The 115,343-nt window shown below is 45.2% G+C and carries 92 protein-coding genes, 3 rRNA genes, 2 pseudogenes and 3 riboswitches (2 of these 100 cut by a window edge); of the genes and pseudogenes, 21 read left to right on the top strand and 76 right to left on the bottom strand.

The genetic code is table 11. From position 1 onward, the window contains the following. The 17 genes from NSS67_RS31245 to NSS67_RS31325 form a co-directional block, all read right to left on the bottom strand. Positions 1–578 carry the beginning of a DNA topoisomerase 3 gene (locus tag NSS67_RS31245; protein WP_339317663.1) on the bottom strand. Its footprint begins 1,558 nt before the window's first position, so the window shows 578 of its 2,136 coding nt (coding positions 1–578); its start codon is at positions 576–578; its stop codon lies off the left edge, out of view. A 306-nt stretch (positions 579–884) separates the two neighbouring features. Next, positions 885–2,546, bottom strand: a complete 1,662-nt coding sequence (locus NSS67_RS31250; protein ID WP_339317664.1) for a hypothetical protein — start codon at positions 2,544–2,546, stop codon at positions 885–887. Between the two features lie 156 nt (positions 2,547–2,702). Continuing rightward, positions 2,703–3,455 carry an acyl-ACP thioesterase domain-containing protein gene (locus tag NSS67_RS31255; protein WP_339317665.1) on the bottom strand — a complete coding sequence of 251 codons (753 nt, stop codon included), beginning with the start codon at positions 3,453–3,455 and terminating at the stop codon, positions 2,703–2,705. Positions 3,456–3,693: 238 nt separating this feature from the next. Further along, positions 3,694–3,810, bottom strand: a 5S ribosomal RNA gene (gene rrf, locus NSS67_RS31260). 129 nt (positions 3,811–3,939) lie between these two features. Then, positions 3,940–6,868: ribosomal RNA gene (locus tag NSS67_RS31265) — 23S ribosomal RNA — on the bottom strand. A 245-nt stretch (positions 6,869–7,113) separates the two neighbouring features. Then, positions 7,114–8,671: ribosomal RNA gene (locus NSS67_RS31270) — 16S ribosomal RNA — on the bottom strand. Together the 16S, 23S and 5S rRNA genes form the textbook arrangement of a ribosomal RNA operon. Before the next feature lie 369 nt (positions 8,672–9,040). After that, on the bottom strand, positions 9,041–9,850 hold the full coding sequence (locus tag NSS67_RS31275) for a transglutaminase-like domain-containing protein (protein ID WP_339317666.1): 810 nt from the start codon (positions 9,848–9,850) through the stop codon (positions 9,041–9,043). A 13-nt stretch (positions 9,851–9,863) separates the two neighbouring features. Further along, positions 9,864–9,944, bottom strand: a riboswitch (cyclic di-GMP riboswitch). 106 nt (positions 9,945–10,050) lie between these two features. Continuing rightward, a riboswitch (cyclic di-GMP riboswitch) is annotated at positions 10,051–10,131 on the bottom strand. A 120-nt stretch (positions 10,132–10,251) separates the two neighbouring features. Beyond that, entirely contained in the window at positions 10,252–10,905 is a 654-nt protein-coding gene (locus tag NSS67_RS31280) for a class D sortase (RefSeq protein WP_339317667.1), read from the bottom strand. A gap of 34 nt (positions 10,906–10,939) precedes the next feature. Further along, a complete protein-coding gene (locus tag NSS67_RS31285; RefSeq protein WP_339317668.1) occupies positions 10,940–11,344 on the bottom strand; it encodes a GtrA family protein in 405 nt (134 codons plus the stop codon). Beyond that, positions 11,334–12,314 carry a glycosyltransferase family 2 protein gene (locus tag NSS67_RS31290; protein WP_339317669.1) on the bottom strand — a complete coding sequence of 327 codons (981 nt, stop codon included), beginning with the start codon at positions 12,312–12,314 and terminating at the stop codon, positions 11,334–11,336. Before NSS67_RS31290 ends, NSS67_RS31285 begins: the two co-directional genes overlap by 11 nt. Before the next feature lie 99 nt (positions 12,315–12,413). Continuing rightward, entirely contained in the window at positions 12,414–14,189 is a 1,776-nt protein-coding gene (locus tag NSS67_RS31295; protein ID WP_339317670.1) for a phospholipid carrier-dependent glycosyltransferase, read from the bottom strand. Continuing rightward, on the bottom strand, positions 14,179–16,263 hold the full coding sequence (locus tag NSS67_RS31300) for a glycosyltransferase 87 family protein (protein ID WP_339317671.1): 2,085 nt from the start codon (positions 16,261–16,263) through the stop codon (positions 14,179–14,181). Before NSS67_RS31300 ends, NSS67_RS31295 begins: the two co-directional genes overlap by 11 nt. A 21-nt stretch (positions 16,264–16,284) precedes the next feature. Further along, complete coding sequence (locus tag NSS67_RS31305; RefSeq protein WP_339317672.1) at positions 16,285–17,874, bottom strand: phospholipid carrier-dependent glycosyltransferase; 1,590 nt, start codon at positions 17,872–17,874, stop codon at positions 16,285–16,287. Positions 17,875–18,029: 155 nt separating this feature from the next. Then, on the bottom strand, positions 18,030–19,430 hold the full coding sequence (locus tag NSS67_RS31310) for an NCS2 family permease (protein ID WP_339317673.1): 1,401 nt from the start codon (positions 19,428–19,430) through the stop codon (positions 18,030–18,032). Positions 19,431–19,554: 124 nt separating this feature from the next. Continuing rightward, positions 19,555–19,654: riboswitch (purine riboswitch) on the bottom strand. 187 nt (positions 19,655–19,841) lie between these two features. Then, complete coding sequence (locus NSS67_RS31315) at positions 19,842–20,306, bottom strand: hypothetical protein (RefSeq protein WP_339317674.1); 465 nt, start codon at positions 20,304–20,306, stop codon at positions 19,842–19,844. A 195-nt stretch (positions 20,307–20,501) separates the two neighbouring features. Then, entirely contained in the window at positions 20,502–21,230 is a 729-nt protein-coding gene (locus NSS67_RS31320; protein WP_339317675.1) for a CPBP family intramembrane glutamic endopeptidase, read from the bottom strand. Positions 21,231–21,321: 91 nt separating this feature from the next. After that, entirely contained in the window at positions 21,322–22,047 is a 726-nt protein-coding gene (locus NSS67_RS31325; protein ID WP_339317676.1) for a CPBP family intramembrane glutamic endopeptidase, read from the bottom strand. 367 nt (positions 22,048–22,414) lie between these two features. Between NSS67_RS31325 and NSS67_RS31330 the strand changes: the two genes are divergently transcribed. Further along, entirely contained in the window at positions 22,415–23,293 is an 879-nt protein-coding gene (locus tag NSS67_RS31330; RefSeq protein WP_339317677.1) for an Rgg family transcriptional regulator, read from the top strand. A gap of 317 nt (positions 23,294–23,610) precedes the next feature. Here NSS67_RS31330 and pgmB read toward each other — a convergent pair whose 3' ends face one another. The 4 genes from pgmB to NSS67_RS31350 form a co-directional block, all read right to left on the bottom strand. Beyond that, positions 23,611–24,246: a beta-phosphoglucomutase gene (gene pgmB, locus NSS67_RS31335; RefSeq protein ID WP_339317678.1), complete on the bottom strand. Its 636-nt coding sequence runs from the start codon at positions 24,244–24,246 to the stop codon at positions 23,611–23,613. Then, positions 24,243–25,943, bottom strand: a complete 1,701-nt coding sequence (locus NSS67_RS31340) for a glycoside hydrolase family 3 N-terminal domain-containing protein (RefSeq protein WP_339317679.1) — start codon at positions 25,941–25,943, stop codon at positions 24,243–24,245. The genes pgmB and NSS67_RS31340 overlap by 4 nt, the downstream gene beginning before the upstream one ends. Positions 25,944–25,972: 29 nt before the next feature. Then, positions 25,973–27,322: a glycoside-pentoside-hexuronide (GPH):cation symporter gene (locus NSS67_RS31345; protein ID WP_339317680.1), complete on the bottom strand. Its 1,350-nt coding sequence runs from the start codon at positions 27,320–27,322 to the stop codon at positions 25,973–25,975. Positions 27,323–27,526: 204 nt separating this feature from the next. Beyond that, positions 27,527–30,061, bottom strand: a complete 2,535-nt coding sequence (locus tag NSS67_RS31350; protein ID WP_339317681.1) for a helix-turn-helix domain-containing protein — start codon at positions 30,059–30,061, stop codon at positions 27,527–27,529. A 256-nt stretch (positions 30,062–30,317) separates the two neighbouring features. On the opposite strand from NSS67_RS31350, the gene NSS67_RS31355 reads away from it, so the two are divergent. Then, positions 30,318–31,892, top strand: coding sequence for a carboxylesterase family protein (locus NSS67_RS31355; RefSeq protein ID WP_339320756.1), 1,575 nt, complete (start codon positions 30,318–30,320; stop codon positions 31,890–31,892). A 122-nt stretch (positions 31,893–32,014) separates the two neighbouring features. Here NSS67_RS31355 and guaA read toward each other — a convergent pair whose 3' ends face one another. From guaA to NSS67_RS31375, 4 genes are all read right to left on the bottom strand, one after another. Next, positions 32,015–33,553, bottom strand: a complete 1,539-nt coding sequence (guaA, locus tag NSS67_RS31360) for a glutamine-hydrolyzing GMP synthase (RefSeq protein WP_339317682.1) — start codon at positions 33,551–33,553, stop codon at positions 32,015–32,017. Positions 33,554–33,713: 160 nt separating this feature from the next. Beyond that, positions 33,714–36,071 (bottom strand): transglutaminase domain-containing protein, encoded by a 2,358-nt coding sequence (locus tag NSS67_RS31365; RefSeq protein ID WP_339317683.1) that lies wholly within the window; start codon positions 36,069–36,071, stop codon positions 33,714–33,716. Next, positions 36,040–37,470 (bottom strand): DUF58 domain-containing protein, encoded by a 1,431-nt coding sequence (locus NSS67_RS31370; RefSeq protein WP_339317684.1) that lies wholly within the window; start codon positions 37,468–37,470, stop codon positions 36,040–36,042. Before NSS67_RS31370 ends, NSS67_RS31365 begins: the two co-directional genes overlap by 32 nt. Before the next feature lie 58 nt (positions 37,471–37,528). After that, positions 37,529–38,941, bottom strand: coding sequence for a polysaccharide deacetylase (locus NSS67_RS31375; RefSeq protein ID WP_339317685.1), 1,413 nt, complete (start codon positions 38,939–38,941; stop codon positions 37,529–37,531). 107 nt (positions 38,942–39,048) lie between these two features. Between NSS67_RS31375 and NSS67_RS31380 the strand changes: the two genes are divergently transcribed. Next, positions 39,049–39,717 carry a DedA family protein gene (locus NSS67_RS31380; RefSeq protein WP_339317686.1) on the top strand — a complete coding sequence of 223 codons (669 nt, stop codon included), beginning with the start codon at positions 39,049–39,051 and terminating at the stop codon, positions 39,715–39,717. A gap of 14 nt (positions 39,718–39,731) precedes the next feature. On the opposite strand, the gene NSS67_RS31385 is transcribed toward NSS67_RS31380, so the two are convergent. Beyond that, complete coding sequence (locus NSS67_RS31385; RefSeq protein WP_339317687.1) at positions 39,732–41,006, bottom strand: MFS transporter; 1,275 nt, start codon at positions 41,004–41,006, stop codon at positions 39,732–39,734. A 150-nt stretch (positions 41,007–41,156) separates the two neighbouring features. On the opposite strand from NSS67_RS31385, the gene NSS67_RS31390 reads away from it, so the two are divergent. Then, positions 41,157–42,101: a YafY family protein gene (locus tag NSS67_RS31390; RefSeq protein WP_339317688.1), complete on the top strand. Its 945-nt coding sequence runs from the start codon at positions 41,157–41,159 to the stop codon at positions 42,099–42,101. 97 nt (positions 42,102–42,198) lie between these two features. Beyond that, entirely contained in the window at positions 42,199–42,510 is a 312-nt protein-coding gene (locus NSS67_RS31395) for a zinc ribbon domain-containing protein (RefSeq protein ID WP_339317689.1), read from the top strand. Between the two features lie 129 nt (positions 42,511–42,639). Here NSS67_RS31395 and NSS67_RS31400 read toward each other — a convergent pair whose 3' ends face one another. Together NSS67_RS31400 and bcp are read right to left on the bottom strand one after the other, a co-directional pair. Beyond that, positions 42,640–46,923, bottom strand: a complete 4,284-nt coding sequence (locus tag NSS67_RS31400) for an acyl-CoA dehydratase activase-related protein (RefSeq protein WP_339317690.1) — start codon at positions 46,921–46,923, stop codon at positions 42,640–42,642. Positions 46,924–47,046: 123 nt separating this feature from the next. Beyond that, complete coding sequence (gene bcp / locus NSS67_RS31405) at positions 47,047–47,553, bottom strand: thioredoxin-dependent thiol peroxidase (RefSeq protein ID WP_339317691.1); 507 nt, start codon at positions 47,551–47,553, stop codon at positions 47,047–47,049. Between the two features lie 66 nt (positions 47,554–47,619). Here bcp and NSS67_RS31410 point away from each other — a divergent pair, with 66 nt between their 5' ends. Next, positions 47,620–48,663: an LCP family protein gene (locus NSS67_RS31410; protein ID WP_339317692.1), complete on the top strand. Its 1,044-nt coding sequence runs from the start codon at positions 47,620–47,622 to the stop codon at positions 48,661–48,663. 135 nt (positions 48,664–48,798) lie between these two features. After that, the gene (locus tag NSS67_RS31415) at positions 48,799–50,115 is read left to right on the top strand and encodes a glutamate-1-semialdehyde 2,1-aminomutase (protein WP_339317693.1); all 1,317 of its coding nucleotides are present in this window, start codon (positions 48,799–48,801) and stop codon (positions 50,113–50,115) included. A 74-nt stretch (positions 50,116–50,189) separates the two neighbouring features. Here NSS67_RS31415 and NSS67_RS31420 read toward each other — a convergent pair whose 3' ends face one another. The 9 genes from NSS67_RS31420 to NSS67_RS31460 form a co-directional block, all read right to left on the bottom strand. After that, on the bottom strand, positions 50,190–50,810 hold the full coding sequence (locus NSS67_RS31420; protein ID WP_339317694.1) for a hypothetical protein: 621 nt from the start codon (positions 50,808–50,810) through the stop codon (positions 50,190–50,192). A 176-nt stretch (positions 50,811–50,986) separates the two neighbouring features. After that, positions 50,987–51,538: a peptide deformylase gene (gene def, locus NSS67_RS31425; protein WP_339320757.1), complete on the bottom strand. Its 552-nt coding sequence runs from the start codon at positions 51,536–51,538 to the stop codon at positions 50,987–50,989. A 100-nt stretch (positions 51,539–51,638) separates the two neighbouring features. After that, positions 51,639–52,931: a stalk domain-containing protein gene (locus NSS67_RS31430; RefSeq protein WP_339317695.1), complete on the bottom strand. Its 1,293-nt coding sequence runs from the start codon at positions 52,929–52,931 to the stop codon at positions 51,639–51,641. 127 nt (positions 52,932–53,058) lie between these two features. Continuing rightward, positions 53,059–53,319, bottom strand: a complete 261-nt coding sequence (locus tag NSS67_RS31435; RefSeq protein ID WP_339317696.1) for a hypothetical protein — start codon at positions 53,317–53,319, stop codon at positions 53,059–53,061. Positions 53,320–53,334: 15 nt separating this feature from the next. Continuing rightward, positions 53,335–54,219, bottom strand: a complete 885-nt coding sequence (locus NSS67_RS31440) for an inositol monophosphatase family protein (protein WP_339317697.1) — start codon at positions 54,217–54,219, stop codon at positions 53,335–53,337. A 239-nt stretch (positions 54,220–54,458) separates the two neighbouring features. Beyond that, on the bottom strand, positions 54,459–55,466 hold the full coding sequence (gene uvsE / locus NSS67_RS31445; RefSeq protein WP_339317698.1) for a UV DNA damage repair endonuclease UvsE: 1,008 nt from the start codon (positions 55,464–55,466) through the stop codon (positions 54,459–54,461). Then, the gene (locus tag NSS67_RS31450) at positions 55,463–55,780 is read right to left on the bottom strand and encodes a hypothetical protein (protein WP_339317699.1); all 318 of its coding nucleotides are present in this window, start codon (positions 55,778–55,780) and stop codon (positions 55,463–55,465) included. The genes uvsE and NSS67_RS31450 overlap by 4 nt, the downstream gene beginning before the upstream one ends. A gap of 47 nt (positions 55,781–55,827) precedes the next feature. Next, entirely contained in the window at positions 55,828–56,919 is a 1,092-nt protein-coding gene (locus NSS67_RS31455) for a D-alanine--D-alanine ligase (protein ID WP_339317700.1), read from the bottom strand. 22 nt (positions 56,920–56,941) lie between these two features. Beyond that, positions 56,942–57,976, bottom strand: a complete 1,035-nt coding sequence (locus tag NSS67_RS31460; RefSeq protein WP_339320758.1) for an amidase domain-containing protein — start codon at positions 57,974–57,976, stop codon at positions 56,942–56,944. 210 nt (positions 57,977–58,186) lie between these two features. Between NSS67_RS31460 and acnA the strand changes: the two genes are divergently transcribed. Next, a complete protein-coding gene (gene acnA / locus NSS67_RS31465) occupies positions 58,187–60,928 on the top strand; it encodes an aconitate hydratase AcnA (RefSeq protein WP_339317701.1) in 2,742 nt (913 codons plus the stop codon). A gap of 2,197 nt (positions 60,929–63,125) precedes the next feature. Here acnA and NSS67_RS31470 read toward each other — a convergent pair. Next, positions 63,126–63,869: an IclR family transcriptional regulator gene (locus tag NSS67_RS31470; RefSeq protein WP_339317702.1), complete on the bottom strand. Its 744-nt coding sequence runs from the start codon at positions 63,867–63,869 to the stop codon at positions 63,126–63,128. A 273-nt stretch (positions 63,870–64,142) separates the two neighbouring features. Here NSS67_RS31470 and NSS67_RS31475 point away from each other — a divergent pair, with 273 nt between their 5' ends. Then, entirely contained in the window at positions 64,143–65,183 is a 1,041-nt protein-coding gene (locus NSS67_RS31475; RefSeq protein WP_339317703.1) for an alpha/beta hydrolase, read from the top strand. A 217-nt stretch (positions 65,184–65,400) separates the two neighbouring features. Beyond that, positions 65,401–66,579, top strand: a complete 1,179-nt coding sequence (locus NSS67_RS31480; protein WP_339317704.1) for a Fe-Mn family superoxide dismutase — start codon at positions 65,401–65,403, stop codon at positions 66,577–66,579. Positions 66,580–66,699: 120 nt separating this feature from the next. Here the strand turns inward: NSS67_RS31480 and folE are convergent, their stop codons facing one another. From folE to NSS67_RS31505, 5 genes and pseudogenes are all read right to left on the bottom strand, one after another. Next, positions 66,700–67,293: a GTP cyclohydrolase I FolE gene (gene folE, locus NSS67_RS31485; protein ID WP_339317705.1), complete on the bottom strand. Its 594-nt coding sequence runs from the start codon at positions 67,291–67,293 to the stop codon at positions 66,700–66,702. A 45-nt stretch (positions 67,294–67,338) separates the two neighbouring features. Beyond that, complete coding sequence (locus NSS67_RS31490) at positions 67,339–67,596, bottom strand: YneF family protein (RefSeq protein WP_339317706.1); 258 nt, start codon at positions 67,594–67,596, stop codon at positions 67,339–67,341. A gap of 172 nt (positions 67,597–67,768) precedes the next feature. Further along, positions 67,769–68,923: pseudogene (gene queG / locus NSS67_RS31495) on the bottom strand (tRNA epoxyqueuosine(34) reductase QueG); the annotation flags it as partial. Between the two features lie 29 nt (positions 68,924–68,952). Then, positions 68,953–69,561 (bottom strand): signal peptidase I, encoded by a 609-nt coding sequence (lepB, locus tag NSS67_RS31500; protein ID WP_339317707.1) that lies wholly within the window; start codon positions 69,559–69,561, stop codon positions 68,953–68,955. Between the two features lie 189 nt (positions 69,562–69,750). After that, on the bottom strand, positions 69,751–70,170 hold the full coding sequence (locus NSS67_RS31505; RefSeq protein ID WP_234534240.1) for a GNAT family N-acetyltransferase: 420 nt from the start codon (positions 70,168–70,170) through the stop codon (positions 69,751–69,753). A gap of 478 nt (positions 70,171–70,648) precedes the next feature. Between NSS67_RS31505 and NSS67_RS31510 the strand changes: the two genes are divergently transcribed. Next, positions 70,649–71,257, top strand: a complete 609-nt coding sequence (locus tag NSS67_RS31510) for a superoxide dismutase (protein WP_339317708.1) — start codon at positions 70,649–70,651, stop codon at positions 71,255–71,257. Positions 71,258–72,629: 1,372 nt separating this feature from the next. On the opposite strand, the gene mutY is transcribed toward NSS67_RS31510, so the two are convergent. Both mutY and acpS read right to left on the bottom strand, forming a co-directional pair. After that, positions 72,630–74,111: an A/G-specific adenine glycosylase gene (gene mutY / locus NSS67_RS31515; RefSeq protein WP_339317709.1), complete on the bottom strand. Its 1,482-nt coding sequence runs from the start codon at positions 74,109–74,111 to the stop codon at positions 72,630–72,632. Between the two features lie 37 nt (positions 74,112–74,148). Beyond that, positions 74,149–74,547 (bottom strand): holo-ACP synthase, encoded by a 399-nt coding sequence (acpS, locus tag NSS67_RS31520; protein WP_339317710.1) that lies wholly within the window; start codon positions 74,545–74,547, stop codon positions 74,149–74,151. A 206-nt stretch (positions 74,548–74,753) separates the two neighbouring features. Between acpS and NSS67_RS31525 the strand changes: the two genes are divergently transcribed. Next, positions 74,754–75,575 carry an alpha/beta fold hydrolase gene (locus tag NSS67_RS31525; protein WP_339317711.1) on the top strand — a complete coding sequence of 274 codons (822 nt, stop codon included), beginning with the start codon at positions 74,754–74,756 and terminating at the stop codon, positions 75,573–75,575. A 138-nt stretch (positions 75,576–75,713) separates the two neighbouring features. Here the strand turns inward: NSS67_RS31525 and nadE are convergent, their stop codons facing one another. The 3 genes from nadE to NSS67_RS31540 form a co-directional block, all read right to left on the bottom strand. Then, entirely contained in the window at positions 75,714–76,523 is an 810-nt protein-coding gene (gene nadE / locus NSS67_RS31530) for an ammonia-dependent NAD(+) synthetase (RefSeq protein ID WP_313641162.1), read from the bottom strand. 170 nt (positions 76,524–76,693) lie between these two features. Then, on the bottom strand, positions 76,694–77,128 hold the full coding sequence (locus NSS67_RS31535; RefSeq protein ID WP_339317712.1) for a BrxA/BrxB family bacilliredoxin: 435 nt from the start codon (positions 77,126–77,128) through the stop codon (positions 76,694–76,696). Between the two features lie 116 nt (positions 77,129–77,244). Then, on the bottom strand, positions 77,245–78,966 hold the full coding sequence (locus tag NSS67_RS31540) for an ATP-binding protein (protein WP_339317713.1): 1,722 nt from the start codon (positions 78,964–78,966) through the stop codon (positions 77,245–77,247). 178 nt (positions 78,967–79,144) lie between these two features. On the opposite strand from NSS67_RS31540, the gene NSS67_RS31545 reads away from it, so the two are divergent. Beyond that, positions 79,145–80,413, top strand: coding sequence for an NAD(P)/FAD-dependent oxidoreductase (locus tag NSS67_RS31545; RefSeq protein WP_339317714.1), 1,269 nt, complete (start codon positions 79,145–79,147; stop codon positions 80,411–80,413). A 63-nt stretch (positions 80,414–80,476) separates the two neighbouring features. Here NSS67_RS31545 and NSS67_RS31550 read toward each other — a convergent pair whose 3' ends face one another. Beyond that, on the bottom strand, positions 80,477–81,739 hold the full coding sequence (locus NSS67_RS31550) for an ABC transporter permease (protein ID WP_339317715.1): 1,263 nt from the start codon (positions 81,737–81,739) through the stop codon (positions 80,477–80,479). Continuing rightward, positions 81,736–82,476: an ABC transporter ATP-binding protein gene (locus tag NSS67_RS31555; protein ID WP_339317716.1), complete on the bottom strand. Its 741-nt coding sequence runs from the start codon at positions 82,474–82,476 to the stop codon at positions 81,736–81,738. The genes NSS67_RS31550 and NSS67_RS31555 overlap by 4 nt, the downstream gene beginning before the upstream one ends. Before the next feature lie 581 nt (positions 82,477–83,057). Here NSS67_RS31555 and NSS67_RS31560 point away from each other — a divergent pair. Then, complete coding sequence (locus tag NSS67_RS31560; protein WP_339317717.1) at positions 83,058–83,525, top strand: MarR family transcriptional regulator; 468 nt, start codon at positions 83,058–83,060, stop codon at positions 83,523–83,525. A 116-nt stretch (positions 83,526–83,641) separates the two neighbouring features. On the opposite strand, the gene NSS67_RS31565 is transcribed toward NSS67_RS31560, so the two are convergent. From NSS67_RS31565 to NSS67_RS31575, 3 genes are all read right to left on the bottom strand, one after another. Continuing rightward, positions 83,642–85,150, bottom strand: coding sequence for an MDR family MFS transporter (locus tag NSS67_RS31565; RefSeq protein ID WP_339317718.1), 1,509 nt, complete (start codon positions 85,148–85,150; stop codon positions 83,642–83,644). Positions 85,151–85,180: 30 nt separating this feature from the next. Next, on the bottom strand, positions 85,181–85,735 hold the full coding sequence (locus NSS67_RS31570; protein WP_339317719.1) for a GNAT family protein: 555 nt from the start codon (positions 85,733–85,735) through the stop codon (positions 85,181–85,183). Between the two features lie 177 nt (positions 85,736–85,912). Further along, complete coding sequence (locus NSS67_RS31575; protein WP_339317720.1) at positions 85,913–86,185, bottom strand: hypothetical protein; 273 nt, start codon at positions 86,183–86,185, stop codon at positions 85,913–85,915. 227 nt (positions 86,186–86,412) lie between these two features. Here NSS67_RS31575 and NSS67_RS31580 point away from each other — a divergent pair, with 227 nt between their 5' ends. Further along, entirely contained in the window at positions 86,413–86,892 is a 480-nt protein-coding gene (locus tag NSS67_RS31580; RefSeq protein ID WP_339317721.1) for a GAF domain-containing protein, read from the top strand. 145 nt (positions 86,893–87,037) lie between these two features. Here NSS67_RS31580 and NSS67_RS31585 read toward each other — a convergent pair whose 3' ends face one another. From NSS67_RS31585 to NSS67_RS31595, 3 genes are all read right to left on the bottom strand, one after another. Continuing rightward, positions 87,038–89,470, bottom strand: coding sequence for a glycogen/starch/alpha-glucan phosphorylase (locus NSS67_RS31585; RefSeq protein WP_339317722.1), 2,433 nt, complete (start codon positions 89,468–89,470; stop codon positions 87,038–87,040). A gap of 96 nt (positions 89,471–89,566) precedes the next feature. Continuing rightward, on the bottom strand, positions 89,567–90,670 hold the full coding sequence (gene glgD, locus NSS67_RS31590; RefSeq protein WP_339317723.1) for a glucose-1-phosphate adenylyltransferase subunit GlgD: 1,104 nt from the start codon (positions 90,668–90,670) through the stop codon (positions 89,567–89,569). Positions 90,671–90,792: 122 nt separating this feature from the next. Next, positions 90,793–91,956, bottom strand: a complete 1,164-nt coding sequence (locus NSS67_RS31595; RefSeq protein ID WP_339317724.1) for a glucose-1-phosphate adenylyltransferase — start codon at positions 91,954–91,956, stop codon at positions 90,793–90,795. 460 nt (positions 91,957–92,416) lie between these two features. Here NSS67_RS31595 and NSS67_RS31600 point away from each other — a divergent pair, with 460 nt between their 5' ends. The 3 genes from NSS67_RS31600 to NSS67_RS31610 all read left to right on the top strand — a co-directional run bounded on the left by NSS67_RS31600 (position 92,417) and on the right by NSS67_RS31610 (position 95,394). Next, a complete protein-coding gene (locus NSS67_RS31600) occupies positions 92,417–93,100 on the top strand; it encodes a response regulator transcription factor (protein WP_042123896.1) in 684 nt (227 codons plus the stop codon). Beyond that, positions 93,097–94,680, top strand: coding sequence for a HAMP domain-containing sensor histidine kinase (locus tag NSS67_RS31605; protein WP_339317725.1), 1,584 nt, complete (start codon positions 93,097–93,099; stop codon positions 94,678–94,680). The genes NSS67_RS31600 and NSS67_RS31605 overlap by 4 nt, the downstream gene beginning before the upstream one ends. Positions 94,681–94,827: 147 nt before the next feature. Beyond that, complete coding sequence (locus tag NSS67_RS31610; RefSeq protein ID WP_339317726.1) at positions 94,828–95,394, top strand: FAD-dependent oxidoreductase; 567 nt, start codon at positions 94,828–94,830, stop codon at positions 95,392–95,394. A gap of 376 nt (positions 95,395–95,770) precedes the next feature. On the opposite strand, the pseudogene galU reads toward NSS67_RS31610, so the two are convergent. The 11 genes and pseudogenes from galU to NSS67_RS31665 all read right to left on the bottom strand — a co-directional run bounded on the left by galU (position 95,771) and on the right by NSS67_RS31665 (position 106,650). Next, positions 95,771–96,684 (bottom strand): annotated as a pseudogene (gene galU, locus NSS67_RS31615) (UTP--glucose-1-phosphate uridylyltransferase GalU). Between the two features lie 20 nt (positions 96,685–96,704). Then, entirely contained in the window at positions 96,705–97,682 is a 978-nt protein-coding gene (locus tag NSS67_RS31620) for a glycosyltransferase family 2 protein (RefSeq protein WP_339317727.1), read from the bottom strand. Positions 97,683–97,759: 77 nt separating this feature from the next. Next, the gene (locus NSS67_RS31625) at positions 97,760–99,892 is read right to left on the bottom strand and encodes a glycosyltransferase family 39 protein (protein WP_339317728.1); all 2,133 of its coding nucleotides are present in this window, start codon (positions 99,890–99,892) and stop codon (positions 97,760–97,762) included. A gap of 206 nt (positions 99,893–100,098) precedes the next feature. Further along, positions 100,099–100,644, bottom strand: coding sequence for a DUF1697 domain-containing protein (locus tag NSS67_RS31630; RefSeq protein ID WP_339317729.1), 546 nt, complete (start codon positions 100,642–100,644; stop codon positions 100,099–100,101). A gap of 27 nt (positions 100,645–100,671) precedes the next feature. Next, a complete protein-coding gene (locus tag NSS67_RS31635; RefSeq protein ID WP_339317730.1) occupies positions 100,672–101,490 on the bottom strand; it encodes an aminoglycoside phosphotransferase family protein in 819 nt (272 codons plus the stop codon). A 14-nt stretch (positions 101,491–101,504) separates the two neighbouring features. Beyond that, positions 101,505–101,801 carry an antibiotic biosynthesis monooxygenase gene (locus NSS67_RS31640; protein ID WP_339317731.1) on the bottom strand — a complete coding sequence of 99 codons (297 nt, stop codon included), beginning with the start codon at positions 101,799–101,801 and terminating at the stop codon, positions 101,505–101,507. A gap of 20 nt (positions 101,802–101,821) precedes the next feature. After that, the gene (locus NSS67_RS31645; RefSeq protein ID WP_339317732.1) at positions 101,822–102,448 is read right to left on the bottom strand and encodes a hypothetical protein; all 627 of its coding nucleotides are present in this window, start codon (positions 102,446–102,448) and stop codon (positions 101,822–101,824) included. 130 nt (positions 102,449–102,578) lie between these two features. After that, entirely contained in the window at positions 102,579–103,679 is a 1,101-nt protein-coding gene (locus NSS67_RS31650; protein WP_339317733.1) for an endospore germination permease, read from the bottom strand. Between the two features lie 24 nt (positions 103,680–103,703). Next, on the bottom strand, positions 103,704–103,907 hold the full coding sequence (locus NSS67_RS31655; protein ID WP_339317734.1) for a hypothetical protein: 204 nt from the start codon (positions 103,905–103,907) through the stop codon (positions 103,704–103,706). A gap of 14 nt (positions 103,908–103,921) precedes the next feature. Beyond that, positions 103,922–105,067 carry a Ger(x)C family spore germination protein gene (locus NSS67_RS31660; RefSeq protein WP_339317735.1) on the bottom strand — a complete coding sequence of 382 codons (1,146 nt, stop codon included), beginning with the start codon at positions 105,065–105,067 and terminating at the stop codon, positions 103,922–103,924. A 2-nt stretch (positions 105,068–105,069) separates the two neighbouring features. Further along, on the bottom strand, positions 105,070–106,650 hold the full coding sequence (locus NSS67_RS31665; RefSeq protein WP_339317736.1) for a spore germination protein: 1,581 nt from the start codon (positions 106,648–106,650) through the stop codon (positions 105,070–105,072). A gap of 193 nt (positions 106,651–106,843) precedes the next feature. On the opposite strand from NSS67_RS31665, the gene NSS67_RS31670 reads away from it, so the two are divergent. Beyond that, entirely contained in the window at positions 106,844–107,161 is a 318-nt protein-coding gene (locus NSS67_RS31670; protein ID WP_339317737.1) for an MGMT family protein, read from the top strand. Here the strand turns inward: NSS67_RS31670 and NSS67_RS31675 are convergent. The 7 genes from NSS67_RS31675 to NSS67_RS31705 form a co-directional block, all read right to left on the bottom strand. Continuing rightward, complete coding sequence (locus NSS67_RS31675) at positions 107,158–107,859, bottom strand: DUF1361 domain-containing protein (protein ID WP_339317738.1); 702 nt, start codon at positions 107,857–107,859, stop codon at positions 107,158–107,160. The two genes, NSS67_RS31670 and NSS67_RS31675, sit on opposite strands and share 4 nt — an antisense overlap. A 134-nt stretch (positions 107,860–107,993) precedes the next feature. Continuing rightward, the gene (gene sulP / locus NSS67_RS31680; protein ID WP_339317739.1) at positions 107,994–109,772 is read right to left on the bottom strand and encodes a sulfate permease; all 1,779 of its coding nucleotides are present in this window, start codon (positions 109,770–109,772) and stop codon (positions 107,994–107,996) included. Positions 109,773–109,879: 107 nt separating this feature from the next. Then, positions 109,880–110,206, bottom strand: a complete 327-nt coding sequence (locus NSS67_RS31685) for a metalloregulator ArsR/SmtB family transcription factor (RefSeq protein WP_042123860.1) — start codon at positions 110,204–110,206, stop codon at positions 109,880–109,882. 74 nt (positions 110,207–110,280) lie between these two features. After that, positions 110,281–110,658 carry a hypothetical protein gene (locus NSS67_RS31690; protein ID WP_339317740.1) on the bottom strand — a complete coding sequence of 126 codons (378 nt, stop codon included), beginning with the start codon at positions 110,656–110,658 and terminating at the stop codon, positions 110,281–110,283. Between the two features lie 146 nt (positions 110,659–110,804). Next, positions 110,805–111,098 carry a putative quinol monooxygenase gene (locus NSS67_RS31695; RefSeq protein WP_339317741.1) on the bottom strand — a complete coding sequence of 98 codons (294 nt, stop codon included), beginning with the start codon at positions 111,096–111,098 and terminating at the stop codon, positions 110,805–110,807. Between the two features lie 27 nt (positions 111,099–111,125). Then, entirely contained in the window at positions 111,126–111,767 is a 642-nt protein-coding gene (locus tag NSS67_RS31700; RefSeq protein WP_339317742.1) for a nitroreductase family protein, read from the bottom strand. 36 nt (positions 111,768–111,803) lie between these two features. Then, a complete protein-coding gene (locus tag NSS67_RS31705) occupies positions 111,804–112,232 on the bottom strand; it encodes a MarR family winged helix-turn-helix transcriptional regulator (protein ID WP_339317743.1) in 429 nt (142 codons plus the stop codon). A 163-nt stretch (positions 112,233–112,395) separates the two neighbouring features. Here NSS67_RS31705 and NSS67_RS31710 point away from each other — a divergent pair, with 163 nt between their 5' ends. After that, on the top strand, positions 112,396–113,175 hold the full coding sequence (locus NSS67_RS31710) for a carbon-nitrogen family hydrolase (RefSeq protein WP_339317744.1): 780 nt from the start codon (positions 112,396–112,398) through the stop codon (positions 113,173–113,175). Between the two features lie 70 nt (positions 113,176–113,245). Here the strand turns inward: NSS67_RS31710 and NSS67_RS31715 are convergent, their stop codons facing one another. After that, a complete protein-coding gene (locus tag NSS67_RS31715; protein WP_339317745.1) occupies positions 113,246–114,175 on the bottom strand; it encodes a hypothetical protein in 930 nt (309 codons plus the stop codon). 193 nt (positions 114,176–114,368) lie between these two features. Here NSS67_RS31715 and NSS67_RS31720 point away from each other — a divergent pair, with 193 nt between their 5' ends. Continuing rightward, a complete protein-coding gene (locus tag NSS67_RS31720) occupies positions 114,369–115,256 on the top strand; it encodes a CHAD domain-containing protein (protein WP_339317746.1) in 888 nt (295 codons plus the stop codon). Between the two features lie 24 nt (positions 115,257–115,280). Here the strand turns inward: NSS67_RS31720 and NSS67_RS31725 are convergent, their stop codons facing one another. Beyond that, positions 115,281–115,343, bottom strand: partial view of a Ger(x)C family spore germination protein gene (locus NSS67_RS31725; RefSeq protein ID WP_339317747.1) — the end only. The gene runs 1,143 nt beyond the window's last position; only the last 63 of its 1,206 coding nucleotides appear in the window; its start codon lies beyond the right edge, outside the window — the gene reads right to left on this strand; its stop codon occupies positions 115,281–115,283.

Here is a 115,343-nt window from a genome sequence, read left to right on the forward strand (position 1 = left end):
GGCGTTTGAACCCGTCCAGCTGAGAGGGGCGAACCGAACTTACAGGTCAAAGCTCTCGTGACGTTCAGTCCAATCATCCAGTCTGCCTCTGCGCGGCAACGTGCAGATTCATACAAACGATCAAATTCGCGGCCTGGGCGAAGCTTTGCAAATCCTTCTTTTATCGCTTTATCCGTCTGAGAGGATATCCATAACCGCCGGAACGGTTTTTTCCATCCTGCCATATTCATAATCCACCGTGCCAGTAGCTCCCCTTCACGGGCAGCATCTGTAGCAACAATAAGCTCCTCAATGTCCTGACGCTTCATTAGATGCTGCACAGCTTTGTATTGCTGGCTTGTCTCCCGAAGCACCTTCAGCTTGCTCTTTTCCGGTAAAATCGGCAAATCCTCCAAGGCCCAAGTTGCAAACTTTTTATTATAATCCTCGGGCTCTGCCAGGCCGACCAAATGTCCCAGCGCCCAGGTAACCACATATTTTGGACCTTCAATATAACTCTTCTGTTTATTATTACATCCCATAACTCGTGCAATCTCACGTGCAACAGACGGCTTCTCCGCCAATACTAGTGTCTTCATAATGCTCCCCTTTCCACATCAAATTTCATTATAGCACTAAATGAATGTTAGCAAATATCGTCAGGCTTTACTCCTGAGCTCAACAGATCTTCAATAATGTATGACTGATAGATATTCTTTAATATTCCGAAACACTAGACTATATTAACCATTCGGGGTTTCGTCCCTTGGAGCGAATAATGAAGAATCATTTAAGCTAGATTTATATCCAACTAGAGCCGATGTAACGAGTATTTTATTATCAGTACTCAACATAAATAAACCCTCACAGCCTTTTGAGGTGCGAGGATTTATTTAGATAATAATTTATTCAAGTACAATTTTCGGAGATAAAAAATCCGCTCTTTTATACTGAAGCCCAAGCTTTAGTATAATATTCTTTATAGGTGCATATGCGGTACCCTCATACATGATAACCTGCTCATCACTTAAATCCACTGTGGCTGTTTTCCCATTTAGCGATAATTTTATTTTTCCTGATTCGAACTTTATAGCTGCACCCAGACCATAAGCCAAATCCTTTACAGAACAATAAACCAGACCATTAGCCCCTTCAAATGAAGGCTGTTTAGTATATCTGATCTGCTTATCTTTATAAATAATCTCCAGTGGTCTCGCGAAGGAGAAATACCTCACTGAATCACCCTTATTGATCACATAATCACCTGTTCTATTCCATCCCCCTGGTAAATCTTTGGTGATTATTCCTGTCAAAATATCTATATTAACGGTTCTTATATAAAACTTTCCGCTTGAGCTAAAGGGTTCATACTCGAGAATTGTATTAGTGTGCCATTTCACTGTCTCAGGCCAGAGTTCGCGATATGGTAATTTTATTATACGAACTTGCTTGTTGTTCTTTATATCATAAATTCTTAACTGCTCATCCTTATATTTACGCGTGTCTTTATCATAAGAGGCTTCAAAACTCACTAAATATTTATTATCTGGCGAAACCGAAGTTTCCCTCACAAAAGAATGTCTGTCTGAAATTTTTTCTATTTTACCTGTCGTATCAGTACGTATTAAGTAATCCCAGCCGTTAATTCTCCTTAACCCAAAAATATTATTGGCTATACGCATTTTCCATTGATATTCGTCCCACTGAAGCTTCATTTCTTTAATTTCGTTAATTTTATGCCCTTTTGCAATTTCATAGTTCTTTCCATTTTTTTTAAAAATAAGTGCGGTTTTATCAATAGTGCTATCTCCTTTTGATTCATAACACCGCCCCATCCTACACTGCTCTTCATTCTTAGGATAGAGGTATTCAGACTCTGTATTTGTTATGTATTGATTACTTGAAAGAGTAATTAATTGTGTTACTTTTGTATCATTATCTGTAAATGTATACAGATCGTTATCCAAATATAAACCTCCAATTGTTTGTCCAGAGTATTTATAATCAATGTGATTCTCCCGGATTTTTTGATTATCTGCTGATATAAAGTAGGTGTAAAAAGGTGGAATCAGGTTTTTTTTCTGTGTTGCCGTTTTTAATAACTTAAGCTCCTTTGTTTTATAATTAAAAGAATAGAGCTTCTCTTCACTCGTCTCTTTTTGTCTATATTCCGAATCCTCCCATGTTGTTACTGTATAAAGACTACTCTTATAAACCACGTATCCATATAATTCTCCATTAATTTTAGTTGTATAGTACGATCCATTATGTTGAAAGTTCTCTCCTTTATCGTTATCGCTACCATCGTTTAAGTTATACCCGGCTGTTGGCGCAAATGAGAATTCTTTGAAGTCATAATCTTCTTCTATCCTTTCACCAGTTCTTAAGTCTATTGTCTCTACCACCACATGAGGATATATCATATTTTCTTCATTGTTTTGATAGAAAAAAATTCGTATTACTACACGATTATCGGAAGACTCCTCGGCCTTGGCATAATGTGTACCCATAAAAATAAATACAAGTAGGAGACAAAATAAACTCTTTCGAATAACAACTTTAACCATAAAGGACCACCTTTCGATATTTTACTAACATCAATATACACCTTCCTTTTATTCACTATGTATTCCTACATATACAAATATATTATAATTTGTAAAATAGAAAAAAGCAGTTTATTCTTAGTCATTACTAAGAATAAACTGCTTTTAATAAACCATCTATAATTCTTCATATCCCATATCTAGGACGGCTTCGAAGTACACCTTATCCCCATGAATCCCTCTTATATAAAAGCCTTCTTTCGTTTCAGAGGAAACCATAATTCGTAGCTCTTCATCATAAGTAGCTTCTTGTATATAGGTAATCCTAAAACGCTTTAGTGTTCTCTCCCAATCTGTCAGCGGAAGCGCATCGCAACACAAATCCCCACACCGGGCATTATTCAAATGTCCGTTGCTATCCAGCCCACTATATCTTACCTGGTATCGATAAGCTTCCTCCATAGTGATATCAGAAGGGAGCGTTACCTTAACAGGCATATCCCCTACTGAATCACCGCTGTAATGCTTAACCTCAACAGGGAGAGCATTAGGTCGAAGGATTTTTCTCTTCTCAATATCCACCAGTGCCCAAATTGTGCGGGCTGTAGCGATCTCTAGATCATCTCCATCAAAAATACGATAATCGCGCTGCCATAGCGCCCCTTTTGTTCCTTTACTCCAGGTACGAACACTAAGCTGATCATTGGGGTGAGGAATACGTTTAAATTCAAGATCGAGCGTAATCATCATCCAGCCCATTCCTGCATTCAAAATCTCTTCCATACTTATCCCCAACTTACCCACTGCGAAGTCCGCCGCGCATTGCATAATATCCAGAATAAAGGATAACTTGCCCTTCGATCGATAATCCGTATCACTCGCATGAACAGAAAATTGCTCTATCCACACAAGATTAGTATTGTTCTCCATTGTTTATCCCCCTACAATGCAAAAAAACCTTGCATTTATTTGAAGTATCCACATATCCCACTGCTCTATCCACATAAATTGGGGACTACTTTTAAAAATGAATATATTTGATTGTTTCATCCACATGTTAGTAACTTTTATTTTTTCGTTATTTCTCCATAACTTATCCACATTATTTAAATTAACCGATAAAGGGAACAAAAAAGCCATTGTTGATAAATCAACAATGGCTTCGTGTGCTTGGCAACGTCCTACTCTCCCAGGACCCTTCGGTCCAAGTACCATCGGCGCTGGAGGGCTTAACGGTCGTGTTCGGGATGGGTACGTGTGGAACCCCTCCGCTATCGCCACCAAACATGCGTCTGTGAAACAGACGCTGCCGCGTGAAATTTCATTCATCACCAGAAGTGACAATGAATTTCTAAGCGTGTTACAGGCTTAATCGCCTGAAAACTGAATCCGAAACAAATCTGCGTTTTAAATATAGGATAAGCCCTCGACCGATTAGTATTGGTCAGCTCCATGCATTACTGCACTTCCACCTCCAACCTATCTACCTCGTCGTCTTCAAGGGGTCTTACTAATTGGGAAATCTCATCTTGAGGGGGGCTTCACGCTTAGATGCTTTCAGCGCTTATCCCGTCCGTACGTAGCTACCCAGCCATGCTTCTGGCGAAACAACTGGTGCACCAGCGGTACGTCCATCCCGGTCCTCTCGTACTAAGGACAGCTCCTCTCAAATTTCCTGCGCCCACGACAGATAGGGACCGAACTGTCTCACGACGTTCTGAACCCAGCTCGCGTACCGCTTTAATGGGCGAACAGCCCAACCCTTGGGACCTACTTCAGCCCCAGGATGCGATGAGCCGACATCGAGGTGCCAAACCTCCCCGTCGATGTGGACTCTTGGGGGAGATAAGCCTGTTATCCCCAGGGTAGCTTTTATCCGTTGAGCGATGGCCCTTCCATGCGGTACCACCGGATCACTAAGTCCGACTTTCGTCCCTGCTCGACTTGTAGGTCTCGCAGTCAAGCTCCCTTATGCCTTTGCACTCTTCGAATGATTTCCAACCATTCTGAGGGAACCTTGGAACGCCTCCGTTACTCTTTAGGAGGCGACCGCCCCAGTCAAACTGCCCGCCTGACACGGTCCCCGTACCGGATTACGGTACTAGGTTAGAACCTAGATACGATCAGGGTGGTATCCCAACGGCGCCTCCACCGAAGCTTGCGCTCCGATTTCTACGGCTCCCACCTATCCTGTACAGATCGTACCCAAATTCAATATCAAGCTGCAGTAAAGCTCCATGGGGTCTTTCCGTCTTGTCGCGGGTAACCTGCATCTTCACAGGTATTAAAATTTCACCGGATCTCTCGTTGAGACAGCGCCCAAGTCGTTACGCCATTCGTGCGGGTCAGAATTTACCTGACAAGGAATTTCGCTACCTTAGGACCGTTATAGTTACGGCCGCCGTTTACTGGGGCTTCGGTTCATAGCTTCGGGTTACCCCTAACCACTCCCCTTAACCTTCCAGCACCGGGCAGGCGTCAGCCCGTATACTTCGCCTTGCGGCTTCGCACAGACCTGTGTTTTTGCTAAACAGTCGCTTGGGCCTTTTCACTGCGGCCCCCTCGTGCTATTCACACTACCGGGGCACCCCTTCTCCCGAAGTTACGGGGTCATTTTGCCGAGTTCCTTAACGAGAGTTCTTCCGCGCGCCTTAGAATTCTCTTCTCGCCTACCTGTGTCGGTTTGCGGTACGGGCACCTTCTCCTGGCTAGAGGCTTTTCTTGGCAGTGTGAGATCATGACCTTCGCTACTACAATTTTCGCTCCCCATCACAGCCCAGCCTTAACGATGTGCGGATTTGCCTACACATCAGCCTCACTGCTTAGACGGACATATCCATCAGTCCGCGTCACTACCCTCCTGCGTCACCCCATCGCTCATAGCGGATTACGGTGGTACAGTAATTTCAAACTGTTGTCCTTCGACTACGCCTTTCGGCCTCGCCTTAGGTCCCGACTTACCCTGAGCGGACGAGCCTTCCTCAGGAAACCTTGGGCTTTCGGCGGATCAGATTCTCACTGATCTTTTCGTTACTCATACCGGCATTCTCACTTGTATGCTGTCCAGCGCTCCTTACGGTACACCTTCAACCCACATACAACGCTCCCCTACCCCAGATACATACGTATCTAGCCATAGCTTCGGTGGTGTGTTTAGCCCCGTTACATTTTCGGCGCAGAGTCACTCGACCAGTGAGCTATTACGCACTCTTTCAATGGTGGCTGCTTCTAAGCCAACATCCTGGTTGTCTGTGCAACTCCACATCCTTTCCCACTTAACACACACTTGGGGACCTTAGCTGATGGTCTGGGCTGTTTCCCTTTTGACAATGGATCTTAGCACTCACTGTCTGACTCCCGGCAATAAGTATATGGCATTCGGAGTTTGACTGATCTTGGTAATCCTTGCGGACCCCGCAACCAATCAGTGCTCTACCTCCACTACTCTTATACCGAGGCTAGCCCTAAAGCTATTTCGGGGAGAACCAGCTATCTCCGAGTTCGATTGGAATTTCTCCGCTACCCCCACCTCATCCCCGCACTTTTCAACGTACGTGGGTTCGGGCCTCCAGTGCGTGTTACCGCACCTTCACCCTGGACAGGGGTAGATCACACGGTTTCGGGTCTACGTCCACATACTAAATCGCCCTATTCAGACTCGCTTTCGCTGCGGCTCCGTCTTCTCGACTTAACCTTGCATGTTAAACGTAACTCGCCGGTTCATTCTACAAAAGGCACGCCATCACCCATAGATAGGGCTCTGACTTTTTGTAAGCACACGGTTTCAGGTTCTATTTCACTCCCCTTCCGGGGTGCTTTTCACCTTTCCCTCACGGTACTGTTTCACTATCGGTCGCCAGGTAGTATTTAGCCTTAGCAGATGGTCCTGCTGGATTCATACGGGGTTTCACGTGCCCCGCACTACTCGGGATCCGTCTCGGAGAGAACACAGTTTAGGCTACAGGGCTTTTACCTCTATCGCGGGCCTTTCCAGACCTCTTCGCCTACCATATTCCTTTGTAACTCCATGTGAGACGTCCCACAACCCCTAAGAGCAAGCTCTTAGGTTTAGGCTGTTCCGCGTTCGCTCGCCGCTACTGACGGAATCACTATTGTTTTCTCTTCCTCAGGGTACTTAGATGTTTCAGTTCCCCTGGTCTGCCTCTACATCTCCTATGTGTTCAGAGATGAGTAACTGCGAATTACCACAGCTGGGTTTCCCCATTCGGACACCCCCGGATCAAAGCTTGCTTACAGCTCCCCGAGGCAGTTTCGTTGTTCGCCACGTCCTTCGTCGGCTCCTGGCGCCTAGGCATCCTCCGTGTGCTCTTATTAGCTTAACCTTCGCTCCGATGTTTCGCTTGTTCGCACAATCGAAAATCTTCACTTAGCATCACTATTAATTTAAACTTGTTTACACAAGTTCAGCTTAAAAGATGTTCTAAAACGCAAATTCGTTTCGGTATCCAGTTTTCAAGGATCAAGTTTAAAGATGAGAGCTTAAACTCTCAAAACTGAGCAACGAGTGAGTTGTGGAAGCTTAGCTTCCGATTTGAATGTCTTCATTGCAGAAGACGATTCTCCATAGAAAGGAGGTGATCCAGCCGCACCTTCCGATACGGCTACCTTGTTACGACTTCACCCCAATCATCTACCCCACCTTCGGCGGCTGGCTCCCTTGCGGGTTACCCCACCGACTTCGGGTGTTGTAAACTCTCGTGGTGTGACGGGCGGTGTGTACAAGACCCGGGAACGTATTCACCGCGGCATGCTGATCCGCGATTACTAGCAATTCCGACTTCATGCAGGCGAGTTGCAGCCTGCAATCCGAACTGAGACCGGCTTTGATGGGATTGGCTTCACCTCGCGGTTTCGCTTCCCGTTGTACCGGCCATTGTAGTACGTGTGTAGCCCAGGTCATAAGGGGCATGATGATTTGACGTCATCCCCACCTTCCTCCGGTTTGTCACCGGCAGTCACTCTAGAGTGCCCAACATTACTTGCTGGCAACTAAAGTTAAGGGTTGCGCTCGTTGCGGGACTTAACCCAACATCTCACGACACGAGCTGACGACAACCATGCACCACCTGTCTCCTCTGTCCCGAAGGCCGCCACTATCTCTAGTGGATTCAGAGGGATGTCAAGACCTGGTAAGGTTCTTCGCGTTGCTTCGAATTAAACCACATACTCCACTGCTTGTGCGGGTCCCCGTCAATTCCTTTGAGTTTCAGTCTTGCGACCGTACTCCCCAGGCGGAGTGCTTACTGTGTTAACTTCGGCACCAAGGGTATCGAAACCCCTAACACCTAGCACTCATCGTTTACGGCGTGGACTACCAGGGTATCTAATCCTGTTTGCTCCCCACGCTTTCGCGCCTCAGCGTCAGTTACAGCCCAGAAAGTCGCCTTCGCCACTGGTGTTCCTCCACATATCTACGCATTTCACCGCTACACGTGGAATTCCACTTTCCTCTTCTGTACTCAAGTCACCCAGTTTCCAGTGCGACCTTAGGTTGAGCCCAAGGTTTAAACACCAGACTTAAATGACCGCCTGCGCGCGCTTTACGCCCAATAATTCCGGACAACGCTTGCCCCCTACGTATTACCGCGGCTGCTGGCACGTAGTTAGCCGGGGCTTTCTTCTCAGGTACCGTCACTCCGATAGCAGTTACTCTACCGGACGTTCTTCCCTGGCAACAGAGCTTTACGATCCGAAAACCTTCATCACTCACGCGGCGTTGCTCCGTCAGACTTTCGTCCATTGCGGAAGATTCCCTACTGCTGCCTCCCGTAGGAGTCTGGGCCGTGTCTCAGTCCCAGTGTGGCCGTTCACCCTCTCAGGTCGGCTACGCATCGTCGCCTTGGTGGGCCGTTACCCCACCAACTAGCTAATGCGCCGCAGGCCCATCCCTCAGTGACAGATTGCTCCGTCTTTCATTCTTTCTTCAGGAGAAAAAAGAAATTATCCGGTATTAGCTACCGTTTCCGGTAGTTATCCCAGTCTGAAGGGCAGGTTGCCTACGTGTTACTCACCCGTCCGCCGCTAAGTTATTTTGAAAGCAAGCTTTCAAAATAACTCCGCTCGACTTGCATGTATTAGGCACGCCGCCAGCGTTCGTCCTGAGCCAGGATCAAACTCTCCAATTAGTATTGAAAAGAGCGATATGCTCATTTTGAAACATCTGACGAGAAAATTAATTCTCTATTTTGGATTTCACTTGCGTGATTTCCTACTCACTCGTTGTTCAGTTTTCAAAGATCAAGTTCTCGTTGGCGCCATTTAATGTCTCAGCAGCAACTCTTATAATATATCATGTTGTTCTCAGTAATGCAAGCTTTATTTTTCGAAAGCCGTTTATATAACTCTCTCAAACATTGCCTGTACGCTGTCTAACAACGCTTAACTATAATAACCTATCTATTAATAAAAAAGCAACCCCTAAAACAAAATAAACAACTAGCTTAATAATTAAGCTGGTTGTTTATTTAATAGAGTTATGATTCTAGCAATACAAATTAATAGTATTTAGCTGCAGTATACTTACTTGAAGCCTTGATAAAATCCGCATTCTTCTTACCTTTCGCTGCTGATGCATCTACCGTGGTATCAATAGTAACCCATTTGCCATCCATCAATACTTCATTCCATGCATGGTATTGCGTAACGTAGCTAGTATTCCCCATCACCAACTTAGCAGGAACATCTACACTACGAAGCATTGCGGCAAAAAGAGAAGCATAATCATAGCAGATTCCTTTTTTAGTATTCAAAGTGTTGTTAATGCTTGGAATATAATCGGTCGTTACGTTATTAGCAAGAGAATAATCATATTGTACATTAGCAATCACATAGTTATAGATTGCCTTAACCTTCTCTTCATCTGTTGTTTTGCCTTTTGTAAGCTCTTTTGCCTTAACGATCGCTTTATCAGAAGAACTCCATTTCACATTCTGTACGGAGCCCAAATATACGGAATTTGAGTCATTCATGGTTAAATCTACTACCTCGGAATAAAGAGCTTTGTATTTGTTACCCGTTGTGTTCTCAAGAACAGAGACTTTATAAGTCCCATTTCCTTGTTGCAAAGGGAAGTCCTCAGCTTGTCCAGAAGCGTATAAATTATATGTATAGCTACTGTTATCTTTTGTGATCATAAGCTTAATTCTTTTGTCTTTTGGAATATCGTAGTTAATCCCGATTACGCCTTGATCCAATTTCGACGTATTCAACCAGTTCGAATCTACACTTGCGGCTTGAGCTGTGTTTACTGGAACCGCAGTAATCAGTACGAACAACGCCACAATCAAAAAATAAACCTTTTTCACGGATAAAACTCCTTTCGGTAGCTGGCTGCCATCCTTTCGGGAAGGCCCTTTAGCTTTGCGTCCCTACCTTTCGATAGGTTTGCCATTTATCGTATAAGCTCTATCTGTCCTAATTTCACTAGACAAATTAATAGAATCAACTAAGTAGAAATGAATCTAAAAACCTTATATATTTTATAAAAACAAAAAAAGCCTCTTCATTCGGTAGCTGGCTGCCATCCTTTCGGGAAGGCCCTTTAGCTTTGCGTCCCTACCTTTCGATAGGTTTGCCGTTTATCGTGTTTAGCTTTTATAGTCTTATACTACCATATTTATCCTCGTAAACAAGAACAAAATTGCTAGATTTTCTATTATTTTATAGTTATTTCTCTGTATTTAAGTTCTCATATCATTCTCATCTGCTATTTGGGAAGCTTGGCGTGAACAATTAAACGATGTGTAGGATCTACTAGTGGGTCACACGTAATTAGGGTAAGAATCTTATCCTTGTTATTCCCATCAAGAACAGATACATCGCTTGGATCTACAACAGAAATATCATAAACCTCGTAATTCAATACCTGATCGCTAGTCTTTACCGTGATAACATCTCCAATAACAACCTCATTCAATCTGTTAAACAATCTGCCCGTAGTTCTAGCTCTGTGAGCAGCAATTGCTGCATTTCCTATTTCTCCAAGTGGAGTCGTCTCTTTCATATGGGCCGCTGCATGCTTCAAATTGGCTTTAGTAGCCCCTTCTAATACAGGTAGCTTCAAATCAATCTTATCTATTTCAATTAAGGCCATTACCTTGCCACCAACTTTGATTTCTGGTTCTGGCTTTTCCGTTTCTTGAGGCTGCGCTTGTGCGTCCAGAACCGATTCCTCTGCTAATAACTGAGTAACTTCGGCATATTTGCTCTTCAGATCAGGCGGTGGAGTACTATCGCTGGTGCTCAGTTCAGCCGATTCTAACAGCTTCTCCTGCTGCCAGTCGCTGTACCATTCGTTAGCTTTTGGATACAGCATGATGAGGATCCCGGCCAGTATGAGAACATACGAGAATTTACGCATGAAATTCACCTCCGTGTATTGGTTCTACTGAAATTCAGAATACCCACTTACGACTTCCAAAAAAGTTGATAATCACCGTGACAAAAGTAACCAAAACCTTGGAGATCAACACTTGCATGCCTAGCTTGTCTGTCAACAGATGCATTAGCAGCAGCGATATTCCTAATACTACAAGATTCAGCACGATAAACTTTAACAACTGTACCTTATCAAAACCCTCTTTGTTGCCACGATTACGATCTCGAAAGGTCACTTTTTTATTCAAAATAAAGCTGTTCGCTGTTCCTGCACTATAAGATATCACCTGCGCTAAACCATATACCATCCCAATAGAGTTCAGTAAAGTGAAGATCACGAAATCAATGAGGGTATTTACCAAACCTACAGCATTAAATTTAAGGAATTGGATGAAAGCTGACCGCAAATTCTTATCTGACATTGTTGTAATCCTTCCGGCGATCCACTTGTTCATCGTTATGATATCCTTTAGTCTCACTTACAATATATAACGGTCTATCCTTAGACTCATCATAAATCCGTCCAATGTACTCTCCGATTACACCTAGCAGCATCAGAACGATACCGTTAAAGAGCAGATTGACGCCTACAATGGAAGCCCAGCCTGGAACCGTCCATGAGGTGAAGAAGATTCTCTGAAATAATACGAAGAATAAATAGAGAAAGCTAGAGAAGGATAGAAAAAATCCAACATAAGTAGCAATCTTAAGCGGCTTATACGAAAAGGAAGTAATGCCATCCAGCGCGAAACGGATCATTTTCTTGAGGGGATACTTAGTTTCTCCTGCAAAACGTTCTTCCCGCTCATATTCCACCATCGTCTGCTTGAAGCCAACCCAGCTTACCAAACCTCTGACATACCGATTCTTTTCCTTCAGCCCCCGCAAGACATCACATACCTTACGATCAATAAGACGGAAATCGCCCGTATCCGTAGGAATGTCTACACTTGTCATACTGCTGAGCAGTCGATAAAAGAGCTTTGCCGTTACCTTTTTGAATATCGTTTCTCCACGGCGCTTCAGCCGCTTCGCATACACAACATCATAGCCCTCTTTCCACTTCTCGATCAATTGCAGAATGACCTCCGGTGGATCTTGAAGGTCAGCGTCAATTACAACGATCGCTTGACCTTCCGCATAGTCCATGCCAGCTGTAATCGCTACCTGATGTCCGAAATTACGCGAGAAGTCAATCAGTTTGACGCATTCATCTCGATCACTGATCTCCCGAATTATCTGGGCCGAACGATCACGACTCCCGTCATTGACGAAGACTAGCTCATAAGTATCGCCGCATTCGTCCATTACTTTTTTCAAACGTTCATAAGTAACGCTAATTACTAGCTCCTCATTGAACATAGGTACAATTACACTATATCTGGCTTTCACCTTTATTCCTCCTACAAGCTTTATGGAGCGTTACATCTTCTTATTATTCATAATAACGCTGTGAGCATAAACTTATTGTTATAGATTCTTTTTAAAAACTTAGAACACCCAAGAAGGGAACCAACGTAGCATGTTCTTCACATAATCACCACTAACCTGCATTCCTGATAGTACCGGATAGAATGCTACAAAGAGCAGCAACGCAACAATTACATAAGTATAACGCACGTAACGTGCTCCAGGATATTTACTATCTAACAACTTCATTATATATACAATACCAAGAATCATAAAAGGCACCATAGCAAAATAATGGTAGATGAAGGTTTCTCTCGGGACAAGCATCCACGGAATATATTGTGAGAAAAAGGCGATCCAGATCATATACAGGTTCTTATCTTTGCGTTTCAGCGTAAGCCAAAGCGTAGCTAGCATTGCAAAAATGCCCGTCCACCAGATAAGCGGATTCCCCATAGTCACTATACTGCTGACCTGACCCTCCGGCAATCCTTCACTGCCACTAAAGAACCAGACCGGTCTCTTCATAAACGGCCATTGCCACCATGAGGACGCAAAAGGATGTGTAGCCACGAGTTGACTGTGGTAGTTGTACATGTTCTTTTGGGAATCAATCAAGCCTTTTATGGTAAAGCCCTCTGCGGATGCAGATAACCCTGGAACAAAAGATAAACTATAAATAATTACTGGAATGATTACGAAGAAAGCAACACAACTAGCTAAAGTAATAATGGTATTCTTCCAAAAGGAATTTACCACTTCGCGACTAGTGCCTAGCAGTTCCTTATCTTTAATCTTTCCTTCTGCAAGGAGCCGTCCGGATGCTCGGTATTCTCTGTAGCGTTCAAAGAGTGAGATCGCTAGCATAATGGCTAGTCCAGCTCCTCCGTACAATACAATCCACTTAGAGGCTACACCAATTCCGAAGAATAGGCCGGACCAGAATAACGGAATTAAGGTTTTTCTTAAGGGCTGCCTGAAGAAATTCATTGTGTAATAACGCTGCATGAAATAAAACATCAGCATGATGAAGAATACTCCATATACATCGATCGTAGAGATTCTTGTTTGTGTGAAATGCATGAAATCCAGTGCGAACAATCCTGCCGCAAGCGCAGCGTATTTGCTCTTTTTAAACAAACGCAGTGCCATCACATAAATGAGAGGCAACATGGCAATCCCGAACAACGTTCCGATAATACGCCAGCCGAATGGATTGACTCCGAACAGCTCCATCCCTACTGCGATCAACAGCTTGCCTAGTGGTGGATGCGTGTTCTCATAAGGCACAATCCCGTGCGTATATTCATAAGCCGTTCGTGCATGATAGATCTCGTCAAAATAAGTGCTGTTCATAAAGTTAGAATATTCCGGAATGAGTGATTGCTCATCAAAAAGATTGGCAGGCACTCCTCTTTTAGCGACTGCATTATCCGGTGTTACACCTGCAATGGGAAGTGGTACTCTTTCTCCCCCCTGCTCATAAAAGGCCATTTCATTCAAAGTAAATCCCGGAGATGTAACTGTAAGCTTTACGTATCTCGCTGCAACGTTCAGAGGCTGGCTTTTCCAGATGAAGACATTCCCAACATCCTCACTTACATCTAACGGACTACTCCAGACATCAGGAGATTCGCTGAATTCGAGTTTAAACTTTCCTGTGCCCACGCCACCAAAAACATTGACTCGCTCTAATTGTTTACTCTGCCCTAGATCTACATAGAAGCTCTCACCGCTGGCGGCAGGCTCCCACAATGTTTCTGGAGATTTTGTAGAACCTAGATTATATAAAGCAACCGCCGCGTAAACGGCAGTAATGACAAGTATACATATCCAATCTATACGCTTAAACTTCATCGCTCAATCTCCCTCCTCTCTGGTGCGGTCTTATTTGCTCGACGACCTTTAGGTCTTCTTCATATTTTTCTTCAGGTGTTGGTGGTGCTGGAAGAGGTCTTATTCCCTTGCGAACATACACATCGTAACCGATATACAGCATATATAGCAGCAGTGCAAGATTAGCTATAGCAGTGAGCAATACGATTCCATCGGAACCTGGGTTGATGCCTGCATTCAGATGAGTCAACGTGTAAGCCACATTAATATACTGCGTTAAGCTGAATCCAAGGAATAGCGATAAAAACCGCCGATCCTTACTTTCTATATAAGTGAACATACAGAGAATAACAGCAGGGAACATATAGCGTTCATGCATTTTGGTTCCAAGCACAAAGACCACTACGATGAGCGCCATACCGATAAAGTAGGATTTAGATAAGTCCAAACGATCCTTTTTAAAGGAATAAAACGCCGCTACGGCCACTGCCACTAAAATAAATATGAAGCCCCATACACGGTAAGTGATGCCCAGCCAGGTTAGGTCAAGGGATGACCACATGGGGGCAGTCAGTGCATATAGATTAAATGCATTCACAGAAGAATATGGATAGGAAGATAGCGTACTCTTATACAGATTAATAAGGCCAACTAAACCACCGTTGTTCCAGAAAAATGGTGCAGCGAGCAATCCGAATACTCCTAATCCATACAAGGCCCCAAATCCAAGCTGCTTCCAAGCACGGTGATGATAGAAAGCAAACATCAATACCGGTGTGAATATTAACGCTTGTGGTTTAATTAATGTTGCTAATGCAAACAAAATCGCGGATTGAACAAACTTTTTGTTCGCAGCTCCATGGATACTGAGCAACAGGAATATTAAGAAGAACGAATCCGCTTGTCCCCACGCCGCTGAATTAATAAGAACCGCCGGATTAAACAGGAACAACAGCATTAAACCAAAAGCTATTCCTGTGCCGAGTTTTTTGCGGGACATTTGATATATGAAGTATCCCAGCACCAAATCAGAAATAATCGCTGGTAGTTTGAACAGCAAATTCTCTCCGCCCGAATCATGCGCAAAGCCAAATACGCCGCGAATAAAACTAAGCATGTACAATATGTACAAATAACCAGGAGGATAATCGGCAAAATATCCTTCTTCATAAAACTTGCTTGGACCTAAATCAACCATACGCTGGCCCCAAGCTATGAAGGTGTTCATGTCGTTCTGATAGCCTTGAGCGGTAAGGCCAATCCATACCCTTAGGATAAAAGCAAGACCAATTGCAATACTGAGCCATTTAGTGTAGACACTCTCAGGTTGCTTCATAAGCTTCTCACTGCGGAATGCCTTTGTATAAAGTACTGCAAAAAATATACTGAAGAGCGCTGAGATCAGCAGCATCTTGGTTGGTGATACTTTATGAGGAGCGTCCGTTTTTTTGTCACCAGCACCCTGACTAACTGCTGCACTATCCAGCGAAATGATGTTGGCCCCTTCGGGAGCGGCATCTAATTTTTCTACAGATAAATCATCGAAATAAGCCTTACCTTGAATCAAGCTAGAGTAGCCCCCCAGACTTGCACCTATGCCGAATTCTTTCTGCTTAGGCCCTGTCTGACCGATGTATTCAAGATACTGCCATTCTCCTGCCGTATCCGTTACGCTGGGATATCCCCCGCCTACTCCAACGGAAAGTATATTGGCGCCCATTCCCTCGCCTGCGGTACTTACTACTTTGATCCATCCAGAGATTTTATAATAACTATCCGGCGTTGCCTTAATCGTCTGTACCCATTTCAAATGATTGGGCTCGATATTCTCAATGACTGCCGCTTTACTACCGGAATGAACCTCGTCCGATTGGATTGAAAGTATGCCAGAGTTGTCTCCTGAAATCCACATATCCTTAGTCCAGTTAGAAGGAGCGTCATCTCCCCCCTCCTCAAAGCCAGGATTCTGCAATAGATTCCCATCTGCATAAATGCTTGTTACAGGAAGCAAAAACAATAACAGCATCAATACAGTCATTGCGGCCGTACGTGTACTCTTGATCATCGTTCCAACCTCACCTCGTCCTATATTCATCTTAGTCCATACTTTGCCGCTTTATAAATCGCCGCCCGTGATCACTACCGTATAATTTGCAAATCTCTTAATCTTGTAATTCTCACTCAGAGTAGGAATAGTATCACCGTTCCAATAAATATATGCAGCATTCTCCCCTGGAGCTATCGTTGGACTCCCTAACACGAACACATATCTTCCAAAAGTATATACCTTCTGAAAGGCAGCTCCCGGATTAGTATACTTGACCGTTGCCAAGAAATCATTCGGATTGATTTTCTCATAAAAAAGTGCATAAATATAGGGCATATTAACCTTATCTGTAACATAAACCTTTCCTTCACTCTCTTCCGATGCATACTGTATAGCCTCGCCAATAGAATTATAGAAGGCAGGTCCGACCCTGTCCGGAAAATCATTAAAATAGGCGTTGCAAAATAACACGAAGCACAAGCTGAAGCCTGCTATAGAAACAACCCCAAGCCCTTTAATTCTCTGCGTTACCCACATAAATCCTGCAACAAGCAGTAAAATGATTGGGTAAAAAATAACGTTAATGCGGTTAATATTCACATTCGTCACGCAAGCCATCAGCACTGAAATCAATAACCAGAGCAGAATGATAGCCTGTCCCCGTCCTTCATGGTCACGCTTGGGTATTGCCCTTAGCATTACAACAAGTCCAATAAGAACAAAAGGAAGCGCAATGGGATAAGCATATCCGTAAGGTGAGATCGAATTCCATAGCAGTCCATCATTCCCACTAATCATAAGCTTAATGAATTCTCGAAAATGACCTACTGCGGTATGAAATAATTCTCCGCTAAATACGGACGAGACCTGCTCCATACGCGGTGTAGTCAATCTAGGGATCGTGAACAATGGAGTTTCTATGCTCTGCAGCTTCAAGCGATTAATCATCACAAATAGGAATATAGGCAGAGCTATAATTATAAACAATATTCCGTTCCATAGAATCGTCCGAAGCTTCAAGGCTCTTATATAGAATAGAAGAATCGCAGTAGCTAAAGCAAACACTGGAACAAAAAAGTATGCCGTTCCATAAGCATAAAGCGAGAGAGCTAATAGAATTGTAAAGGCATAGGACCACCTAGGGGTTTTAAGTGTTTTTAATACACAATAAACGGAGAGCAGGATCAAAGTGGGAAACAAATTGGACTCTAGCGCCCATCTAGACATCATAATATGCCATGGATTAATAGCGATAAAGAACATCGCTGCATTACTGGCTGCTCTAGAGGTGAATAACTGTTTGGCCACAAGGTTGAACACAATCATGCCAAGCAGTCCCATAATTAGGCTGACAGCCCTCACAGACATCGGTGTTAATCCAAACAACCATATAAAGGGTATGGATAAGTAGGCGTACAACGCATTTTGCCCACTTCCCCAAGCAATCAAATGGATCGGAAGATGAACACCGTTCCGATCTATCCCATAATGAAGAATTGAATAAGCGTCATAACCTATAGAAGCCTCATCCTGATTTAAGCCTGGAGGTATTGAACCTATATAAAGAATACGAATTACCGCTCCTAACAAGAATAACAAGAGTGGCCATGGATTTTTTTTAATACATAAATATGCTCCATTTAATCTACTAGCCAACATGTATCACCTCTTCAACAATATAATCTATATCTTAGATGATGAAAAGGCATGAGCAAAGACTACGCTAAACCGTTAAGTTAGCAAGGATATATAAAAAAATGGCCCCTTCAGTGATGAAGGAGCCATGGATGAATGTCCGAAATGTTATATATATGTTAGCCCGCACTACCAAGAAATGCGTAACGGAGAACAATCAGGATCGCAAGTACCCACATCATCCAGTGAATATCGTATTTCTTCTTGCCCGCAAGGTTAGCTACAGAAGCAAGGATTACATAAGTTACGATACCGAAGGAGATCCCGTTAGCAATATTATAAGTGAAAGGCATAAGCACAAGAGTAAGGAACGCTGGAATAGCAACAACCATATCTTTAAAATCAATTTCCCGGATCGATTGCGCCATCAGCACACCTACGACGATTAATGCCGCAGCTGTAGCAGATCCAGGAATAAGCGCAACTACTGGAGCAAGGAACAATGCAAGCAAGAAACATACGCCCGTAGTTACAGCTGTAAGACCTGTACGTCCACCTTCAGCAACACCTGCCGCGCTTTCGACAAAAGCAGTAGTTGTCGAAGTCCCTAGTGCCGCACCACCTGCTACAGCAACTGCATCGACAAACATTGCATTACCTACACGTCTATTCCCTTCTTCAGGGTTATCCATAATACCTGCGCGTTGAGCCGTACCTACAAGTGTACCAAATGTATCAAACAACTCTACAAATGTGAAAGTTGCCACCGCTGAAATAATACCTGTGTGCAGGATACCATTCCAGTCAAATTCGAAGAAGTTTAATTGTGTGAAGTCAGGAACCCAAGGCGTTGCCGGACTGGATAGTGAGCTAAAATCAACTTCGCCCATCAACATAGCAGCGACAGTTGTTCCCAAAATACCGAACAAAATCGCACCTTTAACGTTCAGTACCATCAGAATGGAGATTAGAAGAAGTCCTATAATTACCAATTGTACACTGGAATTCTCTAGGCTACCCATATGAATGATAGTTTCAAAGGAAAGGACATCCGTGAATGTGTTAGCAGGAATATCTTTACCAGCTTCAACACCAATCGTCATGAGTCCGCTGTTCTTCAGACCAAGGATCGTAATGAACATCCCGATACCTACTGTAATCGCATGCTTCAAGCTGTCAGGAATTGCTTTTAGTAAGATCTGTCGCACTCGAGTTACAGTTAGCAAGATAAAGATCAAACCGGAAATAAATACGGCTGTCAGACCCATTTGCCAAGTGAATGGATGCTCTGATGTAGCGGAGGATAAAATTACGGAAGCAAAATATGCATTAAGTCCCATACCAGGTGCCAATGCCACTGGAAAGTTTATGAACACACCCATTGCGATGGTGAAAATACCTGCTGCCAGCGCAGTCGCTAGAAATACAGAGTACCAGCCCATATCAATGCGGCCAAACGCTGTCAAAGTGCTCGGATTAACCGACAGGATGTAAGCCATTGCCATGAACGTGGTTAAGCCCGCCATGATCTCTGTACGTACTGTAGTGCCGTTCTCTTTCAACTTGAAAAACCGATTCAAATTGTTCTCCCCCTAAGGTATGTTGTGTCTGACAGCAACAAAAAAAGCCGGTATCTGATAGACATCGGCTCGAAAAAAAGAGTAGCACCCATGACCATAGCCCTAAATTCAGGACGATGCGGATTGCTCTGCTCTTCTTAATCGTAGCCAGGTCATTACGGTGACCTCGTAGAAACTTCCAGGCCAATTCCCGGAAATATACGAAAGAATTATGTTGTTGTGCTTTATCATTTTAGGTGGATATCATATGAGTTGTCAATGATAAAAAGCGAACATTTTCGACTTTATTTTTTTTATTGTTCGTAAATCATACATTTCCATACTTTTATTTACCCACAAACTCCTTCTAGTTGTGCAGCTTATTAACTATCCAATCACTTTTCAAGTGGGTATATTTCCCTATAATTCTAGTTATTGATCTTTAGTATATTGATAACTATGCCAAGAATTAGCAAGGTGCCCTATCGCTAAACAAACTACTGCAATACTCAGCCAAATGGATTTACCCCAAATCGCTGCCAATCCGAATGCACATACAGGGAGAACTGCCATTGGGATCGGAATAAACCCTAAAGGGTCCCATAGTAATTTAAATTGCCGCCCCTTAACGATATATCGAATCCAAAGTCCATAATAAACAGCGATAAACAAAATGATAAGTGTAGCCCAAATTCCAAATTTCACATGTTGAAAGCTATCCTTTGAAATTGCAAGAATACCTATGCAACCCAGTTGGCCTACTCTCTCCAAAATTGTATAGACTGGGCCTGTATCTCGCACACCAGCAGGTACATTTTCAGGTGGGAACTTAATGATTAGTAAACTAGGAGCAAGGATGATTAATGCCATTATTGTTCCGAGAAGTGAAAATCCCATTTTAATTTCTCCTATTGATATTTTTCCCATTTTATCACATCATCAGGAACTGCTATATAGCCTCTGTCACATTCCTCAGCCGCTGAGAAATTCTAGATTAATAGATACAAAAAACCTGCAGCCCTTATTCTATAAGGAGTTGCAGGTTTCTCATGGCTTAAGTGTACTCTGTCATAACGATCATGTTGAAACTTATTAGTGGTGCATAGAGGATACGAATGCAAGAGCAAATAATGTCCAGTCATTCATTACATGCACTATAAACGAAGTCCATATATTTTTAGTCTTAAGGTATGGATATAGTAATACGATCCGTGCAATACCAATACCAAGAATAGCTTGGACAATGTTCCAATTATACGTTTCCAAATGGTATGCGCCAAATAAAATCGCTGATACTACGCAAGCTAAGACTATCGCAGACTTTCTGCTCATTTTAAGTTTTTTAACTCCAACTGTTAGAACGATTAAGAATGGAAGTATCGTTATTAACTCTTCACCAAACAGCATCGGGATCGTTTGCAAAAAGAATGGAATGGCATCGGCAAAATTACCATTGAATCCTTCGGTTGCAGGATTACTGCTCACAGAAAACAATTTCGAAATAAGTATGCCAACAGAAAATGTCACAATAAGGTTCACAATGTACGTTCCAATAATTAATATAATATCTTTAGCAACTAATTTTCTGAATATAGATGTCCATCCGCTTCGCGCAACAAAAATCAGGGCTGCTAAGGGGAAAATCACATTCATAAAGGGTTGTACAGGGCCTCCAACACCAAAAATAAATAGTGCGAAACCAACCGCAATAGCAATGAGAATAATAAGGCTATTCTTCAAATTAAGAGGCGATTGCAATTCGTTGTAGAACGGAAAATCATCGTTTTTACGTTCGAATCTAAAAAAAGTACTATTCTTCATATAAATCAAAACCCTCCTAAAAATATTAAGTTGCTCTTAACATTATGAATATCGTAGCAGCACTCTGTCGTAAATGATCAGTTGCACCTAATTAGCGAGTTGCAGTGAAAATTGCAAGTAAAAACATTGTCCAGTCATTCATTACATGCACTATAAAAGATGTCCATATATTCTTCGTCTTAATGTAAGGATATAGCAAAACGATACGTGCAATACCAATACCGATAATAGCTTGAGCAAAATTCCAACCATAAGTTGGTAAATGGTATGCACCAAATATCACTGCGGATGCTATCCAAGCTAAGATTACCGCAGACTTTCTACTCATATTAAGTTTTTTAACTCCAAATGCAAGAATGATTAAGAATGGAAGTATCGTTATTAATTCTTCACCAAACAGCATCGGGATGGTCTTCAATAATAACGGAATTGCTGCGACAAAACCATCTTTAAAACCAGCGTCCACAGGATTATTATTCATTTCGAAAAGTTTCATCATAATACTACCAACTGCTAATGTTACAATAAGATTCACAATATATGTTCCAATAATAAGAATAATATCTTTAGCAACTAGTCTTCTAAATAAACATGTCCATTCTTTGCGCGCAACAAAGATTAATGCTGCTAAAGGGAAGATCACATTCATAAAAGGTTGTACAGGGCCTCCAATACCAAAGGTAAACAGTAAGAAACCAACCGCGATAGCAATAATTATAACGAGGTTATTTTTCCAACTTAGCGGAGAATCCAATTCGTTGTACAACGGAAAATCATCATTTTTACGTTCAAATCTTAAAAAATCACCTTTACTCATAACAAATCAAATCCTTCCTAAAATATTTAGACCTATACTCTCTACATGACGGAGATCATGTTGTCTAAATTTATTTGTGCCCAGTGTGAAGTACTTACATCATAGTTGCTTTTAGATAAAATAACGACAAAGGTCTTGAAAATAGGACTTTTTTAGAAAATATTCCCCAATTATTGCGCTTTATTCACTATATTGCGTAAATCAATGATAGAGGCATCCAACTCAAATTATGATTTTTTCGTAAACAAATTTTATTCTCTATGAGATATAATAAAAAACTCTTCAATAGCACCTCTAAATTTCATCTTTAAGTACTCATCATTCACTCCAGTTACAACAGTTAGAAAAATAAGCATGTTAGAGGCAGGTGAACGACTTGCAGACATATGGTGAGGTTATTCGATACATACGGACAAACAAGGGATTAACTCAAAAGGAAGTTTATTTAAATATTATCTCGAAATCGTATGCAATTGAATTTGAAAAAGGAAACCACGATATCTCATTAAGATTATTAGAACAAATTTTAGATCGACTTATGATGGAGATTGACGAGTTCTTCTATATTTATCGAGGCTATAAACCATCTAATCATGATGAATTTATTGACAAATATTCCAAAGCAGGAAATAACAATGATCTAGAAGCATTAATAAAGCTATATCAAGAACTGCATCAGAGAGAGGATCTCATCTCTAAAGTTCACCTAGCAGAAGTAAGGTCCCGTATAAGGTTAATGAAGCACTTTAACTTGACTTGTACGTTTGAGAAGAATGTCATTTTGGCAGAAGATATCGAGACGATCACTAACTATCTCAACAATCTCCAATCTTGGACTCTCCAAGAAATGCAATTGTTCACAAATACTTTAGATTACATAGACTACGATCAGAAAGATATACTCTTTAAAACGCTTATCAAGTCAATGAAAAAATATGAGGCCTATCCCCGAGGACAAGAAATCATATGTGTAATGCTAATAAATATGATTCAGGAATTAATTATGGTCAATAAATTAAGCTACGCAGAGATCTTAATCGAATACTTAAATAATATTAGCAGTCAATATCAAACGATATTCTTTAAGATTGCAAATAAGTATTATAACGGCCTAATTCAAATTAAAAGGAATAACATAGAAGAAGGAACAAAGCTTGCTCAATCAGCAATCGATGTATTATACGAATTCGACGAACCCTATCATGCAAAATCATTTGAGTCTTTATTGTTGAAGATATTAGATTAGATTCTTAGCGAAAGTCCTATATTTAGTTAGTTCCACTTATTGCACTTTAATCTGGCCTTGTATAAAGATAAGAAAGTCGAAAACCCTAAACAACTAGGATTCCCGACTTTTTTATTTTTCTATTTCCACTTAATCGCTGCAGGTGATTTCGAAGTAATATCATAGACGATACACGCCGAGATTTTCCCCACCACATCCTAAGGGGTACGAGCCCAGTCGGCAAGATCAAATGCAAATGACATAGGTGACTACAACAGAAGCTAAGATCGGATGATCTTAGCTTCTAGCAGGATTCAACTTCATAAATCCTTCGTATTTTAGATCAGCTTCAGCAGTTGATCTATTCGTTGTAGTTTAAATGTCGCATCCTTGCTGTTTATCGCGTCACCTACTGCTGCAACTTGCATTCCTGCATGGACGCCTGCTTGCACTCCAGCTACCGCATCTTCGACAACTAGGCATGCCAATGCATCACATTCCAGCAGACTTGCCGCGAGCAAGAATACTTCCGGGTCAGGCTTACTTCTCGAGATTTGATTACCGTCGACGACGATGGTGAACCGATCTAACAAGCCAACTTGCTCAAGAATGAACCGCGCATTTTTACTGGAAGACCCTATAGCGGCGGCGACCCCTTTCGTCTGTAATCCTTCTAAGGTCTCCGTTACGCCGGGTAAGATGTCAGCGGGAGAAAGCTCCTCCAGAAGCTTTCGATAGATCGCATTTTTCTCCTCTGCTAACGATTGCTTCTGCTCATCCGTAAATTGCTGATCCGAAGCACCAGACAAAATAATATCCAAACTCTCCATCCGACTCACGCCGCGCAACCGGTTATTAGTATCCTCGTCAAAAGGAATGCCTAGTCGATCTGCGATTTGCTTCCAGGCCATATAATGAAAATGGTCCGTCGATACCAGTACACCGTCAAGATCAAATATAACGGCACGCATCATAGTCTGGCTTCCCAATATCCACAGAATGGATCAACCGGACTGGTTCCTTTAAATTCAGATATCCCTTGGATTTTGTCAACGATTGCATTCAAGGAATATTCATTTCCTGAGTATGCATTAACGAACGTCGGAATACGCGGCACATCCTGCAAATGGAACGGGTTCGCGACGGATACAAACATCGTTGGCAATTCTTTAATAAACCATGGAATATCCCCACCGTATGGCGGTGTATAGTTAATCCGCAGATCTGTCTTATTGCTTGCTGTCGCGTAGTTCGCAAAGTAAAGCGCGAAGTCGTATTGCTTCACATAATCCCGAACCGACTTGAACATGGATTCCATGTCCATCGGATCATGGACAGTAACTTCAAATCCAGCGGCACGCAGCTTCTCTACGAATGGCTTATGGCTTCCTCCTGCGGAGAAGCTCCCCTCCTCATCACCTAACACGACGAGTAGCATTCTTTTATGCGTTTCCGGTGTAACCGGCAGTAATTGCTGCGTATCTTTCACTAACGTTACGGACTGGTCGGCGCAAGCCTGTGCCCATTGGTGATGTTTCTCAGAGCCTATGATCGCTAAAGCTGACTCATCGGGAACCAATGTATTCGTACGAGCTTGTTCATGCAATCTTAAAGATGCCTTCAAGCCAAGAATACGCGTTACAGCTTGGTTTAAGCGCTCTTCCGTCAGAATGCCATTACGAATGCCGTTTAGCATATACTCTAAATCTTCCTCGAAGTTCCGATTGAAGAGGAAGATATCGCATCCCGCAGCAATCGCTTTCGGCACAGCCAGCTCACGGCGTTCAGCAATTGTAAATCCGGCCATTAGCGTAGCATCACTAACGATTACGCCGTTAAAGTTCAGCTTCTCGCGCAGCAAATTTTGTAAAATCTCCGGTGACAACGAACTTGGCAGCAAATCCTCATCCTTTACTCCTGGATTAAAATGACGTTGGTAGGCTGGCTGCATAATGTGCCCCACCATGACTGTATTGGCCCCTTCATCAATTAACGTTTGGTATACATGTCCAAAAGTCGCATCCCACTCTTCTGTGGAGAGGGAATTTATAGATGTCAGCAAATGCTGATCCCGGTCATCAACCCCGTCACCCGGAAAATGCTTAATCGATACTGCCATACCATTCTCATGGGCTGCCTTCATGTAAGCAAGTCCCATATCAAGCACGGTCTCTGGACGATCACCAAAGGTACGAACATTCGTAATCGGATTGCGGAAATTCATATTAATGTCGACAATTGGCCCAAAGGACCAGTTCAATCCCACGGCTCTTCCTTCACTACAAGCCACAGTTCCTAGCTTATACGCCATATCCAGATCATTCGTTGCCGCCACTTGAAGCTGCTTTCCGAAGTAAGTTCCTTCCGTTGCAACTCCATCTCCCCCATTTTCCAGGTTTGCTGCGAGAAGCATCGGTATTTTACTGTTCTCCTGCATGGCTTGATGCGCTGAGCGAATCTCTTGCGCCGGACCCGGACGATACATTAATCCGCCTGGCTGGTATTTCTTCACCATATCGATTAAAGCCGCGTTGTCACCCATGCCCACCGGGCAAAAGAGCTGTCCGACTTTTTCTTCCAACGTTAAGCCTTCTAATGTTTCTTGTACCCATGTAATATCTTGTTCGTTCAGGTTAAATGGTTTCTTCGTCAAATCTACTTGATATAGCATATTGTTTTCTCCTCTCGATATCCTTAAATTCACAATACTGGATTATTGCGTGCTTTCAAATCCGCGAGCATTTGGCTCTCTTCTTTATCTAATGTATAGAACAATAGTGCGATAATGGCTAACACATAACAAACAATAGGAATCCAAATAAAGTTCAAATCGATGGCTCTAAGTGCCGAAGCTGTCTGTACTGCTCCCGCTTTATAACCGCTAAGTCCAAGCATCCAGGCGGATAACGCGCCGCCAATACCCATACCGAATTTCACACCGAAGCTTGAGGAAGCTGTCAGCAAGCCTTGTGCACGAACCCCTGATTTCCACTCGCCATAATCTACGGTATCCACGATCATAATAAACAACAATCCGCCTGCAAAACCGCCGCCTAGACTAACAACGATGCTTCCCGCAATCAATACTGCGATACTGCTAGCTTGATCTCCCATGAACATGATTAATTGACCAATAATTGAAACGGTTAATCCGAATATCAAAACATTCCGTTTACTGAACTTTTTGGTTAAAAACGGTACGAGAACTAAGGTCACAAGCATAAGCATGTTCAACGCCATGAACAATGGAATCAGGTCCGGTCTTTCGATTTTATACGTAAAATAATACGTGGTTGTCTGTGTCTTCATGATGTTTGCTACCCAGAAAATAAAGCCTAGGAACAACATGATGAACCATGGCCAATTGCCTTTGATCGCCTTGATGCTCTCTTTGACCGGTAAAGATTTCTGACTAGAAGCGGATACGACACGCTCTTTCGTATTGAAAAATGCATTGATGAACAGCACAAAGGCAATCGAAGCAAAAATCGTCATCGTCAAGCTAAAGCCTTTGGCATCATTGCCTTGACCTAATTTATGGACAATCGGCAATGTAAATGTCGTTACGGCAATCATCCCTACCATTGCGAATAGCATACGGACTGTACCAATAACAGTTCTCTCTTGCGGATCACTCGATAAACTCGGCAGAATGGAAGTGATTGGCAAATTAATCCCTGCATATAAAATCCCTAATAGAATATAGGTCACGTAAGCGTATGCAAGTTGCCCCGACGAACTAATATCCGGTACGGAGAACGTGAGTACCGCAACAACGCAAAATGGTAAGGATAACCATAAAAACCACGGGCGTGATTTTCCCCATCTAGTATTCGTCTTATCGATCATGATCCCGAAGAAAGGGCTGTCAAACGCATCGATAACCCGGGCGATTAAAAATAATGTACCTACAGCAGCCGCACTCATTCCGATCGAATCGGTGTAGTAGAACAACAGATAGGTTGTTACTACTTGAAAGACGAGATTGGATGCGGTATCGGTAAGTGAATAGCTGATTCGTTCAAACCATGGTACTTGTTTGGTTGACATGTTGTTACCTCCTACTCGTTAGCATACTTTCATTATAGTAAGCGCTATCAATAATAACTTTCCGTTATTTATCTCGGTGCCATCGCAATTTTAACCTCTTTGAAACCTGCTTAACCTTTGTGAAATTGTTATAAGGTCAAATATGAACCTGTCAAAAGACAAAAAAGACCCCTGCATGCCTGCTAGGGATCGATTTATGATGAATTAGATTCTTTTCATTTCATACAATTGGACTTCATGTGGTGAAAGTTCTGCTTTGAGATTAAATTGTTGATCGATGAGTTGAACGAATATTTCCCGTTTCGGTAGACTTGTGCTCCTTAGGTAGGCAATATCCTCCGAATGAAGATGTTTGGGGTGTCCCATGTCCACCCAACGATCGAAGGAACTGCCCCATTGCCGGTTCAACGATGTTTTGCGAATCTGATAGCTGCCTGGCGTAAGGCACGACAATTCCAAGGTAAGCTCGAGCGGATCATTATGCTTGAAAATGCGGTATCGGTCGTATTCATTCAAATGAGAGACGTCATTACGACGATACAAGGCATCTGTATGTACATAATGGAATAAGAGCACCTGAATCTCATTCCCTTGTCTTGTAATACAATAGTTCTCACCACGCTGGATCATCTCAGAACCTAATTTGGCAAGCATTTGATAAGCGTGATAAGCAACTTTCTCAATTCCGTTGTTCGTCATCAGCCCTAGTCCGCCGTGAAACACTTGATTCGGCACAAGAAACTCTTCCAGAAAATCCGTGCACGTCCAATAACAAAGACTATCCACTTGGTCGATCGTATCGATGACGTTCTTCACGATATATGCGGATTGATAGCATGTATCATGAATCAAGTCTCGTTGGTTACCGCTCGAATTCCACTCCGTCAAGTGAATTTCCTTGATATTCACTCCTGATTCAGCAACAATATCACGCGCTTTGGCGATGACTTGTGATAGATAATCTTCAGCCGCCGACAGCGTCCAATATTTCGACATTTCCTCTGCCGTCCAAACGAATTCCTCCGACATCCCCCCGTCCAGCTGCATCGCATCATAAAATATCTGATCGAACGGGTAGCTATGGAATGATATAAAGTCGGGCACACAATGATTTTGAATGCAGAAGTACAGAAAATCCTGTAACCAAGTATCATTAAGAATCGTTGGAGACAACAAGCTTGGCCCACCCATTCTCAGCTTCGGATACTTCCGGATCACTTCATGGGTTGCCTGATAGAAGGTGAAATACTGCTCTTGAGTCCCGCTCCAGAAGGAGACGACATCTGGTTCATTCCATACTTCAACATACCATGTCGTCACCTCTTCAACGCCGTATCGCTCGATGCAGTGGTCTATCAGTGCTTCGACGAGACCCATCCAGCGCGTTAATTGATTGGGAAAGCTGACATTGCTCTTTTTCACGAAAATCGTCGCATCTCCGGACGCTAGCTTTGAAGGCATAAACCCAAGCTCAATAAACGGCTTCAGGCCAATGCTTAAGAAAAAGTCAAATAGCTGATCCACATAAGTAAACAGATAATACGGCTCGCCACGTCCGTTCTCATGATACACCATCATCTCGTCGTCGAAGATCCCATGAAACCGGATATAGGAGAACCCGATATCCTTCTGAAGCTGGATGAGCTGCCGCTGCACCTCTCCGAATAAGCCCTCTTTCGCTTTGCCAATCGAAGTCAGCCTTCGCCAAGTATGTCTAAGCGGCGTTGCAGTATTTGCATCGAGGTGGATGCTCTCCGTCTTTACGCTCATTTTGTCTTGCATAATAAAGTCGGATTCCTGAGATTCGCTTGGCAAATATTTGAACAGCTCCTTGAAGGCATCCTGTTGATTCATTTCCAGATAATTCGGGGTCTTCGATGCTCCGGCATTCGCATAAGCGGACATATCGCCCGCGTGCTTCGCACGATACTCTCTCGGCGTTGTTCCGTAAAATTCCTTGAATACCTTATTGAAAGATTTGATACTGGGAAATCCGTTATTCAGCGCCACTTGGGTGATCGTTAAATCACTGTAATTCAGTTCATCTAAAGCATGCTCCAAACGCACACCGTTAAGATATTGAGAGAAGGTCGTGCCCAAAAACTTTTGGAAAAATCGAGACAAATAGTGCACAGACAAAAATTCTTGCTCGGCAATCTCTGTTAAAGAGATCGGCTTCGCATAATTGTGTTGAATAAACTCAGTAATAGCCAAGAGGCGATCCATAAACTTCACATCAGGTGAAGCATCTTTGCCCAGTAATGGCTTGGAATAATATTTGACGAGATACGCCATGAGCCGGAACAACAGGCCTTTCAGCTCCAACTCATAACCCAGTGCTTGTTTCGTATACGTCAACATCATGTACGCCAACATCTGCCGGAGCGGATCGAACTCTGTCTGATGCTGTTGGTCATATAAGTAAGAATCACAATGGAACTGCAGCTCTTTAATCACTGCAAACTGCTCTTCTATATAAGAATGAGATACCTGCAGCGCTAAGATCAAGCTGTTCTCATCGCCGCTGATCGAATGAACCTCCTTCGAATTAATGACGGTAATAGCTGATTCGTGCAGAAGATGCCGCTCTTGCTGCCGAAACAATTCGATCGTGCCTTTCAGGACAAAGATGATCTCTAAATTCTCATGCCAATGCATCTGCACATGATTCGGGCGATGAAGCAATAGCCGGAACGGAGTATAACGATTGGTTGTGATGACTTCATAGGTAGTTTTCATATGGACATTATTCCACATTTTTTTCGTACTTAGCAATCAAACACAGACAACCCCTTTTGCTGAAGGGCGGTGTTGAATTTTGTAGCATAAGGGAATATTGACTTTTTTATCACGATTATTTTCTGTTCCTCAGGACAGAACTGCTGGATTCCAGAAAAGAAGCAAAGAATAAGGATAAAACAGATAAGTTTCCGGTATTTTTTACTATCGGTCTTTTATTATAATGGGGTTATCTTATGTAAGGAGGATTTCGATGATGACAGCAAACAATTTCGTATGTTCCTCAACTGAACCCATTGTACAGACTAAAGCCGGAAAACTGAGAGGTTTTCAAGTTAACGACACTTACACCTTCCACGGGATCAAGTACGCAGATGCCAAGCGCTTCCAGATGCCTACAGAAGTAGCACCCTGGGAGGGGGTAAAGGATGCGCTGGCATATGGTTATGTGTCCCCCATGCTAACCCAGGATAATCCCCAGATGGAAGTGCTGGTTCCTCACCGTTACTGGCCTATGGATGAGAATTGCCAGTATCTGAACATCTGGACCCAGAGCCTTGAACCGCAGGCCAAAAAACCTGTCATGGTATGGCTGCACGGGGGCGGTTTCGCAGCTGGCTCTTCCATTGAACAGGTAGCTTACGAAGGAGACAAACTCAGCGAGTTCGGCGATGTGGTCGTAGTAACCCTAAATCACCGATTGAATATTCTTGGTTACATGAACCTGTCGGCTTTTGGAGATAGATATGTCAATTCCGCCAATGCAGGAAATGCCGATATGGTAGCTGCTCTGAAATGGATTCAGGAAAACATTGCAGCTTTCGGCGGCGATCCGGAAAATGTGACTATCTTCGGACAGTCTGGCGGCGGTATGAAGGTATGGACACTTATGAATACCCCGGCAGCAGACGGCCTGTTCCATAAAGGCGTTATTCAAAGCGGATTAATCGATGGGTTCTTGGATACTAGCAAGACCGATGGCACCGCCATTGTAAAGGCACTGTTGGCAGAGCTTAACCTGGGCCTGGACGAAGCGGAAAAATTGGAAGCGGTTCCTTATTCTCAGTTAGCTGCAGCTTATAATAAAGTTGCACCAACGCTCGCAATGCAAGGGGAATACATTGGCGGCAATCCTATGCCTAATGAATTCTATGTAGGTGACCCTAGAGAGGTGGGCTTTACCGAGCATGCGAAGACCATTCCGGTATTGATTGGTAGCGTTTTTGGTGAGTTCGCTTTTGGTCCCGGTGTTCCTAACAAGCAGGACGTGTCTGAGGAAGCCACTATAGAGATGCTGACCCAAAAGTATGGCAATCATACGGAAGAGCTAGTCACACAGTTTAAGGAAGCGTATCCGGATAAACACTTGTCCGACCTGCTGTTCTTGGACACCTTCTTCCGTATTCCAACCAAAGACTTTATTGAGAAAAAATCCGTACACAGGGAAGCTCCTACCTACTCCTACATGTTTGCTTATGAATTTCCTTTTGAGGGCGGCAAGATCGCATGGCACTGCGCTGAGATCCCATTCGTATTCCATAATACGGAACGTGTTCCCATTTGCCTCATTCCGGGTGTTTCGGAATTGTTGGAGGAACGCATCTGCGGTGCCTGGGTAAACTTTGCACACTATGGCAACCCTAACCTCCCTTCCCTGCCCCAGTGGCCGGCATGTACACCGGGAGATGAGGCAACCATGATTTTTGACCGCAGCTGTGCAGTAAGGCATAATTTTGATCACGCGTTGATGGAAGCCTTATTAAAAACGAACCCAAAGCTGCCTTTCCTGCCAAGCAATGAGGCCGAAGAGGAAGGATTTATTTTGCATTAATCCATCGTTTAACAGCAAAATGTATAAAACCCTCGATGAATTCATTGATTTAAATCAAAAAAACTCCCTTTTATCTGGTATATAACTCAGATAAAAGGGAGTTTTCTTCAAATCAATTATTATTATTCCCACTCAATCGTTGCAGGTGGTTTCGAAGTTACATCGTACACGATACGGTTTACGTTCTCTACTTCGTTGACGATACGTACAGAGATCTTCTCAAGCACATCCCATGGAATACGTGCCCAGTCAGCAGTCATGCCGTCGATGGAAGTTACTGCACGGATACCTACGGTGTAGGAATACGTACGAGCATCCCCCATAACACCCACGCTCTTCATGTTAGGTAGGGCAGTGAAGTATTGCCAAATTTCACGGTCTAATCCCGCTTTAGCAATTTCCTCACGTAGAATATAGTCAGAGTCACGAACGATAGTAAGCTTCTCCTCTGTTACTTCACCCAATACACGGATCGCAAGACCCGGACCTGGGAAAGGCTGACGCCAAACGATAGCATGTGGCATTCCTAGCTCTTCACCTAATTTACGAACCTCATCCTTGAACAAGGTATTTAGAGGCTCGATCAAGCTGAATTTCATATCTTCAGGCAAACCGCCTACATTGTGATGAGATTTAATCGTTTGAGCCGTAGCTGTTCCGCTCTCAACAATATCCGTGTACAACGTACCTTGTGCAAGGAACGCGAAATCACCGAGCTTGGCCGACTCTTCGTCAAAGCAATAGATGAATTCATTACCAATGATTTTACGCTTTTGCTCTGGATCTTCAACGCCTGCAAGCTTGCTCATGAAGCGCTCGCGTGCATCGATTTTCACTACATGAATATCGAATTTACCTACGAAGGTCTCCATAACGCTTTCCGCTTCACCTTTACGCAGAAGGCCATGATCAATAAACATACAAGTCAATTGGTCACCGATTGCACGGTGAATCAGCATTGCAACTACGGAAGAATCTACGCCACCACTAAGTGCGCAGAGTACTTTTTTATCTCCAACTTGGTTACGAATATCTTGAATGGCTTCATCAATAAATGATTCCATCGTCCATTTGCCGTCGCAACCGCAAACTTGATACAAGAAGTTCGAGATCATCTCATTACCATGTACTGAGTGACGCACTTCTGGGTGGAATTGAACAGCGAACAGCTTGCGCTCATCATTGCTCATTGCCGCGATTGGAGCACTTTCAGTTCCTGCATCCAGCTTGAATCCTGTTGGAAGTTCAACCACATGGTCACCATGGCTCATCCATACGGTCTGGCGGCTTTCTAGCCCAGCCACTAGTGCAGTTCCTTGTTCAAAGTCAATATCGGCTTTGCCGTATTCACGTTTAGCGGAGCGTTCCACTTTACCATCAAGCTGATGAGCCATCAGCTGCATACCGTAGCAAATACCGAAGATCGGTACTCCTAGATCATAAATGGCTGGGTCCACATGTGGAGCATCTTCAGCATATACACTGCTTGGACCGCCAGAGAAGACAATCCCTTTAGGTGCAAGTGCTTTGATCTTGTCTACTGGCGTATTGTACGGCAAAAGTTCGCTGTATACTCCTAGGTCCCGAATTCTGCGCGCGATAAGTTGGTTGTATTGTCCCCCGAAATCGAGAACGACGATAATTTCATTTGGCTTATTCATTACGAGCCTCCCTTGATTATTGGATTCATTATACTCATGGTTAATTCTCATCGTCAAGGAAAGGAGAACACACTTCTCATAATAGGAGAGAGCTAAACTTAATGAAGTACATTCCTTTCCATGTAAGGAATTGTATAGCATCTACAGCTAATCTCGCCGATTAAGTTACCCGGAAGGTGATAATCAGGCATTCACGTATAAACGCGGCTGCATCAGATGTAGCGAGCCCGCTGATCTCAGCTGGTGATGCTGGTGATGCAGAGAATGTAGGAATTTCAGACATTGCAGGTATTTCGTTCGCGGGTTCCACCGCGACGATTGCTGAAGGCGCGGGCGCGTACGCCAGGGTCTCCCACTGGCGTACGAACTGCCGGACGGCTTCGCTTAGTCCGGCGTCGTAAATCTGCAGGGAGTCCACATACTCCCTGCCAGTGACACCGGGCGGCGGCGGTCCAAACCGCTCCGCCAGCCCGTGCCAAGCTAGAGAGGCAGCGCGCAGCTGCCTCTCGCGGCTCATGATGCTGGCGCTGCGCGCTGCCAGCAGCAGAGCCAGGCTACGCCGCCAGCGCCAAGCGGCGGCGGGAAGCAGCGCCGCGGCAGCGAGCGGCGCTGCATTGGACCCGCCCGCCAGCGGCAGGGCGGGAAGGTCCGCGCTTCGCGCAGCTTGCGGCGCGAGCGAGGCTGCCGCAGGCAGCGCCGACGCGGCGAAGCCGGCGGTAAGCGCTGGGCCCGGCGTTGGGTCGAAGGGGACCCAACCGGCGCCGGCGAAATAGACCTCCACCCAAGCATGGGCATCGCCCTGGGTGACTAGATACTTCGCCGGCATAGTATCGTCCTGCAAGGTCCCAGGCCCGTAGCCTTGGACATAACGAGCAGGAATACCTGCACTGCGCAGCAGTATGGTCATAGTCGTTGCAAAATGTACACAGTAGCCCTGTTTCTCCTCAAATAAAAAGTGATCGACAAAATCAGATCCGGATGGTGGAACCGTTGTGTTCAACGTGTAGGAATATCCATTTTGTAAGTAATCCTTAATGGCCGTTACGGAGTCATAGCGGTTACCAGATGAAGCGGTAAGCTTCTCTGCCAGCTCTCTCACTCGTACGGGTAACAAATCTGGCAATTGCAAATACTTGCCCTTAATTTCCTGTGGATCGCTACTAATTAAACCACGAAGCAGCACAGGATCACTTTCAGGAAGTAAGGATTCCACTGTATATTCTGTAATTCGTGCAGAGCCTATCGAATCAGGCAGACGAAAACTTTCTCTGTCCATGTTAGCCAGAACATATCCCAGTTTACTGCCGTTCAAGAGTCCGATCGACTCAACATCCGTTATTATTCCCGCATTGAATAAAGGAATTCCTCCAGAAGAAGGGGTTGAAAATTGTATCCGCTGTTGAAGTGTCCGGTTCCTCGCTTCACCGCTTAACGTCGATCGAAGATTCTTTGGAATGCCGGACAGATTTAGTGGCATAAACTCTTCGCCCCCCCTGATCCAGCGTCGTCCATCATAGTAAGCGATGCTCTCACCTCTCCAATATGTACGCTCGCTTGTAATCGCGGTAAAGACAGGATCAGTATTTCGGGACAACGGGGCACCGAGTTCACCGTCATTCGTACTATACCCTGTTGTTCCTGAAGAATTAGACCCCTTATCTTCCGGCAAATGCCCTGACGCCCATAACTGCAGCTTCTGGAATTCCGATTGCAGTGCAAGCTCGCTGGCTGGTCTCGCTCCAAATAGCTGCCCACCGAACCATGCCGTTATCATCACGACTATGGCTGCTGCCAAAGTCAGCGCTCCCCAACGCGCATAAGGCAATGAAGTAACACCCTCACGCTCTCGAAGACGCAGCAGACCACTCATCGCCTGCATCCAAAAGATAAGACCCATAGATATCACAATATCCATCGTGGTATTGACATCAAAGCCCATATCCAAGACCAGCAAGTAAATGATTGTAACTGTTGTGAATAGGACCGTACTTCCTCGGAAGAGTGCAAGCTGCTGTACTGAGGAAACCAATAGTCCCCAGCCTACAATCAATATCAAAAGCCTGCTGATCTCACTTAACTGAGAGACCTGCCCAGAGAGAAGCAGCATGATATCATTCGGAATACCTGTCGCATAAATCCCTAACCATCCAATGCCTTCGCCTTCACTGCATAAGTAAAGCCACGCTGTGGCAATGATAAGAAATTGGATACTTAGCAGTAACCACCCCTGAATCTGAAATATCCCCCATAGCAGTAACACTGCCGCCAATATCATTAGCACTTGTAGCATCTTAGCGGTATCTTCCAATAATGCAGACCTATATAAAGGGAGTAACCATTCAACGAATAACCCCATAATGGCCAAAGAGAACAGTAAACGATAGTACAGAGGCACTTTTCTCTGCTTACCGGCATGACTGTTCTCCATTTGCCCCAAATTAAACTGAAAGCCATTCATAGGGCGTTCTATATCACCCGGTGTTCCCTTAACGTAGCGTTGGTTTTCCGGACGATTCATGGTACTCTACCTCCCTGAACCTGAATGCTGGCAATGCATCATCCAGACAAAACATTCGTGCTCCGAGACGAGCTAAACTGTCCCCTACAGTTCCCCTTACAGGCTGTCGAGTCTCCAATACTTTAGCCCCCCCTTGCAACGGTGCCGATTGGTCCCAAGCATAATAAAGTTCAACCTTCACACCCTGCACCAAGAACTTGGCAATGACCTTGGCAGATTCCTCCTCTAATCGTCCCGTAATGATGGCTACTGTCATCCCCGGAATCCACCCTCGGGAAGCATCCTCTAGTAACCTCGACAGGTTTCTAGTTCCATCCGGAGAAATTTCAGTAAGAATGTCCAGCACTCTCCCTGGGATTTTACCCAGCCCTTCATGTCTAGCCATCCCTTCTGGCCAACCGCCGCTAAACAACTGAACATAAGCACCTGAGCGCTCAGCGAATAACATCAGCCCCATCGCTGTCGACACCGCTTTCTCAAATGCCGAAGGCGAATCATCTCGGTTTCCACGAGGTTTAAGAGCATCTGTAGGAACCTCGAAGCTGAGTGAATCATTGGCCAACACGATACAGGTCATCCTTGCCTTTTCCCGCTCCGGAACTTTACTCTGAAGCGCTCCCGTTCGTGCACTATTCTTCCAATGAATTCGGCTAAGTGGATCCCCTGGCTCATACTCCCTTGATTCCAAAGCCTCATCACTGATGCTTCTTCCCCGTCTAGAGTACATGGTGTCTCCCGTCATAAAACCGCTATCTGGCACAGTTCCACCAAAGTATAAAGGGGCTGGCAGCACTTTAAAGCTCTGACCTTCATCCGGTTCAGATCTACCCGTGAACCAACCTGGGAAGTCACCCCAAGTTACTCTACAGCCCAGCAAATGATGATTCCCGCGGGATATATTTTCAATGGTGTATGTGTATGAAAAAGAACGTTTGAATCCAGGGAAAATCAGCTTTTGATAATGGCTGTCACCCCAATAATCGGCAATGGTCATCCAAGGAAGTGGCAACCGAGAAGAAAAACTCAGCTGAACCTTCACCTGAAGTGTATTTCCGGCCATCGGTCTTGCAGGGGCAATCGTACGAACTAGCTTTATGGCCCGCGGACCGGAGAGCTGAAGCACAAGTCCACCAAGCATAATCACTCCAATAACAATCAGGAGAAACAGCAAAGACTGGCCTCCTCGCCAAGCATATAAAGCACCAATAATTCCAGCCACAGTTAGCATCCTTAACCATTCCATCAGAGCACTTCGGCTACGCGGATAAGAGAAGCTTTTGACACTTCCGGCATCTTTCTTCTGTTGATCAATTAGTGATGAAGAGGACAATGGAACACCCATCCTTTGGTCATAGACTTGTTCCCAGCTCAGGAACTTATTACTATCTATTCTTCCCATGAAAAAGGGTGCCCAGACATTTGTTTTTTCTTTTTACTAGACAGCCTCAGCTCTTCTTTCAGAACGTTTTCACACGGCGTTCCACTTCAGTAACGCTTATATTAAGTGGAGGATGACCTGCTGTCTCAAGTAAATCCCGTAGCGAAACCCAGATCGATCCACCAATCATTTCTACCCTCGCGTCGATTGTCTTTTGAACGTTATCAGGAAGGTTTAGAATCAGATCCTTGTTCGCCACATCTGCGACGATATCTTTTCCGTTCCAAGTAATTTTTCCACTTCGACTGTCCGCATCCCAGCTAACTTGTCCGCCAAGCCGTTCAATCACAGCACGGAGCGGAACCATATACTGTCCATTTCGTACGGAATATTCCCCAGGATTCAGCTTTGTTTCCAGCTTTCCAACCTCCAGAACCAGTGGCTTTCCGGCCGTAAACAGCTCCGCATTTGGTGTGATATTTGATGCGATCCAAGCCTCCGAAGGCTTTACTCTCTCTAAATTACTGGCTTTTGAAGAGACTCTGAACTGCACAGGTTCAACCGTTTCATCTAATATGCCAAAATCGTATCCAGCAGCCTTATAGCGTGCAATAATGTCCGGCAGCGCTTTGACGCTCTCTTGATGACCGCCTCCATCATGCAGCAGCAGAATAACCTGAGAAGACTTCAAATCTGTTGTCGATTCCTTCAAGATCTCTGAGGCCGGCACTCCTTTCCGTTTGGAATCGCCGCTATCCACTGTCCAATCCATAACCTTATAACCTGCTTGCTTCAGTAAATTGAAATAGGTATTATCAAAATGATCATAGGTTCCCCCTGGGGCGCGAATAAGCTGCGGACGATCCCCTGTGATCCCCTGAACAATTTCTTCAGTCTTTTTAATTTGTCTCCAAAATTCTGTGAATCCACTATATAAATCATGGTAATTATGATTATAGGTATGATTGCCAATGGCATGGCCCTGTTCCCAAATAGAGTCGATGAGCTCAGGATGGCTTTTCGCTTGGTTACCAAGGACGAAAAAGGTCGCCTTCACACCTTCCTGCTGTAAAATTTCAAGTACATTGAAGGTGTTCTCGCTAGGTCCGTCGTCAAATGTAATATAGACTGTTTTCTTAGCTTTCTTTGCAGCTGTAATTGCAGAACTCGTTGTTGAAACCTTGGATATTTTCTCTACCCCACTTGCTTGGGGGCTTTGAGTCACAGTGAGGGCTGCACTAGAAGAGGAGTGAACTTCCGGAGATTCGGAAGCGAGTGGTTCTGCTGCAGAGGGCAAATCTTGCATCGCCGCTGCGGTAAGCTTATTCTTAACAGATACAGACTCTGCGCTAGCGGGCTGCAATGATCGGAGCTCCCATGAATTTATATTTTTCCCTATGCTCCATCCGAGCATGACGATAAATATTACAACCATAACGAGCAATCCGCTTATCAACTTTCGGCGGCTATGAATACTTTTGTTACTCTTCATCTTCTCTACCTCCAGCATTCTATTGGCCTAAAAGCCATTTGGTAGATTGTATGAAGACAAGCTGTAAAATAGAATAAAACAACTGCCTCTTGGAGAGTGACAATCTTATGGAAATGCTGAGCTTTATACAAGAATTATTCACTAAATATGGATATGGCGTATTATTCTTCGGATTATTTCTCGAGTTCGTTGCCTTACCCTTTCCCGGCGAGACCACTATGGCGTTTGCCGGATTCCTTTCCTATACCGGAAAGCTTGATTTCTTTACGCTAATTGTAGTTGCTCTTGCAGGCACCACAGCTGGGATGACCCTCACCTATTTTGTCGGATTAAAAGCCGGAATGCCCTTTATCCAGCGATATGGCAAGTGGTTTCTATTCTCACCTACTAAGCTTGAGAAAACACAGAAGTGGTTTGAGAGATATGGTAGCATTCTTATTTTTATCGGTTATTTCATTCCAGGGGTACGTCACTTTACCGGCTATTTTGCTGGCATTATCGCGCTTCCCTTCCGTAAATTCGCCCTATATGCATATAGTGGAGCCGTATTCTGGGTAGTGCTGTTTCTTGGGATCGGAAGGGTGTTTGGTCCACAGTGGATGGGCATCTTCCATTTGTTCGAATTATATGCGCTGCGGATTATCTCCGGTGGTGCAGTACTAGCAGCTCTTGTGATCATTTACCGTTACCGTAAAAGTATCCGTGCCCGTCTCTTCCCTCGCAAAGCTGCCATAAAGATTCAAGCACAGGTTAAAAAACCTTCCAAGGGGCGGTGAAGTCACCGCTCTTTTTAAAAATTCTGAAGTCCTTTCTTCTTGCTGCGTACCAACGCATACCCTGCCAGCAATATTGCAATTCCGGAAAACCCAGCTCCCCCAGCAAAGCCCAGCGCCCGAGGCTCCACCCATTCTAATAACCACCCCGCGAGCAGCATAGATAACCCAAGCAACGAATTCCCTACTGCTGACAGGAGTCCAAAAATAACAGGTTGCATAGTGGAAGGCGTCTCGCGCATAACTAGTGTATCCAGACAAGCATTTCCCGTCCCTCCGGCAAAAGACAACAGAATGTATAATATAAACGCGATCACAAAATGATTGCTAACACTGATGCCCATCAGCAGTAATCCTTCAATCATGAGGCCAATTATAGCTACAGCCAGCAGCCCTCTTTTTACATATCGTCCGGCAAAAAAACTGAGACTAAGCCCGATGCCAAGCGCTGCATAAAAAGCCCCTACGCCAATATCCCCCGCTTGAAATTCCTGTACTGCATATACACTAATCAGCACATTATCCAGACCATTCAGCATTGGAACAAGCAGTTCATACCCGAAAATAACCTGTAATGTTATACTCCCGCTAATTACAATCCCGAGCGCCCGCAATCGGCCTGCCTTTTGCTGTCGGTTCACTTTTACTTTGTGTTCATTTGAAGAATCTATATCTCTATGATCTTCGGTCATTCTATCAACCTTCTGCGAGAAGTCGATCCCGTAAATGAATAACGCCGCGATTAGAAAAGATAGTGCATTCATAATGAACGCTGCCTCTGGGCCAAACCACATGGAGACCACACCACCGCTAAACGCACCGACTATAAGTACACAGCCACTCATAAGCTGCTCCAGCCCGTTGACGGTCAGCAGAGAATCTTTGTTCACCAACAAGGGGATTGAAGATTTACGAATAGGGCTGTAAATCGCTTCCCCCGCCGCCAGCAAAAAACTCGCCGTATATAGCAGCCACAGCTTATCTTCTCCATCGACCCACAAAAAGGCTAGCGCTACCGGAACCCTCATCATATCCGTGGCAATCATGATATATTTGCGTGGAAATTTGCTGCCTAGTATTCCCCCAAGCGGTGCCAGAAACAAATAAGGTAACAGCCGCACACCTAGCGAAATTCCCACCGCCATCCCTGATCCTGTTAATTGCAGAACCAACGCCAGAACAGCTATCCCGGTAAAACGATCTCCTATTCCATTGATTAGTCCAGCTGTAAATAGACGTGAATATCCCTTTTGACCTTTAAAAATCGCAATGGCTGATTGATTACCTATCATTGTAAACCTCAACTTTCTATTTATATAAACATCTAATTAGATATTAATCGAATTATTAATTTGTGACAATGCTTTATTTCCAAGGATTTGCTAAGATGTAGTACATCATCATTACATAACGAAATTATCCGAAAAGGAGGGCTCTGCCTTTTGAAAATCGATCGATTGCTCTCTATCGTCATTCTGTTAATGAACCGGCGTCTCATTCAGGCGAAGGAGCTCGCCGATATGTTCGAAGTGTCCGTTCGCACGATTTACCGTGATATTGAAAGTATTAATGGAGCTGGAATTCCTATCGTTACCTATCAGGGAGCGGGTGGTGGCATTGGCCTTATGGAAGGCTACCGATTAGATCGCAATGTATTGACTGACCGCGAGCTGGCTGATATTTTCACGGCACTGCAAAGTGTCTCCTCTTATGGCGGAACTGAACACACCCTGCTCATGGAGAAGATCAGTAGCGTAATCCCACCCTCACAGTCCGCCGCTTTCCGAAGTAAAACAACCCAGCTTATCATCGATTTCTCTCCCTGGGGGCTTCAGCCTGTGCTAGAAGAGAAAATTGCGATTTTAAAAGAAGCACTGGAAGAAAACAGGACTGTAGCCTTTGATTATGTAAATGCCGAAGGACAAACCAGCCAGCGTTCTGTCGAGCCCTATACTTTAGTCTTAAAAGGACAGACGTGGTACTTATATGGTTACTGTCTGCAACGCCAGGATTTCAGATTATTCAAGCTACTTCGTATGAAGGGACTCGTTAAAGAAACCAGGGAATTCATACGAGAAGATAAGGATATGCGTGAGCTACCCTGGAGCACTGATTATCAGAGAGTGACTTCAGCCGCAGCAGTTACGCCAATCCTTCTGCACTTCACACCTGAAGGCAGACATCTCGCGGAAGATCGCTTTGACTCCACGGAGCTTCAGCCGGACGGACACGGTGGATATAATGTGTCCATTCATTATCCCGAGGACGGATGGCTCTATGGCTTCTTGCTCAGCTTCGGAACGTCCATAGAAGTGCTAGAACCAGAGCATATCCGTCATAAGCTGGGGGAGCTGGCTATTGGCATTGCCAATAAATATACAACCTAATCCTAAACTTGACGGTATGTCGTCAGCTTCATAGTTCTATACTGAACTTAAAGCGAGTGTTCATAAGCTTCGCATACTTTTAAAAGGAGTGTTGAATATGGAACAGGAACATGTAGGGCAAGAACAAGGCGAACTGAAATTTTGTCAGAGCTGTGGGATGCCTATGCCGACTGAGGAACTACTTGGAACGAATAAAGAAGGCGGAAAAATCGTGGATTACTGTGTATACTGCTATGAAGGTGGAGCATTTAAACAGCCTGATATTACGCTGCAAGAAATGGCCGACATTTGTACAGGCTACTTGGTCGAAGAAGGAATGGACGAGGCCGTAGCCCGTAAATTACTCGCTGAACAGCTGCCTCATCTGAAACGTTGGAGTGTCGCAGCCGAATCATCCTCAATGAACTAATACGTAGCATAAAAAAGAAGCTGCCCATAAGTAGCATTCACTACTTTCTAGGCAGACTGAAAGCGGACCAAGTGAATTCTTGGCCCGCTTTTATTGTGGCGATTAGTCTATTAAGTTGTCTTAATAAGCTCAGGACAAGCTGAGTGAGCCTTCAAGTAGAGTCTGCTTTAGAGGCTTAACTGATTGTTCCAAATCAGATAAAGCATTCCCTTCCTGACTGCTGGCAATCGACATCATCAGCTTGATCCGATTCGCTTGATTAACAACACTAACTCCAGCATCATAATCAATGGCGACGATATTTGCGCCCGGATATAATTCCTTAAGGCCCTTAATCATCCCTCGTCCGGTAATATGGTTAGGTAAGCAAGCAAACGGCTGAATACAAGCAATATTATTCACACCATTATCCAACAGATCCATCATTTCTGCGGTCAGGAACCATCCCTCACCCATTTGATTACCTACGGACACTAGTCGGCTGGCCTTCTCAGCAAGACCATAGATATTCTCCCGTCCTTTAGCTAGTCCCGCATCCTCAAGCGCAACCTTTATGGGCTTACGGTAAATTTCCAGATAGGAGATCAGCATAGGATTAATGTATCCCAGCCGTTTGCTTTTGCCGAATTGTTCAGCTTTGTAGATCGGATTATACACGCAGTAAAAGATGAAATCCAAGAAGTCCGGCATTACCGCTTCCCCACCCTCAGCTTCAATCATCTCGATGATGCGATTGTTGGCATCTGGGTGGAATTTAATCAAGATTTCTCCTACAATCCCGACTCTCGGTTTCGTAACACCTGTAACGGACAGCTTGCAGAACTCCGCAACGATTTCGCGAATCAGACGTTTATATTCTCGGAACGAGAAGGTGGCTAAGCTGGCCTTACAGCGCTCCATCCCTTTGCGGAATAGGCGTTCTGCACTCCCTGGAACAACTTCATGGGGTCTGAAATGATTTACCATCCGCATCATAAGATCGCCATAGCAAGCCGCAGCAATCAGCCGATTCGCCAGCTTAAGACTGATACGGAAGCCTGGCTGGTTCTCCATCCCAGAGGCATTCAGCGAAATCACAGGAATTTGTTCAAGATCTGAGTCCTTTAAGGCTTTGCGCAGCAAAGAAATATAATTCGTCGCCCGGCAGCCTCCACCCGTCTGTGACATGATTACAGCGGTACGATTCGGATCATAGTCTCCACTCTTCAACGCTGATAGAATCTGCCCTATCGTTACAATCGCGGGATAACACGCATCATTGTTAACGTATCTAAGACCTTCTTCGGTCTCTTTAGGTCCAGTGGTCTCAAGTATCTTAAGACGGTATCCCGCATCACGAAAGACCTGCTCAAACAATTCAAAATGAATAGGTGACATCTGCGGTGCAAGGATCGTGTACGTTTCTTTCATTTCCTTCGTGAATGCAACATTAGCCTGGACTTTAGGCGGTTTCTCTGGCTGCACCTTCCCTTTTTCCCGCTCACGCATTGCTGCCAGCAGCGAACGCAGCCGAATGCGTGCTGCACCAAGGTTGCTGATCTCATCAATTTTGATCAGCGTATATACTTTGTTATGTCTCTCCATAATGTCTTGCACGGCATCACATGTAATCGCATCGATCCCGCAGCCGAAGGAGGTTAGTTGGACAAGCTCCAGATCGTTTCGAACTGCGGCAAGGCGGGCCGCGCGGTACATGCGGGCATGGTAGGTCCACTGATTAACAACCGCCATATCCCCTTCACTTCGGTCCAAATGGCAGACAGAATCTTCTGTCAGTACAGCGAGTCCCATCCCGGTAATCATATCTGCTATGCCATGGTTAATTTCAGGATCCGCATGATAAGGGTGACCACAGAGAAGTATTCCCTTATTACCAGTGCTGGAAAGATACGCGAGCGTCTCTTCACCTTTGCTACGCACATCACTTTTGGCGCGATCAGCCTCTGCAAGTCCTGCCCGCACGGCTAACGTAATCTCTTCTCTTGGAATACCCGTAAATGTCTTCACAAGTCCTTTGATCAGTGCAGATCGATCGTCGAAGGTCAGAAACGGACTGACCAGCTTAATTCCATTCTCCTTTAAACCGTCCATATTGTTGCGAATGACTTCAGGATAAGATGCGACCACCGGACAATTGAAATGATTATCCGCTGCTTCATCCTCCTTCTTCTCATACACCACCGCAGGATAAAAAATAAAATCGACACCTTTACCGATTAAGTTCTGCACATGTCCGTGCGCCATCTTCGCAGGATAACAGATCGATTCTGAAGGAATCGTATCCATCCCACTTTCATAGAGCTTCTTGCTTGATTTAGCAGAAAGAATAACCCGATAGCCAAGCTTTGTGAAAAAAGTATGCCAAAATGGGTAATTCTCGAACATATTCATTGTCCGTGGAATACCGACAGTGCCCCGTCCAATATCGGCCTCCGGTAAAGACTCATAATCGAAAAAACGCTCATATTTATACTGCATTAAATTCGGCAATACATTCTTCTCTTTCCTGCCTCCTGCACCTCGCTCACAACGATTGCCTGTAACGTAGAAGCTCTTATCCGGGAACCGACTGATCGTTAACGCACAGTTATTCCCACAGCGGCCACAGCGACCTGAAGATACCTCGTACTTAAAGTTGGCTATTTCCTCCGGGCCAAGCAGTGTACTTTTCCCATCGACCCCCGCTTGCTCACGAGCAATCAGTGCACAACCATACGCCCCCATAACGCCAGCAATATCCGGTCTGACTACAGTTCTCCCTGTTAGGCGCTCAAAGGCCTGCAATACAGCTTCGTTATAAAAGGTGCCCCCCTGAACAATAATATTTCGCCCTAGATCCTCAGGGTTGCGAATTTTAATTACCTTTTGCAGGGCATTCTTAATTACAGAATAGGCGAGCCCTGCCGAAAGATCGGCCAGCGACGCGCCTTCCTTCTGAACCTGCTTCACTTTAGAATTCATGAATACCGTACAGCGCGACCCCAGATTAACTGGTTTGGTCGCTTCGAGTGCTGACTTAGCGAACTCCTCGATCCCCAGCCCGAGCGCAGAGGCAAAGCTCTCCAGGAAAGAGCCGCAGCCTGCCGAACAGGCTTCATTGAGCATCAGACTGTCGATAGCGCCGCCACGGATCTTGATGCATTTCATGTCCTGTCCACCAATATCCAGAATAAAGTCTACCTCTGGCATGAACTTAGAAGCGGCTTTGTAATGAGCAACCGTCTCCACTTCACCGCCATCCGTCCACAATGCGGCCTTGATTAATCCCTCACCATAACCTGTCACATAAGAGCCTGCAATATGACAACCTTCAGGTAGAACCCGATACATTTCCTTCAGTGCCTCACTCACAGAATACAAGGGGTTCCCCTTGTTGCTGCCATAAAAGGTATATAGAATTTCGTCAGCAGAGCCGGTCAGTACAAGTTTGGTTGTTGTTGAACCAGCATCGATCCCCAGATAGCAAGGGCCACGATAAGCAGCCAAGTCTGATCTGGCAGCAGAGGCTTTACCGTGACGAAGACGGAACGCAGCAAGCTCAGCGGGGTTCTCAAACAACGGCGGTAATTCAGCATCCTCGGCCCGATCCAACGTAAAATCCACGGCCGCAATTCGTGCCAGCCAATCTGAAAGCGGCAAAACGATTGGATCAGCCTCGGAAAGTGCAGACCCAATCGCTACGAAATACTGTGATCGCTCAGGAAACAAAATATCCGACTCAGCAAGCGCAAGCGTCTCAGCAAAACGCTGACGCAGGGCTGACAAGAAGGTTAGCGGACCACCAAGAAACGCCACCCTTCCACGAATCGGACGGCCGCAGGCGAGACCACTTATCGTCTGATTGACGATACTCTGAAAAATCGAGGCTGACACATCCTCCCGGCGAGCGCCCTCGTTCAGCAGCGGCTGCACATCGCTTTTAGCGAATACACCACAGCGTGAAGCTATGGGATAGATTCGCTCATGCTTCTCCGCCAATGCATTTAAGCCTGCCGGGTCGGTTTGTAGCAGCGATGCCATCTGATCGATGAATGCTCCCGTTCCGCCCGCGCAGGCTGTATTCATACGTTGCTCAATGCCACCTCGAAGATAAATAATCTTGGCATCCTCACCGCCCAGTTCAATCGCTGTATCGCATTCCGGGATCAGCTCGCCGATCGCCTTCGTACAGGCGATTACCTCCTGAACGAAAGGCACGCCTCCGAGTTTGGATAAAGACAACCCTGAGGAACCGCTTACAGTAAGACTTACTTCCCTCTCTAGAAATCTGTCCCGTACGTCAGATAGAAGAGAGAGGGCTGCTTTTTTTATGTCGCTATAATGTCTTACATAGTCCTGATAAACAATAGTATTACGCTCTATAACAACCAATTTTGCAGTAGTTGATCCGATATCAAGGCCAATACGCAGCATTATCACTACACCACCTCGTCTTGCTCCAAATTTGAAGCAATTATGAGGAAACTATATCATGACAATACCTTATGAAAGCTGTTAAAAATGTAACAGACTTTTACAAAAAGTTATTAACAAACTTTATGATTTGGAAATCCCTGCTATGGTAGATGCTACATGACCTTTCACTCGTACTTTCCGCCATTCTTCGATTAAAATTCCCTGCTCATCAATTAGAAAAGTAGAACGTACTATTCCCATAAATTCTCTGCCATAGAGCTTCTTAAGCTGCCATACCCCGAACATTTCACTGACCTTATGATCCTCATCAGACAACAGTGGAAAGGGCAGACTATTCTTCTCCGTAAATCTCATATGCGATGCCAAGGGATCTGGACTGATGCCTAGAACAACCGCACCAAGCGTAGTAATCTGGTCATGGGCGTCACGGAACTCGCAGGCCTCCTGCGTACAAGCTGGTGTCATATTTTTAGGATAAAAATATAAAATGACCTTTCGGCTCAGATAATCACTTAAACTAACCTCTTGCCCACTGGAGGACGGAAGGGTGAAATTCGGTACTTTTTGTCCAATAGCTACTACGTTCAAGTTATATCCACTCCTTCTTGATATTGGTGGATTGAGCATGAATTGCGCGTATCCCCAAAAGAAATTATAATGTAGAGAATGTGAATGCGAAAGGAAGAACGAGAAATGCCACCTAGAAAGAGAAGGCACGCAAAGACTGGTACGTCAAAAAAGAAACCGATACTTTGGACGCTGGCCATTATACTCCTACTTATTATCGGTGGGGCCATTTACTACTTTACAACCATTTACGCTGAGCTTGGCAGCATGTCGAACACCGAGAATTCACCATTTAAGAATGCTGAAACCGTTGATGTTGACACTCCGGAGCCTCCAAAGTGGGAAGGTACAGAGCCTGTTAATATACTACTAATGGGTGTGGATGCCCGCGGTGTCAAGAAGGGGGAAATCCCTCGTTCAGATACGATGCTCGTCGCTTCACTAGATCCCGTGAAGAAGAAGATCAGCGTATTCTCCATCCTTAGAGATACGTATGTTTCGATTCCAGATCACGGCAAGAAACGTATTAATTCAGCTATAATTTATGGACCTAACACGGCGATGCAGACCGTAAGCGATTTGCTTGGCATCCCGATTCAATATTATGTCTACACAGACTTCCAAGGATTCATCAAGCTAGTAGATGCCGTTGGCGGTGTAGATTATGAAGTCGAGAAAGATATGGTGTACAAGACCATTGCAGACGGTCCCGAATATGACATTGATCTTAAAAAAGGATATCAGCATCTCGACGGCAACAAGGCACTGCAATATGTACGCTTTCGGCATGACGCTACCTCGGACTTCACTCGGACCGAGCGCCAGCGTGCATTTCTCAAGGTTGTGGCTGACAAACTAATTCAGACCACGTCCATTATCAAGCTACCGAATATTTTGTCTCAAGTTACGCCTTATATTGAAACCAATATGTCAGTAAATGATATGTGGAAGCTGGCAACCGTTGGGTATGACAGCACTATGAGTGGTAGCGCGCAAATTCCACCGATGGATCTGCTCAAAGAGGAGAGCGTTGACGGAGCACAAGTCATAGGCATTCGCAGTGAGAATAAATTAAAGGAATTTGTTCAGGATACCTTAAAAGGCCCTGAGCCAACACCTTCACCTTCACCGGAAACCAGTACAAATAGTAACACTAGCGGAACCCAATAAGGTTCTTGACAAGCAACGTTCACAAGTAGACACAGCAGGGAATCACCGTTACTTGGTATAATACGGGCGGACAGCGGAAATCACCGTTGTTCGCCCGTTCCCATGAGCATCGACAAACGAAAGGATGATCACACTATGAATCGTTCCACATCAGAGCAACTTTATCAGGAAGCCCTTCAACATATCGTCGGAGGTGTGAATAGCCCCTCCCGTTCCTTCAAAGCCGTTGGCGGCGGTGCACCCGTATTTATGAAACGCGCCAGTGGATCTCACTTCTGGGATGAAGACGGCAACGAATATATAGATTATCTACAAGCTTATGGCCCGATCATTACCGGCCATGCTCATCCTCACATTACGAAAGCAATCACTACAGCTGCGGAGAATGGTGTACTTTACGGAACCCCGACCCAGCTCGAAATCAAGCTTGCTAAAATGCTAAAAGAAGCTATTCCTTCCATGGATAAAGTACGGTTCGTCAATTCCGGCACAGAAGCGGTTATGACTACCATTCGTGTAGCTCGTGCTTATACAAAGCGCAGCAAAATCGTGAAATTCGCTGGCTGTTACCACGGCCACTCCGATCTGGTGCTCGTAGCAGCAGGATCTGGACCTTCTACGCTTGGCATTCCGGATAGTGCCGGTGTTCCAAGCAGTATCGCACAGGAAGTAATCACTGTTCCTTTTAATGATCTAGATAGCCTGCGAGAGGCACTGGAAAAATGGGGCGAAGATGTCGCCGCTGTCATGGTTGAACCGATCGTCGGCAATTTCGGTATGGTTATGCCTAAGCCTGGTTTCCTCGAAGAACTATGCAAGCTGGCTCATGATAACGGCTCACTCGTTATTTATGACGAGGTCATTACCGCTTTCCGCTTCCACTATGGTTCCACACAGACTTATGCAGGACTTGATAACCATGAAGACATTACTCCTGACCTTACAGCACTCGGCAAAATCATCGGTGGCGGCTTGCCTATCGGTGCTTACGGCGGACGTAAGCATGTGATGGAACAAGTAGCTCCACTAGGACCGGCTTACCAAGCGGGAACCATGGCGGGAAATCCTGCGTCCATTTCCGCTGGGATTGCCTGTCTGGAAGTGCTGAGTGCAGAAGGCGTATACGATGAGATGGAACGGCTTGCGATTCGTCTTGTCGACGGACTTCAGGAATCGGCAGACCGTCATGGCATCCCACTGACGATCAACCGCATCCGTGGTTCATTCTCCACTCATTTCTGTGATCATCCAGTTACAAATTACGATGAGGCACAGGATACAGATGGCGAATTGTTCGCTAGCTTCTTCCGTCACATGTTGAACCGTGGGATCAACTTGGCCCCTTCTAAATATGAAGCTTGGTTCCTGACCACAGCGCATACCGTTACGGATATCGAAGCTACACTAATTGCAGCAGAAGCGTCCTTCCGTGCTATGGCGTCTGAGAAATAAGACTTTAATTACTGCCACTGAATATACTAAAACCTACCACCAAGTTTCTGGTGGTAGGTTTTTTTGAATAAGCATTATTCGAAATCGACTTGCTTGTCCAATATAACCTCCGTCATTGCAGGTCCAATCATTCGGTCTTCTCCAGGTATTAAGGAAAAATAAACATCCGCCAGATCCGTTGGTAGCGGTGGTGAGATCAAGAACTGCATTTGTGTATTGGCGCCCCCTCCGTGACCTCCATGCGGTTGGATTTCATAGGTTCGCTCACTCATAATCTCCAATGTTAAAGCGGCTCTAAGATGAACATGCTCCACAGTTTCTTTTAAATACTTAATCTCCACCGTAACTATACTAAGCGCTTCATACTGCATAGCATGTGTCAGTGTATACTCGCAATCTTCGAGGACTGTCCGCTTCACAATTGGAAGTACACCGAGTAGTAAGCCGGGCTCTTCCCAATATTTTCGTCTAGGCACAGCCTCATTCAGACTATGTATATACTTTACAATCTGAGAAGTATCCATCTCGAACCTGGCCGCCCATTCCTCAAGGAGCTCACTCTCGGGGGAAAACCGTTTTTTTCCTGTTATAGCTTTACGTTCCTGAATCAATGATAAAATCTGCTCGTCAATCTTCTTAACCTCATCATTGTATTCGTTGACTACGCCTCTTATTGGTATTCTGCTCCAACCCATTTAAAAGCCTCCTTCTGATAATAAAATTAATTTCAACCCATTAGCTATAATGGTAACTCCTTTGGATTATTTTGTAAAATAATTGAATTCATTCAATCCTGCAAATAACAAAAAAAGCGTGTGTCCATCAGCTATAAGCTGTAAGATCACACGCTTTATGATTCAGAGATGTTCTTTTACTCGTACAAGTTGCGGATTTCCACTCCCTGAGGAAGCTTGAATGGATGCTCCTTATTGATCCGGTCGTAGAACATGATTCCGTCGAGATGGTCAATCTCATGCTGGATGATAATAGCTTGGTAGCCCTTAAATTTAAGAACAACCACATTACCCTCAAGATCAAATCCCTTTACCTTTACAGATTCATAACGAGGTACAAATCCATGCACCGGTCGATCAACGGACAGACACCCCTCACTCTCTGGTAAGTACACCATGGTTAGTGAGTGACTGATGATCTTAGGGTTAACCCAAGCATGCTCTACGATCCTCCCTCTCTCGTCCGTAGAATACATCACGAACATACGCTTCGTAAGGCCGATTTGATTCGCCGACAGACCTACGCCAGAGCGTAAATTGTATTCTTCGGAAATCTCTGGGTCCTGACTGTTCTTCAGAAACTGAAGCATACATTGCAAAGTCTCACGATCCTCCTCCTTTAAAGGAAGCTCCACGGGTTCTGCTACGGTACGAAGCACGGGATGGCCTTCCCGTACAATATCATCCATGGTGATGATATATTCAGCTGTAAATTTTGAACTAGACAATATTCCATCCACCTTTGCCTTACGGGCTTAATTTAAACTACTTATGATATAATATGCAGATTTATGGATTTATGAAAGCAGTACGCAGTTTGCTACTGTAATTAACATCGAAGCCAAGTCCTGTTGCCAATGCGGCAAGGGGAAGATAAGTTTTATCTTCTTTGCCTACCTTTTGCAGAAAAGCAGGAGTATCAATGGCTACATTCTCTCCATTCACCTTAATAAATTTGCTGCCGATAGTGATTACAACAGTTCGTCCACCGTACACGATAGTTGCGCTGGAGGTTTTGTTATCCCACTTCCCGCTTGCTCCCACAGCATTTAGAATATCTTTAAGCGCCAAGAAATTCTGGCCATTCTTAAGGATAGGCTTATTAGGTGTATTTAGCTCTACGCCCTTCACAACAATCGACATAGGTACAGAAGTCGAAGCCATCGTAGCTACAGTAGGGACGCGATACTCTCCCCAGTGTAATTCAGCAAAGACTTTAGCAATGGTCTCGTATCCGAGCTGTGTAGGGTGAAAATCTGCTTGCCCCGCTCCAATAATGTGCGTCAGCGAGCCTTCCGATCCAGCAAACTTTTCTGTTACATGTGCTACTTGTACCTTTGCACCCTCTTGATTTACGCTTGCGGCCACACGATCTGCTGTTTCTGTAAATTGGGCTGCTGCTGTCATCAATTTGGTGTACATCGCACCAAGAGCGATCTTAGGGGCAGGCTGATATTGGTCAGCCAGTATAATCGTCGCTTGTGGATTTACCGCACGAATATTCTCCAGACTTGCCTTCACATTCGTATTGTAATCCGCTAGCTTCTGCTCTAGCTGGGCTTGGAAATCTGCATCCGTCAGTTCCTTAACCTGTAAAAACAGACGACTTACGTCATTCCCTCCAATTGTAATGGTAATCAGATCGGCTTCCTTTAGTTCTGCTGCGATCTGTGGGGTTAACTTCACAAACTGGTCCATTCTCGGATCAGGCAGACCTGGCTGAATTTGTTCAGAGGTAATCGCTGAACCATCCTTAATCGCTCCTGTATAATTACGTAATCCAGCCGTAGTCAGTCCTAGAATACCATAATTAGTTAGCTCACTTCTGCCATGATACCAACCCTGCTCGAGCAGTCTTTCCGCATAGCCATATGGCTTGGTATTCACATCTGTCATTCCTGGCTCATATCCAGCAGTAATGGAATCGCCGAGAGCTACGATGCGGAAGACATCCTGCCCCGAGTCTTGCGATACAGTCGTGTCAGCCGCATTTGCCGATCCAGCACCTACACTGATCAGCGCGGATAACAATAGCAGGCTGCTTGTGCTCGCTGCCAAAATTCGTTTCCACTTACTCAGCATCGTATCCCTCCCAAATTGTTCTAACTCCCATTCTACCATCCCTGTTAGTAACGCAAAAGAGCGGCTTCCCATAATCGGGAAGCCGCCCTACGAATTACTATTATTCACAAAGCTGAAAACGATTGTATTACTCTTTATCTGAATCCTCTTGAGAATTCAAATGCTTCCCAGCTCGCTCCAGATACTTATCATAGCGGTCGTCTAGCTCGTGTCCAATCTTACGATAACGCAGCGTTTCCTCCACAATAGGATCCATTGTGGTCTGGATACGGATTTCATACTTCGGAGAGATTTCACGAATTTCTTTAGCTGTACGGTCGTCCTGTTCCATCTCGCCATCTATCAACATTTCGCTTAGCTTGCGTTCCAGATCATCCTTCTCGCTCATGATGCATCGTCCTCCCTAAAGCTTATATCCTGTTGCTTCAGCATTCTTTAGTGACGAAACCAAATATTCGTGAATGTGACCATTACTTGCTACTACATGACGAGTGCCAATATCGTATGGACGCCCAAGAGTATCTGTGATTGTACCGCCTGATTCGAGTACAAGAAGTACTCCAGCAGCACAATCCCAAGGACTTAAACCTACTTCCCAATATCCGTCTACCCGACCTGCTGCCACATAAGCCAAATGTAGAGCGGCCGAGCCTCCTGCACGAATACCACGAATCTGCGGAAGAATGCTCTGCAGTCCTGCCATGTTCACAGGCTGTGCAAATTCACGGTCCGGCGGAAAGCCCATAGCAATCAAGCTATCTCCAAAAACGCTCTCCGTAGAAACTGAGGTAGGAACACCATGCATATAGGCTCCCTTACCTTTTTCGGCGACGAACATTTCATCACTTATCGGGTCGTAAATTACGCCAACCGTTAATTCTCCACGAATCACCAAAGCAATGGAGACACAGTAAAACGGAAATCCGTGTACAAAATTAGTCGTACCATCTACAGGATCTACAATCCACAGATATTCATGCTCACGAGCTTCTTCCAATGCAGCGGTTGCTGCTGCTGCTCCCGGCGATACGCCTTCCTCACCGAGGATCGCATGGTCTGGAAAATGCGTCAGAATCAACCTGCGGATCATCTGTTCAACACCTTTATCTACTTCAGTAACCAGATCCTGTGCAGAAGTCTTCGTACTAAGTTCCTTCACCAGGCCTTGTCTGCTCTTTATCCATTCGCCTGCTTTGGCAGCAGCATTAATGGCTACTGCCGTATGCCCCTTGCTCGACACTACATAGGGCTCACGTTCGTTCTTACCCTCTGGTTTTAAAGGACTCATATCTTCACTCCGCTTCCTTGAACATAATCGCCATTGGCATGAAATTTAAAGAAACCCTATTCACAATACCGTGCAATACGTCAAAACGTTCTCAAAGTTCCGCCATAAGGGATACCCAATGCTCATATGATCCCTTGAATGTTAATCGTAATAAAGTTTCATTCAACGTACCCTATTTCAAGTTACATATCAAGTCATGATATGGCCCGTATTCAGGACCTATCGCCTTATTTTCATTGTTAAGGTTCGATATTCACACTTGCCCCATTTAATAGGGAAATTCCGTTACCGGCATCAGCCAGCTCTTTCATTGCTTCCATCAATCCAAATAATGCACCATCTTTATGTTTCGCCTCAATCATAACATCTACAGCAGGGGTATCTGCGGCAATACGCTTTAAAAAAGCTACTAATGGCGCAGGCTCCACGCCATCTGCATGGCTGCGTGGATCAGACGGACTGCGCGGACTGGATACATGAATCTTGGGCGGCAGAAGCACTCCCGAAGGGACATCCTTCTGTGCAAGCTCGCTCTGCCATGTCTGCTGAATGTCAGGCCACAGCTCCCAAGGGAGCTCTCCTTCATTATTCACCCATTGGTGGTGAATATCCAGCACCATCGGCAGCCCTACATTCTGGCAGACCGATAATGTTTCCGGGGCTGTGAAGGTCTTATCATCATTCTCCAGCGTAATACGCGCCTGCATCGCTGCTGGCAACTCGCGAAAATGCTCCTCAAATCGCTTCGCGGCTACGGGCTTGTCCCCATAAGCTCCGCCAATATGAATATTATTCTTCGCCATGGCAGGTAGTCCCATGGCATCCAGCATGTCGGTGTGGTGCTGTAAATCCCTTACGGAACTCACTAGCACCTCAGGACGGGGTGTACTAAGCACTGTAAAGTGATCAGGATGAAAGGACACCCGCATCCCATGCTTTTTCACAAATTGCCCCACCTCCGCGAATTCCTCAGCGAGCGCGATAAACGGATTCCAGTCCTGTAAATCAGGATGCGTCGCCAAAGGAATTAACTTGGAGGTGAGACGGTACACGAAGATGTCCGAAGCAATATTATGCTTCATCAGTCGCAGCGTATTATGCAGATTCATCCGAGCGATATTCTCCAAACGCCGAAGTGCCGCTTCGCGGTCATCCAGCTTTTTGAAGGAGGTCATCGTCATGGTCTTGGATGGGGAGCAGTCTTTAATAACCGTGGACATCGCTACATATCCAAACCGGACAATCATCCCTGCGATCCAAAAAACATTTCATCTGCTAGTGCAGTCTGTACTCTGGACTCTTCTTCATTCAATTTACGCACGAGCTCCATTTCAACCGCTGTAACCTCATGCCCCTGAAAATTAATCTCTGCAATGGAGGCTGAGATTTTGACAATTGCTACGGCTACATTCTCAGGGGTGTAGGCGAACACCTTCTGACCCGTCGGATACACGCGAAAGCCCTGCTTCACCATTTTGGTACGCCCATACTCCAGCAGCTCGTACAGCTCTTGTTCATTCTTGAACTTGCAGACAGAATTGAATTCGGTTTGAAAACCCATATTTCTCCGCTCCTTTTCAGTCGGGATAAACCCGCTAGTAGCTTCAATTACTCGTTGTCGTACTTAAGACCTTGTTTGAAATTATAGCGCTCTAAGGCTAACTCAATCATACGGTCTAACAGAGTTCTATAGGATACACCCGTCTCACGCCACAATAGCGGATACATGCTGTAAGGAGTGAAGCCAGGCATCGTATTCACTTCATTAATTAGAATTTTGCCATCGGATCTCCGCAGGAAGAAGTCCGCACGAGTAATCCCACTGCCCTCAATTGCTCGAAAAGCAGTTATCGCGGACTCCCGCAGATGATCGGCTACTTCAGAATCTACTGGTGCAGGAATCATCATTTGCGATTTGCCGTCCGTATATTTAGCCGCGTAATCATAATATTCTCCAGAAGAAACGATTTCACCCGGGACAGAGGCCTCAGGCTCATCATTTCCGAGCACACCGACCTCTACCTCACGTGCATCCACGAATTCCTCAATAATGACTTTGGTGTCATAACGGAAGGCAAAGTCTATAGCTTTTACAAGACTTTCCTTATCAGTTGCCTTAGAAATACCTACACTTGAGCCCAGATTGGCAGGTTTCACGAATACCGGATACCCCAGTTTATCCTCTACACCCACAATCAACTCATGGCTTTTTCTTTTCCAAGCGCTGATGTTAAAATAACAATATTCACACTGATCCAGACCGGCATCAGCGAATAGCTTCTTCATAACAACTTTATCCATACCTGCTGAAGAGGCAAGAACACCAGCCCCGATGTAAGGAATATTCGCCATTTCGAACAGCCCTTGAATCGTTCCGTCCTCACCATACGTGCCGTGCAGCAGTGGGAACATTACGTCCACCGCTTTATCCGCACCGGATAGTCCACTAAATACCACATTTAGGGCTGTGCCCATATCTTCGGCTGCATCTGCAAGCTTGAGCTGTCCCACCTCACTGTAAGGCGCTGATAACGTCTCGCCAACCTTCCATAATCCCTGTTTTGAAATATAAAAAGGTATAATCTCATATTTATCGTAATCAAATGAGTTCATCACGGCAAAAGCCGTCTGTAGCGATACCTCATGTTCTCCGGATTTGCCCCCGTACACCAGCCCTACGGTTAATTTTGCGTTCCCCATACCCTTATTACCTCTTTCTGTACTATAAATAGTCGTTAATATGAAAAAAACGGTATTTCGTCTGATCCGTCCATGCGTAGGAATCACGATAGTCCCAGAAGCGATGACGGCTGCTAACTGTATGTGCATTCACAAGCGGCAGGCCACCAGCATCAAAGGCTGTGACGATCGTGCTGTGCTGATATTGTCCGTTGCCATCCCAGTCATATAAAATGACGTCGCCCAACATCAATTGCTCCGGCCGCTCCATGACATCCGCACGCAAGCCATTGCTCCGGCCAACGCTTAAATAGCGCTGCAGACTGTCTGATACAGCCCAGCTATAACTCCACCATTCTTGTTTTCCTTGGTAGCCTTTGTACCACCAACCCGTTTCTCTTTTACCAGTATAGTTGATCGGCGCTCCCCCTGCAAAGAGGCATTGGGAGACATAATTCGTACAATCTACCTCAAATGTTTCGAACTCTGGATTACCGTCTTTCCACCAACGGTCGGCATAAGCCACCGCCTCTTCACGGTTGTAGCGAACCTCTCTTGAGCCAGAAATCTCCCCAAGAATATTCCGGTTTAGAAGGGGCTGTGATGGCAATGGTGCAGGCAAAGCCTCTCCCCATTTAGACAACCTGCCAGATAACTCCACCTCTGCTCTATGAACTGTATTTCTTTCGGGAATGGTTCGTTCTATAGCAGCGATCTCCCAGCCCCCTCTGTCCCGCACAAAGGTCAACCGCTCCAGCTCAATCATATCCTCTCGGTGGTTAACGCCGCCTTTTTCATAATAAAGCGCACTGTGCAGCGTAACCTCTGCTACCACCTCGGTCGGAGTCTGCCGGACGGTCCGTAAAGTCTTAACGCCCGTTTCCCCCCGCAGCGGAGTTATCCCACGAGCGTTATACCATTCAGCAATACGGCGTGAACGTTCCCCCTGCTCCACCAGAAAGCGTGGATCCTTAACGGATACGGAAATAGTTTGCGATGAGGACTCAGGCTCCACCCTGGCCTTATTCACTTGATCTACATATACATATAGACTTTGCTTCCACTGTTGTTCCATTATACTCGCGCCCCTTCATTCCCTTTTAACTTCTGCTCTATGTATATGAAAGGAAACAGGCCGCTATACAGATCACTTCAATTTACAAGGAAGTGCATTATTCGGGCTATATATATAGGAAAAAAAACTTTACTCCCCTCTTTGTAACCGTTATAATTAAATAACATGCAATGTGAAATTGGGTTTCAATAGATGAAACAAGGAGGCGCACATATGCCAAGCAAGGATCATTTTTCGTTGGCCCGCACCCTGGAATCAGGTGGCAAATCTTATCGCTATTATGATCTTAATTCCCTCGAGGAACAAGGATTGGGCTCTATTTCTTCCCTTCCTTTTTCGATCAAAGTATTACTTGAGGCCGCTGTTCGTCAGTTTGATGGACGGGCGATTACAGAAGAACACGTGAAACAACTGGCTGACTGGTCAGGCGACATTGACCGCAATAAAGAAATCCCGTTTATCCCTGCTCGTATCGTACTTCAGGACTTCACCGGTGTTCCTGTTGTCGTGGATCTTGCAGCTATGCGCGACACCGTAAAGAAAGCTGGCGGAGATCCTAAACAGATCAACCCGCTCGTCCCAGTTGACCTTGTTATTGACCACTCTGTTATGGTTGATGCTTTCGGTACTGCAGACGCTTTAGAATACAATATGAACGTAGAGTTTGAGCGCAACGAAGAACGTTACCGTTTCCTTCGCTGGGCACAGACAGCTTTTAATAACTTCCGTGCGGTTCCTCCTGCTACTGGTATCGTGCATCAGGTAAATCTAGAGTATTTGGCTTCTGTAGCCACTACTAAAACTATCGATGGTGAAACTGTCGTTTATCCAGATTCCCTTGTAGGAACTGACTCCCATACTACGATGATCAACGGACTTGGTGTTGTGGGCTGGGGTGTAGGTGGTATTGAAGCTGAGGCAGGCATGCTCGGACAACCACTCTATTTTGTTACCCCTGATGTAGTAGGCTTCAAGCTTACAGGCAGCCTTATCGAAGGCGCTACTGCAACGGATTTGGCACTGACAGTAACTGAAATGTTACGTAAAAAGGGCGTAGTCGGCAAATTCGTCGAATTCTACGGTCCTGGTCTTGCTAACATCAGCTTGGCTGACCGGGCAACGGTTGCTAACATGGCGCCAGAATACGGAGCAACGATCGGTTTCTTCCCTGTAGATGAAGAGACACTTGCTTATCTTCGCAGCACGGGTCGTCCGGATGATCTTGTGGAGCTGGTTGAATCTTATTACAAAGCACAAGGGATGTTCCGCACTTCGAATACACCAGATCCTGAGTTTAGCGATGTAATTGAGCTTGACCTAGCTTCTGTCGTTCCAAGCTTGGCTGGACCAAAACGTCCACAAGACCGGATCGAGCTTACGCACATGAAAGAAAATTTCGAAGGCATTATCCGTACACCGGTAGACAAAGGCGGTTATGGTCTCAGCGATGAGAAAATCGCCCAAGTTGTAGAGATAGAGCATAAGAACGGCACTACAAGCAAGCTCAGCACAGGCGCAGTCGTGATCGCAGCTATTACAAGCTGTACGAATACTTCCAACCCTAGCGTTATGCTTGGAGCAGGTCTATTGGCTAAAAAGGCTGTGGAACGCGGTCTGACCAAACCAGCTTATGTTAAGAGCAGCTTGACTCCAGGATCATTGGTAGTTACTGAATATCTGGAAAAAGCAGACTTGCTGAAGCCACTCGAAGCACTAGGCTTCTACTTGGCTGGCTATGGCTGCGCTACTTGTATCGGTAACTCCGGTCCTTTGCCAGAAGAAGTTAGTCAAGCTATTACTGACAACGATATGACTGTAGCTGCAGTAATCTCCGGTAACCGTAACTTCGAGGGTCGTGTACATGCTCAGGTTAAAGCAAACTACCTGGCTTCCCCACCGCTCGTAGTCGCTTACGCACTGGCTGGCACTGTGAATATTGATTTACAGACTGAACCGCTCGGATTTGATCCACAAGGTGAGCCAGTATTCTTGAAAGATATTTGGCCAACTACTGCTGAAATTCGTGAAGCGATCGGTCTCTCCCTTAGTCCGGAGATGTTCCGCCGTAAATACGAAAATGTATTCACTGCTAATGAACGTTGGAATTCGATCCCTGTTCCGCAAGGCGAGCTATATGAGTGGGATGACAACTCCACGTATATCCAGAATCCGCCTTTCTTCGAGCATCTGGCAGACGGTCTTGGAGACATCAAGGATATCAAGAATGCACGTGTTTTAGCGCTGCTAGCTGATTCTGTGACAACCGACCACATCTCACCTGCAGGTAATATCTCTACCTCTGGTCCTGCCGGCGAATATTTGCGCGATCATGGTGTAGAACGTGCAGACTTCAACTCCTACGGCTCACGCCGCGGAAATCATGAAGTCATGATGCGTGGTACATTCGCTAATATTCGGATTCGTAACGCAGTAGCTCCAGGTACAGAAGGCGGAGTTACAACCTTCCTGCCAAGCGATGAAGTCATGTCCATCTATGACGCGTCCATGCTGTATCAGGACGCTGGTCAGAATCTCGTCGTTATCGCCGGTAAAGAATACGGCACAGGAAGCTCCCGTGACTGGGCTGCCAAGGGTACACTTCTTCTAGGGGTCAAAGCTGTTATTGCTGAGAGCTTTGAGCGTATTCACCGCAGCAATCTAGTTGGCATGGGCGTGCTTCCACTGCAATTCCAAGAAGGCCACGGCTGGACCAGCTTGGGACTGACCGGACGCGAGACCTTCAACATTACTGGTCTCGATAACAACGTGGAGCCAAGTCAAGAGCTAACTGTCACTGCTACCCGTGAAGACGGCACGCAATTCGATTTCCCTGTCATTGCACGACTCGACAGTACAGTCGATATTGATTACTATCGTAATGGTGGTATTCTACAAACTGTGCTTCGTCAAATGCTGGCGGATGCCACAGATTCTTCGGCTGTGTCGGTAGAATAGAATAGATTTAATATGAGACTGTCTCGCGGCCGTGAGTGGCTGTGAGTCAGTCCTTTTGTGTACTTTTGTGTACTTTTATGGAGTTTTGTGTAGTTATAAGGGGTTTGAATAGTTAAAGGGGTGTTCTTACAGCCATGAATCGGCTGCTAGGACACCCCTCTTTTCTTGTACCTCCCCCCACGGTCGTTCCAAACTCTAAACTACCTTTGATTCATTGATCTTTGCGCGTACGAAGCAGCTATCGGACTCAGGGCGGCATTATTGATTTGATGCTACCCCATCGGACTCAGGGAACACTTAGGGTTCGGCGCTATCGGACTCAGATGACCCTATACGCTGAATTATCCGACATTTGGCGTGTTATCGGACCCATAGTCGCTATTGGATGAAAAACACGCTATATGAGCCTGTTTTTGTTCGAATAGTTGCGTTGGTGTCCGATACTTTGCCAAACTGGCTATAAATTCGCAAATAGCGTCCCTTGAGTCCGGAAGGCTCAGGCGACGCTTAGGGTTCGGCGCTATCGGACTCAGATGACCCTATACGCTGAATTATCCAACATTTGGCGTGCTATCGGACCCCATAGTCGCTAATGGATGAAAAACACGCTATATGAGCCTGTTTTTGTTCGAATAGTTGCGTTGGTGTCCGATACTTTGCCAAACTGGCTATAAATTCGCAAATAGCGTCGCCTGAGTCCGGAAGGCTCAGAGGATGCTTACGGAACGCTTAGGGTTCGCCTAGAGTTCGGCGCCATCGGACTCAGATGACCCTATACGCTGAATTATCCGACATTTGGCGTGTTATCGGACCCCATAGTCGCTATTGGATGAAAAACACGCTATATGAGCCTGTTTTTGTTCGAATAGTTGCGTTGGTGTCCGATACTTTGCCAAACTGGCTATAAATTCGCAAATAGCGTCCCTTGAGTCCGGAAGGCTCAGGCGACGCTTAGGGTTCGGCGCTATCGGACTCAGATGACCCTATACGCTGAATTATCCAACATTTGGCGTGCTATCGGACCCCATAGTCGCTAATGGATGAAAAACACGCTATATGAGCCTGTTTTTGTTCGAATAGTTGCGTTGGTGTCCGATACTTTGCCAAACTGGCTATAAATTCGCAAATAGCGTCGCCTGAGTCCGGAAGGCTCAGAGGATGCTTACGGAACGCTTAGGGTTCGCCTAGAGTTCGGCGCCATCGGACTCAGATGACCCTATACGCTGAATTATCCGACATTTGGCGTGTTATCGGACCCCATAGTCGCTATTGGATGAAAAACACGCTAATTGTGCCTGTTTTTGTTCTAATAGCTGCGCTAGTGTCCGATACTTTGCCAAACTGGCTATAAATTCGCAAATAGCGTCCCTTGAGTCCGGAAGGCTCTGGCGACGCTTAGGGTTCGGCGCTATCGGACTCAGATGACCCTATACGCTGAATTATCCGACATTTTGGCGCTATCGGACCCCATAGTCGTTAATGGACGAAAAACACGCTATATGAGCCTGATTTTTGTTCGAATAGCTGCGCTCGAGTCCGATACAATGCCAAACTGGCTATAAATTCGCAAATAGCGTCGCCTGAGTCCGGAAGGCTCAGAGGATGCTTACGGAACGCTTAGGGTTCGCTTAGAGTTCGGCGCCATCGGACTCAGATGACCCTATACGCAGAATTGTACGACATTTGGCGTGCTATCGGACCCCATAGTCGCTAATGGATGAAAAACACGCTATATGAGCCTGTTTTTATTCGAATAGCTGCGCTGGTGTCCGATACTTTGCCAAAAAGGCTATAAATGTGCAAATAGCGTCCCTTGAGTCCGGAAGGCTCAGGGGACATCTAAAGAGCAACCGAAGATTACTGGAGTACGAGTTATGAGATTCGGCGTTCGGCGTTCGGCGTTCGGCGTTCGGCGTTCGGCGTTCGGTGTTCGGTGTTCGGCGTTCGGCGTTCGGCGTTCGGGGTTCGGGGTTCGGGGTTCGGCGTTCGGGGTTCGGCGTTCGGGGTTCGGCGTTCGGGGTTCCAAAGCAACATATGGTGGGCTAGCCAACGCTTACCTACAATCGGCCGAAGCATGCTACGCCTCCCCAAAAACAGCAAAACAGCGATCCTCCAGTACGGAATGATCGCTGATCTACTTTTTAATGGTCTGTCTCATTCTGTGAAAAACCCACGTTATGAGACTACCCTGTGCTTCTTATGGAATCATCATGCCCATTTCACTTGCTGCTTCCTTTAAGATTGCGGCATACTCCACTAACGTATCCCTAGACAGGCGACTGACCGGGCCTGACAGCGATAACGCCGCGATCACATTCCCACTACGGCCTGTAACAGGCACCGCCACTGCGGCTGCACCGGGCTCACGCTCCTCGAAACTTGTCGCATACCCCAGCCGGATGATCTCATTAAGCTGGTCTTTGTATACATCCTTTTCAACGTAGTCCGGCCACTCCGGGCTCTCGAGCAGCTCTCTCAACACCTCAGATGGAGCATAGGCTGCCAACACTTTACTCGACGCGCCTACAGATAATGGCAACCTGGCACCAATTTGCGCTACTCGACGAATAGCCTGCTGACTCTGTACCGCCTGAATACGCACGCGCTCAATACCATCCCGTAAGTAAAGACTGACCGTCTCTCCGAGACGATCTCTCAGCCGTTCCATTGAGGGTAGTAATACCGCTGCCGACTCGTCAAAAGTAGGGAGATGCGTGGACAACTCCCAGATTCGTATACCCAGCCTATATTTTTCTGTCGCCGGATTGCGAATGAGAAAGCCCTTTTCCTCGAGTGTTGCGAGCAATCTATGGACTGTACTCTTATGTAAGTCAATCTTCGATGCGATCTCCGTCAACCCTAAATCACTATCCTGTGTAAAGCAAAGTAATATGTCGAGCGCACGTTCTACCGCGCGTACCGTAAGCTTTCGGTCCTCCACAGTAATCCCCCCTCGTGTTTCATTAAATGAAACGCGGTTACATTATTATTAATTCTATCTTAGTGCAAAACTCTACGGAAAGTCCAGTATATTCAATGAGCCTGTAAAGACTGACCCGCACTTTACAGTTATATTACAAAAGGGTGTATTTCATTGACTTTGTAAGGGCTTAAACTTACGATAAACATATACAATCATTACTGATGCTTTAGAATCATTTTCGACAAATTATCCTAGGCACTAGTACTCACATCATACTTAGGAGGGGACCTTATGGATCTGACAACTAGCCGAACCGGCACGTCAGTCTCCCGTCGTCCTAAACTACCTAAACAGGGCAGTTCATCACGACTTTCGCTGCGGATGATCCGTGTTAAGCATATTATCGTTGCATTGCTATTATCTATATTTTTCTTTTTAGTATTTTGTTTTGTTTCGCTCCATGGTTACATCGCTTGGGTACTATCCAATCCAACTGTCGCTCCACTGTATTCCAATCCTATGATTGCAAAAGGCCTCGCCTACGAGGATGTAACCTTCCCTGCTAAGGATGGTAGTCGCATGATGAGCGGTTGGTATATTCCAGTCGAGGGAGCTACTAAGACTATCATATTCAGTCATGGATATGGCGCCAACCGCGAAGAGTCTTGGGTACCCATGTACGATCTAGCTCACTATGCGCACAGCCTGAATTTCAATGTCGTGATGTTTGACTACGGCTTCGCTGCTCATGGCAACAAGGATATTGCAACCGGCGGCAAAAAAGAATCTCAGCAGCTTCTTGGCGCCATTGATTTCGCTAAAGAACGCGGAGCTGAGGAGCTCGTAGTTTGGGGCTTCTCCATGGGTGCAGGCACAGCACTGCAAGCAGGATTAGTATCTGAGGACATCGACGCGATGATTCTGGACAGCACCTTTTTGTTAGAACCAGACACGCTGTACCATAATATTAAGCAGAATATAGACCTGCCTCGACAGCCTTCCCTAGCGATTATGGAAATGCTGTTCCCAGTGCTGAACGGTACGGGGCTGGATCAAATTCCTTATGCAAAGGTCAAATCGAAAGACTATCCTTTCCCTATCCTATTCATGCATGGAACTAAAGACGATAAAGCTCCTTATCCTATTGCCGAAGAACTAGCAGCGAACCAGCACAATCCATTCTCTGATTCATGGATCATTGAAGGTAGTCATCATGAGCTGTTGTTCCGTGAGCACCCCCGTGAGTATTTGCGACGGGTGTCAGCTTTCTTAGGGAATGTTCATCTGGCCAAAACCATTAATAGTGAGCAGCCAGCAATGGCAAGTAATTAACTAAGCACCCATTTATCACGACGAAAACTTACGTAAACTATAACCAAACGAACAGCCTCTTCCAGGGACAGAAAGAAGTATACCCAGGGAAGAGGCTGTTTCCATCCTCAGGAAAGCAGAACCCCAAGGGGCACGCCGAATGATATGTTCTTCATAAGCTTCCAAACCCGCTCATATAATGAACTGATGAAGACATATCACGGGAGGTTTTCTTGGCATGCTATATGTATATGGGCCGATGCTGCCAGTACGCATTCTAGAAGAAATCGTATTTTGGAAAACACAAGAGAAAGAGCATACCGAGGTTATCAAGGCGATTGTGCCTAAATTGGAAGAGCCTTATGTTAAGCTACTGGATGAATGGGCCGTTGTTTTCGGTGCAACGGAGCAAGCGGCACAGCAGCTATTGAATGCTGCTCTTTCCCCCTCACCTCCGAATCAGGCTGAACTCGCTGCAGAAACGGAGAAGCTATTGCTTATCTCTTGCACCCAATCACAAGAATTCATTCGGCAGCTTTTTGCCATCATGGAGAGTAGCGCAGCAGTCAAAGCCGTTCCCCTTTCAACCACTGTAATCCTGCACATTATTCGCGAATCGGAATACTTCCTCGCCGTACTGCAAACCCTGAGCTCGCCCGGAAAGCTATCGCAAATCATGCGTGATTACACAGAGGAATATGTCGTAAGAATCAATACAGAAAATATCACACGGAACGATGCATTCACCACTTTCACTGATACTGTTCCTGATACCCAAGATAGAAACGGCGCAGTACCCATTGGCGGCCATACGCTACCACCTTTGCCCTATGCTTATAATGCACTGGAACCGTACATTGACGAGAAGACGATGAGAATTCATCACGATAAGCATCATCAAAGTTATGTAGATGGATTGAACAAGGCTGAAGTTAAACTAGCCGATTCCCGTAAAAACGGTGACTTTGATCTTGTTAAACATTGGGAGAGGGAGCTCGCCTTTAATGGCGCCGGCCATTATCTCCACACAATCTTTTGGAACGTGATGTCTCCTCAAGGTGGGGGGCGCCCAACCGGAGCGCTACTGGAAGCTATCGAGCAAAGCTTTGGAAGCTATGACAGCTTCAAGAAGCAGTTCACCGAAGCTGCGATTAAGGTAGAAGGTGGCGGATGGGCCATTCTTGTTTGGAGTCCGCGCAGCCATAGACTAGAAATTCTCACCGCAGAAAAACATCAAAATTTATCGCAATGGGATGTTGTTCCGCTCTTAGCCTTGGATGTATGGGAACACGCCTATTACTTGAAGCATCAGAATAATCGTGCTGATTATATTAACGATTGGTGGAAGGTTGTTAACTGGCCATATGTGTCAGAGCGTTATGCTGCCGCTAGTAAACTGGCATGGAAACCCTACTGATCTCATTCCAATTGGCGAAGAACATCTCTTTTTTTCCATTAAATGACCCAAAAGGGCCTACCGTTCACATCAAGCGAACGATAGGCCCTTCTAATTCCGAGGTATAAACACCTCTATATACTATTCCTTAATCAAGCTTAGAAACTCCGCACGTGCGGCGGCATTCTCCCGGAAGACCCCTCTAGTAGCCATGGTTACCGTCTTGCTGCCTGGCTTCTTCACTCCACGAGCACACATACAAAGATGTTCACCTTCCACAACGACCATAACGCCGTGAGGGCCTAACACCTCCGTCATAATATCAGCAATTTGCGTCGTAATGCGTTCTTGAACCTGCAAACGCCGACTCACTGCTTCCACAAGGCGAGCTAATTTGCTGAGTCCAGCAATTCGTCCGCTCGGGATGTACCCAATATGCACTTTACCGAAGAAAGGAGCCATGTGGTGCTCACATTGGCTGTAATAGACGATATCCTTAACGATCACTAGCTCTTCATGAGACTCATCAAAAGTAACGCCGAGCGCCTCGCGGGGATCTATCGAATAACCGCCGAATATCTCCTCGTACATCCGCGTAACACGTGCTGGTGTTTCCAGCAGTCCCTCGCGGCCGGTATCTTCACCGATTAATTCTAATATTTTCTCAACGTGATACTCGATTTGCTCACGGTTCTCAGAAACTTTACCGTTCACATATTCCTTGATGTTCCCCATGATGTCTCCCCCTTCCGCACCCGTATACATTCTATCCGGACTCGGTTACTTACTTCTACGTTTATTCCCTTTAGCTGCTCCTGGGCGGGCGCCTGTCTGATTCGGATTCTGATTCTTCATCATTTGCTGGGCACGTTGCATTTGTTTCCCATTCAGGTTATAGCCCATTTGTTTTGCAACCTTTTGCAGCATTTCAGGATCATTCTGCATAGTTGTCATTTGTCTGCGCAGATAATACACACCGATAAAAAATCCACCGATGAGACCTACGACTAATGTAATAATAGGTAATGCGATATTCATCTAAAGCCCACCCCTACACTCTATTGTCTGCATCGCCATATGGCGCGCGAATCTATCATAGCATTTCGAGAACTGGACAGCAATTGGGAATATACAACCTGTCTATGATCTCTTTCCTTCATTAAACATCACTGTCCTCTTGTACCTGCTTCGCAGTAAGGAGTACATCCTGCGCTCGACTCAGCATTTGCCTTACTATGTCATGCTCCTCGCGCTCTAAAGCCGATTCTACGGCAGCTAGAGCCTCCTCACCACCGATACGTCCCAGCGCCCACGCAGCAGTGCCTCGCATCTCAGGCCGTGGCTCTTTCAGAACAATTTCTGATAGCTTTGGCACAGCGCCCGCTTCCTTGAAATTGCCGAGGCCGATGATCGCATTGCGCTGAATCGGCTTTTTACCTCTCCAGGCAGCAGAGCTGCTACCGAACCTATCCTTAAACTCGCGATTGCTAAGATCAAGGATCGGTAATAGCAGCGGCTTCACGATCTCAGGATCTGGAAGCATCTGAGGGCGATGATTCCAGTTCTTCCCCCTGTTCTTGGGACATACAATCTGGCAGGTGTCACAGCCGTACAGACGGTTGCCAATCTTGGTCATGTACTCCTCACTCAGAAATCCTTTGGTCTGCGTCAGATAAGAGATACAAGCCTGTGCATTAAGCTGCCCCGGACCCACCAACGCTCCAGTTGGACAAGCATCAATACACTTGGTACACTCCCCGCACCCTTCCTCGACTGCCTCGTCCGGAGGAAAAGGTATGTTCGTAACCATCTCCCCAAGAAAAATCCAAGACCCCCATTTGGGAGAGATGATGGAACAGTTTTTGCCGCTAAAGCCTATTCCCGCTCTTTCAGCGACTGCTCTATCTACCAGCACACCGGTATCCACCATGCTTTCCAGCACAGCCTCCGGTACACGCTCATGAATAAAATCCTCTAACTTACTTAATGCTTCCCTTAGCACATGATGATAATCCCTGCCCCATGATGTTCGAGCGAGAATGCCTCTGCGCGCACCTGGCTCAGACTTCGGAGGGTTCTCCATTTTGGAAGGGTAAGCCACCGCAATTGAAATAATAGATAGCGGCTTGTCCCCGGAGGACAGTGCGGGAATCGTCCTTTTATCCAGATCCGGTTCCTCGAAACCAGAGTCATAGCCTTTGTCCCGATGGTCTTGCAAAATATTTTTTAAATATAAAAATGGCTCTGCAGTAGTAAACCCGATATCATCAATACCGAGTGACGATGCAGCCTCCTTAATTTCAGCTTTGAGCTGTGCCCACTTGGAAGGCGGGGGAGCATAAGGTGACTGAAATGTATTGTTCATTTCCGCCTTCTCCTTTTTCTATGAATTTCTTATAGTCCTTTCAGTTTAGACAGCGGCCACCATATATAATCCGCCCTGCCTACAATCAAGTCCTGCGGGATGGAGCCGAAATAACGACTGTCTTTGCTTGCTGAGGCATGCCGGTTATCTCCCATGACAAAATAGTTTCCGCTTTCTACGGTTAACGCCGCAAAATCAGGGTCTTCAATCTCGGTATCTATATAGGGCTCATTCACTATTTTTCCATTTACATATAACTGGTGATCCTTAACTTCTATGATATCTCCAGGTATGCCAATGACTCGTTTCACCAAAAACTCCTTACGACTGGGTCCAGTGCTCGGATCATGAAGAATGACAACATCCCCGTGTTTCGGGTTTACAAACATCAATGACAGCTTATTAATGAAGAGCCTCTCACCTTCCAAAAGCGTTGGCTGCATAGACTGGCCTTTAACCGTTGAAATATTGAACACAAAGATATTAAGAACCGACATCACCGCAAAAACAACTACCGCTGTAAGCAACCAATCCTTCAATTCCGCGGCCAAACGACCTCCACAGCCTTTCTTTGATCTGGAGCTTCTATGTCTCTGTTTCCGATTCCGCATGAACTCTACTTGGGGCTCCTGACTCAATATGTCACCTCATATTCTCGATTATTGAAGTCTATACTTTCAGATATTATAACAATAAAAAAGCATATCTCCCAGCCATTAGCAATGGACTTCTGGAAAATACGCTTGAGTATGAATGTATCAGACTATATCATCAACTATAGTTCTTTATTTGGAAAATGTTTCCGCTTACGCGGCTGAGTAATTCAATTACCCAACAATGCTCAGCTTCCGGACAGATTTGAAAATCTGATCCTCGCTATATCCCATAGCTTCATACAATGGCAAAGCAAAAGAATTATGCTCATCGACAGCTACGTAGATACCACTAACCTTACGAGCTTGAAACCTGGATTCCATAGCCGATACCAGACTTCTACCGACTCCTCTGCGGCGATAATCAGGATGTACAGCAATCCGGAAATAACAACCGTGGTTTTTCTCAATCGTACCAATCAGTGCTCCAACAATTTCTTCTTCATCTTCCGCAACTACAATGAGATCTGAATCCCATGAAAGCTGCCTGGAGAAAGGCTCGATAGTGTTCTCGAAACACTCTTCCGATAATGCAGTTTGCAGCAAATCAGTCACAGGGCTAACGTCGCTTAATTGAAAGGAACGAACGTGCATTCTTTAAAATCTCCCTTGTCTATGGCTTATGAATTTAACAAAAAGAAGGGGTTCCCTTAACATTGAGAAAATAAAAAAAAGCATCAAATACCGAGGAATACCTGCTTTTAAATCTATTAAAGCACACTTTTCTCGTGATATCATCACTTTTCTTTTGAAAGCGCTTAATATCAAGCGTTTACATTTTAGAAAGATTCATTGTTTCATTATAAGGGTAATGATATAGATATATGTCTATAGGGAAAAAGCTCATCCATTTAACATTTTATACACAATTGGTAATCTAGTTTACACTCCTAATATACTTTATAAACATTTATGTTTGTTTAGTGTTGCATTATTGTTCTAGATACTGTTTAATTAAAGTATCCTATTGGGCGATACCCTATAGTACATATCAACAATAAAGAATTTTGACGATAAACCGCCAGAATTCTTTATCTATACAAATTCTAATATACTCAGGAGGGATTTTTCCATGGCATTTCAATTACCAGCACTTCCTTATGCAAACAACGCACTCGAACCACACATCGACGCATTAACGATGGAAATTCACCATGACAGACACCATAACACATATGTGACTAATCTGAACGCAGCTTTGGAAAAGGCACCTGAATTGCAAGGCAAAAGCATTGAAGAGCTTCTTACTGATCTGAACGCTGTACCAGAAGCTATCCGTACTGCTGTTCGCAACAACGGTGGTGGACACGCTAACCACACTCTGTTCTGGGAAGTTATCGGACCAAACGGCGGTGGCGCACCAACTGGCGCATTGGCAGCAGCTATTGATAGTGAGCTAGGTGGATTTGATAAATTCAAAGAAGATTTCGCAGCAGCAGCAACTACTCGTTTCGGCAGTGGCTGGGCTTGGCTAGTTGTTAAAGATGGCAAACTGGCAGTAACAAGCACACCTAACCAAGACAACCCAATCAGCGAAGGCGCTACTCCAATCCTCGGACTAGATGTATGGGAGCACGCTTACTACCTGAACTACCAAAACAAACGCCCTGATTACATCAAAGCGTTCTGGAACGTAGTAAACTGGGAAGAAGTTGGCAAACGTTACGAAAGCGCGAAATAAGGAATTATATTACGGATAAAGTCATAGTCTTCAAGGCTGTGGATTTACCGTTTAACTAAGCACAAATAAAGAAGGTATCTCAGAGCCGCAATGGCTAGGGGATACCTTCTTTTGTTTGGGTGGGGATGAGTTTGGAAAGATAGTTTGTTAGTGAGATGGTTCGTTTGGGAGTCGGTTCGTTAAAGCAGGTTCGTTGGAAACAGGTTCGTTAGAAACAGGTTCGTTAGAAATAGGTTCGTTAGAACAGATTCGTTTAAAAACAAGTAGAGCAGATCTTTTTCCTCGGACATCGTTTTTTTATGCCGCCTTAATGCGGATCAATGAATGTGGATCGAGACTCCCCTTTATCGTAATTCAGTTGGAAAGACGCATAAATGAAGCATTATGCCTCTGAATAGGGAAAAACTCCCTATAATTCTGCTCATTTGCTCTATAAATACGAGTAATCAGGGAAAAACTCCCTATAAATCATCCATTTTAGAGCATATTTCGGGTATTCTCCCAAATTATAGGGATATTTTCCCTGTAAACATCAAATGCAGGTCCCTTCAGCCAGTTTATAGGGAGGAATTCCCTATAAACTGCCCGCGGGGGTGAAGTAAGAGATCATATATAGATGCGAACCCCACTCTCTCTTCACATAACCCATACATTCACCACATTTAACTCATCTACATACTCAACTCACTTAGCACAATCGAATCATTCTACGCATCAAACTACATAAACACATCCAACTCTCTTAGCGCACTCGACGTAACTAACACATCAACACACTCAACTCACTTAGCGCACTCGACGCATCTAACACATCAAACTACATCAACACACTCAGCGCACTCGACGCATCTGTCACATCAACACATTCAACTCACTCGACGCATCTAACACATCAATACACCAACACACTCAACTCAGCACAATCGACGTATCTAACACATCAATACACTCGGCACAATCGAAGCATTCTACACATCAAACTACATCAACACACTCTACGCATCTACACCATTTAACTCACTTAGCACACTAAACGCATCTAACACATCTAACACATCTAACACATCAAACTACATCAACACACTCAACTCAATTAGTACAAACGAGCATTCAACACTTCAAACTACATCAACACATTTAACTCATTCTACACATTCAACTCTATCGACGCATCTAACACATCAACTCACTCAGCACAATCGAAACCTTCTACACAACAAACACATCGACACATTCAACATATCTCTTACCCTAGAGATTTCAGATACATTTTTTACTTAATCCACTTCAATAAACTTTATTTACTTCTGGTACTTCTCATATATCTGCTACTTCTCTTACAACTCATTCTACTGCCACACTGGATAAGCTCCTACTTCTCTGACTTCGCCTTCTCTTCCTGCTCATCAAAATAAAGGTTCAACAGCTTCAAGAAGACATTAGGGAACGCATAATTAGCCATGTCCTCACGGCTGATCCAGCGCACTGCTCCGCCATCCTCTGGGCTAGCGTTACCGTCCTCAAATCTCTCTACGGGAATGCTGCTGTCCACCTCTGGGAACAGCCCCGTATCCGCGTTGTAGACCGCCCGTCCTTCTGCCGCTATCGGCAGCGGAAGGGCGTCCTCTTCCCTGCAGCGATACACCTGCAGGGTCCACACAATATGGCTGAAGATATGCTCAGCAGCCATCCAGTGCTCCTCAGGCCGGGCGGAGATCCCGGCCTGTCGCAGTGACCGGCGCAGCCGGTCCAGTGCCGCGGCCTCCGGCAGCCGCGCGCTCTTGGCGCCGCCTTCCGCTGGCGGCGCCTGCCAGTGCGGCAGCTCCCACATGCGGGCTAACAGCCCGCTTTGTGGCCGCTGCCGGATGAGCACTTGGCCCGCGTGGGCACCGCGGCCCTCGATTAAGGCCGCCAGCCGCTCCTCTGGGCGCGGCGGCTTGGCCTTGGTCTTGACGGGCAGCGAAGTCTCGCAGCCCGCCAGGCGCGCAGCGCAATGCTCCATCACCGGGCAGGTTAAGCAGCTCGGTGATTTTGGGGTGCATACGAGCGCCCCAAGCTCCATAAGCGCCTGATTAAAAGAGGCAGCTTCCCCCTCCGGGATCAGCTCAGCCGCCAGGTGCTCCATTTTCACGCGGGTGGGTCCCTTAGCGATATCGTCCTCGATGAGGAAGTATCGGGACAACACCCGCATCACATTACCGTCCACCGCGGGTTCCGGCCGGTTAAACGCGATACTAAGGATGGCCCCTGCTGTGTAAGGTCCCACTCCCTTTAAGCTGAATACCGCCTCACGGTCGTTCGGCACCTGCCCACCATAAAGCACCTTTACCTGCTTGGCTGCATGCTGTATATTACGCGCACGGGAATAATAACCTAAGCCTTCCCAGCACTTAAGCACGTCTTCTTCAGGGGCGTCAGCGAGTGACTCCACCGTCGGAAATCGTTCAATAAAACGATTAAAATAAGGGATCACCGTGTCTACCCTTGTCTGCTGCAGCATGATTTCAGAGATCCAAATATAATAAGGATTGCGGTGTCTGCGCCATGGCAAATCCCGTTTCTGCCCTTGATACCACTCCAGCAAATGATAACTGAAATATTGCTTAGCCTCCCGCAGCTCCTGATCTTGTTTATCTTGTCCTTCCTTTAAATCGATCTGTACTTTTTGTTCACACTGATCTTGTTTATCTTGTCCTTCTTTAATATCGAGCTGTTTTTGTACTTCATCTTGATCTTTCAAAGCTTGTCCTTCTTTTAAATCTCGCCCTTCTTCTTGTTCCTGCAAATCCTGTCGTTTTTCCCGTTTTTCTAGTTCTTCTCGTTCTCGTTGACCTTGTAAATCTTGTTGTGTCATTGTAACTCTCCTTGCCCCTCTATAATCACCGTTCAATTCATGAACCTAGCTCCTCCACGACCGCAAAGGCTGAAGCCAAATTACGGCCATGTGTTATCGTAAGATGAATGGTATACTTCTGTCCTTCAGGCAGACCTAATCTGCTCCAGGCTTCGCACGATAAGGTTACTTCTGGCTTACCTTTATGGTCAGGTAATATCTCAATATCCTGAAAACCAACTACATTACCGATGCCACAGCCTAAGGCCTTCACAACGGCTTCCTTGGCAGCAAAGCGCCCAGCTACGAACTCAGCCAACCTTCCGCCTCGTTGCTCAGCAAGCTGGTACTCTTGCTCCGTTAGGACGCGTTGGTTAAATTTCTTTCCCATTCCCCTATGCATTACCTCTGAGATTCGTTCAATTTCTAACACATCATGTCCGATTCCGTAAATCAAAATTTCACGCTCCTTATGGACGTGTATCCTATACTACTTCAATAATGGTATGATCATTATACAGGTCATTCATTTCAATTTTTAATTATAGTCCTATAAGATTCTTTCTGCTATCTTAAAAGAAAATGCTTTGGAAGTCTATCCAGCGCCTTCGTGATGGACTTGCTAATTTACTTCATTTTTATATATAGAGAGGGGATTTCCCTATGAAGCATCGTAATTTCGAAATACCTGCCGGAGAAGATGCTGTTCTCCGCTGTTCGCACTTTCCTGCCAAAGGAGTGCCTAAGAGCCTTATCGTTATTGCACACGGTTACAAGGGCTTCAAAGATTGGGGGATGTTTCCTTACATAGCCACTGTTCTCAGCCAAGATCATGAAGTGATCACCTTCAATTTCTCTCATGCTGGAATCGGAGAGGATCTGCTGCATTTTAATGAGCTTGAGAAATTCGCCCGCAACACCTTTCGACGTGAGCTGAAGGATATGGAGATCCTATTGTCCTATCTTAGCCAGCACCCGAAATTTGGCAGCCTGCCCTTATTCCTTCTTGGCCACAGTCTCGGAGGGGGTATTTGTCTGGTCTACACGCTTGACCATCCCAATGAAGTTAGCGGGGTCATCTCCTGGAACGGGGTTACGAAGCTAGATTTGCTGACGGAAGAACAAAAGCAGGAAATGAAGGAAAGAGGTCGAACCCATGTCCTTAATGGGCGTACTGGCCAACAAATGCCGCTGGATGCTGTTATTTTAGAAGATATGGAGAAGCATAAAGAACGTTATAACATCCTTGAACGTATGAAGACAGCAACCTTCCCGGTTGTTCTTATTCAAGGCAGTCAGGATGGAGCACATCTTCGGCAAGGATCTGAGCAGCTTACCAAGCTTCGACCGGATATTAACTGGGTGCAGATTCCTGAGGGTAATCATACCTTCTGCACTGTGCATCCTTTTGCCGGCACTACTCCACAATTGGAGCTTGCGATTGCCGCAACAACTAATTTCATCAATCAGACGCTAGCTGAGTAATTCTTCTATAGTCCACCCAGCTCACAAAATATCCCCACAAAGTGAGGCTTTGCTTTGATGAGTACTTTCTGATATGTTAAAAACCGCCGCGAGTTCTGCTACTACGCAGACCCGTGGCGGTTTCTAGTTCAAACTATTCTAAATCCCAGGAATGACATTGCGCTTATGCGCCGTTCTCCGGTAATAATTCTCGAGTTTCTCCGCTACCTCAGGGTTAACCTGCTTACCTTCCAGATAGTCACTATTATCGTCATAAGTAATACCCAGCTCGGTTTCATCCGTCTGCCCCGGCCACAATCCTGCCGTAGGTGCTTTAGTGACAATATCCGCTGGCACACCAATATGAGCAGCTAATTGACGAACCTGACGTTTGTTAAGTGTAGATAGAGGTGTGATATCTACAGCTCCATCTCCCCACTTGGTGTAGAAGCCTGTAATGGCTTCGGAAGCATGATCTGTTCCCACTACAATCAGATTGTTCTCAAAAGAGAGTGCATATTGCATAACCATGCGTGTTCTCGCTTTAACATTTCCCTTGCCTTGATGCGTCATGTGGCGATGCTGGCCTAATGACTTCAGGCTATGCTCAACTTCAAGCGCAATTTCATTTACAGCTTCCTCAATATTAGTCTCCACTGTATGGGTCAGATTAAAAGCTTTAGCGACATCATAACTGTGCTGGATATCCTCTTGAACACCATATGGCTGGAATACGCCCAGCGTAATATACTCTGTACCTTCCTGTGCCGACAGCTCGTCCGTAGCCTGTTTACATAAACCCGCAGCTACCGCACTGTCCACCCCACCACTAATGGCGATCAATAATCCCTTGGCACCTGCCTTAAGCACGTACGATTTTAAGAAATCAACTCGTTTACGTACCTCTGCTTCTACATCAATCGTTGGCTTCACGCCAAGATCAGCAATAATTTCTTCCTGTAAACTCACAAACCACACCCCGTTCCATCAGAAATGGTTCCATATCCATCAAAATATCCATACCAAGTGAAGCGCTAAGCTTCTAAGTGTATTCTATCCCATTATCGCTCTTATATTTTGAAAAATCCCGCATACAGCCGAATTACCGACTGATGCGAGATTATATGGAATAACTTTTTTTACTTGCACAAACGATTGAAGACTTCTGTCAATTCAGCAGCAATTTCAGCAGACGAACGATTTTCTACACTATGACGTTCAATAAAATGAACGAGCTCTCCATCCTTCATCAATGCGATGGAAGGTGAAGATGGCGGATAAGGAGCAAAATATTCACGTGCTTTGGCAGTGGCTTCTTTCTCTTGACCTGCAAACACTGTGAACAAGTGATCCGGAGTGATCTCATTTTGCAATGCCTGAGCTACACCAGGACGACATTGTCCAGCGGCACAACCACAGACCGAATTCACGACTACAAGAGCCGTACCTTTTGCGGTAGGAAGAGTGGCTTCCACCTCTTCTGGAGTCATAAGCTCCTGAAACCCAATGCTTGTCAGGTCATCACGCATAGGTTGAATCGAATCTCTCATATATTGATTAAAAGACATGGACATTTCTCTGCACTCTCCTTCACTAATTACTGTTTTGTCAGATAACATTACAGCAGTACTTACTAACTTTATTATACATTCATACTCTGTGAAAGCAAGAGATGCTGCAGTAGCCTGATTTAATCTGCAAGTACAACTCCGCTATATTCTTCCTTTACTAAAGGGAAGGAGATGGTAAATACCGTACCTTCTCCTTCTACAGACTCTACATTTATTTTACCGTTATGCCGTTCCACAATACCGAGACACAAGGATAACCCTAGACCCGTCCCCTCCCTTTTCGTTGTAAAAAAGGGTGAGAATAACATCTCTCGTTGACTTTCCGACATGCCGATCCCTCTATCTCTTACAATCAGCTCCACTTTATCCTGTGTACTATGTGTTTCCAGTGTCAGAACCCCCTTGGGTCCCATAGCCTCCATGCCGTTGCGTCCTAAATTAAGGATGAGCTGCTTTATTTCCCGAACGTTTAAATCCAGTTCATGAATAGATGCGTTCAGCTTTAGCTCAACACTTTGACCACGAAGATTAGCATCAGCCCACAATAGCGGACTAACTTCTTCTATAATCCGGTGTAATAGCACCTTTTCCTTATCCGAAATCCGGCTCTGCGCCAGTGATAGAAAATCATTAATAATACTATTCGCCCGATCCAGCTCCTCGAGCACGATCTGATAATAAGAATCCAAATCATCCGAACTTTTTTCTCTCATCAGCTGCAAAAACCCACGAACTACCGCCATAGGATTACGAATCTCATGGGTAATTCCAGCGGCCATCTGTCCTACTAAACTCAAGCGTTCCACATGATCCAGCTCTGAGCGGAGTTTTACTTCACTAGTAATATCCTGTGCAATGAGTACCACTCCACCAGATAATTCTGTGTTCGTATTCACTAGCGGTGCTGAATAAATTTGGTAAATCCGCGAGTCGTGAAGCATTCGTTCATGGGAACGTCGTTTGGTGCGGATGTTATCCCGTACCCGCTTATATGCCTCAGCATCCGCTGAACCGTTAAAAAATTCCCTAACCGGCTTGCCAATAATATCTTCCCTTAACAAATTGGGATAATGAGTCCTTATCATTCCCAGCATACAATCATTAAGATCGGTTACAACTCCGTGATCATCCAAGGACATAATACTGAGGGGCACTACATTTGTAATCTGTTGCAGCTTCTCAGACTCCCACTGAAAATTATCACTTATACTTTCCTTATGTACTTTAGTCCGCCATCTACTCCAGACCATTTCAACAAAATAAACAAAAATCCCACCTAGCGCAATGGTGCAAAATAGATACAAAGTAATCAAAAGTGACTCGCCAGAATGGGCTTCATATATATTTTCCCCACCTATAATAGGTACAAGCGCAATAAACAACATATTCGGACAAAGAACCATCCATAACATACCTATCTTCTCTACCACTGTGCCTTTCTTAAAAGGCTTAGCTAGCCCAAACAGCAACGGATATAATAATATTCCTGAATTTAATATCATACTACTTATTCCTGTTGGCTCGGCAATGAATATATTACAGATAAGCAAATAGATGGACAGCAGAATGCCTGAACGTACACTTCCATATAAAATACCGATATAAGCAGGGATCATTCCTAAATTCAAATAAGCAACACCGAATAAAGTCGTTGAAAGAAGAGAGCATAGGAGCAGACTTAGTGTGCACGCGAAAACCAAAAAGGTTTGATTATCCGGGAATCCATCTTTTTTCCGAGCTGCAAACCCTCGGTCCACCCACCAATGAATCAGAAAAAGAAAGGAGCATGCTGCCGATATTTGCAATAATATATCCTTAATTGCGTCAATAATTACAATCACACCCCAAAATGGACAAATTGCCCTACATGACTAGATTAAAGCACAGGATCACTCTCCTGACAACGATTATCATTAAGCAGGGTGACAAGACTGGTTACATGAGAGTCAGAATGGTATGATTCCGTTAGGAAAACACGGAGTATCACCCGTGTCTTAACATGTAAAGGAGTAAAATTTCATGAGCAACTACGATGTGATCGTTATAGGGGGCGGCCCTTCGGGATTGATGGCAAGCGTGGCCGCAGCAGAACACGGAGCATCCGTACTACTAATCGACAAGGGAGCCAAGCTAGGACGAAAGCTCGGGATATCTGGTGGCGGGCGCTGTAATGTAACGAACGTCAAGGAGAGAGATGAGTTAATCTCCCATATCCCGGGAAACGGACGTTTTTTGTATAGCGCCTTCGACCATTTTAATAATCAGGACATCATTGCCTTTTTTGAAGGCTTAGGTATTGCACTAAAGGAAGAAGACAACGGACGGATGTTTCCCGTCTCAGATAAGGCCTCCAGCGTCGTCTCCGCCTTGATTAGCAAAGTACGAAGTCTAGGCGTGCAGATTATGACGGACAGCCCTGTTTCGGAAGTGCTATATAATGAAGGTGCTGTTAAAGGAGTTCGGCTGATCTCTGGCAAGTCGTTCTCCTGCTCTGCTGTCATCATCGCTACTGGAGGGAAGTCTGTACCACAAACCGGTTCGACTGGAGATGGCTATCCTTGGGCGGAAGCCGCAGGACATACAATTACGGAGCTGTTCCCAACTGAGGTTCCGATACTTTCACGTGAAGAATGGATCAAGTCTGGAGAGCTGCAAGGAATATCACTACGCGACGTGGCGCTTACAGTCTGGAATCCTAAAGGAAAGAAAGTCATCTCTCATCGTGGAGATATGATTTTCACCCATTTTGGATTATCCGGCCCAATTGCACTACGCTGCAGCCAATTTCTGAGACAGGTCCAGCGTAAGTCAGGGACAGACACTGTTGAGATGTCCATTGATCTCTTCCCTGACCTGAGCTCACAAGAAGTTGAATCACTGCTGCAGGACAAGCTGGAGCAGGAGCCGAAAAAAGCGATTCGTAATTCGCTGAAGGGGCTGCTGCCAGAACGTCTCATCCCCCTCTTGTTAACTAAAGCTGACCTAGATGGAGATATAACAGGCCATCATGTATCCAAGAATGGATTGCTTGCTCTAACAGGTAACTTGAAACGGATGCCCGTTTATGTTCACGGTACCCGTTCCCTGTCCGAAGCCTTTGTTACGGGCGGCGGTGTAAATCTGAAGGAGATCGATCCCAAAAGGATGGAATCAAAGCTTATGCCGGGGCTATTCTTCTGTGGGGAGATCCTAGATATTCATGGCTACACTGGTGGTTACAATATAACTGCCGCCTTCTCTACTGGTTATACAGCAGGCAAACATGCCGCTGACCTTCGACTTAGCTAATGCGATGCAACTAAAAACAGCGTGACTTGAGAGGCTTCTCAAGTCACGCTGTTGTTCTATCTATCAATCTTTTCCTAATCGAAACGTACCAAATATTCTACTGATAAAGAGACCGACCATGTATCCAACCGGAATGAACAGGATAATTCCCCACCAACCGTATAAAGTGAGACAGATCAGCGCAGAGGAAATCATTGTAAAGGGAAGCAATAGAATAGGGACCACCTGCATACCCGCTTCAGCTTTTTGTTCTTTCGTAAACGGAAGGATGCCAATGTAATCATCTCCCGCAAAGAGTGACCAGAACGAGAACAGCCAAAACGTCATGAGAGATGTTAATACTATAAATCCCAGCCATTTGAATCCCGATGGAATGATAAGGATCGCCACGGCGGACACGGCTGTAAACGCTAAGTAGATCTTCAAATGGGCCGGATTCCGTATGAGTGCCTTAATCGCTGCTGCAGAGAACCGACTCTCGGCGGTCTTTGATTTAAGCAAAGGCTGTGATTTCCGGAAAATCCACGGCTTATGGCGAGTCGGGCGAGGTTTATCCAGTACATGGCGGAGCAGTATGGCTGCTATCTTCATCCGCTGCTTGTAGTCCTCTCGCACATCGTTCATAAATGTCCCACGCATCACTAAGCGCTGCCGGAAAGCGATTATTGCAACGACAGTAAATAGAACCGCACTCAACAATATGAGGAGCGGGCGATCATTCCAAAGGCTAGCTACTCTGAAATAAATAGCGTTAGGGACGGAGATCGCCAGAAATAGCCACAGCCAGCGACGCCAACCTTGTTTCTGTACTTTTACAAGATGTCCAAGTAACTTAACACACCAGCTACACGCCAAGGTCAGAGCGAACAGCGCCCATACCTCCGATGACGTCATTTCAAATCCTCGAATCAGAAAAGGCAGTAACAGTGCAAAAGCTACACAGAACTTCAGCGAGGTTACAATCAGGCTGTAGAGCAATCCACGAAATACGATCGTATTAATCCATCGCTGCCGTTGTCTAAGAAATAATAGATCCCCTTCCTGCAATAGTAGCACCAATCCCCCGTTGCAGATCAGGAGCACTAATAATGAAGGAATGAGCATAAACGGCAAATTCACACTCCAAGCAGGTAACGCATCGTTCCAGAAGCCGTAATACAAACGCCCTCCCAGCAATCCACCGGGAATAATAATATATAACAGAACGGTCCAATCAGCCGCCGTACGAATAATAGCGGATTGCTCACGCCAATGAGAGAATAGCCGCCGTCTGAATAATTGTTTGGAGTTAGAAAAAGCAAACGCCCGCCGTCCCTGCTTACTCATGTCAGTTCGTCGAAGCAATCAAACAACGACGCCTCCGGCAGTCCAGCATAATCACGTATATCTTCGAGAGTTCCTGAGGCAGCAACCTTTCCCCCGGAGATCAGCACGAAATCATCGCATATCTTCTCTGCAGTATCCAGTACATGCGTGGACATTAATACACCAGCTCCGCGCTTCCGCTCCGCTTCCAGCAGCCGCAAGAAATCTTTAGTGGCGCGAGGATCTAAACCGATAAATGGCTCGTCCACAATATAAACGTCCGGCTGTACCAAAAAACCAAGCATTAGCATCATCTTTTGTTTCATCCCTTTAGAGAATCCAGCTGGAAGATCATTGCGTACATGGCCCATGCCAAACTGCTTCAGCAGCCTTTCCGCAGTTTCTTCGAAATGCTCATATTTCAGTCCATAGGCAGCAGCCGCTAAATCCAAGTGCTCCCACAATGTTAAATCCTCATAAAACACAGGCTGCTCCGGTACATAAGCATAAGATTTATTAACTCCACTAAAAGACACCTTAGCCTTCGTATTCTTCAGCAACCCAAGCAGGGTCTTAATGGTAGTACTTTTTCCAGCACCGTTAGGTCCGATCAGTCCGAGCAGCTGCCCCCGCTTCACCTGAAATGAAATATCGAATATGCAAGGATCTCCCGCTTCATAGCCGGCTTCATCAATCTCAACATCGAGCACAATGTCGTCGTAGTTCTCGGTGTCCACCGTTGTTTCTACTTTCTCCATACACTCCATCTCCTAGATGTTTCTAATAAAAACTATTATAAATCGCCTTCTCTTTTACGTATATGAATGACATTCAAAAGATCAACAGAAGAAATAACAACTTATCTAATCGTACTATATATTCTTTCTGAAAATTTGCAACTTCTTTTTTCACAATGACAGCTCAAGCCCTGCTCTATAGCTAACAAAAGAAACTCCTATCAAGGAGAAGTCTATCCTACAAGGTCTATGTTATTCGTCGCTATTATTCTTTCCTGTTCCTATAATACCATTAATAGTAAAATGTTGGTGATTACCGATCATCCGTCTGGAGTCGTAAAAAACACTTGAACTGCAGGATGAAATTGTAATTCTTTCAGAGACTGAAGTAAAAAAGCAGTCAATCGCATCAGCTTCAAAAAAATGTTTGATTTTTAATAATTAAAAGTTGCTCATTGTGACAAATCACATGTTCTTCGTTCAATCTTTCACGTATTCTATTGTTATCTCAAAGTTCGTTGCACAGGTAAACCGTGCACTAAGAAATATGATTACAGAACGTGCGACGAGTTCACATGAATAACGATAGAGGGTGGAGAAGCATGATACAATCTTATGAACGTGATACACAATTAACACTACATTTGTACCGGGTATTTGCTAAATCTTTTAAGAGCATTAATGAGCATGCTGTTACCGGCAGCAAAATCGAAGGTTTTAATCCTACTGCCTTTGCCGTCATGGAAGTGTTGTACTATAAAGGACCACAGCCCATTCAACAAATTGGCGCCAAACTGCTGCTACAAAGCGGCAACGTGACTTACGTAATCGACAAGCTCGAAGAACGCGGCTATTTGCAGCGCAAACCTTGTCCAAGTGATCGTCGCGTGATTTTCGCGGAATTGACTACAGAAGGCGAACGTCTCATGAATGAGATGTATCCGAAGTACTCAGAGCGTCTTCATCTTGCTTTCAGCGGATTGAATGATGAAGAGAAGGAACAAATGATCATCCTACTCAAGAAGATGGGTCTGCAAGCTGAGAAGCTTTCCCCTCTTCCCCGTAAGTAGAGTTAACATCTAGGCTGCTTTTTACTTCATATTTGTTAAACAAGCTGTTATCGCATGAAGAAGCCCGACCGGCAAATGCCTGGTCGGGCTTCTTCATGCGATTTAGAGATACTAAGTTATGCCTTTTTCAAGGACGATGAAGCATCCTCTACCGAAGGTACACCCTTGCGTAAACCCCAAGATATTATAAGCGACAAGACAGCAAAAACTGCCATCACGATAAACAGTGAATGAAGTCCCCCTTCAAGTGCACCACGTAAGCTGTTTGATACCTCACCGGACAGGTTAGTTCCTGTATGCGACCCCAGCAGCTTATTTATGTCTTCACCTGTAACGTTTGAATCCGGTTGTTTTCTCAACAGCTTATCAATATTCAAGTTCAGCCAGGAACCGAATATAGCTACCCCAATGGTCTGGCCCAGTGACCTTGTAAATGCATTAAGCGCTGTGGACGCACCACGTTGATCATACGCAACTGAGGACTGTGCGATAATCGTGAAGACCGTAGAGGAGTAACCGAAGCCTACTCCACAGACTAGCATCAAGCATAAGAGTATTAGCTGCGAAGACTCTCCCGTCAAGAAAACCAGACCGATAGCCCCGGCGGCAATCATCATCAATCCAAGCATTGCGGTTCGGCGAGAACCCGCTCGCAGAATCATCCGTCCACCTGCTATTGACCCAAACATCCACCCTACAGACATTGGTGCAAGCAGCAAGCCCGAGATCGCAGCGCTTTTTCCAGATACGCCCTGTACCCATAAGGGGATATACGTAGAAAGTCCAATAATTAATGTGCTTACCAGCAGGTTAGCACCCGTTGATACCGCGATGTTACGGTTTGAGAATAGGTTCAGCGGAAGCATAGGCTCTGGTGCACGTCGCTCCACAAACAGAAATATGATTAGCAGAATAACCGCCGCTCCCAGTGTTGCGAGTAGTAGTGGAGAGGTCCATGCCAGGTTCTGCCCTCCAGTGGAGAGTCCAAAGAGTAGAGCCCCCATACCTGCTGCGAAAAGAAGCACGCCTGCCACATCGATTTGTGTCTTCCGGCGCACCTTCTCTTCCTTCAAATAGCGCGCAATAAATACCATTGCCAACAAGCCAAATGGCAGATTAAATACAAATACCCAGCGCCAGCTTAAGTAATCTACCACATAGCCACCAAGCAGTGGCCCTACTAGTGAGGAAATCCCCCATACTGAGCTTAGCAAGCCTTGCGTCTTTGCTCTTTCTTCAATGCTATAAATATCTCCAATAATGGTAAAAGTCATTGGAATAAGTGCACCCGCACCGATCCCCTGTATCGCACGAAACAAGATCAGCTGTCCCATACTTTGCGAAATGCCGCATAATAATGAGCCTAATAAAAAAACAGCAGCTCCCCACATAAACACAGGCTTGCGTCCGAACAGATCACTGATTTTGCCGAAAATAGGTGTTGTAATAGCCATTGCCAGCAAGTATGCAGTAAATATCCAGCTCAGCCACTGCATCCCTTGAAAGTCGCCTACAATTGCCGGCCCCGCTGGTCCAGTTACCGTCCCCTCAATAGCGGCCAGAAAGGTGGCCAGTAGTACCCCTGTTAATATTAGCTTGCGTTCTAAATCCCCTGTTGCCTTCAATGTTCCAAACCCTCTCTGTATGTATTACGTTCAGCGCCAATCCCCGCTCAGAAGAGCAAGGAGAGTAATATCCTGGAAGCCTGAAGTGGTCTGTCGATATTGACGCAATACGCCCTCCTTCTGAAATCCAAGCGCATTAACTAGCCTCTCCGCACGGATATTTTCAGGATGACAGAGCGCTTCTATACGATTCAAACCCATAATGTTGAAGCCGTAATCGAGCACTAGCCCTAGCGCTTCCTTCATATATCCAAGCCCCCAAAAGGCAGGCGACAGATCACAGCCAATTTCACCACGGTAAGCTCCCTGAAGTTGCCAATGGTTATAACCACAGCTGCCTATGACTTCCTCCCCAGGTCCAATAATACTCCAACGTAAGCTCTCCTCTTCCTGAGCCATCTGTGACAGAAGAGCAATAAGCTGCTTCGTCTCATCTATAGAGGACAATGCCGGTGCACCCAGCCAGAGAGAAACTTCCGGATGAGACCAAACCTGAAATAACGATGAAGCATGCTCAGTGGTCATAGCACATAATTTCAATCTTTTACCGATTAGTGTAGGTGCCACTCCATTGCATATATACAAATCTCTGCTCCCCCTTCAACTAATCAATTATACATCATTCAAGAGTATATCCTTAAGCTAAAAGTTCTAATTTTTTAACATCTTACATGCAAGCAAAAGCGTCTGGATCAGGCGGCACACTCACCACTTGATCCAGACGCTTATTTTAAACCTTTAATATTCGATCATTCCATTCCGTCAATTCACGACTTCACTACACAGCACCTGAAGTTTAGCTCGAATATCCTTGAACTCTTCAATTCCAGTACGAGTAATACTGTACCCTTCGCTATGTGCAGTCAGAAAGTTGTCCACCGTCAGCTTTTCCAATTCCTGTTTCACTTCGCGTTCTCCTATACGATACCCCATATCCTCCAGTCCGAGCAGCATCTCCGAGATCGTCACATCTTTATCATGAGCACAATAAAGCATGTGGATTCCTATGAACAAATTCTGTACATCGGCGCGCATATTTCACTCCTTCTGGCTACAAAGCCTTCGGTATTTACTCTAGCATTACCCTATGACAGATCATCGGAAACATCATTATAAGGGTTCCTTGCTTCAGTGACACCCTGCCGAACTCCAAAAAAATACAGAATAATGTTATGGCTTGACGTATCCCGCATAGCTGTACTATGTTGTTAGTTACAGCTATGGTTTCATATAGACTTTAAAGTACAGGAAGGTGATGCTTCATGTTTCAAGCTATGCCATACGACGGGACACGCAGCGAGCAGTTTGAAGCGGTTCTAGTCCAACTAGAAGCATTAATAAAGGACGAACCAAGCGCTACGGCTAATTTGGCCAACGCTTCGGCACTGCTTAAACACGCTCTGCCGGATACGAATTGGGCCGGGTTTTATTTATTTGATGGCAAGGAGCTTGTGCTCGGACCTTTTCAGGGCCTTCCTGCATGCATTCGAATTCCGCTATCTCGCGGAGTGTGCGGAACGGCAGCAGCAGAGCGACGCACACTTGTAGTAGGAGATGTACATGCATTCCCAGGACATATCGCCTGTGATGCAGCCTCTAACAGCGAGATTGTTGTTCCTTTGATAAAGGATGATCGCCTGCTTGGCGTACTTGATATTGACAGTCCACTCAAGGATCGTTTTGATGATGAAGAACGCCGTTTTCTGGAGCGTTTCGCAGCTCTAGTATCAGATGCAATCTAAAAGCTTCCCCACAAAGTGAGGCTTTGCTTCGATGCGTACTCAGGTACTTTGTGGGGGCCCCAAAAATATACTTTCTGATAGGTTAAAAAAGGCTGTCTCATTTGTAGGAACCTCCTACTTATAAGACAGCCTATTCTTGTTAGACTTACAGCCGCACTGGACTGATATTCCAAATCTCCGCTGCATAGCGGCTAATCGTGTTATCACTAGAGAATTTACCGGAATGACCAATATTAATAATGGACTTCTTCAGCCATTCCTGTCGGTTGCGGTATGCCCGATCAATTTCGACGTGAGTCTCGACATAACTGGCGAAATCCTTAAGCACAAAAAATTCATCGTTATTATCCAATAGGGAGTGGAAAATGCTCTCAAACTCCGTAGCATGACAGCATATAGGTCCTGGTTTGATTAACTGATCCAGCACTTCTTTCACACGACTGTCGCCATTGTAAATATCACGCGCATGATAACCGCCATGCTGATAGTAATCCATGACCTGCTCAGCACGAAGTCCAAACAGGAACATATTGTTGTCTCCCACCATCTCATGCATTTCCACGTTTGCGCCATCCATCGTGCCTACCGTCAATGCACCGTTCATCATGAACTTCATATTCCCGGTACCTGATGCTTCTTTGCTGGCCGTAGAAATCTGCTCACTGATATCCGCGGCAGGAATGATCTTTTCTGCCAGAGATACCGAATAATTCTCAAGGAAGAAGATGCGAATCTTTCCCTTAACATCCGGATCTTTGTTGACTACCTCCGCAACTGTATTAATCAGTTTGATAATCCGCTTCGCCAGATGATAACTTGGCGCTGCCTTTGCTCCGAATATAAACGTGCGTGGGACCATATCCATTGAAGGATTATCTTTGATTTGATTGTACAAATGCAGAATATGCAAAATATTAAGCAACTGACGCTTGTAGGCATGCAGACGTTTCACCTGTACATCAAAGATAGAATCGGGATCTACATGTACCGAATGCTTACTGTAGATGTACTCTGCAAGACGCAGCTTATTCCGGCGCTTAATACTAGCTACTTGTTCCTGGAATGAAGTATCTTCACAATATTTAATCAAGCCAATCATCTCTTGAGGGTGGCTCACCCAACGGGTTCCTATCGATTGATTGATCAAATTAGCCAGATCTGGATTGGCATGCAGCAACCATCTCCGATGGGTAATGCCGTTCGTCTTATTATTGAAGCGGCGTGGATACATTTCATTAAAAAGTCGCATTTCACGCTTCATCAATATTTCTGTATGCAGCGCTGCCACGCCATTGACACTATGGCTAGCAACAATCGCCAGATGAGCCATCCGAACCTGATCATCATGAATAATCGCCATTTGTGCAATTCGATCCTGATCACCCGGATAACGACTCATGAGCTCCCCACAGAAACGGGCATTGATCTCTTCAATAATGAGAAAAATACGCGGTAGCAGCTCCCTAACCATTTGAATGGGCCATTTCTCAAGCGCTTCGCTCAGAATGGTATGATTGGTGTAAGATACCATACGCGTTGTGATACTCCAGGCCTCATCCCAGCCTAAACCATGCACATCCATCAGAATCCGCAGCAGTTCAGGTATCACCAGCGTTGGGTGTGTATCATTAATATGAAGAGCTACCTTGTCTGGCAGTGATTCAATAGGGAGGCCAAGCTTGGCATAAGTCCGCAGAATACTTTGCAGCCCCGCGCTACAGAGGAAGTACTGCTGCTTCAAGCGAAGCAGCTTGCCTTCGTATTGGGAGTCATCCGGATAAAGGAACTCCGAAATGGATTCCACAGAACGCTTATATTCCAGAAACTTATGATAGTCCGTCCCGGCAAAAGAACCAAATGTTCTAGAGGGCTGGGTGATGGACTCCGCACTCCAGTTACGCAGCGTATTCACATGCCGGCGATCTGCGCCAATGATAGGTATATCATAGGGAACTGCACGAACAGCCTCATACCCCGAATGATCAAATACGAGCCGCCCGTTCTCTTCGCGGGTCTCAATAGCCCCCCAGAACCTTACTTCAACCTGCTTGTCTTCGCGGCGCACTTCCCATACATTATCATTCTGCAGCCAATAATCAGGCAGCTCTACCTGATACCCGTCAACGATCTTCTGCTCAAACAGGCCGTATTTATACCGTATGCCGCAGCCATGTCCCGCATATTGCAGGGAAGCCAGTGAATCTAAGAAGCAAGCGGCCAAACGACCGAGCCCTCCATTCCCTAGCCCAGCGTCTGACTCCTCCTCCTCAATATCCTGCAAACAAAGACCAAGGTCAGCTAAGCCCTCACGTACTACTTCCAGCACGCCCATATTCAGCAGATTGTTCCCCAGAAGCCTACCGATCAAGAACTCCATTGAAAAATAGTAAACCTGCTTATCTTTATCGACCTTATATTTCTGGTTGGTTTCTGCCCAATTTTTCCCGGCGTTCTCGCGAATCATGTTGCCTAGTATTTTATAGACATCGGCATTCGAGGCTTCCTCAAGCGGTTTACCTAATTTACTGATGAGGGTCTCACGGAATACCTGTTTGAAAGATTCTTTATCGTTAAACAACAGTAGGTCCTCCTGACAAATGCTTTTTTTAGAAGTGCAGTAGACATTGACATTAGATCAGATAGGTTATACTGCTTATTTCATCTAATCCAGTCGTTAGATCTTGCTGCTCTTGGCGATGACGAATGGACGTTTACTATCTCCAACAAGAATTCGATTCTTACTCAAATGTACGTCTTTATCCATAATCACATTCTCAATAACAGCATTCTCTTCGATGACGCACTTTTGCATAATGACAGAGTTGATGATCTTCGCTCCCTTACGCACCTGAACCCCCCGAAAGATCACGCTATTCTCCACTGTTCCACCTATAATGCAGCCATTAGCTACCAGCGAATTGCTGACGTTAGCACTCTCCAAGTATCGGGTTGGAGCCTCATATTTAATCTTCGTCTGTACCGGACTTTCTTTGAACAGACTGAAATAATTCTCCTGCTGGAGCAGCTCCAGACTGTTCTTATAATAACTTTCTAAAGAGTTAATTACGGCATGATAGCCATGATATTCGTATGCGGCGATATTAAATTTATGTCGGTTCTTCTGAATCACATCACGGAAAAAGTAACTTTCACCATGCGCAATGCAATGCTCCACCTGCTCCAAGAACAGTTTCTTCTCCATAATGAAGATATCCAGATATAAATTAGGATGATCCTTCTCATGGTGGATATTGGTCACCTTATTCTCTTCGTCTACTTCAATTCGCTGGCATAGATCATGCTCTGGCTGTAGTTCCTCAATCTTTTTATACACTACTGTAACGTCGGCACCCTTCTCCAAATGGTAGCTGTACAAGTCTTGGAGATCGATCGTATTGATATGCTGGCTGCCGGAAAACACAATATATTTAGCAGATCCCCGTTTAAAAAGATCCAGATTATTATGGTAATGCTGTAAGTCCCCGAGAGAAGTATCCGTTGGATCGTTCCAATCCGGAGGCAAAATAAATAATCCCCCATGCTTGCGATTCATATCCCAGGATTTTCCGTCACCCAAATGGTCCATTAGGGAACGATACTTACGGCGGACGAACAGGCCAACGCTCTCCAGGTCTGCACGCATCATATTAGAAAGCACGAAATCAATCAACCGATAACGACTGGCAAAAGGTACGGCTGCACCACAGCGGAAATAAGTAAGTTCATTTAGTTTGTCGAGTTCATGATCCAGATTAATTACACCCATGAGTTGCTTCATCGTAATCCACCGTCCTCTTATAATTTATAAGAAAGTATACGTTTCACGATATACTTTATCCTTATAAATCTCGCATAAACGCTTACCGTCCCTAGAAGGACGTCGAAGGCGTTTTAGCTTGATTATATGGTTTTGGCTACAACTGATTTTCGCTTTTTGCTTTTATTGTCGATCAGCAGAATTTCATTCTCGTTCTCCCGTTCGATGCCTATTTCCATATAATCGTCGATTACCGTATTCTCACTTATAATCGCTTTATGAATGCGTACGTTCTTGCCAATCTTAACCTTAGGCATAATCACGGAGTCCGTAATTACACTGCCCTCACCCACTTCTACGCCATAAAAGAGGACCGAGTGACTCACTTCTCCGTGCACAATGCAGCCTTCATTAATAATGCAGCCTGACACTTTCGCCCCAGGGGCAACATATTGGGCAGGTTGATTCGGATTACGCGTAAAAATGCGCCAGCTAGGATCATTTAGATTGAGTGGTGGATTATCGCTCAGCAAATCCATATTCGCTTCCCATAAGCTGGATACAGTACCTACATCTCTCCAGTATCCTTCAAAAGGGTACGCAAATAAGGAGTTTCCGTCCTCAAGCATTAAAGGAATGATATCCTTGCCGAAATCGTGCGAAGAACCTACATTTTCCCCGTCTTCCAGTAGATGCTTGCGGAGAATCTCCCATTTGAAGATATACACGCCCATAGAAGCTAACGTGCTTTTTGGTTGAGAGGGTTTTTCCTCAAATTCGTAAATTTTCAGATCGTCCTCCGTATTCAAAATTCCAAATCGGCTTGCTTCCTCCAGCGGAACGTCAATGACAGAAATCGTGCAATCGGCGTTTCTTTCCTTGTGGTATTGAAGCATAGCGTGGTAATCCATTTTATAAATGTGATCACCGGACAGAATAAGAACATGCTCTGGATCGAACTGATCCACAAACTTAAGATTCCGATAAATCGCATCGGCCGTTCCTCGATACCAGCTGCTTCCATTCTCGCGTTCATGCGGTGGCAATACGAATACACCACCGTTCTTACGGTTTAAATCCCAATCACTGCCTACTCCGATGTAAGAATGCAGTATCAATGGTTCATACTGAGTCAGTACACCAACTGTATCAATACCTGAATTGGAGCAGTTACTTAAAGGGAAATCGATGATCCGATAGGTCCCTCCAAAATAAACAGCGGGCTTGGCAAGCGACTTGGTTAAACCTTTCAATCTTTTGCCTTGGCCTCCAGCCAATAGCATGGCTACCATTTCCTTTTTCTTCATGGAAAAGCCTCCCTTGACTTATGGGTAATATGAAGTTCAGTAAGCACAGGTTGAATGAACAGAAGTTCCAGAAAGAAGTGAATTAACAAGAAATACACTTGAAAGAAATGAGCCTTGATAGGAAGATGGACAAAGTTGAAAACACGAGGAAGGAAATATAACATGAACGGATAATCTAACCTAAATTGGATAACTTCCACCAAAATCAGGAGATTATCCTTATTGTAAAGTGTTCTATACCCGTCGTCAAAACCCTTTATCACATTTTCGAAAATCCGATTTTTTTAACCCTGTTCGTTATTAATCACATTAATATTACTTATAACTAAATTAACCCCTTTGAATCATTATGAAAGAAAATTACTCCTTAAATCGTAAAGCAAAGGGTCGGATCTTCAGCAAACGTTCAACCGGATATGTCATAATGTAGCTATCTATCACTGATTTGGAGGTACCTATGATGAAAGCAGCTCAAGGCGTTAGACTACTGCTCGTAGATGATGAGCCTCATATATTGCAATTTCTGGAGCTGGGTCTCCTTAACGAAGGATTTGAAGTCAGAACCGCACCCGACGGAATCACAGCCATCTCAGTCGCTGCTGAGTTCAAGCCACATGTAGCCATCCTAGATGTCATGATGCCCGGCATGGATGGATTCGAGTTATGTCATTACCTGCGCTCGGAAGAGACGGAAATAGCCGTCATTATGCTAACTGCAAAGGATGAAGTGGACGATCGAGTCAAGGGACTCACTATTGGTGCTGACGATTATATGGTCAAGCCCTTCAGCTTTGACGAATTGCTTGCCAGAATTCAAGCGCGGCTACGCAATCAGTTTCCGGGTCTGCTAGGCGAGGTCCGCTGCGGTCCGTTCCGCATTGATAGCCGTCGAAAAGAAATTCGCTTCAAGGAAGAAGTGCTTGAACTCTCCCCCACGGAATACGAGTTACTACAGTATCTCGTTATTAATCATGGCCTTGTACTAAGTAAGCCAATGATTCTTGATAAGGTCTGGGGCTATGATTTTGGCGGTGAGGAAAATATCGTTGAGGTCTATATCCGTTCGCTTCGCGAGAAGCTTGGGGATAAGGAGCACCGTATTATCCGTACCCTGCGGGGAGCAGGCTACCGGGTGGATTTATGAGTACGCGCATCTCTCAATGGTTTCATAAGCTGCCTGCACCCCGTTCCCTACGGAAGCAGCTACTAGCGATTTCGCTGCTCATTCTATCAGGATTGCTGCTGCTAATCGGGATATTACAATATATACTCATGCGGGATTTCATATACAGCAATAGAGCGGAGTCTATGGAAGCGCAAATACGTTCTGTTCCCCGTGAAATGTTTTTTAACTTTTTCAATTCCTATGACGAGGACACAACAAGTATGAACGAGGCAAACACTGAGCATAGTGGTAATCTGCCAGGGGAAAGAAATGGCGAGAATAAAATGCCGAACAATCTGCGTACCGGCGAGAATAGACGCCCCCTCTTGCTGGATGCTCATACGACCATTGCCATTTACAGCTCGGATGGCACCTTCCGGGATTTACAGCAATTAACGTTATCTGATTCAGCCGCGCCTAGATTGACGAATACGCAATACAATAATCTACTCATTCATACCACGGATAGAACAACAGGAAATTACAAGCTTATAGAGTCACAAGATGGCACTGAACATCTAGCCATATTCGTAAACCTCTATCGACCTGGAAATACTAGATTGCTGCTACAGATGAGTGTGGATACAGGACCGTTAAAGGATGTCATCTTGCAGCAATTGATGATCTACGCAGGCTTGTCAGTGATTGCTTTATTGGCTGGCTTCTTCCTATACTTGCCTGCCCTTCGTAAGACGCTGGTCCCTCTTTCTAATATGGGAGAGTCCGCCGAGATCATTGATGCCGGTAATCTGGATATCCGGTTTCCAATTAACCAAGGACAGACTGAGATCGACAAGCTGGCTCATTCATTCAATGGTATGCTCGAGCGCCTAGAAATATCCTTTCATAATGAACGGGAAGCCAAGGAACAGATGAGGCGCTTCGCTGCCGATGCTTCTCACGAGCTGAGAACTCCACTGACCTCGATCCATGGTTTCCTGGAGGTCTTACTGCGGGGCGCCGCGGACAACAAGGAACAGTTATACAATTCATTGCGTAGCATGCATGGCGAATCGAAACGGATCAACAAGCTGGTGGAGGATTTACTGCTGCTCGCTCGGATGGACGGTGCCCCCCAACTGCATATGACGGACCTGCTGCTCGGAGAGGTTATTTCTGAAATGAAGCCACATCTGCTCTTGTTGGCGGATCACCGCAAGGTTACTTTTGATATCTCGTATGGCATCCGTGGTAAATATGAACCTAATAAGATCAAACAGGTGATTCTGAATCTGTTTCACAATGCGGTTCAGCATACGGATATAGAGTTTGGTACCATTCATCTCTCTTTACATGCTAGAGGAAATGAAGCAGTTCTAACGGTGCGGGACAACGGTTGCGGGATTTCAGCAGAGCATATCCCACATATATTCGATCGCTTCTACCGCAGTGACTCCTCTCGTACGCGTAAGTACGGTGGATCTGGTCTGGGCCTTTCTATTACCAAGTCTATCGTGGAGGCACATCACGGCAAGATCAGTGTAAGCAGCACACTCGGTGAGGGAACAACCTTCAGGGTTACACTTCCTTGTGAGGAAGGATTAGCCAAGAGAGACTAACAAACGGTATAATAGGTGATAGACTTAAGTCTATGCTTACGATGCGAGTTTTGCTTCACAAAACTTAAGCCCATGCTTACGAAGTAGTTTTGCTATGTTGTCCATTCTAAGGAGCATCGCTCCGCAAAACTTTTAGGAGGTCAAAAAATGTACGAAATCGCCGTAATTGGAGCCGGCCCTGCCGGTGCAAGCTCAGCTCTATTCGCCGCCAAGGCGGGCAAAAAAACGCTGCTGATCGACAATGATAAGGGCATGACCCGCAGAGGGTGGTTTGAGAACTTTTATGGAATTTCCGAAGTAGGCGGTCCTGATCTCGTAGAAACCGGACATAAGCAAGCCATCAAATTTGGCGCTGAACTGGTAGCAGAACAGGCGATCAGCCTCACCTCCAGCGGCAACGGATTTGTTATTGAAACCGAAGACGGAATCATTTATGAAGCGAAACACGTAATTCTTGCAACAGGTGCCCTTACGGATCTAGCCGCTAAAGCTGGCGTGGAGACTAAGGATGGTACCGAGCCAAGAATCAAAACAGTAGTCGCTGTTAATCCAGAAGGCAAAACAAATATTGAAGGCATTTGGGCTGCAGGTACCGTTGCCGGAGTAAGTGTACATGCCATTATTACGGCAGGCGATGGCGCGAAGGTAGCGATTAATGTGATTAGCGAGTTAAATGGTGCTCGTTACGTGGATCATGATGTGCTAAAAGCTTAATCAATGACTGAAAACATAAATCCGGGGACGATTCTTAGGAATCAGTTCTCCGGATTTTTTTATACCGAAAAATATAACTGCACTTGGTGCAGCTATTTCAACCATTAGCACTCCTGAACTCCTTTTAAGTGTAGTTTGTGCAACTAAAAACAGTCGGAAAGAGTATTTCCGAAGGTTTATGATGAAATAAGTGTATCAAGTGCAATTAAGTCGATACGTAGCAGGTTGATGCGCTTTTTAATTGTATAAAGTACACTTATTTGTTCATCCCAGTGCCCCCTCTTAATCACCATACGCAAAAAAACTGCTCCAAACCAACCTAATCTCACCGCCGCATGACGATGTTATGGTCGTTTGGAACAGTCTCCTTCAATCCCTAGCGTGTACCCCAAGGCAAGGCCTCCACTTCTTCACTTTCCCTCAGTCTAGCAGCCAGCTTCTGCAAATACGGAACTAGTAATGGACGTAACTCCTCACGCATCAGCCCGACCTCCAGTGTAGCTTGGATATAGCCGAATTTATCGCCAATATCATAACGTTGTCCGATCAAATCCAGCGCCAGTAGACCTTCATTACGGCACACCTCATGCAAAGCATCGGTCAGTTGATATTCGCCACCTGTTCCACGTTTGAGCTTAGCCAGGATCGAAAATATCGAAGGCTCCAAAATGTAACGTCCCATAATAGCATTCTCTGAAGGTGCAGTTTCAGGAGAGGGCTTCTCCACCAAGCCTTTTACTTCATGGACTCCTTGTAGAGAACCGCTGGATGAGATAATCCCGTATTTTTGAACCTCCTGCCGCGGCACCTGCTGTACACCGACAATGGTCTGCTCCTCTTGCTCATACAATCTCATCATTTGCAGCAGCGCCGGGTCCTCTGAGATCATGATATCGTCGCCGAGCAGAACAGCGAAGGGCTCATTTCCGATGAACTGTTCCGCACAAAGGATGGCGTGACCTAGCCCAAGCGGCTCTTTTTGCCTAATGTAATGAATGCTGGCCAGCTCACTAATCGCTTGAACTTCACGAAGCAGCTCCTCTTTTCCTTTTTCCAAAAGCGTCTGTTCCAGTTCCACTGATTTATCGAAATGATCTTCAATCGACTTCTTGTTCGGCCGGTCACGATGATGATGCTCTCAATGCCAGATCGAACAGCTTCTTCTACGATATATTGAATCGCCGGCTTATCCACAATAGGCAGCATTTCCTTCGGCTGAGCCTTAGTTGCAGGCAGGAACCGAGTGCCTAAGCCCGCGGCGGGAATAACCGCTTTTCTAATCTTCACTATGAATCCCTCCCTTACAGTTACTAATGATTTGCAGCTTGATGCTCGCGAACGCTCTGCTCCTCCTTGCCCCCATAGAACTCTTGGACAATATAGAGCGGACGTCCCTTGGTCTCATCATAAATCCGGCCGACATACTCACCCAGAATCCCTAACATAATCAGTACAAACCCATTAAAGGTCACTGTGATTCCAATCATCGATGCCCAGCCCTTAACGACTGAATCCGTAAAGATCACCAGATATAACACATACATCAAGTACAAGAAACCAGAAGCGGATAGCAGTACTCCCAGATATCCTGCCAGCTTCAGCGGCTTATATGAGAAGGAAGTAATTCCGTCCAGGGAGAGCTTGATCATACGTTTCAGTGGATATTTAGTCTCTCCTGCGAGCCGTTCATCGCGTTCATATTCAATGGCTTTTTGGCGAAAACCGACCCAGCTGACTAGACCGCGTACGAACCGATTTTTCTCTGGAAGACGCTTGAGCTGTTCACATACTTTACGATCTATGAGCCGAAAATCACCCGTATCTACAGGGATTGAAATATCGGTTGAATAACGCAGCACTCTATAAAAAAGGCTGGCCGTCCACTTTTTGAATAAGGACTCTCCGTTTCGCTTTACCCGTTTTGCATAAACAACTTCATAACCCTGCTTCCATTCCGCAATCATGTCCAGAATCAGCTCTGGCGGATCTTGCAAATCGGCATCAATAATAACGACTGCATCTCCTAGGGCATAATCCATTCCGGCAGTAATAGCGATCTGATGTCCAAAGTTACGAGACAAATCGATCAGCTTCACACTCTCATCCCAGTAGCTATATTCCTCAATCATCTGGGCACAATTGTCTGTGCTGCCGTCATTCACGAAGATCAGCTCATACACTTCATTTGTTAAACCCATTACTTTTTTGAGCCGTCGATACGTCTCCTGAATAACCGCCTCTTCGTTAAACATCGGTATAATAATGGAATAGCGCACGTTGGTGCTCATGAGCAGCTCCTCCTTAAATTTGAATAATGAAGCGCGCCAGATCCATCTGATAACACGCCTCATTTATTAATACTTGCCTAGTTTAAAGTAACTTTGTATAACGTCCCGCTGTTTCCTGCGTTGCTTCCAGCCCAATCAGCTGTTGGAACCTCCGTACCATTTTCCGTGATCCAAGTCGTCAATTCCGAGCTACCCCCACGTCCGCCACCCATACCACCGCTGCCCATCAGGAAGTATTTCACCTTTCCACTCTCAACTAACGCCTTTAGGGTATCTGTGGTATACACTGTGTCTGAGCTAGAAAATCCGTTCAGAATAACAACCGATGCACCCTTGTCAACGATATAAGGAGCTGCTGTGCCATAATCCAACGTAGCAAACAGATAAGGCTCCCCAGTATTGTTCTCCTCCAAATAGGACAACAGGCTTTCATTCGCACTTGTGGCGCTATTACGTCCAAAATTGCTTGAATTGCCGCCCATTCCCCCTTTACCTTCACTACTGCTCGGTCCTGCTTCAGGGGTTTGACTATTCAGCCCATAAGTAATGGGGGTAGCTGCCCAATAGAGAGGCCCAATTAACAATACTAGTACTGCTGCAACGCTTGTCGCATAAATGAAAGACTTCTTCTTGCCTTTAAGAACTACCAGTGCCAGTGAAACCACTATTCCTGCAGCTAAAATACAAATGGACCAGCCACTACCAATCGTATCGTCATAAGGATGAACAATGTACCACTGGAAACCTGCTGTAACTAGTGTTGCCGCTGGCAATAGCCAAGACAGCCAACCAGAGTGCTCGCGATATAGCGTCCACAGCTTTGACCATCCTGCACCGACTAACGCTGCAATCGGAGGAGCCATCATGACCAGATAATATTGATGGAAGAACCCTGCGATACTGAAAAATCCCATAACGGGCACCAGCCATGCTAACCAGAAGAGAGCTTCCTTATGAGCTTGGGTAAGGTTCTTTCTCCGCAGATTGGCGAATAATCCAATGCAGCCTAACAATACGAAAGGCAACAACCAGCTAGCCTGCCCTGACAGCTCTGATTGGAACAGACGAAGCGGACCTGCTGTTCCTGTATTGAACATTCCGCCGCCGCCGCCACCGCCACCATTCATGCCACCGCGATTTCCTCGTCCGTCCTCGTCACCGCCAAATTGCCGACCTTGACTGTCAGCTCCACCAGGTGGTTGACCTGGTGAACCTCCATCATCGGCACCAGTCTGGCTATTCGAGGTCGAGTTTGGGTCTTGCTGACCCGAAGATGCTCCACGTCCACCATCAGTGCCATTATTACCTCCTGCCCCATTCATAGCGGGCATCTCGCCATTCATGTTCGGCATCTCACCGTTCATTGTCGGCATCTCACCATTCGCTCCCGGCATTCCACCTCCGCCACCGCCTGTCCCACGATCGCCCGTCAAACGTGCGACACCATTATAACCAAAGGCCAGATTCAGCACGGAATTAGTACCGCTACTGCCGATATAAGGTCGTTTGCTGGCGGGAATCGAATCCACAATCACTGCCCAGGACAAGGAAACTACAAGCAATATTGCTGTGGAGGCTGCCAATACTCCCGTCTTCCGCTTCCAGTTCACTTTGGCAGCCAAAATATAAAAGAGATAAAACGCCGGTAGAACCATATATGCCTGCAGCATCTTCTCGTTAAACCCTACACCGATTAACGCGAATGCGGTTAGAAGACTGCCCAGCTTGTTGCTCTTCGTCCCTTTAAATAGAAACCAAACCGCGAGCAGAAGGGTGAATACAAGCAGCGCATCAATATTATTCGTCCGACTGACAGCGGCTGCTACCGGAGTTGTAGCCATGGCCAGAGCCGCTAAACGTGCTGCCGCTCTACCGAAGGTAGGCTTTACCAGCAGATATACAAGTAACACCGAACCGACTCCACCAAGTGCCTGTGGCAAAATCACACTCCAGCCATGCAGCCCGAAGATGAGTGCACTAAGCGTCTGAATCCAAAAGGTGACTGGTGGTTTATCCACCGTTACCGAACCCGCGGAGTCGAGGGACGCGAAGAAGAAATTATGAAAGTTCTGCAGCATACTCCCCACTGCGGTGGTGTAGTATGTATTCACATAGTGGTCATTCCAAACCCCATAACCATACAAAAAAGCAGCAAGTATTAAAATGAGCCACAGTATAAGATCCGAGCTTATTTTTTTGACTCCACTCATCTACATTCACTCCTATCCTTTGATCGTTCTATATTCCGGCAGTTCTGTGCCCCCGGCTCAATCTTTCCGTAGGTGTATTATTTCACCCCTACCTTAACTCTCAATGAGTGCACGCTGAATGTTTGCTGAATAAATAAAGCTGCCGGAACGCAAAAAAAGCCCCACAAATGTGGAGCCTTTCCGTTCAAATCCCCATCAAAAATAGGCTATTCTAGCCTACCCATAGCAACGAGCTTATTCACCGTATTCCAGTTGCGTGCTGTAATAGACATACCCAGTATTTTGTCAAAAGGAACCTTGAAAAGCGGCGATTGGCTCACGCTGACCTCATATAACACATACATCTCTCTGCCGACAAAACGTATTTTATCCGGACCCTCCTCATAAATGCGGAGCTTGTCCAGTGCTTCGGCTGAAGGTTCAGCTGGCAGAAAAGAGACATACCATCTTTTGAAATCTTCTGGTTCTGATAGCTGAAAGGGATTGTTAGCAATCGTGTTCTCTAACTCAGCCAGTGTACGAATGATAACAGAGACATCAAAACCAAAAACCTCTTGAATCTGGCGTTCAATGACTCCGCTCAGCAGACTTTTCGATTCCTCATCACTTTCAAATAGGACATTTCCGCTCTGAATGTAAGTACGCACATTTTGAAAGCCAATCGACTGGAACATCGTCTTCAGATCCTGCATCTTAATGATTTTGTTGCCGCCAACGTTAATGCCACGCAGCAGGGCTATATAGGTAGTCATGAACACACCTCCGTTTTCTTGTCAGGATCAATTTTGGCTTAAGGTTAAGGCCTGCAGACGTTTACGAACTTCTTTTACTAACAGCTCCTTCTCAGAAGGCGGAAGCCATTCCACCAGACGCGCGGCAGCGATCGGCAGAATCCAGCGGTCTACATCCTCATAGGTGTGTCCTGATAAACGGAGATACTCCCGAATATATCCCTTGGTTAATTTTTTTCTAATAAAACCTATCATCATTCTCGATAAGACTGAGGCTTCAGGGGGCATGGCTCCCATACTGAACATCACTACAGATCGCGCAGCATCGCCTGCTGGTTCTCCCACCACGCCAGTCATCCAATCGATAACCCAGAGCTGATCGTCCATGAGTACATTGTCAGGATGGAAATCTCCATGGCATAAATGAGTTCCTTCCGGTAACTTCTCCAGATAGCTCAGAATGACTGACTTCTCATCTTCACTAAGCATAGGAGCCCCCATGATATTCCACTTTAACATATCCTTCTGCTGTCCGATCTCCTCGGTAATTTCAAGCCTATGCAAATCAAAGTGAAGCCCCGCCATCATTCTGGCATACTTACTAACTTTCCAAGGCTTCTCACCCATTACTTTTAAAAGAGAGGGACCTTGGATTTGTTGAAATACGATACCTTGTCTTGTCTGTTCATAAATGAGTCCAAAAGGCTGCGGTGTCCGAATGCCCTGCGAGTGCACAAACTGGCTGATTTTAAATTCTCGGCTAATGTTCTGCTCTGAAACATCCTCTAGGTACAGCTTAAGAATCCTCTGATCCTCATGCTCCCAAATCTCCGCTGTCCTGCCTTTCCCGACAAGCTTCGCTTTCACTCGGCTTCCTCCATTTAGTCCAGATTAATACGGGTAAAATGTTCAACTACCGGAAATGGATCGTAGTAATGGTGAAGCAGTGCCTTCCATTCCTGATACTGGCTGGATTCTCTGAAGCCAACAGTGTGATCTTCAAGCGTTCTCCACTTCACAAGCAGCAAATACTTATGATCATCCTCCAAGCAATGTTGGAGTTCATGCCCCATATAGCCTTCTATGGAGGAGATTAAGCTTGATGCCTCCTTGAAGCTTTTTTCAAATTCAGTAGTCAAACCAGGCTTCACTTGCAGCATCGCAGCTTCCAAAATCATAATCAGCAGTCCTCCAAAGGTTATGTATTTAAAGCATCACGGAAAAATTCATGATAAAAATTAATAATTACAAGCAGGATCGCTAGTGACTCGTTGACCTGCCCTACCTCAAGGTTATGATTAGCATCATCGATTCTATACACCTTTAAATGCTGGAGCCCACTAATTTCACCGGAATGCTGTTCACTAAATAAAGGATCGCATCCGCCATACATTACAGTACCACGACTCTGCTGAATCAGCGGCACCGCCTCAGGCAACGGTGTGATATAAAGATGAGACGTCTTTTTCTGTATTTGCAGCTCTTCTGCAATTCTCCCTGCGATGACCGCACCGACGCTTTTGCTGATAAATAGTATTTTTTTGTATTCAGGAAGAGAAGCAATGGCCGCCTTACATTCCTGAATAAGAATAATCATTTCATCACGCTTAAACCCTACTCTCGCACTCTGATAGCCATACTCAAGCAGCAGGACGTCGCAATTATGCTCCCGGGCTGTTTTGGCCGCATAATCTAGCAGGGGGCGCTCAGCCGAATAATTTTTCCCTGGAAAAATAACAGCCAGTGTCTTGGATCCTTGAGTAATATATTTATGTCTAACCTCTCTACCCCAATAAGAGGACATCATGATATTGCTGACGTTCATCCATGTTTCCCTCTCTTCTACAACAATCATTCTATGTATCTATCATTATAGCTAACTTATGTTTAGTTTTAAAACCAAAGAATTCCTAATCTCAACTAGAGATCAGGAACAGTCGAAAGTAGGTCTATTGCTATGAGGCTATCTGCTTACTTTTACTTCTACTAACCATAATCTCAGCGCAAATCCATAATGCCAGTGGAATAATCACCTGAAATGGAAAGGCGTAGAATTTATAAATATTGTAGTAAAAATACTGCATTTCCATCATGTCCTTGTACACAAAATCGGCAAAATAAATCATGAGCAGTCCTAGCTGAAGCACGACGGAGCGATAGCTTTTTAATTTAAATACTTTAGCTAATCCACTGCTAGCTACATACAGACATAAGCTTGCTTTTATGAAGGTTGTGATTACAAATACAACAGCCGTGGAAGCCTCAATTCTTGATAGAAAATCACCTACATTAATACGACTCGCAGACACATAAGAGGGGAAATTCAGACTGGACACTACTTCAGGACCGAGCATCAATAGATTACGTAGCGTAGCCGAAAGAATAATCATCCCAGAAATCAGTACACCACCAAATAATATTTTCTTACCTGTGGCTTTGTTAGATATAGTACTAAATGCCCCCAGAATTATTATACCCTCTGCGAATATAACAGAAGACGTACCCAGAGTATCGCTAAACACCGAATACCAGCCTTTATCAACTAAAGGGAGTATGTGATGATATTCCAGCTTTGAAGTAGATAATATGAAAATAATCAAATTCACAGCTATCGTAAATAGAAGCAGAAGCTTCGCGCTTCTTCCCAGCACCTCAATCCCTGCCTTAACCACCCAAATGCACAATAACCCAACACATAGCATAGGAACAAGCATCGGTGTTTCGGTCAGGGCGATCAATCTACTGAATTCTCCAAAGACCCTGAGAGCCAGTGCCCCCAGATGGAATGCATACCAAATATAGAGACAGGAGATCATTCGCCCGAGAACGCTACCAAATACAACGATCAGCATATCAAACAGATCCTTACCCGGAAAAAGAACATGAAGTCTTGCGTATATCAGCAGAAGAGGAACTGCAAGTACCATGGCAAAAAGTAGAGCGATCCACTTGCTGTTACCGGATTGTCCTGGCAAGCCCATAAATATGGAAGTTCCCACAAAAAACAAAACCGTAACGCTAATCATATGCCCTACAGGAATGATCTCCTTATTCATACACTTCTCCTTTACGCATGTTCCCTAAAATAGCTTCTTGATCAAATTTTCAATCAGTGGAGATGGGCTAGGAATCGACCACTTCATGGACAATGCAACAGCAATGACAAATGAAACTAGACATAAGAATGAACAGACCCAAAAATCCCGCTTCATCCCCTGCTTTAACAGTCCGTAAGGATCGAGCAATACGATAACCACATAGACAAGAATTACGATTACAACCACTTCATCACCTATTTTTAATGAGTCTGGATAGATCTATTGGTTTGCCCACTGCTCTTAATAATCACTTTGGAATTTACAACGACGTCCAATTCGGAGAATTCCTGTCCCCAGTTTTCCTTAACTTTCTTCCAGGTTTGCGGCATTCTCTCATGCACAAGCTCTCCAAACCCAAAAACATCGGCATGATAATCCTGCTGAACCCTATGGATAACGGAGAGCATCCGTTGCTGTAATTCCTTTCCGGCACGCTTCTCAAGGATTTCCTTGCTACCAATATTATTGAATTCTTCCGGAGCCATTACCTCATCCAGTCCGACTTGCGTTTCTGTGTTAATTTGCATTTGCAATTTGCCATCGTTCCATATAGGCTTTACTTTTGTTTTATTAGACAGAATCTCAAGCGAAAAGGCAGGTTTTCCTTGTTCATCATTTAAGGGTAGCACCCCACCCTGGATTTGATCTTTAGTAAAGAGCATATATTTCGTTTCTTCACCGCTAATCGTGCCAACCATTTTATCCATTCTGAATATAGCTGTCCCACTTACCCGAGCATTTTTCGTCTTATTTTCTTCATAAATATAGATAAGCGGAGCTATTGCAAATTCACCAGAAGCCTCCAGCTTATCAATGAAGTCCCAAATTTCCACGACGGGAGCCGTACTGGTATTGTGCTCAGATCTCATCTGTTGCGCAAGCGCATAGGCCATAATACTTTCCGTTACACTGCTTAGACTAATGACTTCCTGAGCCGTCTTCTCCTTAGACACAAATATGAATACATCTGACCTTGTTTCTGTATCTCTGTTATACCAATCAATCACTTTGATAACCCCTTCCCGGGCTATCTCTTCACTAAGTACAATTACTTTAGAATGACTCCAAAATAATTTTTTTCCTGTAATGGAGATCATTCCTCGCACGATATCAAATATCGTCTTCCCAGAAAGGGTTAGCATCTTAAATCCGGTCTGTTCTGATTGCGATCCTTCCTTCGTATCCACAATCTCAACGGTTACCGCTATTTCCCCCTCTTTCTTCCCCTTATCAATCCCCACCCCAGCTACAATCGATATCTCATCCACTTCAGAGTAGTTCCAACAACCAGTTACACTTATAAGAAGGATCAGAGTTATAAAGACCAGGATTACCTTTTTCAGCATGTTCATGGCCTTCTCTCTATTTTATTGGTCCCTTTTCTCTTCCTGTTCCGTGCCCCGATCATCGCTGGACGCAGATACATATGCCACCATGGTGCCCTAATCGCTGTATCTTTAATATCCTGTGGACGGATAGAGCCTATCCCAAGCATGTATGATACCCCAAAGGAACGCAGACTCATCAAATGAATAACAAGCCCGAGCATCCCGAGAAAGTACCCGTAAACTCCTAGCATAAAGCTTGCAATTAGCAGAAGTGCCCTTACTACAATTAATGGGCCCGTCAATTTAGGATTGAGCAGCGTCATAATTCCGGTTAAGCCGACTACAATAATCATCGGAGCACTCACTAATCTGGCTTCTACGGCCGCCTGTCCCAACACAAGAGCCCCTACGATGCTGATTGCTTGTCCAATATAGGTAGGAATCCGTTCTCCTGCCTCTCTTAGGATTTCAAATATAGTTAACATGAACACCGCCTCTACTACTGTCGGAAAGGGGACCGCTACTCTCGAAGTAGCAATGCTTAGCAATAATTGGGTAGGTATCATCTCCTGACTGTAGGTAACCAAGGCCACATAAAGAGCAGGTATACTAAGAGACAAAAAAGCTCCAATTATTCTTAGCATTCGGTTAAAAGAACCAAAATAATAGTTAATATAATAATCAGAGCTTGCTTGGAAATTTTCCACAAATAGATAAGGTACGGTCATCGCATACGGACTGCCTTCTATAAGCAAGGCCACTCTACCCTCCATCATTTTACTAACTAGGGAATCCGGGCGTTCTGTGCTTCCTGTCATTTCAAAGGGTGAAAAGGGTTCGTCTCTTATTAATTCCGAAAGATATGACGTATCCAGAATAAGGTCTATATCAACCTGCTTAAGTCGATCTTGCAATTCTTTAACAATACTTGGTGATGCCAGGCTTTCTATATAGCAGATGCATACCTGTGTTTTGGAACGTGATCCCATCGGGCTAAAAATGAACTTCAGATCCGGATCTTGCAATCTTCGGCGGATTTGGGTCAAGTTAACTAGCAGCGATTCTGTAAATCCTTCCCGCGGACCATAAACACTTTTCTCGGTCACTGGGTCCGTAATCGCTTTTGTCGCCCAGCCTTGCGCATTAATATTGAGCACACCCGCATAGCCGTCCAGCAGCAATAAAGTCTTACCAGCTATAATCGCACTGATCATTTCATCCAAATCTGTAGAAGCAACTACATCCGAAACGTTAATAACCTGCGTCCGAATCTTCTCCACTAGCTCCGCTGTGTTGCCATACTCCATTCTGGTGAAGTCAAAAGCCATCAATGGCTTAATAACACCCTCCTGAATCATATGCTTGTCAACCATCCCATCAACGCTAACTAACCCGAAGCGAAGATCTGCACGGAACTCATTATTTAGCACTCTGATTCTAAGGGTTCCATCATCCTTGAATATTTGCCGAAACAGGTTCATCATTTCATCTAGTGACGTACTTGGAGTCTGCCCAGACGTCGTATTTTTTTGAGAAGCTTCGCTGTTATCTCCTGCTGTCTGTTTCTCCATAGTAGTCACTCCTGTCACAATAGGTTTCATAGAAATTATCCCCCGTCTCTCTAAAAAATATCCACCAAAATTATGCTGAAAAGGGATCAACTTCTTAGCGAGCGGAGATTGAGCTTCATCTGTTAAATATAAAAAAGCCGCTTAAGCAGCGGCCTTGTTGATGGTTTAAGATTGTAGTACTCATCTGGTATAATTTGATGAAAATAAGAGATAGGAGCTCACTATGACACCATTTACGGAACAAGTGATACGTATCATACAATCCATACCTGAAGGTAAAGTGATGACCTATGGAGGCATTGCCCGCGCGGCGGGAAGTCCAAGGGGCGCGAGGCAGGTCGTTCGTATCCTTCACTCCATGAGTAGAAAATATAAGCTCCCCTGGCATCGGGTCATCAACGCCAAAGGAATGATCTCCTTGACTGAAGATGAGTCTAGCTCCCTCCAGAAGCTTTTTTTGCAGGAGGAAGGAATTATTTTTAATGAAAAGGGTGTTGTAGACCTGAAGCAATTCCAATTTGATCCGGAAGGTATGGATTAACCACGTATGCTCTTGGAGCCCCTTCCTCTTTCACTGGTTCCAAGACCATTTAGCAAGCAGTACATCGTAGCGTAGATAACCAGCAATACAAACGCAATGAACAAGCTGAAAAATACCGACTGTCGATTCAAGCTATCCATAACTAGTTGGTACAACTGATGCCGGTCCGTCAGTACGTCCCAGCTGTTAAGCCTGTAGACTCGGCCAAGCAGTACTCCATAACCTCCAAGCACACATGCTGCGAGTACGAATACCCAAGAGAACAGCAGGCTGGTTTTGCGATAAACAACCGCCTGGAACTGGTATAAAGAGAAGAACCCGGTCAACCAGCCGCTCCAAGTGAATAACAGAAGGGTAACCAAGTCATACCAATACCGATTCTGAATCGTGCCATCCACGATATATCTGCTTTTTCTTACCGTTAAATGCACCAGATCAGTCATGAGATAAGGCGCGTTGGGAAAGAACAGCAGCCAAGCGATACCTAGCGGAACAAGCAGTAAGCCGCCTATCTTCCTTTTATCCAGTTCATAAGCAGCCATGGAGAACAGGAACGGAATCCAAGCCAAGAACAAATTCCAGATTAAAAAAGCATAAAACGAATCCGTCTGAAGAGACACTACACGATATACGGCCAATGTCGCCACAGACAGACCCGCCAAGAGCATAAACACCTTCGGATAATTTAATTCCTTCATGAGCTTATATTCTCCTTATCGATATAGTTTTCATTTAACTTATACCCAATTGTACAAATTTGGCATTCCCAAGTCCAATCTGAACAGAAAAACCCGGACGCAGGAGCGCCCGGGCTAACTCTTATCTATTCAACTCAGAGACCACCATTTAGTTCAGGTGCAACTATAGGCTTCTTACGCCCCTTCAAGCCGCGCAGACTCTCCGCATCCTCCAGACAGGAGAACGCAGTACACTCCCTAAATGCGTGATGACTGCATCCGATGCACTTGCTGTAATTGATACTGTTAAGTGCTTCATTAATCGCTTCACCAGTATGCCGATAAAATTGCGCCTCTCCTATGGTGTCATATAGTCCAGTTTTCTTGAGCAATTCAAGTGGCTGCGGCTGAATACTGGAAATCATCAATTTCCCTCCACTAGCTTGTAAATGCCGCACCAGCTCTACCAGATTAGATTCACCCGTTGTATCCATGAAGGGTACTTTTCCCATCCGCATTAATATAATTCTGGGTTGATCCGAGCCATAGCTTGGCATAGTGTCATCGAATCGATAAGCAGCGCCAAAAAACAGCGGACCCTCCACCGTATAAATTCCAATTTGCGGACAATCATGACTCTCCGTAACCATATGTGCCTCAACCTTAACGGAATTTGGATCAGGCAGCACTTTGGCTACTAAATGAACCTCTCCCATTCGTTTCACAAACAGAATGACCGCAAGAATCAATCCTACCTCTACAGCCAGCGTTAAATCAGCAAATATCGTTAATAAGAAGGTGATAAATAACACCAATGAATCACCGGTCTTGATCTTCAGCAAATGAAGAAATTGTTTGCGCTCACTCATATTCCAAGCTACTACCATAAGAATAGGCGCCATCGCTGCCAGAGGAATACTAGAAGCATAGGGTGCAAACAACAGAAGAATTAGGAACACCACTACACCGTGAACAATTCCTGAGATCGGAGAAACAGCACCGCTTTTGATATTTGTCGCTGTTCTAGCAATGGCACCTGTAGCCGGTATCCCTCCGAACAATGGAGCGACAATATTCGCAATCCCTTGACCGATCAGCTCACGGTTGCTGTTATGGCGGCTGCCCGTCATTCCATCAGCTACGACAGCTGACAATAATGATTCAATGGCACCTAGCATCGCGATGATGAAGGCCGGACGAATCAGCAGTGTAATCCGTTCCCATGTAATATTCGGAAAGTGGAAGCTTGGTAATGTATTAGGAATATCCCCATATGCAGAGCCAATTGTAGTCACCTTACCGCTAAAGAATAACGCAGCAATCACAGTCGCGCACAGAAGGCCTACCAAGGATCCAGGCACCTTCGGAGCGAATCGGATCGCAAGGATAACCACGACAAGACAAATCACGGCGGTCAGAATACTGTAGCCATTCACCGTCGATAGATGAAGCCCAATTTCTTTCATGTTATCTACAAAGCGCTCATGCCGTTCTATATCCCTTAGCCCCAGGAAATTAGCAATCTGTCCGGTGAAGATAATGACCGCTATTCCCGCTGTGAAACCAATCGTAACCGGCTTCGGAATAAACTTAATCAGTACGCCCAGCTTTAATAATCCCATGAGGAGTAGAATAACCCCTGCCATCATCCCTGCTATAAGCAGATTCTCGTAGCCATACTCCATTGCAATGGCGAACAAGATAGGAATAAATGCACCTGTCGGCCCACCAATCTGAAATTTTGATCCTCCGAACAATGAAATACATATCCCGGCAACTATCGTTGTATAAATTCCATACTCCGGTTTTACACCGGAAGCAATAGCAAATGCCATCCCCAAAGGAATGGCAATAACACCGACGATTGTCCCCGAAATCAAATCCTTGCGAAATGCATTCATGTTGTAGCCTTTATACCGGCCCCACCCTGTCATGATCAAACCTTCTTTTCTTTGAATATCTGATTATTTGAATATAAGAAGAACATTACTCTAGGACGCGACTATTGTCAACGCCAAAATAACGTTAATCTATGCCATTTTCACTCGCCGCGCATGCCTTCCAGCAATGAAATGGTATTCACGAGATGATTATCAAATATTTGCTTCGCTACGACCAGAAGATCTTTAATCAGCGGATCACGTAACGAATAGATCACTGTGGTGCCTTCTTTTACACTGGCTACTACATTCTTGGCCCGCAAAACAGCTAACTGCTGAGATACAGCAGAGCCTTCCGAACCTAGAATCGCCTGTAGTTCATTCACATTCTTCTCGCCTTCGCTAAGCAGCTCCAGAATTCGAATACGCATCGGATGAGCCAACGCCTTAAAGAATTCGGTCTTAAATTGCTGAATTTCGGTGTTCATAGACTTCTACTCCTCATAGCTTTACTTCTGAATCTAATGTTATCTTTGTATGTTATCTTAGTCCCTGTGAAGCGTCAAATATTAAAGGGATAGATGTTCACATCACGAACATGTAATTCTACAAACACGCCAAGTGCCATAGGCTCGCCAAGACATTCGAACATTACTACATCTTCACCCATTCGCAACAATCCTGTCCCGTCTGCTTCAATATTCTCCAGCACACCTGTAAACACAACCTTATCTCCCTCTAACCTGATATTGAACTCACTCGCAGCTACAGGCAGGACATCGACCCATCTCATGAGCAGCTCCGAAAGCTCGAATTCCACATCCGTTTCTGTCCCTGGGTCCACAGAAGCACCGCACCAGATCCCCCGGCCCTCGCCGACATCTGCGCGAAAGAATACCTCGTCTTTTTTAATACCATTTTTTGTGATTTTGATTTTCATAGCAAATACTCCACCTTGATGATTTATAACGATTATTATACATGACAATGGAACGAAATATAAAAAAACAGGGATGATCCGTAACCATTGTGGCTATGGATCATCCCTGTTTAAGTTTAAATAGAATTCACATAGATGGAAATCACTTATTTCACTTGTTCTCCGCTAAATACTTTTACGTCAAGTGGCGCAGCCAAGAATTCACTCGCTTTAGCTGAGAACGCGGTAAAGTGAGGGCTCGTATTGTGGCTGGATACCGCTTCAGCGTCGCGCCATGTCTCAACCATAATAAATGAATTGGCTTCTCCAGCATTCTCATACAGCTCGTAAGAGAGATTTCCCTCTTCAGCGTGAGTAGCTGTGAGCAGTGTTTTTGACTCCGCCAAAAACTGTTCGCGACGTTCCGGATTCACTTTGAGTTCAGCATGGATAATGATCATTGTATATTCCTCCTAAGGTGTAAAGTATTATTTCCACTCAGCAATCTTATCGATAGGTAAGCGAACAGATGGATAACCTGCATCAACAGCCTTACCAATGGAAAGCAACATTACAGGAACATAACGATCTTTTTCCATGCCAAACGCTTCGGCGATTTGATCTTTCTCATAACCACCAATTGGATTCGTATCGTAACCATGTGCACGAGCAACCAGCATCAATTGCATCGCAACAAGAGCACCATCAATCAGTACGGTGTCTTTATTAACATCATGTGGCAGAGTTGCGAAGTGAGCGGATAATCTAGCCAATTGATTCTCTTTTACTTCAGCAGGCATTAGTCCACGTTCAACAGCTGTACCATAAATCTCCTCAGCATAGTCGAAATTGTTCAAATCACCGAAAATGGCAATCATAGCTGCAGAGGTTTCTACTTGTACGCCATTAAATTTAGCAAGAGGGGCTAAAGTAGCTTTCGCTTCGTCACTTTCAATGACCAGAAAACGCCAAGGCTGCATGTTCACAGAAGATGGAGCAAGTGTAGCTTCAGTAAGAATCTGTGTCATCTCTTCTTTGCTGATTTTAACGGATGGATCATATTTGCGGATAGAGCGGCGACCCGTAATAATCTCTTTAAAATCATTTGTTTGTGTTTGTGTAGCGTTCATATGTGTATTTCTCCTTTGAGTGTGTAATTTGTGTAGTTACAACAGATTGATATTAGATTGCAGACGATTAAGCATATCTATGAGCACTGCTCGCTCCTGATCGTTAAATCCGGTAAGCAGAGTAGCGACAAATCGCCTCTTCTCTTCGCTATATTGAATCATTCTTTCCCGTCCTTGATCCGTTAATGAGACCAATGTAACCCTGTTATCTACTGGGTTGTTGCGGCGAGTAATCGTACCGCTCTCTTCCATCCCCTTCAAGTGCCGGGTGACGGCGGCCGCATCTATATCCATGCCCTTTTGCAGAGTGATTTGGCTGACTTCATCTACCTGGAATAGTTCATGCAGGAGGCGAAGCCGTGTGGGACTGATCCCAGCACATCGTTCGAATTTCGGACAGATTCCCTTGTTCAATGCCTGCAGCAGTTCAAATATGCGGTCTTCCTCAGGATAATGCTCCGTCAAAATATACCTCCTTTCTAATTTAATTGCATGCAATTGTTTTGTATGAAATTATATTAACTCATAATCATTGACCCGTCAACTAATATATCAAATCATTTTAAAAAAATCAACATTGCTTATCCCCCTGAGGTGCTATAGTCTTGAACAAAAGAGGAGGAATCCTATGAGAATATCCCTGATTCAACTGGATATAGCATTTGGCAATCCCACTATGAATTATGCTGCCGTAGCCCATAAAATATGTGAAGCTGCTGCCACAGCCCCCGACTGCCTTATTCTCCCCGAGCTTTGGACCACCGGCTATGATTTAACCCGGCTCGGTGACATTGCCGATCCAGAAGGAGAAATCACGAAGGCGTTCATCTCCAGCTTGGCTAAACAATACAGCATCAATATTATCGCTGGTTCAGTGGCTAGTAGGCAGGCTTCCGGTGTAACCAATAGTATGTTTGTATTTAATCGATCTGGAGAGCTTGTTGGTGAATACAGTAAGCTGCATTTGTTCCGACTGATGGATGAACATTTATATCTGCAACCGGGAGAAGCAAAGGGACTCTTCCTATTGGAAGGTACGTTATGTGCGGGGCTAATCTGTTATGACATCCGATTTCCAGAGTGGGTTCGTGCCCATACCGCGCAAGGCGCGGAAATCTTGTTCATCAGTGCAGAATGGCCGCTATCTAGGTTATCCCATTGGCGTGCGCTATTGATCAGCCGAGCCATCGAGAACCAATGTTATGTGGTGGCCTGCAACCGTGCAGGTAGCGATCCTGCCAATATTTTCGCTGGACATTCCATGATTATTGATCCTTGGGGAGAAATCTTATGTGAAGCTTCTGAAGGGGAAGAAATCCTAACGGGGGATATCGATTTACATAAGGTGCGTGAAATTCGAGTGCAGATTCCGATTTTCGCAGACAGACGTCCGGAATTATATGATTAAAAAGGACGTTACAGATGCTGGCCACTCGCCAGATTTCCGTTACGTCCTTGTTATCTATACTCAAATCCTTTTAACCTTGGGAATAACGTTCATACAGGACTCGCGCAGCTTCCAGAATACGTGGATCCGCGTAATCCAAGACATAACCGGTTTCCTGCTGCAACCTGTCTGAGGTTTTAAGCGCTACTCCACGGCGGGCTAATGCTTGTCTAATGCCTTCGGCAAATACTTCGGTGGCATTAGGTCCACCTAGTTCACCAAGTCCAGCTATCGTCTCTGGCCGAACCCGTGGATAAGATAATGCCGAGTCTCCTCCAGAGGCTTGCTCATAGAAATCATGAATGAGCTCGCCACGTTCCTGACCTGAACCTGAAACAACAACAAATGCATGTACGAAATAGGCATTATTTTGTCTGCGCTGGGCAATGCCGCAAAATTTACGCCCACCGATAGCCAGATCGAAATCACCAGGACAGTAGGAACCAACGATTTCACCTGCCTTAATGTTCGCTGCGGCCTGTGGATGACTTATGGCAACCGCTTCAGTGATCAAAGAAGCCAGCAGCTTAAAATCATCATGAAAGTCCAGTTTTCCGCGTCCTTTGGGTAGAACTAGCGAAACATTAACAATTCCATCATCCAGAGGCACCGCAGCACCACCGGAATGCCTTACGGCTGTACGAATCCCTTGCTGCTCCAGCATAGCCATCGCTTGAGCCGCGTACGGAAGCTTGCTGTCTCGCAGGCCGAGCGCAACACCGCCAGAATGACTCCATAGATGTAGGCTAGGAGGAACAAGACCCGCTCCAACATCCCTGCAAAGAGTCTCCTCAAAGGCGAACGGGATCAACATCTCACCTGAGTCCCCTGCTCCCGCAGCTTTACTGTTATTCTTTAAGATCAGATGCTGAAAGAGTCCCATTTCGGAAGGAAGCTCGATGATTGCCTGCTCCCTATCGAAAGATCCATTGATCATTGAATCATACTTACGAGTATCCACCGATTCCCCTCTTTCTCCAATTATACGTCGAAATAATGATAGAAATATTGTAACCGATCTGCCCCGCTAGTGCGAAAACAGAATTGAAATGAGGTTATGATAACGCTATCCTTATAGTATACGAACGTGCCCCAGCTCGAATAGGGGATAGCCTTAGGTTCATGCTATACACAACTTTAAGGAGTGATGCCGCATGACAGTGGAACAGCTGATGAAGGAACGACAGTTAACTAAGACAAAACAATGGGAACAGGCTCTTAATCTGCTGTATATCGATTTTTGGGACTACAGCCATGACGCACTTAGCAAATTCGATGGTGAGGACATTCACCAAGCAAGAGTAAACTGCCGTAAGCTATTAACACTGCTATCCATTCTCGACCCTGGTCACACTTTGGGACTGTACCCTATATTTGAGAAAGCTCAGAAGAAATTAGGCAAGGTCAGAGATGCAGACGTTCTCATTGAATCGTTCAAGGACAAGCGCATACAGGCCAAGGAAGACGGAGATACAAAGACCGCAGAACTGTTAAAGGCTGTGATCGACTATCAGAAGGACAAGCGCAAAGCTTATCGTAAAAAGTTGGTCGATGAGCTACCTAAGCTAATCAATGAGGATCTGGACGAGAAGTGGAAAACCTTCCTAAGCGAACAGCTTGAGGCCCGAGTAGCAAAAAAGGATGCCAACGTTGTCATGCGTGAACTCGAGGTGGCTTACGAGCAGAAGAAAAAAGCCTGCAAAGCCATATTTCGTGGACAAGATGCCGAATCAGAAGTAGCCTTCGACTCTCTGCACCAGCTGAGAATTGCCGCTAAGGAACTGCGATATACCGCTAGTGCAGCCTCTTTTGCGTTAAATCAGAAATTCCATGCCCATGAGGAAATATATAAACAGATCCAAGATCAGCTCGGCCTGATTAACGATAAGCGTCTTTGGCTAGAAACACTGAATGCGATTGGACGTGAGGAACTGGATATCGGTAAAAAAACATGGAATACCTTCACTGCTCAATTAAAAACCGAAGTAATCGATGCGTTATATCAAAATGATGTCATATCTATCACACATCAAACGAAGTAACTCTGAATCCTTTACAACCACTATCTATTCAGCCGTTGTATCTGATGCACCGTATTCTTCAATATTCAGGCTTACTTCATAGGTAAT

The organism is Paenibacillus sp. FSL R10-2734, assembly GCF_037963865.1.
Lineage (GTDB): Bacteria > Bacillota > Bacilli > Paenibacillales > Paenibacillaceae > Paenibacillus_AQ.

Bases quoted from the DNA above. Each gene is read 5' to 3' on its own strand.
- NSS67_RS31250 (WP_339317664.1), bottom strand. From the start codon at position 2,546: ATGGTTAAAGTTGTTATTCGAAAGAGTTTATTTTGTCTCCTACTTGTA.
- NSS67_RS31255 (WP_339317665.1), bottom strand. From the start codon at position 3,455: ATGGAGAACAATACTAATCTTGTGTGGATAGAGCAATTTTCTGTTCAT.
- NSS67_RS31280 (WP_339317667.1), bottom strand. From the start codon at position 10,905: ATGCGTAAATTCTCGTATGTTCTCATACTGGCCGGGATCCTCATCATG.
- NSS67_RS31285 (WP_339317668.1), bottom strand. From the start codon at position 11,344: ATGTCAGATAAGAATTTGCGGTCAGCTTTCATCCAATTCCTTAAATTT.
- NSS67_RS31295 (WP_339317670.1), bottom strand. From the start codon at position 14,189: ATGAAGTTTAAGCGTATAGATTGGATATGTATACTTGTCATTACTGCC.
- NSS67_RS31300 (WP_339317671.1), bottom strand. From the start codon at position 16,263: ATGAATATAGGACGAGGTGAGGTTGGAACGATGATCAAGAGTACACGT.
- NSS67_RS31305 (WP_339317672.1), bottom strand. From the start codon at position 17,874: ATGTTGGCTAGTAGATTAAATGGAGCATATTTATGTATTAAAAAAAAT.
- NSS67_RS31315 (WP_339317674.1), bottom strand. From the start codon at position 20,306: ATGGGATTTTCACTTCTCGGAACAATAATGGCATTAATCATCCTTGCT.
- NSS67_RS31320 (WP_339317675.1), bottom strand. From the start codon at position 21,230: ATGAAGAATAGTACTTTTTTTAGATTCGAACGTAAAAACGATGATTTT.
- NSS67_RS31325 (WP_339317676.1), bottom strand. From the start codon at position 22,047: ATGAGTAAAGGTGATTTTTTAAGATTTGAACGTAAAAATGATGATTTT.
- pgmB (WP_339317678.1), bottom strand. From the start codon at position 24,246: ATGATGCGTGCCGTTATATTTGATCTTGACGGTGTACTGGTATCGACG.
- NSS67_RS31340 (WP_339317679.1), bottom strand. From the start codon at position 25,943: ATGCTATATCAAGTAGATTTGACGAAGAAACCATTTAACCTGAACGAA.
- NSS67_RS31345 (WP_339317680.1), bottom strand. From the start codon at position 27,322: ATGTCAACCAAACAAGTACCATGGTTTGAACGAATCAGCTATTCACTT.
- NSS67_RS31350 (WP_339317681.1), bottom strand. From the start codon at position 30,061: ATGAAAACTACCTATGAAGTCATCACAACCAATCGTTATACTCCGTTC.
- NSS67_RS31355 (WP_339320756.1), top strand. From the start codon at position 30,318: ATGACAGCAAACAATTTCGTATGTTCCTCAACTGAACCCATTGTACAG.
- guaA (WP_339317682.1), bottom strand. From the start codon at position 33,553: ATGAATAAGCCAAATGAAATTATCGTCGTTCTCGATTTCGGGGGACAA.
- NSS67_RS31365 (WP_339317683.1), bottom strand. From the start codon at position 36,071: ATGAATCGTCCGGAAAACCAACGCTACGTTAAGGGAACACCGGGTGAT.
- NSS67_RS31370 (WP_339317684.1), bottom strand. From the start codon at position 37,470: ATGGGAAGAATAGATAGTAATAAGTTCCTGAGCTGGGAACAAGTCTAT.
- NSS67_RS31375 (WP_339317685.1), bottom strand. From the start codon at position 38,941: ATGAAGAGTAACAAAAGTATTCATAGCCGCCGAAAGTTGATAAGCGGA.
- NSS67_RS31380 (WP_339317686.1), top strand. From the start codon at position 39,049: ATGGAAATGCTGAGCTTTATACAAGAATTATTCACTAAATATGGATAT.
- NSS67_RS31385 (WP_339317687.1), bottom strand. From the start codon at position 41,006: ATGATAGGTAATCAATCAGCCATTGCGATTTTTAAAGGTCAAAAGGGA.
- NSS67_RS31395 (WP_339317689.1), top strand. From the start codon at position 42,199: ATGGAACAGGAACATGTAGGGCAAGAACAAGGCGAACTGAAATTTTGT.
- NSS67_RS31400 (WP_339317690.1), bottom strand. From the start codon at position 46,923: ATGCTGCGTATTGGCCTTGATATCGGATCAACTACTGCAAAATTGGTT.
- bcp (WP_339317691.1), bottom strand. From the start codon at position 47,553: ATGCTCAATCCACCAATATCAAGAAGGAGTGGATATAACTTGAACGTA.
- NSS67_RS31410 (WP_339317692.1), top strand. From the start codon at position 47,620: ATGCCACCTAGAAAGAGAAGGCACGCAAAGACTGGTACGTCAAAAAAG.
- NSS67_RS31415 (WP_339317693.1), top strand. From the start codon at position 48,799: ATGAATCGTTCCACATCAGAGCAACTTTATCAGGAAGCCCTTCAACAT.
- NSS67_RS31420 (WP_339317694.1), bottom strand. From the start codon at position 50,810: ATGGGTTGGAGCAGAATACCAATAAGAGGCGTAGTCAACGAATACAAT.
- def (WP_339320757.1), bottom strand. From the start codon at position 51,538: ATGGATGATATTGTACGGGAAGGCCATCCCGTGCTTCGTACCGTAGCA.
- NSS67_RS31430 (WP_339317695.1), bottom strand. From the start codon at position 52,931: ATGCTGAGTAAGTGGAAACGAATTTTGGCAGCGAGCACAAGCAGCCTG.
- NSS67_RS31435 (WP_339317696.1), bottom strand. From the start codon at position 53,319: ATGAGCGAGAAGGATGATCTGGAACGCAAGCTAAGCGAAATGTTGATA.
- NSS67_RS31440 (WP_339317697.1), bottom strand. From the start codon at position 54,219: ATGAGTCCTTTAAAACCAGAGGGTAAGAACGAACGTGAGCCCTATGTA.
- uvsE (WP_339317698.1), bottom strand. From the start codon at position 55,466: ATGATTGTCCGGTTTGGATATGTAGCGATGTCCACGGTTATTAAAGAC.
- NSS67_RS31450 (WP_339317699.1), bottom strand. From the start codon at position 55,780: ATGGGTTTTCAAACCGAATTCAATTCTGTCTGCAAGTTCAAGAATGAA.
- NSS67_RS31455 (WP_339317700.1), bottom strand. From the start codon at position 56,919: ATGGGGAACGCAAAATTAACCGTAGGGCTGGTGTACGGGGGCAAATCC.
- acnA (WP_339317701.1), top strand. From the start codon at position 58,187: ATGCCAAGCAAGGATCATTTTTCGTTGGCCCGCACCCTGGAATCAGGT.
- NSS67_RS31475 (WP_339317703.1), top strand. From the start codon at position 64,143: ATGGATCTGACAACTAGCCGAACCGGCACGTCAGTCTCCCGTCGTCCT.
- NSS67_RS31480 (WP_339317704.1), top strand. From the start codon at position 65,401: ATGCTATATGTATATGGGCCGATGCTGCCAGTACGCATTCTAGAAGAA.
- folE (WP_339317705.1), bottom strand. From the start codon at position 67,293: ATGGGGAACATCAAGGAATATGTGAACGGTAAAGTTTCTGAGAACCGT.
- NSS67_RS31490 (WP_339317706.1), bottom strand. From the start codon at position 67,596: ATGAATATCGCATTACCTATTATTACATTAGTCGTAGGTCTCATCGGT.
- NSS67_RS31505 (WP_234534240.1), bottom strand. From the start codon at position 70,170: ATGCACGTTCGTTCCTTTCAATTAAGCGACGTTAGCCCTGTGACTGAT.
- NSS67_RS31510 (WP_339317708.1), top strand. From the start codon at position 70,649: ATGGCATTTCAATTACCAGCACTTCCTTATGCAAACAACGCACTCGAA.
- mutY (WP_339317709.1), bottom strand. From the start codon at position 74,111: ATGACACAACAAGATTTACAAGGTCAACGAGAACGAGAAGAACTAGAA.
- NSS67_RS31525 (WP_339317711.1), top strand. From the start codon at position 74,754: ATGAAGCATCGTAATTTCGAAATACCTGCCGGAGAAGATGCTGTTCTC.
- NSS67_RS31535 (WP_339317712.1), bottom strand. From the start codon at position 77,128: ATGTCCATGTCTTTTAATCAATATATGAGAGATTCGATTCAACCTATG.
- NSS67_RS31545 (WP_339317714.1), top strand. From the start codon at position 79,145: ATGAGCAACTACGATGTGATCGTTATAGGGGGCGGCCCTTCGGGATTG.
- NSS67_RS31550 (WP_339317715.1), bottom strand. From the start codon at position 81,739: ATGAGTAAGCAGGGACGGCGGGCGTTTGCTTTTTCTAACTCCAAACAA.
- NSS67_RS31555 (WP_339317716.1), bottom strand. From the start codon at position 82,476: ATGGAGAAAGTAGAAACAACGGTGGACACCGAGAACTACGACGACATT.
- NSS67_RS31560 (WP_339317717.1), top strand. From the start codon at position 83,058: ATGATACAATCTTATGAACGTGATACACAATTAACACTACATTTGTAC.
- NSS67_RS31575 (WP_339317720.1), bottom strand. From the start codon at position 86,185: ATGCGCGCCGATGTACAGAATTTGTTCATAGGAATCCACATGCTTTAT.
- NSS67_RS31580 (WP_339317721.1), top strand. From the start codon at position 86,413: ATGTTTCAAGCTATGCCATACGACGGGACACGCAGCGAGCAGTTTGAA.
- glgD (WP_339317723.1), bottom strand. From the start codon at position 90,670: ATGAAGCAACTCATGGGTGTAATTAATCTGGATCATGAACTCGACAAA.
- NSS67_RS31595 (WP_339317724.1), bottom strand. From the start codon at position 91,956: ATGAAGAAAAAGGAAATGGTAGCCATGCTATTGGCTGGAGGCCAAGGC.
- NSS67_RS31600 (WP_042123896.1), top strand. From the start codon at position 92,417: ATGAAAGCAGCTCAAGGCGTTAGACTACTGCTCGTAGATGATGAGCCT.
- NSS67_RS31605 (WP_339317725.1), top strand. From the start codon at position 93,097: ATGAGTACGCGCATCTCTCAATGGTTTCATAAGCTGCCTGCACCCCGT.
- NSS67_RS31610 (WP_339317726.1), top strand. From the start codon at position 94,828: ATGTACGAAATCGCCGTAATTGGAGCCGGCCCTGCCGGTGCAAGCTCA.
- NSS67_RS31620 (WP_339317727.1), bottom strand. From the start codon at position 97,682: ATGAGCACCAACGTGCGCTATTCCATTATTATACCGATGTTTAACGAA.
- NSS67_RS31625 (WP_339317728.1), bottom strand. From the start codon at position 99,892: ATGAGTGGAGTCAAAAAAATAAGCTCGGATCTTATACTGTGGCTCATT.
- NSS67_RS31630 (WP_339317729.1), bottom strand. From the start codon at position 100,644: ATGACTACCTATATAGCCCTGCTGCGTGGCATTAACGTTGGCGGCAAC.
- NSS67_RS31640 (WP_339317731.1), bottom strand. From the start codon at position 101,801: ATGATTTTGGAAGCTGCGATGCTGCAAGTGAAGCCTGGTTTGACTACT.
- NSS67_RS31645 (WP_339317732.1), bottom strand. From the start codon at position 102,448: ATGAACGTCAGCAATATCATGATGTCCTCTTATTGGGGTAGAGAGGTT.
- NSS67_RS31650 (WP_339317733.1), bottom strand. From the start codon at position 103,679: ATGAATAAGGAGATCATTCCTGTAGGGCATATGATTAGCGTTACGGTT.
- NSS67_RS31660 (WP_339317735.1), bottom strand. From the start codon at position 105,067: ATGCTGAAAAAGGTAATCCTGGTCTTTATAACTCTGATCCTTCTTATA.
- NSS67_RS31665 (WP_339317736.1), bottom strand. From the start codon at position 106,650: ATGAAACCTATTGTGACAGGAGTGACTACTATGGAGAAACAGACAGCA.
- NSS67_RS31670 (WP_339317737.1), top strand. From the start codon at position 106,844: ATGACACCATTTACGGAACAAGTGATACGTATCATACAATCCATACCT.
- NSS67_RS31675 (WP_339317738.1), bottom strand. From the start codon at position 107,859: ATGAAGGAATTAAATTATCCGAAGGTGTTTATGCTCTTGGCGGGTCTG.
- sulP (WP_339317739.1), bottom strand. From the start codon at position 109,772: ATGACAGGGTGGGGCCGGTATAAAGGCTACAACATGAATGCATTTCGC.
- NSS67_RS31685 (WP_042123860.1), bottom strand. From the start codon at position 110,206: ATGAACACCGAAATTCAGCAATTTAAGACCGAATTCTTTAAGGCGTTG.
- NSS67_RS31690 (WP_339317740.1), bottom strand. From the start codon at position 110,658: ATGAAAATCAAAATCACAAAAAATGGTATTAAAAAAGACGAGGTATTC.
- NSS67_RS31695 (WP_339317741.1), bottom strand. From the start codon at position 111,098: ATGATCATTATCCATGCTGAACTCAAAGTGAATCCGGAACGTCGCGAA.
- NSS67_RS31700 (WP_339317742.1), bottom strand. From the start codon at position 111,767: ATGAACGCTACACAAACACAAACAAATGATTTTAAAGAGATTATTACG.
- NSS67_RS31710 (WP_339317744.1), top strand. From the start codon at position 112,396: ATGAGAATATCCCTGATTCAACTGGATATAGCATTTGGCAATCCCACT.
- NSS67_RS31720 (WP_339317746.1), top strand. From the start codon at position 114,369: ATGACAGTGGAACAGCTGATGAAGGAACGACAGTTAACTAAGACAAAA.